We start from the raw sequence: 115,343 nt of genomic DNA on the forward strand, positions 1-115,343 counted from the left end.
GCCGCCGCTGCAGCCGGTGAGGAGGGCGAGCGCGGCGAGGGCAACGAACGCGAGCCGGGGTGCGGTGGCGGGACGGTTGGCCGGGCGGCACCGGCTTCCTGCAGCCGGGGCGGAGGCCGGCGTGTTCAGCACCGTTGCCTCCAGCCCCCGGGACAATCCCGGATCCATGCGACCTGGCGGGGCAGCCACAAAATAGTTGCCTTGAGCTATATATAGCACTCCGCCGGGAAGTTTGACCTGCTCAGGACGGGATTTATTGCCGGCTGGGCGCATGCATCCCGGACCCTCGACCCCGCCTCCGAATAGGCATATCCTGCATCCAGATCCTGCGGATACACCCTGCCACCGGGAGATGAAGCCATGGAGATGCCCAAAGCCACCGAGGAAGACAAAGAGCGGTTCCGGCGCGTGGTTCCCGACCATCCGGGGGTGGTGGTGAAGCCGATGTTCGGCAACCTTGGCGCGTTCGTCAACGGCAACATGTTCGCCGGGCTGTTCGGTTCCACCATCGGCGTGAAGCTCTCCCCGAAGGACAAGGAGGTGCTGGAGTCGTCCGAGCGGACCGTGCCGTTCGGGCCGGCCGAGCGGCCCATGGGCGGTTACACCGGGCTGCCGGAAATGTGGAATGAAGAGGGCGACGGCGATGACACCCGGGCGCGGGCCTGGGCCGGGAAGGCGCTGGACTACGTCGCGTCCCTGCCGCCCAAAGGGCCCAAGGAACCTAAAGCCCGTGCCTCCAGGACCTCAAAGGCGGCGCAGTAGCCATGTCCGCCCCCGCGGTTTCCCGCCATGAGACCAACACGGTGGTAGTGGGCGCCGGACAGGCAGGCCTGGCCACGAGCTACTGGCTGTCGCAGCGTGGCGTGGAACACCGGATCCTGGAGCAGCGGCCCGGCCTGGGCGGCGCCTGGCAGGACCGGTGGGATTCCTTCTACCTGAACACCCCCAACTTTTCAGTCTCCCTGCCGGGGAAGCCCTACGACGGACCGGAACCGGACGGGTTCATCGCCCGGGACGCCACCATCGACTTCTTCCGCCGCTACGCCCGGGACATCCATGCCCCGGTGGAGCTGGACACGACGGTGACCCGGATCGCCCCGGCGGATGCCGGGTTCACCCTCGAAACGGACCGGGGCACGTGGGCCGCCCGGAACGTGGTGCTGGCCAGCGGCGCCTTCCAGCGCCCACGGACCCCGCCTGCCGCCGTCGGCCTCTCCCCCGAAGTCCTGCAGCTGCACAGCCACGACTACCGCAACCCCGCCCAGCTCCCGCAGGGTGCGGTGCTGGTGGTGGGCACCGGGCAATCGGGCGGCCAGATTACCGAGGACCTGCTGGACGCCGGCCGCACCGTGCACCTGTCCGTGTCCAGCTGCCCGGAGGCGCCCCGGCGGTACCGGGGGCAGGACATCTTCCACTGGATCGTGGAGGTGAACGTCCACGGCCCGGAGTACGGCATCAACGCGCTCCAGGTGGACGGGCTGCCCTCCCCCGCCGGGCGCTTCATGTGCAATCCGCTGCTGTCCGGCAACGACGGCGGCCACAGCGTGCACCTGCGTGAACTGGGACGCCGCGGCGTCCGGCTGCACGGCCGGTTCGAGGGAATCGACGACGGTGTCCTCGTCTTCACCGACGACCTCGCCGAGCGCCTGGCACTGGTTGAGGCAGGGTTCGGGCAGCGGCTGGGACGGCTGTCCGATGCGTACATCAAGGCTGCCGGGATCGACGCTCCGGAGGCGGACGTGCCGGAGGAAGACCACTGGCTGCCCGCAGAGCCAGGCGCCCGGCTGGACCTTAAGGCGGAAGGGATCACCTCCATCATCTGGTGCACGGGCTACGCGCTGGACTTCAGCATGCTGGACCTTCCCCTCCTGGACGAATGGAACTACCCGCGCCACACGAAAGGCGTGACGGAGCACCCGGGCCTGTACGCCGTCGGGCTCCCCTGGCTCACGCGCCATATCTCCGCCACCCTCGTGGGGGCGGGCCCGGACGCCGAGTACGTGACCGGACATCTGGCAGCGCGCCGCTGACCGGCGCCGGCGAAAGACAATGCCATGGAACCGCTCCGCGTGATCCTGCTTCCCGGCAGCGTCCTTCCCGCCGGCCCCGCCTACGGCGCGCTGCTGCAGGTCCTGGGACCCGGAGTGGACGCCATCGCCAAGGACCTGGAGCTCTACGCCGGGGATACGCCGCCGCCGGGATGGAGCCTGGATGCAGAGGCGGACGGCGTGCTCCGCGAGGCCGACGCCCATGGCTGGGACACCTTCCACCTGGTGGGGTATTCCGGCGGCGGAGCTGCCGCGTTGGCCCTCGCCGCCTCACATCCCGGACGGCTCCGCAGCCTGGCGCTGCTTGAGCCGGCCTGGGCGGGAAACTGGGACTGGAGCCCTGCCCACACCGAACTGTGGCAGCGTTACGGCCAGTTGTCCGCCCTGCCGCAGGACGAGTTCATGCCGGCCTTCATGAGGCTGCAGGTAAAGCCCGACGCCGTCCTGCCGGCACCGCCGCCCGGCCCGCCGCCGCCGTGGATGGCCAAGCGGCCGGCAGGCATCAACGCCTTCCTCCAGGCGTTCAACACCTATAACCTGGACCGCGGCCGCCTTGCCTCCTTCACGAAACCTGTGCTGTTTGTGCTGGGCGGCATGAGCAGTCCGGACGAGCAGGGCGACAACGCCGCCCGGCTGGCCCGCGTCTTTTCCGATTACCGGCTGGAAGTCTTCCCGGGCCGCCACCATTTCGACCCCCCGCACCGGGCTGAGCCGCAGAGGGTCGCCGCACTGCTGCGTGGGCACTGGACCCGGGCGGAGGCGGCCTCCTAGCTGCAGACGGGGACCTTTTCCCCTGTTTCTGCCCTCCCCCAGGGACTGCACTGGAGAGACAAGTGCAGGGCACCCCGGCGCTTGCCGAAAAGGAGATGGAAAATGACCAGGAACGTTATTTGGAGCATTAGGATCCAGGCCCCCGTGGACAGGGTGTTCTCCTTCCTGAGCGACCCCGCGAACTGGATGAAGGCCTTCCCCGGGGACAGCGACGTCACCCAGCTGGACATCAAACCCGAGGGCAACGGCACCTCGGCGCGCTGGTCCGCCAAGATGTGGGGCCTGCCCATGCACGTGACCCACGAGTACCGGGAAGTGGTTCCGGACAAGCGCATCGTTTCCGGGACGTCCGTGGGGCCCACCCTCACCTTCACGCTGGAGCCGGTGGATGACGGAACCGAACTGACGGTCGAGGAGAGCCTGGACATCCCGGCGCCCGTGGTCCGGGTGCCGGCCCAGGCCCTGTTTGCGCGGTGGACGGAGGCCGACATCAAGGGTATGGCGGCAAACGTCAAAAGCCTGGTGGAAACAGGGATGAAGACGACCCCCGAAAGCGAGGCAAAATTCACCCAGAACCTGACGTGGTCCGGGTCCGTCATCATCGATGCCCCGCTGCCGGCGGTCTTCGAACTGGTCCGCGACCCAAGGGTCTGGCTGGGCCCGGATGTGCAGATCACGGATTTGAAGACCACCCCCGAGGGCGTGGGAACCACCTTCCAGGCGGCCTGGAAAGTACTTGGCATCCCGCTGAAGACAACGCACGAGTACACCGAGTTCACCCGGAATGAGCACTTCACGTCCAAGGCCGCCCTTGGCCCGGTGTTCACGGTGGAAGTGGCCCCGGCCAACGGCTGGACCCGGCTCAGCATGCGATCGGACGTGGTTCCGCGGAACATGGCGGAAGCGGCAGTTGACGCCCTGGTCATGAAGATGGGCGAGCGCGGCCAGACCGAACTCCTGGCCAGCATCAAGGCGACGGCGGAAGCCCAGGCCGGGGCACGGTAGCCCGACCAGGGAACGGCGCTGACCGGCAGGTGCGAACCGGCGGGGGCTAGGGCGGCAGGTGCGCCAGCACCTGCCGCTTCGTTTGCCTGGGCCCCTTAGCCTGCCCGGGGCCCGGGGCCGTGCGTCTTCTGCCGTCCGTCGCGGTGGGCGACGTAGGCGTAGACCATCAGCGTGATTCCCGCCAGGATCATGATGGCCGGGAAGGCGAAGTCCAGGGAAATGAACACCACCGTGGCCTGGAGCGCAAAGATCAAACCCATGACCGTCAGGACCGCGGCGGGGATCAGCGGCCAACTCATCCTTTCGCTGGGGTGGTCGGCAGCGTGCCCGGAGCTACGGACCGGGACCAGGGAGAGCGCGCCGAAGGTGGCTGCCAGGCCCAGGAACAGGACGGCCGCGGTCGGCATGCCCTGCAGTTCCTGCGGGAGTGCCACGATGACAGCAAGCGTCAACATGACGCCCGCCGGGATCAGGGCCCACCAGTTGGTGCGCTCGCGGAGGAACACGGCGGCGAACCCGCCACCCATGAAGAGGAAGAGGAAAGATGCACCCCATGCGCCGTTGGTGAGCTGCGTGGTGGTGATGACCGCTGCCAGGCCCAGGAACACGGACCCGGGGATGGCCGCCCACCAGTTCTCCCGGCGCTGGACGAACAGGGACAGGAACAAAACCCCTATGGCCGCGAAGATCAGCGGTGCGACAAAAGCTGCCGTGTCCATGACGCCGAGCCGGTCCAGCAGTAAGAGCCCACCCAGCCCAATAAGGACAAGGCCTGCAATGATGCTTGCGTTCGCCGATTTCACCGTGTGCCTCCCGGATCCGGCAGGTGGCCTTACGCCGCCCTGCTGATTTCAGGCTAGGGCCGGCCCCGCAACCGGAAACAGGGCACAAAGCCCCCGCCTTCCATGGGAACCAAGCCTCCAAACCTTCCACGCGGGAATCTGTACCCGTCCTCCCCCATGACGGGACTTTCAGCCCTACAGCGGGAGCCCAGACCCTTGGCATCCTTGTAGGGGCGCCGTCCGGGTCCTCAGGTTTGCGAGGCCGGAGTGGCTTTCCCCCTGACGCCCCTCCCTATAGACCCAGTTCCCTTGCACACAGTTCACTTGCACACACTTCCCTTGCCGCTGAGGCATTCCCGCAGTGTCACCGCAGATGATGCCCCCGCAGGCACATGCTGCAAGCTCGCTGCACTTTGAAAGGACCAGCATGCCTGACATCCGCACGCTCCGTCCCGCCCTGAAAACGCCACTGGAGCCCGCGCGGCTGTCGCGGGAGGACGCCTCCCGCCGTCGGGCGATGCTCCTGCATCCTGCCAATTTCAAACCCTCAACATACCCGGGCAGCGAAGCCGGCGGGAGGGCCGGGGAACTCAGCAACAGGTTCGAATGCCTTCATGCGGACCTGGTGGGCCGCGGTTTGGCGGAGAAGGATGCGCGGACGGAAGTGGCCCGGATTGCGGCCCGGGAGGTTTGGGACGGGTTTGCCGCCCAGCTGCGCCGTCACCGGGCCGCGGGCCGGCAGCTGGACGCAAACGTGCTTGCTGTCGCACTGGCATCAATGCAGGGCATGACGCTCGCGCTGCTCCGGCACCAGGGCGACCTGGGATACGCCATCCGTGCCGTGTCCACCGCCCTCCGCCGCCTCCGCTACAACGGTGGCCTGCTGGAGCGCCTGCACCCGCATGGCAGCCCGGCCTTCACTGACGCAACCATCACCCTCCAGTCATTGGAGGCGTTTCTCGCCCGCCCGCAAACCAAAGCTGCCTGATCAGGGAGGCACCGTGGCAACTTCTGAAGAGTACAGGGCCGTGTACGGTCAGGAAGCGCCTGGCGGCCAGGCCCCAGCGGAAATTGGCGATGGCGGGTGCAACATCATTTTCAAGGACAACGGTGCCGTCGTGGGACGCTGGAGTTCCTGGGAGAAAGCCAGCGTGGCACTCAACCGGCTGCAAAAGCTTTCAGGCTGGCTTGAGTACCGGCTGGAGGAATCGCACCGGTGGGTCAGGGCAAAGGGGGCCGGAGACACCATGAGGTGCTCTGGCTGCAGCGCCCTTCGCCAACTTCAGGAGGCAGCCGGGCCATTGGCTCCCCGTGGCTTCGGCTGGTGACGAATCAGGAACGGACTTTTGGCCCTGCTGGCACAGCAGAGGGACGCGAAATGATTGAACGAGGATCCTTCCGACCGGGGCGGCTGCATCAGACGGGCAGCCGGGGAGGGCGTCGAATCAATGAGAGCGTCGTCATGGAAACACCCGCAGAACCCCGGGATGTCTTTCAGTCCCCAGCCGGGACCGCCCGGATCTTCATCCTCAATGACCATGAACTGGTGCGGCGGGGCCTGAAGGACCTGCTCGAAAATGATGGGTTCACGATTGCCGGCGAGAGCGGATCCGCCGCAGAGGCCCGGCGCCTGATCCCCAGCCTGAAACCCGATATCGCTGTGTTGGACGACAGGCTGCCGGACGGAACGGGGATCGAGGTCTGCCGCGACCTCCGCGCCACGGCCCCAGGGGTCCGATGCCTGATCCTGACCGGCTGGGACGAACAGCATGCCGTGCGGGCGGCGGTGCTGGCGGGCGCGTCCGGGTACGTCCTCAAGCAGGTGAGCAACAACAACAATCTGGTGGACAGCATCCGCTGTGCCGCCGCCGGCGCATCACTGTTCCGGCCGGAGGTCCGGGAAAGGGTTGCCGAAAGCCTGTACGCAGCCGCCTCTGCCTCTTGGCTGCAAGGCCTCACAGGGAGGGAGCGGAACGTGCTTGCCTTCATGGCCCGCGGCCTGACAAACCGGCAGATCGGGCAGGAGCTGGTGCTCCCCGAAGATGCGGTGGTTGGCACTGTGTCCTCGGTACTGCAAAAGTTGGGATTCCGGCGCCGCAGCCCGTTGATCCCGGCTCCCATCCCGCGCGCGTGGGAAATGCTGTCCTGAGAGGGCACGCCACCGTCAGGCCGGAAGGGGCACCCGCCAGGTCACGCTGGTGCCTTGGCCGGGGGCGCTCTCAATGGTGCAGGTCCCGCCCAGCCGGCTGGCCCGGCTCTTCATGTTGTTCAATCCGCTGATCCGGCCGGGATCGGCAAATCCGCAGCCATGGTCCTGGACGGTGAGGACCACGTCGCCGTCCTGAACGGCGAGGAGGACGTAAATTTCTTCAGAGCCCGAATGCCGCACGGCGTTGCTGACGCTTTCAGACAGCACCGGCAACAATTGTTCGGCCACGTCCTCGTCCACGATGTCATCCACTGGGCCCGAGAGCTGGATCCTTGGCAGGAAGCCACCGGCGTTGGCTGCCTCCTGCACGGCGCGCAGGACGCGGCCGCTGAGGAGCTCCCGGTCGGGTTTCCTGGCCTGCAGTGAGTAGATCGTGTCGCGGAGCTGGTGGATGCAGTCATCCAGTTCAGTGGTGATATCGGCGATGCGGCGCTCATGGGCAACGGTGTCCGAGGTGTAGCGGCGCAGGCCCTGGATGCTCAACCCGGCTGCGAACAGCCGCTGGATGACCAGGTCGTGCAGGTCCGCCGCAATCCGCTCGCGGTCGATGAACAACGCGTGCTCTTCCCGCAGCTGGTTTGCCTTGAGCAGGTCCAGCGTCAGGCCGATCCGCGAGGCAAACACGGCGCTCTGCTCAACATCCACGTCCGTGTAGCGGCTTCCACCGGTCCCCCGGGCCAGGATCAGCACACTGTCCCGGTGTCCGTCACTGTTGCTTCCCAGGGCGGCAACCAGGACCGGCCCGAGTTTCTCTGCCAGCTCATGGTCAAATACCAGGGACGGGTCTGCCAGCGCCCTGGACTCCCCGCTTTCAAGGACTTCGGATAACACGTCAGAGGCTGGCAATTCCTGGCCGCCAGGCATCGATTGCACGCCCACCGATGTACGGCACCTGACGGTTCCGTCCCCGCCCGCGGATGCGATTACCCCCAGGACCGAAGCGGAGGCCTTAACGGCCCGTTCCGCGATCATGTCCAGGTTTTCGGTATCCGAGCGTGGCCGGTCCTTCAGGCAGTCACTGACCTCCATGCCCGCCTCAAGCCATTTTTGGCGCCGCTTGCTGTCATCGAACAACTTGGCGTTTTGGATGGCCACGCCGGCAGCAGAAGCAAGGGCTACAGCCAGGTCTTCGTCTTCACCCGAAAAATCCTGCCCGCCGATTTTTTCCGTCAGGTACAGGTTCCCGAAAACCTCGTCCCGGACACGGACCGGAACACCCAGGAACGTGCCCATCGGCGGGTGGTTGGCGGGGAAACCGACGGCAATGGGAAGTTCGCCGAGATCGTGGAGCCGCAGTGGTTTGGGCTCGCGGATCAGTTCACCAAGCACTCCGTGGCCGGTTGGAAGGTCACCGATGAGGCGGGCTCCCTCATCATCGATGCCTACGGTGATGAAGTGGCTGAGCTGCTGGTCATCACCGATGACGCCCAGAGCCCCGTAGCGCGCTCCCACCAGTTCGCAAGCAGACTGCACCACCCGGTCAAGCACCGCTTCCAGGCTGAGGTCTTCGGTCAGGGACACCACTGCACCGAGCAGGCCTTCAACGTGTTCCTGTGCCCGGACAAGGTCATCAGCCCGTTCTACGAACTCCCGCAGAAGTTCCCGGGTCCGCCGCCTGATCGGTTCACGCCACATGAGAGTACACCCCAAAGTTCGAACAGCATGATCCAAGGCGGCCTTCATCACCCTGCTTTGAACATCTCAGCGAAAGCCCCAGCTTCTCTCTCCTCCATGCTAACCCCGGCGTCGCCACAAGGGTTATGGGTTACGGACAGATCTCCCCTGCCGCGCCTTGCGCCGCCCAAGCCTTGGCACGCCTGAGGGGACCGCGGGCTTGGGGACCTTGACCGGGATGCTGTACCTGGAGGCCCTGCGGGCGATGTGGTGCGTGGCGTGCCGGCGCTTGACGGGAGGTGGCGGGGCGGGCAGCTGCTGGGCGCTGCGGGCAAAGAACCATCGTTTGGCCAGTTCCACCAGGACCAGATACACCACCACCATGCCCAGCAGGGCCAGGAAGAACGGGACAGGCAGCGGGTCGAAGCCGAGCAGGCCGGCCAACGGCGAGAGCGGCAGGAAGATTCCCAGCGCCACCACGCCGAGCGACGCGGCAATCAGGCCGGCTGACGGCCGGCTGCGCAGGAAGGGAACACGCCGTGTGCGGATGGCGAAGATGATCAGCGTCTGGGTGGCGATGGATTCGATGAACCAGCCGGCCCGGAACTCCCCCGGCACAGCGGTGAACACGAACAGCATCAGGGCGAAGGTGGCGAAGTCGAACAGCGAACTGATGGGCCCGAAGAGAAGCATGAACCGCCGGATGAAGGCGATGTCCCAGTGGGACGGCGCCCGCAGCTGCTCCTTGTCCACCCGGTCCCCCGGAATAGCCAGCTGCCCGGAGTCATACAGCAGGTTGTTCAGCAGGATCTGGCCCGGCAGCATGGGCAGGAAGCTCAGTACCACGGAGGCTGCTGCCGCGCTGAACATGTTGCCGAAGTTGCTGGACGTGCCCATCAGCACGTACTTGATGGTGTTGGCGAAGATCCGCCGCCCCTCCATCACGCCGTCCGCCAGCACTCCCAGGTCCTTGTCCAGGAGGACGACGTCGGCCGCGTCCTTGGCAACGTCCGTTGCCGTGTCGACGGAGATGCCGATGTCCGCCTTGTGCAGTGCCAGGGCATCGTTCACGCCATCGCCCATGAAGCCCACGGAGCCGCCGCTGAGGCGCAGCAGGCCGATGATGCGCGCTTTCTGTTCGGGCGAGACGCGCGCAAAGATGGTGGCTGTCCGCACGGCGGCGGCAAGGTCGGCGTCGGACATCTGCTCAACCTGGGCACCGGTGAGGGTGCCGCCGGAGATCACGTCCAGGTCGGCACAGACTTTCTCCGCCACCTTGGCGTTGTCCCCGGTGGCAATCTTTACCGAAATACCCAGGGCCTCCAGCAGGTCCAGGGACTGCCTGGCGTTGGTTTTGGGCCGGTCCAGGAAAACGAGGAACCCGGCCAGCGTCAGCCCATGCTCATCAGCCGGGGCCAGCTCCACCAGGTCTGCAGCCGGACGGGTTGCCACGGCGACCACCCGGGAGCCGGCGTCGAACTGATCGTCCAACAGCGCCTGCACCGCGGGTGGGGTTGGTCCGCACAAGGCGAGGACGTCCTCGGGGGCGCCCTTGGTCACCAGGCGGGCGGGGCCGCCGTCTTCACGGACCAGCGCGGTGGTGCGGCGGCGCTGGTGATCGAAGCCGATCATGTCCAGGCGCTGATGACGTTTCGGTTCAAAGGCGGCGGCGCCGGGGCTGTCCCAGAGGGCGGCGTCCAGCGGGTTCTGCCCTGCCGGGGACGCATTTCCTTCCGAGTAGTCGGCCTCCGTGGCGAGCAGGCCCAAAGTGAGCAGGTCGTCTTCGGAAACGTCCTGCGTCACCGGAAGCGCGCTGGTGAAACTGATCCGCCCCTCCGTCAGGGTGCCGGTCTTGTCCGTGACCAGGATGTCCATGTCCCCCAGGTCCTCGATGCACACCAGCCGCTTGACCAGCACTTTCCGCTTGGCCAGCTGCCGGGTACCGGTGGCCAGGGACGTGCTCACCACGGCGGGAAGCAGCTGCGGGGTGATGCCTACGGCGATTGCCAGCGAGAACAGCAGGGATTCAATGAGCGGGCGTTGCAGCAGCAGGTTGGCCACGAAAATCAGCGTGGTGAGCACCATCGCCACCTGCAGCAACAGGAACGAAAAGCGCCTGAGTCCCAGCTGGAACTCGGTTTGCGGCTGCCTCTCCCCCAGGCCCAGCGCGATGCGGCCGAACTCAGCCCGGCCACCGGTGGCCACCACAACCCCGGTGCAGCTGCCGGACTGGATCACCGTGCCCATGAACACGCAGGAGGCGAGGTCGCCCAGTGCCGCGCCTGCGGCCACGGGAGCGGGGTCCTTGGCGGCGGGCTGGGACTCGCCCGTGAGGATGCTTTCATCGCAGAGCAGGTTGTTGGTGGCGAGGAGCCGGATGTCGGCGGGGATGATGGCACCCAGGGAGAGATGGACGACGTCGCCCGGCACCAGGGCGGTAACGTCCACTTCCCTGGTGGTTCCGCCCCGAAGGACCACGGCGCGGTGGGTGACACGGTCGTGCAGCGCCTCGGACGCCCGCTCCGCGCGGAATTCGTTGGTGAAGCCAAGGCCCACGCTGACCAGCAGGATCACGCCGATGACGATCGAGTTGGTTGCGTCACCCAGGAACAGGGACAGCCCGGCGGTGACCAGCAGAAGGATGAGGATGGGGCTGGCGAACTGCCGGCCCAGCACGGCCCAGGCGTTGGCGCGGTGCGTGCGGACGGCATTGGGGCCAAGGCTGCCAAAGCGGGCGGCGGCTTCCTCCTCCGCCAGGCCGTCCGGGCCGGAGGCCAGGCGCGCCAGCGTCTGTCCGGATGTCAGGCTCGCGGCGTCAGTGATCGGCAGCTGGAGGGAGCTCCGCTCCCGGACATTGAGCTCTGTCATGCCGCATCCGTTCGGACGTTTGCTTTCGTGGCGTTAGCTTAGGGCAAGGGTACGACGGCGTGGCCGCGCCAAGGGCCCAGGGTCGAGGTTGGCCAGGCGGACAGGGGACTTCAGGCGCTCAATGACATATCAGTGCGGCGTGCCAGCGGGGCACGTCAACCCGGCGGTCCGGGGCTAGTGGCCGTGCCCAGGATGTGGGCAAGCGGAGGGTTCAGCCGCTGCACGGCGAAGCCGAAGCGCTGGTTGTCCTGGACCGTGAAGCCTGCTGCGGTGATGGCGGCCAGAGTGTCCCGGTTGAGGTGGCATCCGCCCATGAACCGACCCCAAAGCGGGGTCAGGACGTCTTCTGCCCTGGCCAGGACCGGGTGCCGGGACCGGACATGCTCGTAGTAGGCCAGTGTTCCGCCCGGGCGCAGGACGCGGCGGATCTCCGCAAGCACGGCGGCCTGGTCCTTGACGCTGCAGAGAACCAGGCTGGCCACCACGGCGTCGGCGCTGCCGGTCTCCGCGGGGATGTTCTCTGCGGCGGCGGCAACCACCGTTACCGGGACGCTGGCCGTGGCGGCCTGTTTCTGCGCCAGGGCCCGGAGGTAGTCATCGGGTTCCAGGGCCAGGACGCGGGTGACGGCGGGAGGGTACAGCGGGAAGGAGGAGCCGGCCCCGGCCCCGATTTCGATGACTGATCCACGCAGGCCGGCCAGGGCGCGGCGGCGGTGGTCGGCTGCCCCGCGGCGGTCCATGCCACCCACGGCCCGGGCAAATGCCCGGGCAAAGAATGGATGCTGCAGCAGGCCCGGCCCCACCCCGCCCTCCGTGCCGCCAGGTGTGCGGTCCATCCGGATACCTCCTTGGGACTGTCTGGCTCTCATCATGGCACGGCGCGTGGGTGCCGGGGCCGGGCGCGGCTGGTAAAGGCGGTCCGGGCTACAGGCAGCTGGGCTGGTACGCGGGGTCCGCCGGGCCGGAGGCCTGGCCCAGCGCGTTCGCCACAAACTGGTGCACCACGGGATCGTTGGGTGTCTGGTCGTGTTCGAAGACATCGGCAGGACACTTGTCCTGGATGATGATGTTGGTGACCTGCCTGGCCGGTCCCGCCAGGAACTGGCTGTTGTAGGGAATCACCACTTCGTCATAAACGGTGGAGATCACGGTGTAGGACGGGCCGGCGACGGTATCGCCCTTGGCGTTGAGTTCCTGCATGAACGCCGACCCGGCCTGCTGGTCCGCGCATGCTGCGCAGCCCAGGGTGGTGTAGGCGGGATCCGGGACGGCATCCGGCGGCGGCACGATCAGGCCCTGGGTGCCGTGGTTGGATGGCGCAATGCCCACCAGGTGGTGGACGTACTTGGCGCCGCCCAGCAGGTGCATGTAGTAGCGCGGCATCATGCCGCCCTGGCTGTGGCCCACCAGGTCCACTTTCGGCGCACCCGTGGCGGCGCGGACGGCATCAACGAACGGGGCGAGTTCCTTCGCGGAGTCGGCCACCGGGGCGGTTGCGTAGACGCCGTTGGTCTCGCCGTAATTGAGGGCGAAGACGCAGTATCCGGCGCTCTTGAGGTAGGGCGAAAGCGTGGACCAGTTTTTCGCCATGCTTTCGAAGGTTCCGGGCACCAGGACCACGGGGTAGGGGTGTTCGGCGGAGGGCTTGCAGGACCAGTCGTTGGCGCCCGGCGGCGCGATGTCCAGGGTGTCGGCCTGGGCGGGAGCCGCGGAGAGCGAGCCTGCCAGGACGGCGGCTGCGGCGACGGACAGGGCGCGTTTCAGCAGTGACATATAAACCTCTTTGTTCGCGTGTCAGCAGGGTTTCCGCGGCCCCAGGTGCCAGCGGCGGTGTGCCTGCCGGTGCCCAGGGTGCGGTCCTAGAAATGCTAGGCAGCCTGGACCTGCAGGTGGACCCGCCTGCACGAACGTGCGGGGAATTGGTCCGCGTCCGGCCCACCGCAACCCGGCCGGCCCCAGCACGCCGGGATATTCATTGTTACTGGTGAGTAGCTATTAAGGGCGGCCGAGGCCCCGTGGCCTTTGGAGCCGGCATCGTTCCGACAGCACCGCGTCAACTGCACGAATGTGCAGATGGCGTGAGACTCTCGGCCGGGCGTACAGGTCTGCTGCCGTACGTTCTGCCCAGGATCGCTACTTGAGGCTCAGTACCTCGTCGATGGGACGGCCGTTGACGAACACCTGCGCGCTGGTGGCACCGGATGCCGTCATGGCCGTGTATTCCAGTTGGGCCTTGGCGCGTGGGATGTCGCACACGCCGCCGAGCATGAACTGCCCGGAAAGCCAGATGGTGATGGTGCTGCCGTTCAACTCGCCACCCAGATAGGTCAGGCTCGACTGGTACAGGACGTTGATGAGGCCGGACAGGCCGATGTCGCGGCTCTTGTTGGCCAGCAGGGTGTTGATGCTGGGGCCCACCTGGTCGGTGAAGCGGACGGGGGCCGTGGTGGTGGCCACCAGGCTGTCACCGCAGCCGATCGCGGGCCCGGAGACGCCGTTGTCACCCACGGCCACGTAGTAGATGGTCAGCGGGGCCACCTGCTCGGGCAGCCCGGTGGGCGTCGGTTCCGCCGTGGGCGGCGGGCTGGCAGGAGCGGACGACGGCGGAGCGGCGGCTGACGTGGTGGGTGCGGCTGAGGTGCTGGCAGGGGTGGTGGGGGTGGCCGATGCGGTGGGGCTCGCCGTCGTGCTTGGGGACGCGCTGCTGGGGCTGGCGCTGCTGGCGGTGGGGCTGGGGGCCGGGGAACTGCTGGAAGGGGCCGGGGCGGGAGGGCCGAAGCACCCCGTAAGGAGCAGCAGGCTGCTGAACCCGAGAATGCTGAGTGCCGAATGCCTGGGCCTGGTCATGACGCCCCCTTGACTGCTCGCCCCGCGGTTGCGGGAACCACTTTCAAGCTACGCCTGAGGGTTAGTCCAGAACAGGGACTAAAGTCCGAGTCCCCGGAGACTCACCACACCGAGTCGCCGCGCAGGACAACATCGCTGCCGCCGTCGACATAGACGATCTGCCCGCAGAGGTGCGTGTTCTCCTCGCTGTTGAGCCAGGCCAGCAGGCGGGCCACCACAATGGGCTCGGCGATGCCGTTCAGCGGCATCGGGACCACTTCCAGCAGCGACCTTCGTTCCTCTTCGGTATCGATCAGGTCCGCCGTCATTGGGGTGGCGATGACGCCCGGGGCCACCGCGTTCAGGGGGATCCCGGTGCCGGCCCACTCTGCCGTTGCGGCCTGGCGGCGGACCCAGCGGGAGAGCGCCAGCTTGGTGGAGGCGTAGATGAGCTGGCCAGTGGTCGCTGGTTCCTTGGCCATGACCTCGGCGCGGGCCATGGCCGCCGGTTCATCCCCGGCGGCCAGGAGTGCAACAAGCTCGCTGTCGCTGGCCAGGAGGGCGGCCATCGATGAGACCGCGACGGCGCGTGGCGCGTCCGACCCCGCCAGAAGGGGCCGGAGCCGTTCCAGCGTTGCCACGGTCCCGAAAAAATTGACGGCCACGGTGGCGGGGGCCGGAACGGCGAGGCCGGCATTGGCGTAGATGGCATCGATCCTGCCGCCGCTGACCTTCCTCACCGCATCCGGCAACGCGTCGCGTCCCTCGGCGGTGGACAGGTCGGCCACCACCTCGGCATCGTGGAGATCCACCCCGATGACGCGTTCGCCGCGCTGCTCAAGCAGTTCCCTGGTGGCTTTGCCAATGCCGGAGGCTGCGCCGGTGACGACGGAGGTGCGGGGCATGGTGTCCTCTTTCCCTGGCTTCTTAGGGTTGTGAGCCACTCTGCCTGCGACCCCGCGTCGGGGCCAGAGTCCAAAGGCCCTGCGCCGCATCCCGCTCTGGCTCCAGCGTCGGCGGATCCATCAACAGGTTTTGTCACGCCGTTAACCGGCCATTCATATCCTCCTCGAAACCTGTCCAACAGCTGGAAATAGCGTGGAAGCCATGGACAACATCTCCCGCAGAACGCTCATCTCCGCCGGCATCGGAGCCGGCATCGTCGCCGCACTGCCAAGTGCCGCCGTCGCCGTTTCCACCGCGGACGACGCCGGTCTTCGCACCGATCCCTTCATGCTCGGCATCGCGTCGGGTGAGCCGTGGCCGGACGGCTTCGTCCTGTGGACGCGCCTGGCCGTGAACCCGGTGGCGGAGGACGGGCTGGGCGGCATGCCGTCGCGCCCGGTGGCCGTGCAGTGGGAAGTGGCCGAGGACCAGGGCATGCGGAAGGTGGCGGCCCGCGGCGTGGAGCAGGCACGCACCGAGACCGCGCACTCGGTGCACGTGGAGCTGCGCGGCCTGCAGCCGGGCCGCGAGTACTTCTACCGGTTCCGCACCGGCAAGTACGTCAGCCCCGTGGGCCGCACCCTCACCAGCCCTGCCCTGCACGAGACGCCCGCCGCGCTGGCCATGGCGTTCGCCAGCTGCGCGCAGTATGAGCACGGCTACTTCACCGCGTACCGGCGCCTGGCGGAGGACTACCCGGACCTGGTACTGCACCTGGGCGACTACCTTTATGAATACAAGAAGGGCAGCTACGTGGTCGGCGGAGGGAACCCCCGTGACCACGAGGGCCCGGAGACCGTCACGCTGGAGACGTACCGGCAGCGCCACGCCCAGTACAAGGCCGACGCCGACCTGCAGGCAGCGCACGCAGTCGCACCCTGGGCGGTGGTGTGGGATGACCACGAGGTGGACAACAACTGGGCGGACGACGTTCCGGAGAACCAGGACGCCGCCCAGTTGAACGACAGTGTGGAGCACTTCCGGCAGCGCCGCGCCGCAGCCTTCCAGGCCTACTACGAGAACATGCCGCTGCGCCCGTCCTCGCTCCCCGCCGGGCCGGACATGAAGATCTACCGCCGCATCCAGTGGGGCCAGCTGGCCAACTTCCACATGATGGATACACGGCAGTACCGGGACGACCAGCTTGCCGGCGACGGCTGGAAGAAGAACGTCACAGAGCGGCTCGCCGAAAACCGGACCATCACCGGCGCCGAGCAGGAGAAGTGGCTGCTGGACGGATTCAGGAACTCCACGCAGCGGTGGGACATCCTGGGCCAGCAGGTCTTCTTCGCCGAGCGCGACCGGAACAAGGCACCGGAGATCGACGACGTTTCCATGGACGGCTGGGACGGGTACGCGGCCTCCCGCCGCCGCATCACCCAGGGCTGGACCGACGCGAAGGTGCGCAACGCCGTCGTCCTCACCGGCGATGTGCACCGGCACTGGGCCAACGACGTGAAGGTGGACTACAAGGACCCCGCCTCCCCCGTAGTGGGCTCGGAACTGGTGTGCACGTCCATCACCTCCACGGGTGACGGCACGGGCTCCACCACGGACGCCACCATGGCCTGGAACCCGCACCTGAAGTTCTACAACGACAACCGCGGCTATGTGAACACGCGCATCACCAGGGACTCCATGACCGCGGACTTCCGCGTGCTGGACCACGTGACGACGCCGGGCGCACCCGTTGCCACAAAGGCCTCCTTTGAGATCCGCGACGGCGTGCCGGGGCTGCAGGCGCGGGCCTGACGCCTCGCGGCGGGCGTTTGCGTGACTTTCCTGCGTGGCCCGGGCGGCGGGACCTTCGGCACTTTGCGTGCCGGGGGTCCCGTGGCATGTTGCGGCTATGGCCGGACTGCGATATTTGCGACGGACGGACGGCGGAGCTAATCGGCGCAGGCGCCTGCAACTCCTGGCGGCGTCGCTCGGCGTACAGATCACGGCGTATCTGCTGTGGCGTCCGGCCATGCTGCGCTGGGGAACCGAGGGCACGGAAGCCGTGGAGCGGCTGCCCGGCGACGACCTTGAGCCCCAACCGGTGATCCAGAGCACCAGGGCCATCAGCATCGACGCCCCGCCCGAGCGCGTGTGGCCGTGGATCGTGCAGATGGGAATCTACCGCGCCGGGTTCTACACGCATGACCGGGTCGAGCGTGCCCTGTTCCATGCCCGGTACGTCGAGGGCAAACAGTCTGCAACCCGAATCCACCCGGAACTGCAGGACCTCAAGGTGGGCGACAAGGTACCGTATGGCGGGGGCGTGTACGCGACCGTCACCGCGCTTGAGCCCAACCGGCACCTGGTGGCGGGAGAACAGTTCATCCTGCGGCCCCTGCCGGGGAACCGCACCCGGTTGATCATCCGGTACCGCGGCAAGGGGTACCTGAGCGCCGCGGCGCGCGGTGCCGGGCCCGACGCTCCCATGGCCACCCGGGCTTTGGCCTTCACCCTCCAAAACGTTCCAGGCGCGATGCTGCTGGCACGCGCCGTCGACCTTTTCATTGGCGACCCGCTGCACCACTACATGGAAGTTGGCGTGCTCCGCGGGGTCAGGCAGCGCGCGGAGTCCTGAAGAACTCCATAGCTCTGCCGGAGACCAGTTCCGGCCGGTGGTCGGCGATGAAGTGCCCCTCACCCGGCACGATCTCGGTGGTGACGTTGCCGCCCCGGCCGCGGCGGTGGCCCATCCGTTGCAGGGTGGCCGATGGTTCCATGGATCCGATAAGGACGAGGGTGGGGACCGTGAAGTCGCGCCGGCCATACACCCCGAAAATGATCTTCAGGAAGGCTGGCAGGATGGTGCCGCGGTAGAGTGCCGAGCCCGCTCTTGCCCTGGCAGGCTTTGCGGCTGCTGCGTTGTAGAGGCTCATGTCCGCCTCGGATACGCCCCCTGCGGGTTCAAATGCTGTGAAGAGGTGCTGCATCACCTTCCGGCTCCGCTGGATCCGCGGGCCGATAAATGGAACGGCCAGGGCGAAGGCGTGCCACAGCTTGGGAAAGACCAAAACCAGCCGGGCATTGGGCCTGATGTGGACGTCGGGGGCACCTGTAACGATGAGTGCCTCAACAAGATCAGGCCGCTGCATGGCGAGTAGCTGCCCCACGATGGCACCCCAGTCGTGGGTGAGGAAGCGGGCTCGGCTGATGCCAAGCTTTGCCATGAGTCCGATGACGTCCTCCACCAGCAACCCGGCTGAGTATCGGCCCTGTGGTGCATCACTCCAGCCGCATCACGCCGTGCCATTCCCACCAGTTCTGCGGGAAGCCGTGCAGGAGAACCAGGGGATCCCCGCTACCTGCCTCAGCGATATGCAATCGGATGCCGCGGATGTTCATCCATCTGTGGGTGACGCCATCAAGCTCCGGCATCGCAGCGACCTTGCCTTCCATGAACCTAATTTACTACTTAAGTAGTACCGGTGTCAGGACCTGCCGCGCAGCCCCTCCGGGTGCACCCGGCCCTGCGCGCATCAAGGCCTGGTCCGTCGCCGTCGTACTTCTGCAAAGCCGTTGTGCGCCGTGGAGCCCGGGGCTACGATGCTCCCGGGGAGAGGTCCTTTGTCTCGCGAGACTGGAAAGGGCCACGCACATGACCGACTTCTTCACAATGCAGCCCGGCGAGACGGCGCCTCCCCTGCCGGCGGGACCCGTCCTGTGCGCGGGGACGGCAGCGATGCGGCGCATCCACCGGTTCTTCCTCTGGGCCTACGGCGAGGCGCCGGGACTGGTGCGCTCCGCCGCCGCCGGCGACACTGCCCGGGCAGCCTACGTGGGCGAAGTGCTGGGCAACTTCGACAAGGTGCTGCATATCCACCACGAAGGCGAAGACCTCCTGATGTACCCGCAGCTGAAGGAGCGGGCACCGGCATGCGCGCTGCATGTGGGGCAGATGCTTGAGCAGCACAGGCAGGTCACGCAGAGGCTGGAGGCCATCGAGCCGGTCCGGCTGCGCTGGATGCAGACGGCGGATGAGGAGTCCGGCGCGGAACTCGCCGCCCGCTATGAAGACCTGTCCGGCGTCCTCAACGTACATCTGCGCCGCGAGGTCACGGAGATGATGCCGGTTGCTGACAGGGTGATGACGGAGAAGGAAGCTGCCGCGGTGGGACAGCACGGGATCCAGGAACTCGACAAGAAATTCCTGGTGGGCTACCTCGGCATGGTGCTGGCTACCAACCCGCCGGCGGACCGGAAAGAACTGTTCAAGGAAATCCCTCCCCCGGTGCGGCTCGCCTACCGCCTGGTGGGACGGCGGATGTACCGGAAACAGTACTCAACGCTGTTCCCCGGACGCCCGGTTCCCGAGACGCTGTAGGCGTTCTGTTGCGGCGCCAAGCTGCGGTGGCGGCGGTCAGGGCCGTCCACACGCTGGCGTGGTTCTCCATCGAGTCCTGCGTCATCTACGTGCTCTACACCGGCCTGGCCGGCCGCACGGACAGGCGGGTGGGGTGGGCGGCCGCCGTGGTTGCCGCCGAATCACTGGTGTTCGCCGGAAACGGGTTCCGCTGCCCGCTCACCGGACTCGCGGAGCGCTACGGCGCCGAGCGCGGCTCCGTCACCGACATCTACCTGCCGCGATGGTTCGCGCACAACCTGCCCGCCATCCACGTTCCGCTCCTGGTGCTGATGGTGTACCTCCATGCCCGGAACCTCCGGCACGGGCGCCCGCCGGGCTGAAGTAAGCCGCACTGCCTCCACGACGTCGCTGGCCCGCAGCAGATGCGTCGTTGCCTGGACCGCATCCCAGCGTCCGAAATTTGCCGGGCCCAGGAAGTGCTCCCGACTCCGCTCGAGATCCCTCCGTACGTCTGCCGGCCACTCCCTGAATCCCTTGCCCAGAACACCTGCACCATCGGCGCCGGGGACGCGTTCTGCGCCGCCCTGGTCCTGGCGCTGCAGCGGGGCCTGGACTACACCTCGGCACTTTCTGCTGCCAACCTGGTGGGTGCCGACGCTGTCGGCGACCCTTCCTCCCAGCCCGATTTGGCACGGCTGGGCTACTATCTGGAGCGGATTGCCCCGGCCGTGGACACACGGTGAGCGTGACACTGCGGCGGGCGGCGCCGTCGGACCTTCCCGAGGTCATGCGCATCACCCGGGACGCGTACGCCCGGGCCGGGCACTTCGCGGCAGACCATCCCTACATGGGCGTGCTGGAAGACGTGGAGCACCGCGCCGCCCATGCCGAGGTGTGGGTGGCGGAGTCCGCCGGGAAGGTGGTGGCAGCGGTGACGCTGACATTCGCCGGCCAGCCGTACATCGGGGCCATCAGCATCACCAGCGCCACGTTCATGGAGCGCGCGCACGCCCTGTACGGGTCGCTGGGCTTCCGCCGTGCGCCGGAACGGGATTGGCATGTGCCCGGCGAGGACGTGCTGCTGTGGGTGTTTACGCTGGAACTCGGTGGCTGAGCCTGCCCGCTAAACCCTCGTGGCCAGCTGGGAGTTTTGATCTGCCAGGAAATCAGAATGCCGGTGGACGATCCGCCAGGCACCCTCTTCGCGGCGGTAGATGTGCGTTGTGCGCATCGTGTAGACGGCGGGGATGCCATCCACCACGGCGCTGCTGTGCTCAAGGCCGACCGTGTAGGCGAGGCTTCCGCTGGCACCCGCGGCGACGAGCTCGAACTCAGATCCGGCAGATCCCGTAAACCGGCGGGCCTCCTGGCGGAACTTGGGTTCGAGGTCCGCCCAGCCTGCTCCGGAGATGTGTGCACCGAACAACGTCACGGGGGTCCGGTGTGACCACAGGGCCAGGCGGGGTGCCACGTCTCCCTTGTGCAGCGCCAGCGTCATGTGCCGCTGCTTTGGCAGGATCTCCGCCAGGAACGCGTCCGTTTCCTTGTGCATGGCTTCTTTGTGCATGACTTCCTTGTGCATGGCCCGCCCGCCGTTAGGTGCCGGTCCGGGCGCCAGGCAAAGGAACGTTGGCCTCCCCCGGCGGGAAGTCCGCATGCCGGTGCACGATCCGCCAGTTCCCGTCCTCCCGGCGGTAGACGTGCGTTACCCGCAAGGTGTACTGGCGCGGCGTTCCGTCGACGGTGGCGGAGGTGTGCTCGTAGCCCACGGTGTAGGCGAGGTCGCCGCTTGCTCCGGCAGCGATGATCTCCAGGTCGAAGGAGTCTGCGTGCGTGAACCACGAGGCCACGCTGTGGAACATCGGCTCCACCTCGGCCCAGCCGGTGCCGCTGAGCCGCGCCCCGAAGAGCGTCACAGGATCGTCCTGCGACCAAAGCGCGATGCGCGGGGCGACGTCACCGTTGTGGATGGCGGCGTCCGCGGCCCGCTGCCGGGGAATCATTTCGGCCAGGAATGCATCCGTTTCGGTGGACATGACCAACTCCATTACAGTCATACTGTTTTGAATACAGCTATAATGCATCCAATGGAACGGAAGATCAAGAGGCAGTACGATTCCCGTCGCCGCCAGGAGCAGGCTGCAGAAACCCGGCGGACCATCATCGCGGCGGCGAACGAACTCTTCATTGCCCAGGGATACGGCCAGACCACCATCAAGCAGGTGGCCGCGCGCGCCGGCGTCTCCGTCGAGACCGTATACGCCACGTTCGGCACCAAGGCATCGCTGCTCAGGCACGTTTGGTATGTCGATTTCCGGGGGGATGAAGCGGACGTGGCGCTCTATGACCGGCAGGAGATGCAGTCCATCCTGGCCGAGCCGGACCTGTCGGAGAGGATCCGCCGCCACGCCGTCTTCGTGACGGCGAGCAACCGCCGCATCTTTCCGCTCCTGGACGCGCTTACCGGAGCTGCTGCGAGCGAGCCCGACGCCGCCGCCATGCTCGCCGAGTGGGCGGACCGGCGTCTGGACGTGGCCACCCGCTACGCGCACGCCGCGGCTGCGACCGGCCAGCTGGGCGTCAGCGAGGAGGAATGCAGGGACGTGCTGTTCGCCACCATGGACGGCACCCTGTGGGCCCAGCTGGTGGGGCAGCGCGGCTGGAGCGACGAGAGGTTCTCAACCTGGCTCGGCGCGACGTGGATCGGTGCGCTCGTCCGGGCAAAGTAGCGGTCAGGGCTTCAGCCGGCGGTCAGGGCTTCAGCCGGCCGGTTTCCCTGCGGATCCTCCGGCGCGGCCTTTCCTCCGGAGCATGAACCTCGCAGTGAGCGCAGCGATGAGGCCGGCGAGAGTCACCAGCTGCACTTCGTCGAAGGACAGCCCGTCAATGTTCGGCTGCAGCTCCTCCTCGGTAGCCCAGCCGAACCAGGCTTCGCTGACCAGGATTCCGGCAACGAAATAGGCCAGGGCCGCGTAGAGCCAGAGCCAGCGGGTCACGTGCCTGCCGACAATCAGGTGGGCCACCAGGCCGAAGGCGAGCGACATGGCCGCCAGCAATAACAGGCCGGCAATTCCCAGATCCCACTGCGGCACGGCGAGCCACCTCCCTGCTCCGCACTTCCTGCCATCCAGTCTGCTTGCCAGGCGTCGGTGGATGTAGAGGCGAAGGTCACCGGGGTTCTATATCCATGGGTGCAGCCCTAGGGTGCGGAGCGGGTTCCCGAGTCCTTGCTGGATCCGGTGGTGGGGACGAAGTTCCAGTCGAAGGACCCGTCGCCGTGCAGAGTCAGCCGGAGGAAGCCGCGGGTGTCACTGAAGCGCTTGGCGATGTATTTTGGCTTGCTGATGAACGGGCGCGTATCGATGCCTCCGGTGGACACCTGGAATGCCGTCATCCCGTCGTTGACGCACTTGTCCGCGTTGTTCACCGGGCAGGACCGTTCGTAGTTGTGCTGCGACCCCGACAAAGTCAGCCGGACCCTGTACTTCCACATCAGGTCGATCCACGGCTTCTGGTCACCGGCCCGCCCGTGCTCCTCCGTATCCGAGGTGAAGTAGGGCTCGTGGTACACGACAGCCAGGTACTTCCCCGCCTTTTGGGCGGCGGCGAGGTCCTTGTCCAGCCACGTGGTTGCAGCCGAAGCTTCCGCTTTGTCGTACCGCCACAGCGCGGACGACAGGAAGGCGAAGTGCCAGTTGCCGAAGTCCTTCGAGTACGGTTCGCCGTTCGGGATGAATCCACGCTCCTGGTTGATCGCCGCCTTCTCGGGAGATCCCGGGCATTGGCCGTTCATGAACTTCGCCAGGTCTTCGTTGCGGCCGGGTTCCCAGTCGTGATTGGGCGCGGACACCCAATACAGCTTGGGTTTGGTGCCGCCCCACAGCGGTGTCCAGGTCTTCACGTAGTTGTCGCAGTATCCGGTCTCGTACTGGAAGTCCCCCAGCCCCAGGAACGCGTCAATCTCATTGTTCTCCACAAGCTTGGTTATCGCCGCGCCGTTCCGCCCGGACGGGCTGTCAGGGTCAACGTTGTCGGCGGGGTTCATGTCGCCCACCGCGGCGATATGGACATCGGGCCCGGGAGGCGCTGGCTCCGGCGGCTTCGGCGTGCAGGCCGTGGCAGAGAGCGCCAGCAGGACTGCGGAAACTGCGGCTACATGCCGGAAGGGTTTGTGGCGAGGGAGTGCTTGCCGCATCCCGTATCCCCTTTCGAGCAGCGAAACCGCAGGTCGGCGTGCATTAGGCAGCCACGCGCACCGGCACCTTGATCCTCCTTACGCGTTGGACCGGCTGTCAAGGGTGGAGTGCTGTGAATCCTGCGGGGGGCGGTGCCCAAGAATGCCGAAGGCCTTTCCCAGCTATCACCGTTGTCGGCGGCCCCGCGCCCAGATAACCTCAGCAACGCCGCCCAGGGCCAGTGGGAACGCAACGACGGCGGCCAGGAAGCGCATCAGGTTGTAGGGCTCCGCCAGTGCCGCCCAGCCCACGAGCACACCCGGCAGCCCCACGCAGACAGTCACCCAGGCGGGGTTGCCACGACGGTGCGACCAGATGGCGGCCGCGATCGACATCACGCATCCGCCGTAGGTGAAGCGGTTACCGACCGAGGACTCCTCCATCTCCGCCGGAGTGGGCAGCCAGAAATAGAAATCGGCGCGCACAATCCCATAGCCGATCAGGACCATCGAGGCGAGGACGAGCAAAAGCCACCCAATGGTTCCGGTCCATCGTCGGCGGGCCTCCCGGACAGCAGCCTGACTCATCGCGGCGGGCTATTCAGGGGTCGCGGCTCGATTGGAGGTGTGGGCTTACGCCAGGCTCTCGAAGACCATCGTTGCCTGGATGCGGTCACCGCCGCCAAGTCCCTTGCTCCCGCTGCTGGACGTGGTGATGGTGTGGAGCCGGTAGCCCTTTGCGGCCTGGTCGTTGATGGCTTTTTCCAGCGAGGTCAGGTTGCCCGAACCGGTTCCCCACAGTTTCTCCTTGAGGATCACCTGCATGACGACGTACTGCATGGCGCTGCTTCCTTCCGACGCTGGTCAAGTGGCAGCAATGCTACTCGCGGGAAGCGTGAGACATCGGAACGCCGCGATGCCGGCCTCCAACGTGCTGCGCGGTTCACGCAAGGTAGCTTGCGCTAAACGCGCAATGCGGCATATGATCTACATCATGCTTCGAGCTGATTGCTCGGCCCCTCTCCCCCAACAACAATGAGGTTGATTCATGTCTGTCCCAATCAAGGCCACCATGGAAAAAGTTCCCGGCGGCATGATGCTGATTCCCCTGCTGATCGGTGCCCTTCTCGGCACCTTCGCCCCGGATTCCGCCAAGTTCTTCGGCTCCTTCACCGGCGCACTCTTCACCGGTGGCACCACCATCCTTGCGGTCTTCTACGTCTGCATGGGCGCCAGCATCGATATCAAGGCCACCCCGTACATCCTGAAAAAGGGCGGCGTCCTCTTCGGCAGCAAGGTCCTGTTCGCGATCATCATCGGCGTCATCGCCGGCAGGTTCCTGGGCGAACTACCCATTGACGGCGGGATCCTGTCGGGCCTTTCTGTCCTGGCCATCCTGGCGGCCCTCAATGACACCAACGGCGGAATGTACATGGCCCTGATGGGCCAGTACGGCAAGCCCAAGGATGTGGCGGCCTACTCCGTCATGACCCTGGAATCCGGCCCCTTCCTGACCATGGTGACCCTCGGCGTCGCCGGGCTGTCCGCCTTCCCCTGGCAGGCCCTCGTGGGTGCCATCATCCCCCTGCTCCTCGGAGCCATCCTGGGCGCCCTGGATCCGGCCATGCGCAAGTTCCTGTCCTCCGCGGCCCCCGTCCTCATCCCGTTCTTCGCCCTCGCGCTGGGCTTCGGCCTGAACCTGGGACAGGTTGTCAACGCGGGACTGCTGGGAGTGGCGCTCGGCCTGTTCGTCCTCATCGCCGGCGGCGCCGTGCTCTTCCTTGCGGACAAGCTGACCGGCGGCTCGGGCATTGCCGGCCTGGCGGCAGCCACCACGGCCGGCAACGCAGCCACCGTTCCAATGCTGGTGGCGGCAGCCAATCCGGCCTACGCTCCCGCAGCCGGCCCCGCCACCGTGCTGGTTGCCGCCTCCGTGGTGGTCACCGCCATCGGCTGCCCCCTCATGGTCGCTTGGTACGCTAAGCGCCTGAAAGCCAAGCAGACCGTGGAGACTCTCGAGGTGTCCCCAGCAGTATGAACACCAACGCAGCCATGCGCTGGGCAATCATTGCCGACGACCTGACGGGAGCGGCGGATGCGGCCGCAGCCTACGGGCCCACGCACCGCAGTTCCGTCATCCTCGACATCGACAGCGCTTGGCCCGACGCCGGGATCCTCTCGATCAATACCGAGAGCCGCTACCTGCCTCCCGCGGACGCAGCCAAGGCCGTCACGACGGCGGCCGGCCGGGCCCTGGGCCAGCACCGGCGGGTCTTCAAGAAGATTGATTCACTGCTGCGCGGCAACGTGGGCGTGGAAGTGGCGGCAACACTGGCGCGGCTCACCCAGGGCCGCGGCAAAGGCCTGGCCGTTGTTGCCCCCGCGTTCCCGGGCACGGGACGGACCACCCTCGGCGGCATCGTGCACGTCAACGGTGTTCCCAACACCGCAGGGGACTTTGACGGGGACATCGCCGCGGCACTCGCCGCCGGAGGCCTCACCGCCGAAGTCGCCGGAACAACCGGACGCACGCCGGAGGAAATCGCGCGGCACCTGCGGGACGTGCAGGAACGCGGAATTGACGCCGTCGTACTGGACGCCGTCTCCGACGATGACCTCAAGGCCATCGCGGCTGCCGCGGACCTGCTGGACTTTCCCGCCCTCCTGGCGGGCTCGGGCGGCCTGGCAGGGCACATCGCGGACCGGGAAGAACGAGCCTCTGCGCAAAACGCGCAGGTTCGGCTCGTCAGCCGGACCCTGACCGTGATCGGCAGCTACTCCGCCCTTGCCCGGCAGCAGATTGGTGAGCTGGTCGCGGCCGGGGCTGAACACATCACCCTGGACCACGCCACCCTGGACGGCACTGCGGTCCCGCGCCTGGTTGCCCAGGCGATGGCGCGGACAAACGTGGTGCTGACCCCGGACCCCATGGGCGCCGTGGACAAGTCGCAGGCACTTGTTGTGGCGGCGGCCCTGGCCCGTGCCACCGCGTCGGGCATCGGGCACTGCGACGCCCTGGTCCTCACCGGCGGGGAGACGGCCACGGCGGTCCTGAAAGCCCTCGGCGCCGGCAGCTTCACCGTCCTCGGGGAGATTGAGCCCGGCGTCGTGATGAGCCTGCTTCCCGGGTCACTTCCCCTGCTGGTCACCAAGGCCGGCGCCTTCGGCGACGCCGGGACCCTGGCCCGGACCACCAACTTCCTTACTGCCACCACGACTGAAATGAGTATCAAATAATGGGACGCCCGATTGTTGCCATCACCATGGGCGATGCGGCCGGCATTGGCCCGGAAATCATCGTCAAAGCGCTTGCCGACGCGGAGCTTCGGTCAAAGGCGCGGATGCTGGTCATCGGCGACCTCCGCCGGATGCGGCTGGCAGCGGACATCGTCGCCAGCCCGCTGACCCTGCGCCCGGTCCTGGAGCCGTCCGAGGCTTTGTTCGAGGAAGGCACCATCGACGTGCTGGACATCGACTGCATCCCGGAGGACCTTGCCTGGGGCGAGCTCTCCGCCGCCGCCGGACACGGGTCCTACCTCTTTATCGAGAAGGCAGTCCAGCTGGCCATGGACCGGCAGGTGGACGCCATCTGCACCGGGCCGCTGAACAAGGCGGCGCTGCACGCGGCCGGGCACAAGTTCCCCGGCCACACCGAACTCCTTGCCGAACTGACCGGCACCGAGGAAGTGTCCATGATGCTGACGGCGCCCAAGATGCGCGTCATCCACGTGACCACCCACATCGGCCTGATCGATGCGATCGCCAAGATCAACGGCGACCTGGTGTACCGGACCATCAAGCGGGGCTATGAACTGCTGCGGGCCTCCGGCATCGAGAACCCGCGGATCGCCGTGTGCGCCATCAACCCGCACGCGGGCGAGAACGGGCTGTTCGGCTACGGCGAGGAGGCGGAGAAGATCCAGCCGGGCATCGAGAAGGCCCAGGCGGACGGGATCGACGCCTTTGGCCCGCTCCCGGCGGACACCCTTTTCTTCCTGGCCGGCCGCGGCGACTTCGACCTGGTGGTGGCCCAGTACCACGACCAGGGCCACGGCCCGGTGAAGGTTTTGGGCCTGGAGAACGGCGTGAACATCACGGTGGGCCTGCCCGTGGTGCGCACGTCCGTGGACCACGGTACGGCGTTCGATATCGCGGGCAAGAACATCGCGGACCATGAGTCGCTGCTGGAGGCACTGCGGCAGGCAGTGGACCTGGCGCCGTCGCGCGACGAGGCCCCCTAGCCGCACGGAAGAATCGGCCGGTCAGCGTAATATTGCTGACCGGCCGTTTTGCCGGCTCCGGGCTGCGGAACTTGCCGGAGCCGGAACTAGCATGGTTAGCACTGCCACCGCCATGCCCACGGGAGGAGACCGGGAATGCTCAGCGCAAACGCGCGGCGCGAGGAGATCTACCACCTTGCCGTGACCACCGGCCTGGCCTCCGTGGAGGAGCTCTCCGCCCGGTTCCAGGTGACGGCCTCCACCATCCGCCGCGACCTGGCTTTGCTGAACGGACAGGGCCGGCTGGCCCGCACCTACGGCGGTGCCATGGCACTGGGCGCCCACCCCGAGGCGTCGCTGCGGCAGCGCACCGGCGAGGCGTTCGAGCAGAAGCACGCCATCGCCCGCTGGGCGGCGGCCGTGATCCGGCCCGGGGAAAACATCCTGCTCGACGCCGGCTCCACCGTGGGTGCCCTGGCCCACGAGCTGCGCGGGTTCGGGAAGCTCGCGGTCACCACGCCGGGCATCAACACCATGCAGGAACTGGCCGAGTCCGAGGGCATCGAGGTGGACTGCCTGGGCGGCCGGCTGCGCAGCCTTTCGCAGAGTTTTGTGGGTCCGCTGGCGGAGGCGGCGCTGGAGCGGATGAGCTTTGACCGCGTGTTCCTGGGCGCCGACGCCGTCACGGCCGAGGACGGCATCTGCGAAGCCGACCATGCCCAGACCCGGCTCAAGGAGCTGATGGCCCGGCGCGGCCGGGAAGTCTATGTTTTGGCCGACTCCTCCAAGCTGGGGCTGCGGCCGTTCCACGCCTGGGTGCGGCTGGCGCTGCCGTGGACTTTGGTGACGGACGACGGCGCCGACCCCGCCCAGGTGCAGAAGTTCCGGGACGCAGGGGTACAGGTTGAGGTGGCTGCCGTCAGGCGTTAAATCCTAGGCTTCGAAGCGAATGCTACGATTGCTACGGAGGTGTGCCATGACAACAATCCCCCACCGCGAGCTAAGGAATCAAAGCAGCAAAATCCTGGAGCGGGTGAAAAACGGCGAAACCATCGATGTCACGAATAACGGCGAAGTTGCCGCCACCCTTATCCCGCCTGCAGCCTCACCCTTCGAGCGTCTGCTCCTGTCCGGCAGCGTGCGGCAGGCCGCGGAAAGCCCGGTCGACTTCCAGTTGCTCCAACGCGTGACGTCTGATGTGGGCACGGCCGACATAATCGCCGACCTCCGCGGCGACCGGTGATTCTGTACGTCGACACGTCGGCGGCCCTGAAACTGGTGGTCGAGGAACCTGAGTCCGGTCCCACTGCGGAGTTTCTTTCAACGGCGGCGCAGCGGGGTGACCGACTTGTTGCTTCGATGCTCCTTCACATGGAGTTGCACTGCGCCGCCAACCGCCGCGGCCTGCCGCCGGAACTGGTCAACGCGGTGTTGACCGGAATCAACCTCGTGGACCTGACGCGTTCAGACCTCCTGTACGCGGCCGCACTGCCAGGTAAATTGCGCGGCGCGGACGCGATCCACCTCGCGGCTGCGATCAGGCTTGAAGCTGACCGGTTGATCGCCTTCGACAAGGAACTGCTGGGGGCAGCAACCCGAGCAGGACTTCACACGATCTCCCCGGGCAGCTAACCAGCTTGCCTCGAACCCCTACTCCGCGATGTCCTCGGCCCACAGCTCCGGGTTGTCGGACTGGAAGGTGCGCATCATGTCCACGCAGCGCTGATCGTCCAGCACCACCACCTCAACCCCGCGTGACCGCAGGAGCTCCAGTTCGCCGTCGAACGTTTGTGCCTCCCCCACCACCACGCGGGGGATCTTGAACTGGATGATGGTTCCCGCGCACATGGCACAGGGTGCCAGCGTGGTGTAGAGCGTGGTGTCGCGGTAGCTCTTTTGCCGGCCGGCGGCGCGCAGCGCGGACATCTCCCCGTGCGCGATCGGATCGGCGTTCTGGACCCGCTCGTTATGCCCACTGGCAACCACCACGCCGTCCCGGGCGAGCGCCGCCCCGATGGGGATCCCGCCCTCGGCCAGGCTCTTTTGGGCGGCCTGGTAGGCGGCTTCGAATGCGGGGTGGGCGGCGCGGTCCGGTTCCGGCGCGGCGGATTCATGCTGCTCATGGGTCATGGCGCCATTGTTGCACGCGGCTAGGCCAGAGATCCCGAAGCACCTGACGCCTCGAGGACCTGCTGCAGCCCGGTGACCGGGATGTCGGGAAACTCGGCCCGCGCGGGACCAAACTCAAACGCCGCCGCCCCCGATTCCTCCCAGGCCGCGGCACCCGCCACCCGGGCAAGGAACGGTGAAAACGGCCTGGCCGCCACGGACAGCAGCCGTACGGCGGCGGCCGGAACCCGCTGGATTGATCCATGGGCGGCCCGGGCAAGCAGAGCCTCCGCCACCTCATGTGCGGTGAGCGTCTGCGAGCCCCATTCGATGACGCGGTTCCGCAGCGCCGGGTCGCGGAGGGCACGGACCACGACGGCGGCCGCGTCCCGGACCGAGGTATAGGTCACCGGGGCGGACCCCGAGCCGAACACGGGCACCTTGCCCTTCAACTCAAGCGGCGCCGTCATGATCTCCAGCCGCTGTTCCAGGAGGGCGCCGATCCGGACGATCGTCCAGTCCATGCCGGAGGAGCGCACGGCGTCCTCGGCCGCGGCTTTGCAGCGCAGGAAATCGATGGGCCCGTCCGCGGCAGCGCCGGGCATGGACATCATCACCACGTGCCGCACTCCGGCCGCGGCCGCCGCGCGGACCAGCCGGATGGCGCCGTCGCGGTCAACCGCGCGCGGGCTGGAGTCCTTGATCCCGAACCCCGACGCCGCGAACACCACCTCACTGCAGCCAGCCACCGCCTGCCTGCAGTCCGCGTCGGAGCCGAGGTCCCCGCGGAGGAGTTCGACGCCGTCGCCCATCTTTTGCGGGAAGGGCTGGGACTTGCCCCGGGCCATGATGCGGACCTGTTGCCCTGCGGCAACGAGCAGGGGAACCACGGCGCGGCCAAGGCGGCCTGTACCGCCGACCACCAGGATCATGACCGGTCACCTCCGGCCGCACCATGGACTGCCTCCCGGACGGCTTCGTTCACGTCGCCGGAGTCCTGGTCCACGGGTTCGAGGTAGAACTGGGCCGCGGCAATTTTGTCGTCGCGGAGGGTGAAGATGGCCACCCCTGCGGCTTGCTGCACGGATCCGTCCGGCCGGGTGCCGCGATTGCTCCATTCCATCCAGACCTTGCCGTCCGGTCCGGTGGCCGCGTCATGGACCGTCAGGGTGAGGTCCGGAAGGCCGGCAAAGAGCGCCGTCCAGTTCTTCCGGACCTGCGCGGAGCCCGTGAAGCTGCGGGCCGGGTGGACGGGGGTGGTGTTCCGGTAGTCCTCCGCGAACTGGGACACCATGGCCTCGAGGTCATGGCGGTTGGCCGCGGCCAGCATGCGCCGGACCGGGCCTTCGGGGACGCGCCCGATTCCTGAAGCGTCCATGATCTGCTCCTTAGGTTCCGTCGCGGGAGGCGGAGAGGCTGGTACGCTAAATTTGATACAGTCAGCTGTATCTAACTGATACAAGGAGCTTAAGCCCGATGGGACCCGCGGTCAATGGTGCGCCACCCCGCTCCCGCAGCTACGACGCCCGGCGCCGGCAGGAGGCTGCCGGGGAAGCCAGGAAACGGGTGCTGGCCCAGTCCCGCGCGCTGTTCCTGGCCCACGGCTACGGCCGGACCACCATCGCCGCCATCGCCCACGCGGCCGGCGTCTCCAAGGAGTCCGTGTACAAGGGGTTCGGCGGAAAGCCTGGGCTGGTGCGTGCCATCTACGAACAGAGCCTGCTGGGCGCCGGCGGCCCGCCGGCGGAAGAGCGGTCGGACCGCGCCCAGGCCACGGTCACCGATCCCCGCGAACTCATGGAGCAGTTCGGCCGCTTCATTTCCGAGGTGAGCCCGCTGGGCTCCCCCGTCTACCTCCTCATCCGGGACGCCGCGGCGAGCGGGGACCAGGACATGGCCGCGCTCCTGCGCGACGTGGATGACGGGCGGTACCAACGGATGCTGCACAACGCGCGCCAGGTGCTCGGGAGGGGATTCCTGCGGCCGGGCCTGACGGCGGAGGAGGTGGCCGACGTCTTCTTCATGAGCACCTCGGCCGAGCTCTACGAAACCCTGGTCCTCAAGCGCGGCTGGAGTGCCGAGCATTTCGGACGATTCATGGCCCGTACCTTGGCGGCCAACCTCCTGCCGGAAGGCTGAGGCAAACGGGAACCAAAAGGCGGCTCACTCCTCCAGGCTGGCAGCAGTGGGCGAGCCGCCCCGGAACCTCCAGATGAAGACCCCGGCCAGCCAGGCGAGAACAAACAAGCCCACCACGGCGTAGCCAAGTCCCGTCAGATCGATGCTGCCGATGGCCGCAAAGACCCCGGAAACCGCTCCCGTATTCGCCGAAACCACGGACAGCAGTTCCACGGTCCCCACACCCAGCGCCACGGTGGCCGAGAGCCCGGTCAGGACCAGGTTGTACAGCAGCCTCCGGCGCGGGTGCGCGAACGCCCAACCGTAGGCCGCGTTCATGAACCATCCATCCAGGCTGTCAAGCAGGCTCATGCCCGCCGCGAAGAGGACGGGCAGGGTGAGGACGGCGTACCAGGGAAGTTCCACCGCCGCCGCTCCCCCGGCCACAACCAGCAGCGCCACCTCGGTGGCCGTATCGAATCCCAGGCCGAACAGCAGCCCCACCCAATACATCTGGGCGGGCCGGGTGATGCTGCGCAGGACCGGGCGCAGCAGGCGGACCAGAAGGCCCGGGACCTCGACAGTCGTCCCCAATCCCGGCTGCCCTGCCCGCAGCCGGAAGTCCGTGGCGACGCGGACCAGCAGGGCAAGGTTGAGGAAGGCCAGGAGGTACAGGAACAGTCCTGAGATGGTGGCGCCCACTGGTCCCAGGACCTCCCGCCACCACGAGGCGCCATCTCCGAGCTGGTTTCCCAGGCTGCGGGCTCCCGCAGCCAGCAGCAGGCAGAGGCCAAGGACGATGCTGGAGTGGCCAAGGGAGAACCAGAAACCGACAGTGACGGGGCGAAGGCCTTCACCCATGAGCTTGCGGGTGGTGCCGTCGATGGCTGCGATGTGGTCCACATCGAAGGCGTGGCGCATGCCCAGCAGGTAGGCACCTAGCCCGATCCCCAGTCCGAAGACCTGGCTCGAGCCCAGGAGGAGGTTCTGCGGGACGACGCCCAGCACCAGCACTCCCCAGCCCACCACGTGCAGCAGAAGTACGACGGCGGCCATTCCGGCCAGCGGCGCGCCCGGCTTCTGCGCGGCGGCGCCACGTCGCCGTCCCGTTCGGTAAAGGGGAACCTGGAGGCCCATGGCCTTCCCGTCAGCCCATCGGTGGATTTAGCCCGTACCGGGCGATGATGTCCGGCAGCCATGGCGCCTCGCCGAACTGGAGGCCGTATTCTGCGGCCAGTTTGCCGATGGCTTCAGGGTCCGGCGGTCCACCGGCTTCAAGCTGGTCGGCCAGTCCCCAGAAGAAATGCTCGAACCCGGCCGGGCTGATGACTTCGATCATCCGCGCCGGAACTTTGCCCGCATTCCACATGGTGTGCAGTTCGCCGCGCGGCTTGGTGATGTAGCCCCCGGCGCCCAGCACTGCCTCGCGCTCACCGGACCGGAATCCGATCTCGCCTTCCAGGACGATTGAGTATTCGTCCTCGCGGCTGTGCATATGCACTGGAACCAAGGCCCCCACCGGAAACGGGTGTTCCACGATGGAAATCTGCTCGTTGGTGTGTTCACCGAACAGTTTGAAGACAACCCCGATACTTCCGAGACTGCCCTGGCGTCCCTCCCCAGGCTGCACGACTGTCAGCCGCGGAGCCTCCTCAGCGCCCATGGCATCCATCCCTTTCAATTTCGATATACAGTTGTGTATATCGAAATTGTCAGCCCACGCAGGACCGGTGTCAATACTTTGAGTGAACAGCAGCGTTCAGCCAAAGCACGCAAGTACCAGATGAACAAGCGTGCCGAGCAGGTGGACACCACCCGGCAGCGCATCGTGGACGCGGCGGTGGCGCTCCACGGGTCAGTCGGCCCTGCCCGGACCACCATTGCGGGCATCGCCGAGCAGGCCCAGGTCACCCGGCTGACGGTCTACCGTCATTTCGCCGACGAGGAAGCGCTGTTCTCCGCCTGCTCCTCGCACTGGCTTTCACAACAGCAGCTGCCAGATCCTTCGGCGTGGTGTGAGCACCCGGACCCCCTCCAACGCCTCCATGCCGGACTCACAGACCTGTACCGGTTCTACCGCGACGGCGAGCCAATGCTCAGGAACATCTACGGCGATTGGGCCGCCCTTCCGGAAAAGCACCGCACAGGCCTCCGGGAGCGCGACACGTTCTTCCGTGACCGCCTCCTGGAGGCATTTCCGGAGCCAGGCAGCGCCAGGCTGCGCGCCGTCGTCGCCCACGCGGTGTCCTTCTGGACCTGGCGTTCCCTCTGCCACGAGAACGGGCTCGCAAATGAGGACGCCGTCCACGCCATGACGGACTTGGCTGGGGTGACGGCCGGCCTGCGGCGGGGCGCCGGCGCCCCCGTGCCAGGACAGTAGGGCCACCCAAGCGGGCAAGGCCCTACCGCTCATGCCCCTTAACCTTCCCCGAAACGCCTGGTTCGAAAGGCTACCGGCTCAGTCCTCTTCCAATTCGCCGCAGACAAGCCGCCGCGTAACGTCCGTCAACAGTTCGACGCCGCGCAACGCGTCGTCGTCGCGGGTGTACTCCGCTTCGTTGTGCGAGATGCCTTCGACGCTGGGAACGAAGAGCATGACGGTCGGAACCACATCCTTCATGTTGGTGGAATCGTGCCCGGCGACGGTCATCACGTCCCTGTGGCTGTAGCCCAGGCTCTCTGCGCTTACCCTGCCCAGGGCCGCGCCCTTGGACTGGTAGGACACCACACCCCAGTTGTGCGTCAGGTCCAGGCGGATCTCCGTCCGGGAATCTGCCTCGGCGTCGACAATCCTCTTGCCCAGCCGTTCCATGGCGAGGCCTAGAACGGACTCGTCCGGTGAGCGCAAATCCAGGTTCATCAGGACCTGGCGGGCGATGGTGACCGGTGAGTTCGGCAGGACATACAGCTCGGATACCGATGTGTGCAGCAGCCCGGGCTCGAATTCCGCAGTCAGTTCACGAGCGGCGGCGATGACCAGCGCGGCCCCGAAGAGGGCGTCACGGCGGTCCTCCATGCGGGTGGCGCCAGTGTGTGACTGGGCTCCGTCCACGGTAACCCGGTACTTGCTGGCGGCCCAGGTGCGGTCCACGATCCCCACTTGGGTGGCGGTTTCTTCCAGGTTCCTGCCCTGCTCGATGTGGATCTCGGCATAGCGTGCAACCTCGGCGAGGACCGGGGCGTTTCCTTGCGAAGTGCTGTGTCCGGCGGCCAGGGCTTCCGCCACTGTGATTCCGGCAGGGTCTGCGGTGGCAAGCGCGTCCTCAAGCGGCAGCTTCCCGGTGAAGACAGAGCTTCCCATCATGCTGGGCGCGAAGCGGCTGCCTTCCTCGTTGAACCAGTTCACAACGGCCAGGTTGTAGGTGGGGCGGAGCTTTCCGGCCTGGACTTCCGCAGCGACGCGGGCGCCTGCATGGGCCGCTGCGAGCACGCCATAGGCCCCGTCGTACCGGCCGGCCAGCGGCTGGGAGTCCAGGTGTGAGCCGACCAGCACATAGGGGGCGCCGGAGACCAGGTCCAGGGTGCCGAACTGGTTGCCTGCCCCGTCCACTGATTCGGTATAGCCGTGCTGGGCCAGCCATTGGCTGAACCATGCCCGCGTGGCATGGTCTGCTGCCGTGCCGGCCTGCCGGTCCACGCCTCCCCCGGGCGTGGCGCCGAAGCCAGACATCGTGGCGAAGTCTGCGAGGAACTCGTCGTGTGCGGTGCTCATGGGGTTTCCTTCCCTGTCAATGCTGCCTCAAGGTCTGTGGCGCGGACCGGCGCCGGCAGATTTTCCTCGCCGAAACGGATTTGCCCGCCCACCATGGTGGCGAGCACGCGGGTAGCTGAGATGTTTGAGGGGTCCACGGCGGTGGGGTCCTGGTCCAGGAACACGAGGTCCGCCAGGTACCCCGGTGCCAAGCGGCCCTTGATGTGCCCGGCTCCCGTGGCGGCGGCCGATCCCGTGGTGTAGGCTGCCAGCGCTTCGGCCGCGGTGATCCTTTCGGCCGGGCCGTACACGTCGCCTGAAGGAGTCAGCCGCTCCACGAACGACTGCATGACATCCAGGGGCCGGCCGTTGGAGACGGGGCGGTCTGAACTTCCCGGCAGTGTAACTCCTCGCTTCAGCAGGCTTTTGGCGGGATAGGACCACGAGGTGCGTTTGGGGCCCAGCAGGCGGGCCATACCGTCTCCAAACTCGGTGATGAAGTGCGGCTGCGGGACCAGCACGATGCCGGCCCGGGCTATCCGGTCAAGCTGATCGGGGCGGACCACGCCGCCGTGCTCGATCCGGTTGGGCTGTGCGTTGGAACCGAACCTTTCCTGCGCCTCAGTGATGATGTCAATGGCGTGGTCGATCGCGTGGTCCCCGATGGCATGCATCGCAATCGCCCAGCCCGCCCGGTAGGCGCTGAGCGCCGACTCGCGCAGCTGGTCCGCGTCCATTTGCAGGTAGCCGTGGTTGTGGGTGCAGCCGACATAGTCCTCGGTCATGTAGGCGGTACTGCCAAGGAGCGAACCGTCGCTGAAGATCTTTACCGGTCCCAGGCGCAGCCAATCGTCGCCCAAGCCGGTGCGGATTCCGGCGTCGAGGCTAATGGAGGCCGGGTCATCGGCGTGGCCGGGCACATCGTGGAGGGCATCCATAACCAGCATTGGCTGCATCCTGACGCTCAGCATCCCCTTGTCGCGGGCATTCTGGTACGCGGCGAACTCCCGCGGCGAATAGCCGATCCAGCCGCCGGCGATGCCCGCATCCGTGACGCTGGTAATTCCTTCGGAGAGGTAGTGTGACGTGGCCAGATCCAGTGCGCGTTCAATGGTCTCCAGCGGATACGGCAGCAGGATGTCCTGCACCAAGCGCATGGCGTTTTCCTCCAGCAGCCCCGTCGGCAGGCCATCTTCGCCCATGACGACGGCTCCGCCTTCGATCGGTGCACTGAGATCGGCCTGGGCGGCTACGAGCTCCAGTGCTACGCCGTTGAGCGTGCAGGCGTGGCCGGAGGAGTGTTTGATCCACACTGGACGTCCCCCTGCCGCCGCATCCAACCGGTCCCTGTCCGGTTGCTGGCCGTCGAGCAGCAGCGGGCTGTAACCGGATGCCACAACCCACTCCCCCGGGGCCATTTCGGCGGCGGCCTCGGCGATGATCTGGTACAGCCCGTCCAGATTTGCCGCTGCCCCTGCGTTGGCCTCCATGAGCCCCAGACCGAACCAGACACTGTGCGCGTGGACGTCATTGAACCCAGGGACAATCGTGGTTCCGGCGGCATCAATGGTCCAGAGGGCGTGGCCGCAAAGGCTGGCGTCGGGATCCACATCGAGGATTCTGCCGTCGTGAATGAGCAGGCTTGTCGCGGTGGGGCGGGAGGCATCCTGGGTCAGTATGCGTGCATTGCGAATCAGGAGATCGAAGGGCATGGATCCTCTTTGCTAGGGTCCCCGGGCCTTTCCGAGGAGTTAAGGCCGCGGCCTGAAAGTGCGGCTCCGTCCATTCAACTCTGTGATATCGCTGCCTTCAATGGATATAGAACGCTGTTTCATGGTCAAACTTTAGGCTTTTGCATAAAATGCCTGCATGACAGCAAATGATGGTGACGATGCGCGATCCTACGGTACGACCGCCAGGGAGTTCCGTCCCGGCCGTCCCACCGAGCCGGAATGGACCGAGTTGCTGGAGAGTCTTTGGAAGGATCGATCCCTGCTGGTGGACGACTTCCTGGAGCGTTTTTCCTCCATTTCCTATGGTGAAGCAGTGGTTCCCAAGGAGGACATCTACCGGACCGCAGCGGACACCATGGACATGTTCCTCTATCAGATGGCCGGGTTGGAGCTCCCCCCGGACCTGCAGACGCTTCCCCGCGAGGTGGCCGCCCGGCGCGCCCGCCAGGGCGTTCCCCTCGACGCGTTCCTGGTAGCCATCCGCAATGACTTCCGTGTTCTCTGGAAGGGGCTGGAACGGGTCGCGCGGGACAAGGGGATCGGTGTCCTGGTGGCCAACATGGACCGGGTCCTGGACGCCGTCGAAGGCTACGTGACCAGCATCCAACAGGCCTATGCCGAGGAAGAGGCGCGCCTGGCCCGCAACAAGCAGTTGTACCGCCAGCGCCTGCTTTCCCGGCTTTTCAATGCCGGACCTGGCACCCCACGTGAAGTCCAGGACCTTGCAGCGGCCCTCGAAGTGCGGGCCACCGGGACCTTCGAAGTGCTCGCAGTGACCTTGGACGCCGTATCCCAGGCCCAGCAGCAGTTCGAGTCCGACCACAGCATCTATATGTACGAGAACAGCGGAGTCCTGTATGTCTTCCGGCAGCAGCGGAAGGGGCTGACCTGGCGTCACGAACCGCCGGACTTTCCTGCCGGGTACGTACCGGGAGTGGAGGGACTGGATGCCGTTCCCTCCGCTGCGGCTTCGGCACTTGTGCTGGCACAGCAGAAGCGCCGCGGCACCCGGCTGGCTACGATGGAGGACGCATGGATGGGAATCGCCAGCGGCCTCCTGGAGCAGAAGTTTCCCGGCTTTTCCACCTCCATAAAGAACGCTCTGGACAAGTGCACGCCCGTCGAACGGCAACGCCTGCTGGAGGTGGCACGCAGCTATGGGCGGACCGGATCCATCAAAGAAACGTCGGAGGAGCTGTTCTGCCACCGCAACACCGTAGTGAACCGCCTCCACAGCCTTCACGAGGCGATCGGCCTTGACCTCACAGTGCCGGGCGAGGCCGCGCGGGCACTCATCGCCCTCAGCCGCTACAGCGAGTTCACCGACTAGTTTGTGAAAATGGGCTCTTCAGAATTGAGAGTGTAATCGGCGCTGCCGCGTGAGAAGTCCGGGGCGGGGAGGTTGTTTCGGCTGGGGTGAGGGCCTTGGGAGAGAATCGGATTGTCTAGATCGTGATTTTTCTACCGCAAGGCCCTCGTGTTTAACGCTACCTTCCAAAGCCCTGACCTGACCACATTCTGCCGCCTCGACGGACTCGGACTCGAAGTGACCGGGCAGCATGTCCGCCCGGGCCGCGCCGTCCTTGCCTGCCGTGTTGTTGATCCTGATGACTGGTGCCGGAAGTGCGGGTGCCAGGGCGTTCCCCGTGACACGGTGACCCGTCGGCTGGGCCATGAACCCTTCGGGTGGCGGCCGACCACACTGCTGGTCAGCATCCGCCGCTACCGCTGCGCCGGGTGCGGGCACGTCTGGCGGCAGGATACTTCCAAGGCTGCCGAGCCGCGGGCGAAACTCTCCCGCCGGGGGCTGCGCTGGGCGTTGGAAGGCGTCGTCTGCCAGCACCTCACGGTCGCCCGGATCGCCGAAGGACTCGGCGTCACCTGGAATACCGCGAACAAGGCCGTCCTGGCCGAAGGACGGAGGGTCTTGATCGATGATCCGCACCGCTTCGACGGGGTCAAGGTCATTGGTGTTGATGAGCATGTGTGGCGGCACTCCCGCCGCGGAGACAAGTACGTCACCGTCATCATTGACCTGACCCCAATCCGCGATGGCACGGGCCCGTCCCGCCTGCTGGACATGGTCGAGGGCCGCTCGAAACAAGCCTTCGCGACCTGGCTCCAGGAACGCCCCCAAGAATGGCGGGACGGGGTTGAGGTCGTGGCCATGGACGGGTTCTCCGGGTTCAAGAGCGCCGCGGCCGAGGAACTCCCCGACGCGGTCCCGGTGATGGATCCCTTCCACGTCGTCCGGTTGGCCGGCGATGCCCTTGATTCGTGCCGGCGGCGGGTTCAGCAGCAGACGTGCGGGCACCGCGGACGGGCCGGGGACCCGCTGTATTCGGCTCGCCGGACCATCCACACAGGCGCGGACCTGCTCACCGAGAACCAACGCCAACGCCTGGAAACCCTGTTCACCGCTGATACGCATGTTGAGGTCGAAGCCAGTTGGGGCGCCTACCAGCGCATGGTTGCCGCTTACCGGGAACCAGACCGGGCCAAAGGTCAGCAGATGATGCAAGCCGTGATTGACTCCCTCAGCAGCGGCGTCCCCACCGCGCTGACCGAGCTCCGAACTCTCGGGCGCACCCTCAAACGACGGGCCCAGGACGTGCTGGCATACTTCGAGCGACCCGGCACATCAAACGGCCCAAGTGAAGCGATCAATGGGAGACTCGAACACCTACGAGGATCTGCCCTCGGCTTCCGGAATCTCACCAACTATGTCGCCAGATCGCTGCTGGAATCCGGCGGATTCAGACCGAAACTACACTCTCAATTCTGAAGAGCCTGAAAATGCCTAAGAAAGGGGCCGAAAGTGGGTGGGAATTATCATTGTTTAGGGCGTTATCACTCACCTACTCTCGAATAATCACCGCAGCAGTGCAGGCCATCGCCCTTCGCCCGCCGCGGGACCCGAGATGCAAGAACTCAACCCCGCTCGAAAGGGCCCACGCAGTGACCACCTCAAATTCACTTTCCCCCGCCGCAGGTGCTCCTCCGGTGATCTCCGGCAAGGACGCAGGAAAGATTGCCCGTGCCGCCTTCGTCGGGACCGCGCTGGAGTGGTACGACTACTACCTCTTCGGCACGGCTGCGGCGCTGGTCTTCAACCGGCTGTTCTTCACCAATATGGACCCCACCGCGGCGCTGCTGGCCTCCTTTGCCACGTTCGGCGTCGGCTTCGCAGCCCGTCCGATCGGGGCCATGATCTTTGGCTACATCGGCGACCGTTACGGACGCCGGCCCGCGCTGCTGATGACCATCGTCATGATCGGCGCGGCCACGGCCTTCATCGGCCTGTTGCCCGATTTCGGCAGCATCGGCCTGGCGGCGCCCATCCTGCTCGCCGTCTTGCGGCTGGTCCAGGGCCTGGCTGTCGGCGGTGAATGGGGCGGTGCGGTAACCATGGCCGTCGAGCATGCCCCCGTTGAAAAGCGGGGCCGGTACGCCGCCTTGGTACAGGTCGGTTCGCCGGTGGCTACGCTGCTGGCCTCGGGCGCCTTCTCGCTCGTCCTCTTATTCCCGTCGGAAGCTTTTGACGCCTGGGGCTGGCGGATTCCATTCCTGCTGGCTTTCCCCATGCTCGGCATCGCGCTCTGGATCCGCCTCAAGGTGGAAGAATCCCCCATCTTCAAGGATCTGCTCGCCCAGGGTGAAACGTCCAAGGTTCCGGCGTTCGAGGTCTTCCGCCACGCCTCCGGCCGCTTGCTCGTGGCCGTACTCGCGGCCCTCCTCGGCGTGGGTGGCTTCTACATGATCACCACCTTCGCGGTGAGCTACGGGTCCAACACCCTGAAGGTGGACCGGAACGTCATGGTCAACGCAACACTGGTTGCCGCCGTGGCCCAGATCGGAGTCACGTTCCTCATGGGCCGGCTCGCAGAGAAGATCGGGCCGGGCAAGGTCACCATGTGGGGCGGTATCGTCAGCGCCGTCGCCGCTTTCCCCCTCTTCGCCATGATTGACACGAAATCCCCACTGCTGATTACGCTGGCAATCACCGTCGGGATCATGCTTATAGCGGTGGCGTACGCCGTCAACGGTGCCCTGCTGACCGAGCTGTTCCCGCCGAAGCTGCGCTACTCCGGTGTGGCCCTGGGCTACAACATCGCAGGTGCCACCAGTGGATTCATGCCCTTGCTGGCCACGGCCATGCTGGGCGTCTCCGGCAACCAGTCGTGGGGTGCGGCCCTGATCCTGGCGATCATCTCCCTGCTCACCGCCGTCGGCGGGTTCTTCGGCGAGCGCCTGCGGGTCCAGGACAAGAAGCTTGTCGCCGGCAGCTAGGACCGGCCGCAGACAGTAGCCCAAGCTAACTCTCTTTCGAATGCTCAACCACCAGAACGGGGAGCCGTCCACCGGACGGCTCCCCGTTTCGTTAGGAGACAAAATTGCTCAGTGACGACCAAACACTCCGCATCCTGGACGCCGTCGACGCCGCCTTCGATGCCCAGCTGACCTTCACCCAGGACCTGGTCAAGCACCCGTCGCTGCGCACCCGGGAGGGCAGCGCCCAGGACCTGATGCATGCGGCCATGGCAGGTCGTGGCCTGGAGATGGACCGGTGGGAGCTGGACGCCGATGACCTGTCCGCCCATGAGGGCTACGGGCCCACAACGGTTTCCTATGCGGGCATGACCAACGTGGTGGGCACGTACCGTCCAGCCTCCGAGCAGGGCCGATCCCTTATCCTTAACGGCCACATCGACGTCGTCCCCGAGGGTCCGTCCGAATCCTGGTCCCGCTACCCTTGGGACGCCCCCATCATCGACGGATGGATGTATGGCCGCGGCGCCGGAGACATGAAAGCAGGTCTCGCAGCCAACCTCTTCGCCTTCGACGCCGTCCGCGCGGCGGGGTTCGAGCCCGCCGGCCGCATCCACTTCCAGTCCGTCGTCGAGGAGGAATGCACAGGCAACGGCTCCCTGTCCGCACTGATGCGCGGCTATCGTGCCGACGCCGTCATCATCCCCGAGCCCGAGGAGGACATGCTGGTGCGCGCCAACGTCGGCGTGCTCTGGTTCAGGGTCAGGGTCACCGGGAATCCGACCCATCCCCGTGAGATGGGCACCGGCTTCAACGCCATCGACGCAGCGTATACGGCAATCTCTGCGCTGCGGGAGGCCGAAGAGAAGTGGAATGCGGACCGCGGACAGCACCGCTACTTCGAAGACCTGGAGCACCCCATCAACTTCAACTTCGGCGGCATCCAGGGCGGGGACTGGCCCTCCAGCGTCCCGGCCTGGTGCGAGTTCGACGTGCGCGCGGCAATTTATCCCGGCATCCCCGCGGAGCAGGCATGGGCTGAACTTCAGGAGTGCCTTGCCTCCCTGGGCGGTGGGCCTGCCCCGATCAATGCGGTGGGCGTGAAGACAGGTTTCTTCTCCGAGGGCTATGTGCTGGAGCCCGGGAGTGCAGCGGAGGCCATGCTGGAGCGCACCCATGAGCAGGTGTACGGCAGTGAACTGAAAAGCTTCACCACGCCGGGCTACCTCGACGGCCGGGTCTTCACGCTCTATGCCGATACGCCGGCGCTGGTCTACGGCCCCGTTTCAGAGTCGATCCACGGGTTCGACGAGCGGGTCTCGGTCGAATCCATCCGCCGGATCACCAAGAGCATCGCCCTGTTCATCGCCGGCTGGTGCGGCATCCACGAACAGCCCGGGGTCCATTCGGAGCCCTGAGCAGCGCCAGCCATGGGTACGCTACTTCTACAACGAGCGAAACCACTCAACGAAATGGACGGAACCACATGCACGCCGTGCTCGAATACACCTACGAGGACAACTACCTTCAGACCCGCGAACAATACCGTTCAGACCACCTCAAGGCGGGCTGGGAAGCAGTGGAACGCGGCGAGCTTCTGCTGGGCGGGGCCGTTGGTGACGGACCCTTCACCGGGTTGCTGATCTTCACCGGCGAGAACGCACTCGAGGCGGCAAAGGCCTTTGCAGCCGCCGATCCCTACGTCAAAGCTGGCGTCGTGACGTCCTGGACCGCCCGCCCCTGGACAACGGTGCTGGGAAAAGAGGCGGCCACCCCCGTCCGGCCATGAGTCCTGAAATCCGGTCCTAGGAGCTGACTTCCTCGTGTGACTCGATGGACTCCGCAATCCGCTTGATAGCCGCGAGCGTTGTCGGAATGCCGTCCATGGCCTGCTGGGTGCGGTCGGCGATCTGGGCGTCAGCCACCTCACCGTACTTCTCCTTGAACATGGCTATTCCCTCCGGCAGGAATTCCCACGACTCGCTCAGGACGGTTCCGTCTGCTGCCGGGGTGAGGGTGAAGCCCCAGCGGACGAACCTGCCGCCCACCACCCAGGCGAACTCGCGGCCGCGTTCGGCAGCCACCACCTGCGAGCGGGTCTCCCAGGTCCGGTTCGGAAGCTCGTTACGCCCGGTGAACCAGGCGCCGGGTTGGCCGGCGCTGTCCTGGTCGTCCCACCAGCACGACGTGCAGACCGGGCTCCACTCACCGGTCCGGGTGACATCGGAGACCAGGTCGTAGAGGGTCTCGGCTGATGCCTTGACGGTGACAGATTCCTGGAATTGGCGGATGATGCTCTGATTCATGGGTTCATCCTTACAGACAGTTACTTCTTCCCACGGCGGCTGGCCCTGATTGGGGAAGTTCAGCAAAAACTGGGTAAAACCTGGGACATCGGCTTCCACCCGGCCTATACGATTTCCTGGACGACCGGGATCGGGGGCTTCCGGCGAACAAAACAGGGGGGATCTATGCCGGAACTCAGCCGCATCTATTGGACCCGGCAGGGGCTTCGCCTGGCGTATTCAGCGGTGATGGTTTGGCTCGCTGTCGCGGTGATGTCAGCGCTCATGTCGAAGGCAGCTCCGGCTGCGGGAGCGGGAGCGTCCTCCGCCGCCGGGGTGTTGCGCAGCCTGTTCGACGGCGTCGTCGCCGCAGTCACTGTCCCCGGCGTGGCCGCCGTCGTTCTAGGCATTGCGGCCGCCATCATCACCAGCCGGGACCTACGACGCCGGGATCCCGTGCGGCGCTTCACCCGCCAGCAGCGCCGCGAAGGGATGGCCCGCGCTGGCGGGCTATGCGAGCTGGAAGCCGGGTTTGGGCGTCGCTGCGGCCGGCCGGCCGAGCACGGCGACCACTTTTACCCGTGGTCCAAGGGCGGTTCCACCAGTCTGCAGAACTTCGTGGCAGCCTGCGCCAGGTGCAACCGGGCCAAGCGTGCGCATATTCCGTCTCCGGGCCAGCAGCGGCGGATGGAACGACGACGGCGTGAGTACCTGCCGCCGTCGTCCTCCGTCAGAGTGGGCGAACGGCAGCCGCTGCCCTGAGGCAGTTGGCGTGCGGGCTACGGCCCGCTCTCCGCAGCCTTGGCGAGCGTGAATATGCCATATCGCATCGCACCGGTGCGGTAGGCCAGGATCAGGCGGGGAATGCCCAGGAACGAGTTGCGGTTGCGTGCGCCAAGGGCGAGACGCCGCGTCTCGCCGTCGGTGAGCAACAACTTCACGAGTCGGCCGGCGCAGATCGGCCAGGTCCGGGCGACGCGGCGGCTGACATCCTCATAGCCGGTGACCGTAAAGCCCGCCGCCCTTGCCATCGCCTCGTACTCCTCGCGCGTGCCCATCGAGGGCAGGCGCCCTTCGCGGCAGATCGGCTCCAGCAGGTGGCGGACCTTCCATCCGCTGGCACCGGTCTCGGCGAGCCACGCGCAGATGACGAAGCGGCCGCCGGGTGACAGCACGCGGTGCGCCTCGGCGAAGAACCTGGGTTTATCGACCATGTGCTCGCTCGACTCGATCGCCCACGCCGCACCGGCCGAGGCGTCGGCCAGCCCGTTGGCGAGCCAGTCGCGGACCTGGATGTCCACGTCCGGTACGGGATGCGCAGCGGCGTAGCGGGCCTGCTCAGCGGACAACGTGAAGCCGGTGACCCGGACACCTCGTGTCACTGCGAGCCGCCTCGCTGTGGAGCCGTAACCGCAGCCGATGTCGATGCACGCCTGGCCCGGCATCAGTCCCAGCCGGTCGCCAACTGTTTCGACCAGCGCCTCGACGGCCTCGCCGGGTGTCTCATGGCCGGTTACCCAGAGGCCGTGATGGACATGCTCGCCCCAGACCTGGCGATAGATGGGGTCGAGCTCGTCGTAGTGATCCGCCACCGCCACGGCGTTCTGGGAGATATCGGGGACGATCACGCCACGACCCTACAACGGGCTCCACGCCGCCGGAAGGGTCAACAACCTAGCGCCCCGACCGCTCTGCAGGCGTTAACCCGGCCATGGGCCCAGTCCTTCCCGATGTCGCCAACCGCGTCGGTGGTGGATTCGACCTTGGCGCGGATGTCCGAGGTGGTGCCGCCGGGGTTGGCACTGCGGGCGAGCGCGGCCACCGCGGCGACAACAGGCGAGGACATCGAGGTGCCGCTGCCGATGTCATACCCCTGGGATCGGTTGTACTCCCTGGCAAGGACAAACTTGTGGTTGGGGAAAGTGGAGTAGACGCTGACCCCCGGCGCTGCCACGTCCACCCACGTGCCATAGGTGGAGAATGTCGCCTTCGTGTCGTTGTTGTCGGTTGCGCCCACGGCAATGACGTTGGGGTACGCGGCCGGGTAATTCATGGAGGTGTTCCCACCGTTGCCGGCCGCAGCAACCAGCACCACACCCGCGTTCCAGGCATTATTGACCGCAGTTTCCAGGGTGGTTGACGCGCCGACCGCCAGGCTCATGTTGATGACCTTCGCGCCGTTCTTGACGGCCCAGTTGATGCCGTTCGCCAGGCCTGAGCTTGATCCCATCCCCGTGTCGCTGAGGATTTTCCCGGCCAGGATGCTGCATCCCGGGCACACGCCGGCCACACCCATGCCGTTGTTGGCGGTGGCGGCAACGATTCCGGCGACGTGGGTTCCGTGGCCGTAGTTGTCGTCGTTGCTCCTGGACGTGGTGAAGTTGGTCCGCGCCACGACCTTCGGGTTGATGTCGGGGTTGTCCATCGCGACGCCGGAATCCAGGACAGCCACCCGGATCCCTGTACCTGTGGTGACGGTCCAAGCCTCCACCGCGTCCACGTCGGCGTCAGGTTTGCCCTTGTCTACGGTCACGGTACCGGCGGTGTTCGTGAATAACTGGCCTGTGTTTTGCAGCGCGTACTGGCTGGAGAAGTAGGTGTCGTCCGATGCCGGAGTGACCACATAGTCCGGTTCGGCGTACTCCACGGCGGGGTTCCGGCCCAGCGCTTCGACCAGCTGCAGCTCCTTCCCTGCCGGCACGGTGATCAGGTGCGCGCCGGTGCTGCCGACGTCGGGCCCGTCGGTCAGCCCGTGCGATCTGAGGGCGCCCGCGGCGGCGGCATTGTCGCGGAACTTGACCAGGATCTGCCCTGCAGTGATGGCAGGGTCGGCCGCGGCGTTGCCGGGGACCACACCGCCCAGAAAGGAGCCAATAACCAGGAGAAGGGCGGCGAAGCTCGCCAGCACAAGCTTTTTCATGGGCTTATCTTCCGCGCGCGTGGCCCGGCTGGATAGGGGGAAAGCCCCTTGATATTTTCCCGGCCACCCGGGCTGTGGCCAGCAGGCAGGGCAGGAAGGACGACGGCGGCACTTGCGTATCGCCGTCGTCGTTCCTTCCAGGCCGGGCGTCCGCCAGCCTTACGGCTGTTCGACGACCGTGGCGTGTCCGCTCAGCGGGCCTTCGCCTTGGTCACGGTGATTGTGATGCGGTCCGTAACCGCATGGGGGCTGACACCGTTGGCGGCGGTCACCCTGAACGTGAACTTGCCGGCCTTGGCCGGGGTGCCGGACAGGACACCCGTGGCCGCGTCCAGGCTCAGGCCTGCAGGCAGTGCACCGGAGGACACGTGGAAGGAGGGGGCGGGGGCAGCCGTGGCGGCGAACGTGTAGCTGTAGGCGGTCCGCGTGTTCGCCTTGGTGGGCGGTGTGGCCGCGGTGAACACCGGCGGTGCTGCGTCCACGGTGATGACCGATACCGTGTTGGAAACGGTGTTGACGACGTAGGCGGCCGACCCGTCCGGGGACACGGCGACACCGGTCGGATGGGTCCCGACCGGGATGGTGGAGGTCACCGCGCCGGACGCGACGTCGATGACCGACACCGTGTCGGCACCGGAGTTGGTGACGTAGGCCGCCGACCCGTCCGGGGCGACCGCAACACTGTCCGGGGCAAACCCGACCGGGATGGTGGAGGCCACCGTACCCGACGCAACGTCGATGACCGACACGGAATCGCCCTCGTTGTTGGCGACGTAGGCTTGTGACCCGTCCGGGGTGAACGCAACGCCGGTGGGAGATGACCCGACCGGGATCGTGTAGGTCCACGTGCCCGAGGCGACGTCGATGACTGACACCATGTTGGAGTCCTGCCCGTTGGTGACGTAGGCCGTGGACCCGTCCGGGGCGAACGCCACGGCGTTCGGAAGCGGCCCCACCGGGATTGTGGAGGCCACGGTGCCCGAGGCCACATCAATGACCGACACCGTGCCTGAACCGCTGCCGCCGCTGGTGACATAGGCCATCGCCCCGTCGGGGGCAAACGCAACGGCGAACGGAGCCGCCCCGACCGGGATCGCGGAAGCCACCGTGCCCGACGCGACATCGATGACCGACACCATGTCGGAATCCCCGCTGGTGACGTAAACAATCGACCCGTCCGGGGCCACCGCAACACCCAGCGGAGACGGCCCGACCGGGATCGTGGAAGCCACCGTGCCCGACGCGACATCAATGACCGACACCGTGCCGGCTTCCCAGTTGGTGACGTAGGCTTTCGATCCGTCCGGGGTGAACGCGGCGTCCCTGGGGCTTGAGCCGACCGGAATGGTGGAGGTCACCGTGGCCGCAGCGGTTGCCGGGATACTGCCCGCCAGCATGAGGGCCGCCAGGATCGTCCCGATGAGTGCCACACTCCGGCCGCGAAGGCGGGCAGCGGATGAAGGTGAACCCTGGTATCGCCCGGACCCCGTACTCAGTAGCTGCATCACGCTTCCCCCGTTTCGAGAGCAAATCCTGTCCTGGGGCGTTCGTGCAACCCTGACGAAGATCACCTGCTGAGCCGGAGTCTATAGACCGGGCAACCCCACGGTCACCGTTGGACGGTACCTGTCTTTTGGGCTGCGACTACCTGTTTCGTTGCGCTTGGAGGACCGTTCAGTGTCAGGTAAGCGGGGTGATGGGGGTTACGGAGAACGGTTCGGCCAGCAGTGACTGCACCCCTTTCACGAATTCCTTTACGTGGTCTTCTTCGTTGTGGGCGGCGAGGTCGTCGCGGCGGGCCCATCCCTCAAAAAGGATGAAAGTACCTGGCCTTTGATCATCGGAGAAGACGGTGTATTCCAGGCATCCGGCGTCTTTTCGGCTCGCGGACTGAAGCCCCAGGAGTGCTTCATGAAGCGCGGCTTCGTGCCCTGCTTTTGCGGTGAACACTGGCATTAGCCAGGCTTGCGCTTCTACTTGGCTGACCGTTGTCTGTCCCAATTTTTACCTCCTGGGGTGCTCCTATGCCGGCAGGAGGGGCGGCATGGCCGCCGCCCCTCCCGTTGGTCATGCGTCGATCTGCGGAACCTCGACCCACGCTTCTTTTGCAGCAGACTCGACGATTGCGTCATCGATGACGGCCACCTGGTAGCCGTCGGCGAAGCTCGGGCTGACGCTGCCGCCTTCCGCAATGGCCTTGAAGAAGTCGTGCGCCTCGATGATCTTCGTTTCGCCGTATCCAATGCCGAGGGCAGGGATGGGCCAGAGTCCTTCGCCGTAGGGGTGTGCGGGCCCGGTGTAGACGGTGCGGAATCCCCGCCGGTCACCCGGGTCGGATGCGAAGCAGACCTGCAGTTCATCCCGCCGCTCGTAGTTGAACACGATGCTTCCTTCGGTCCCGTGGATTTCGAAGGTGATGTAGTTGTTCCGTCCGTGGGCATTGCGTGTAGCTTCCACCGAACCCACAGCGCCGTTGGCGAAGCGGATCATGGTCATGACCTCGTCGTCCACATCAACCGGGCCGCGCGGGCCTTCTTCGCCGCGGACGGTGCCCAGCGCGTCGGCGCCGCCGGTTTGCAGCGGCCGCTCGGGGATCCAGGTGGACAGGAGGGCATTGACGGCGCTGAACTCGCCGACCAGGTAGCGCGCCATGTCAATGACGTGCGTTGCGATGTCGCCGAGGGCGCCGGAACCTGCGATGGATTTCTGGAAGCGCCAGGACAGCGGGGAGTTGGGGTCGGCGCTCCAGTCCTGCAGGTAGGTCCCACGGAAGTTGAGAACTTGCCCGATTGCGCCTTCTTCGATGTATTTCTTCGCCAGCGCGACGGCGGGCGTGCGGCGGTAGTTAAAGGCAACCATGTGGACGATGTTCTTGTCCTTGACCGCGTCGTACATAGCCTTGGATTCTTCGCCCGTACGGGCCAGGGGCTTTTCACAGATGATGTGCTTGCCCGCTTCGGCCGCGGCAATGGCAATCTCGGCGTGGAGGTGGTTGGGCGTTGCAATGTCCACCACGTGGATGTCCGGATCGTCGATGATGCTGCGCCAGTCCGAGGTGGAGTTCTCGAACCCGAAGCGGCGGGCCGCCTCCGCCGCGAGATCCGGGGTGGCTTCCGCAATGACTTTGCGGACGGGCAGCGCCGGTGCAGGCCAGAAGAACATGGGCATGGCGGCGTAAGCGAGCGAATGGGCCTTGCCCATGAAGCCGCCTCCGATGAGGCCGACGTTGAGGTTCTGCATGTGAATCTTGTTCCTTCCGGAGGGCGGGGCAGCTGCCGGCTGTGGCAGTCCCCTGCGGTTGAAAATTAGTGAGAGAGGAGCTTGTCGAGGTACTTCTTGCTGAGGACTGCTGCTTCCCGGGGGTCGCCGTCGTAGTTGTCGAGCTCCACCATGAGCCAGCTGTCATACCCGCTTTCCCGGATTGCGGCGATGATGTCCGGGAAGTCCAGCTCGCCCTGCCCCAGGGGGAGGAAGTTGAAGGGGTCCGGCTGGAAGTCTTTGAGGTGGACGTGCCGGATACGGTCCGGGTATTTGCGGATGACGGCGGCTGGGTCCGCGCCGCCGGCAGCAAGATGGGCCGTGTCCGGGCAGAAGCCGATCCGCGTGAGCGGCATCAGCTTCTCCAGCTCGTCCGGGCTCTCGACGATGGTGCTCAGGTGCGGGTGGTAGCTTGCCGACAGCCCGAAGCTTTCTGCGATGTCCGTTACCTGGTCCAGCGCGTCGCCGAGCCGGCGGTAGTCTTCGTCGGTGGTGCCGGCCGCGCGGCGTGCCCCGCCTCCTACGACGAGCCGTTCCGCTCCGAAGTTGGCAGCCAGCTCGGCGGCACGCCGGATCCGGTGCAGCTCGTCGGGAAGTATGTCGGCGTAAATGAAGTTCGCCCCGGTATAGACGCTTGTTAGTTCGACTCCGGCGGTGCCCAGGATTTCCTTGAGTTCTTCGGGCTTCTCCGCGTATTCCACGAGGTTGCCGTCAAACATTTCAACACCCTGGTAGCCGACTGATGCGATGTCCTGGACGGCGTCCCGCATGGACCCATGGGTCATGTAGAAGAGGTCCTTCACGCTCGTCACGCCTTGCGGATGGCCGACCACGCCGCCCCAGGTGATGGAACAGTAACCGAGTTTCATTGCTTCTGCCTTTCAGCTGCCGGGGAAGATCTGGGTGATCCGATGAGGTTGTCTGTGTTGGGAACGTCCACCCACCGCTGCTGGGCAGCCGAGGCTACGACCGCCTCGGTAAGGAGTGCTGCGCGTAGTCCGTCGCGGAAGGTGGGCAGGCCAGCGGGTTCCTGACCGTGGACAGCCGCGTAGACGTCTGCGACGAAGGCGTTGAAGCTGTCCTGGTATCCCTGCGGGTGGCCCGGGGGAAGTTTGGCGTACCGCCGGCCGCCCGGGGTGGTGAGTGTTTGCGGGCCGACAGGGATTTCGGAGCGTGAGTCGATGCGGCCCACGTGCAGGGTGTCCGGCTGTTCCTGGTTGAAGCTGAATGATGCTTCGGTTCCGTCGAAAGAGAACCAGAGGCGGTTTTTCCTGCCGGGACTGACCTGGCTGACCACCAAAGACCCTGTGGCACCCTTGTCCGTCTCGAACAGGAGCGTGGCGCCGTCCTCGGTAGCAACGGAGGACAACTGCCCGCCGGTTTCGCGTTGGTCGTAGGCCCGGCTGGTCTTCGCCACGAGCCTGGTGATTCCGTGCCCGGTGGTGAATTCCATGAGGTCGCACCAGTGGACGCCGATGTCACCGAATGCCCTGGAGGCTCCTCCGATGGTTGAATCCACCCGCCAGTTGGTGGATTCTGCGCCGACCAGCCAATCCTGCAGGTACGAGCCGTGCAGGAGCCACAGGTTGCCCGCGTCGCCGCGTCCGATGCGGTCGCGTGCCTCGCGGACGGCCGGATAAAACCGATACACGAACGGCACACCGGTGACCACGCCGGCCTGGTCCGCGAGGGCTTGCAGCTCCAGGGCATCATCCACGCTGGTGGCCAGGGGCTTCTCGCAAATCACTGCTTTTCCTGCCGCAATGGCCTTGCGTGCCAGGTCGGCGTGGGTGGCGTTTGGTGTGCAGATGTGGATGACATCCACATCTGCTCGTGCGATCAGCGCTTCCGGGGATTCGGCTGCGAAGCGGGCACCGAGCGCGGATGCCGCGGCTTCGGCAGAAGCCTGGGTGCGTCCGGCGACTGCAATGACGTCACCGCCGGCTGCACGTACAGCGTGCGCGTGGACGGAACCCATGAAGCCTGTTCCGATAATTCCGGCGCGTAGTTGGGAAGCCACGGGTGCTACTTCTTCCGGGCCAGGGCGACGGCCAGGATGATGATTGCGCCGCGGACCACCTGCTGCTGGCTGCTGTCCAGGCCGGCCAGGATCAGTCCGTTGTTGATCAGGCCGATCAGAAGGGCGCCAAAGAGCGTTCCGATGATGGAGCCGAATCCGCCGAAGAGGCTGGTACCGCCCAGGATGACGGCGGCGATCGCGGAGAGCTCATCGCCCGATCCCCACTGGAACCGGCCGGACTGGAGGCGGCCGGCGTACAGCATGCCGGCAACGCTGGCCACCATGCCCGAGATGAGGAGCACCTGGAATTTGATGCGCTTGGTGTTGATGCCGGTGAACTCGGCAGCGTTGCGGTTACCGCCCGTTGCGAGGACTTGGCGGCCGAACCTGGTGCGGTTCAGGACGACGGCGCCGATGGCGACGAAGATTGCGCTCCAGACCACCAGGCCGGGCACCGGGCCAAAGTCTCCGGACCCGAACAGCGTGTTGAAGGTGTCGTCCAGGATCGGCTGCGGGGCCGAGGCGGTGATCCACTGCGCCACACCGACGGCGATGCCCAGCATGCCCAGTGTCACCAGGAAGGAAGGGATACCCAGGAGACTGACGAGTGCACCGTTGACGGAGCCCACCACGAGTCCGACGGCGAGGCCCGCGAGGATGCCGGGGACCAGGCCCCATTGTGCCAGGGCCATGGCCGTGCAGACGCTGGAAAGGCCTGCCACGGAGCCCACGCTCAGGTCGATTTCCGCGCACGAGATGACGTACGTCATTCCGACGGCGATGACCGTGATGGTGGCCGTCTGCCGGAAGATGTTGAGGAGGTTCTGCGGGGACAGGAAGCCCTGGTCCCGCAGCAGGACCGCGAAGAAGATGAAGACGACGACGAAGCCGATGTAGATGACGTAGCGCCGCCAGTCCAGCTCTTTCAGCATGGACCCGAAATTGCGGGTTACCGCGGCCTCGCGCGGGGTGATGGTGTTTGCGTTGCTCACTGGTCAGACTCCCTGGACTGCAAGTTGAAGATATTCCTCGTCAGCGATCTCGCTGCGGGGGATGTCACGGATGACGGAGCCGTCCTTGAGGACGAGGACGCGGTCACTGACCGCGAGTAGTTCGGGGTACTCGGACGAGATGACGATGACGGCCTTGCCGGCACTGGCGAGTTCGCGGATCATGTCCAGGATTTCGCTCTTGGTGCCGATGTCGACGCCGGCCGTCGGTTCATCGAGGATGAGGATGTCCGGGTTGGTGCCCAGCCATTTGGCGATGACCACCTTTTGCTGGTTGCCACCGGAGAGCAGCCGCACAGGACGGTGGGGGTGGGCCACCTTGACTGCGAACTTCTTGATCAGGGACGAGGACAATTCCTTGCCCTTGGCACCGTCCAGCAGGGGTCCCCGCTGAATCTGGCCCAGCAGCGGCAGCAGGAGGTTGTCGCGGACCGAGTGGTCCAGGACAAGGCCCTGCGCCCGCCGGTCCTCGGGGATGAGGGCAATGCCGGCGTGGATGGCCTGCTGCGGTGAGGCTAGGGTGCTTCTCTTCCCCCGGATGAGGATGTCACCGCTGTCACGCCGGTCGATGCCGAACAGGGCGCGCGCAAGTTCGGTGCGCCCGCTTCCCATGAGCCCTGCCAGCCCCAGGATCTCGCCGGGCCGAAGCGTGAAGGAGATGTCCTTCACCCGCCGCCCGACGTTCAGGCCGCGGACCTCCAGCAGGGGTGCTCCCCCATGGGCCACGTCCGCCCGCTCGCGGTAGGCAAGTTGGCCTTCGATTTTCTTGCCAACGATGCCTTCGACGATCTGTTCGGGCGTCACCGCGCTTAATGGTTCGGTCAGGAGCCGGCGGCCGTCACGGAGAATGGTGATCCGGTCCGCGAGCCGGTAGACCTCGTCCATCCGGTGGGAGATATAGATGATGGAAATCCCGCGCTGCTTGAGCCGGTCAATCAGTTCGAAGAGCGCTTCGGACTCGTGCCGGGCAAGGCTGGCGGTGGGCTCATCCATGATCAGCACCTGCGCATTCTGCGAGAGTGCCTTGGCGATCTCGGTCAGCTGCCAGTACGCGGTACCCAGCCGGGAGACCTCAGCCTGGGGGTCTACATCGACCTCCATGTCGGCGAAGATTTCCTTGGCCCGCCGGACCGAGGCCCTGTCGTCAATGAACCCGCCCGCACCGAGTGGCTCGGCGGCAAGGAAAATGTTCTGGGCCACGGTCAGGCTGGGTACCAGGCTGAATTCCTGGAAGACCATGCCGATGCCGGCTGCCTTGGCTTCCTGGATCGAGTTGATGACGGTGGGTTTCCCGCCGATGCGGATCTCGCCCGCGTCCATCTGGTAAACGCCCTGGAGGATCTTCATGAGCGTGGATTTTCCGGCGCCGTTACCGCCTGCCAAGGCGTGGACTTCGCCCTTCCGGACGTCAAAGCTGACGTCCTTCAGCACGGAGACGCCATTGAAGCCTTTGGAGATCGAACGCATTTCGACGGCATTGTCTGCGGTGTTCATTGTTGCCCTTTCGGGACCATGCGGGGGCATTGCAGCCCCCGCACGGTCGGCTCTGGCTACTTCTTGTAGGACTCTTGGATGTCCTTGGGGGCGTCCTCGTGGTAGACCTGCTTCCAGGCCTCCAGGACGTTGGAGTGGTCCACGGGCAGTGCGCTCAGCGCCACGTAGGCCGGTGCCTGCTTGCCGATGAGGGCTCCTGCGGCCAGCCGGGCCTCAGTGACACCCTGGTCGAAGGGAACCTGGGCGCCGAGCCCGACGACGAGCTGGTCTTTGGCCAGGGCGATGGCGACGTTCTTGCCGAGGTCCTCGGTGGCGATCTTCAAGTCCGGCCGGCCCGCGGCGCGGGCGGCAGCCATGACACCTTCGGCCGGGACATCCCATACCGCCCAGATGCCGGAGAGGTCGGCGTACTTGCTCAGCATGGCGTTTGCGGCTGCCTGCGCATCACCGGCGAAGTCCGGACCGGCGATCCCCTTCTCTTCGACGATCTGGATCCCGGGGTATTCCTTGGTGATCGTTTCCTTGAAGCCCTGGTAACGCTGCTTGGTCACAAAGAAGTCAGCCTGGTGGAAAACAAGCCCGATTTTGCCCTTGCCGCCGATGGCCTTGGCCATCTGGTGTGCGGAGACGACGCCGTTTCCGTAGTTGTCGGCGGAAACGACCGAAACGTAGTCCTTGCCGGCGGTCAGTCCCTGGGGGATGTTGTCCATGAAGACGAGCTTGGTTCCGGCGGCAGCGGCCTTCTTGTAGGCCGAGGAGGTGGCCACGGGGTCGGTGGGGATGGACACAATGATGTTCGGGTTCTGTGTCATGACGGTCTCGATGTCCGAGACCTGCTTGTCCGGCTTGAAGTTGGCGTCCGTTGTCGCAATCACCTGGATGCCGAGCTTTTCGAACTCGCTCTTGAGGCCGTTGGTCTGGGCGTTGGCCCAGTCGTTGCCGCCGTAGTGCATCACGATGGCGGCTTTGGCATTGAGTGCCTTGATTTTTCCAATCTCTTCGGGCGTCAGGTCCGCAACGGAGGCCGGGGACGGAGTTTCGCCGTTGGGACCCTTGCTCATGACCTGTCCCTTGATCTTGTCTAGGGCCTGCTGGGCCTTCTCGGAAACGCCGGCATCAGGGGCATTGGAGGTGCCCGCTGCTGAACTGCTGCAGGATGCGACGGAAAGGGACAGAGCTGCGGCCAAGGCCACCAGGGGAAGCCTGCGGATCATCATTGTTCTCCAGTGCTTGTATGGAATGGGTGGTGTGGTTGTTTGAATCAGGCCAGCGCTATGGCGAGGGCAGGGGGAACCGGCGACAGGACAAGGCAGCCTGCGGCTGCGGCTGTGCGGACAGCGGCCGCCTTGTCGGCAGCCTTCACGAAGGCTTCCGCGTGGACCTTGTCTACGAAAAGGCCCAATGAACACGGCCCGTGGTGGGTTTGCACCCACCGCACCGCCTCCCCTGCCACCTTTGCCATGCCGCCGGCGGCCTGGACCACTGACCCCTGGATGGTCGTCAGTGACACAGGCGTGCCGGATTGGTCGAGGGAGACAACCAGGCTTGCCCAAAGGGTGTTGTCATCGAATACGCCGATAACAGCCGAGGAACCGGCGGGGACAAAAGTGCGGACAGCTGCTGCGAGATCATCACGTGCTGCGCCTGTAAGCAGTACCTCAAAATGAGCCCACTGGGCTTCATCGACGTTCCGGAAGCTGGTCCCTGGATTGAGTGAAAGAGCGGCCGCGATTGTGTCGCTCATGCCGCTCACTCTCTAGTCCAAGTTTGCCTCGTGAACGTTTACGAAGCTTCCGTGAACGTTTACGGTAATCAGCGTAAACGCTAACGGAGCGCGTGTCAACGGTCACATGGCAGGCTGGTGCAGGGGCAGGGACGTAAGCTTAAGCGGGCTCACAGCTGTCCCAGGCTCAGGTCGCACAGCGCAGGACAAGGAGAGGCATGGCAGGCATGGCAGTCCGCCGGGAGGGCAATGACGGGCCTCCGGCAGCGCCGTCGCGCAGGAAACCCACCATCAACGATGTGGCGCAGATGGCGGGCGTCTCCTTTGGCACTGTCTCGCGGGTCCTGAACGACGCGCCGGACGTCAGCGCCTCAACCCGCGAACGCGTTCTCCAGATCATCAAGGACATCGGCTACCGGCGGAACCGGGCGGCCACTGCACTGGTTACCAACCGCTCGACGTCCATCGGCATACTCTCCGACGGCTCGCCGCGGTTCGGCCCGGTGGGAACGCTCCTGGCGCTTGAAAACGTTGCGCGGAAGAAGGGCTTCGCCACAACGGTCATCAGCGTTGAGAAGCCCTACGAAGAGTCTGTCCAGGACGCCCTCGACAGCCTGGACGACAGCGGCGTGGGAGGGATCATCGTCATCGCGCCGGTTGTGGATATGGCGGCAGCCGTCTGGAACGCCACATGCCGTGTACCGGTGGAGATGATCGCCGCCGGAGCCTCCTCGACTCCCAATGTCTTCACCTACTCGGAAAACCAGGAACTCGGAGCGAGGCTTGCCACCCAGCACCTCATAGACCTGGGCCATACGGACATCGCCCATATTGCCGGTTCCATGGACTGGTTCGATGGACGGGTCCGCAAGCGTGGCTGGGAAGCGGCACTGCGGGATGCGGGGCTGGAGCCGGGGCTTTGCATCGAAGGTGACTGGAGCCCCAAGTGGGCTTATGAAACGGGCCTCCGGTTGGTACGCGAGGGGAAGGTTCCGCAGGCCATTTTCGCCGCCAGTGACCACACTGCGCTGGGGCTGATCCGCGCTTTCACCGAAAACGGCATCCGGGTTCCGGACGATGTCAGCATCGTGGGATTCGACGACGTTGAGGGGTCTGACTATTTCCTGCCTCCCCTGACCACGGTGCGGCAGGACTTCAACGCGCTGGCGCTGATGAGCACCGAGGTGCTCATCGGTGCCATGGAGGGGCGGGACGTGGACCGCACGCCCATCCCGCCCACCCTGGTGGTGCGCAACAGCGCCCGCCAGGCAGCTCCCCACAAGTAGAAAGCTCGCAAAGGGAAGCCCGACGGCGGCACTTGCGTCCCGCCGTCGGCCTTCCTTCCATGCCACGCGTCTAGCCGCCAACACCTACGGGTGCACCAGCACCTTCACCGCGGTGTCCTTGTGGTTGATGAGGGTGTCGAAGCCCTGCTCCACCAGGTCCTCCAGCGCGATCCGGCCGGTGATGAACGGCTTGAGGTCCACCTTGCCCTCCTGCACCATCTTGATGACGGCGGGGTGGTCGCGGACGTAGGCGATGGTGCCGCGCAGGTCGATCTCCTTGAGCACAATCTTCTGCATGTCCACGGTGGCGGGCGCGCCCCAGATGGACACGTTGACCACCACGGCGCCGGGCCGGACGGCGTCGAGCATGGTGTCCAGCACCGCGTTCACGCCGGCGCATTCAAACGCGACGTCGGCCCCCGTCCCGCCGGTGAGCTCCCGCACCCGCGCCGGGACCTCCTCCTTGCTGGGGTCCAGGACGTGGTCCGCCACGCCACTGGAGGTGGCCTTTTCCTTGCGCGCCTGGGTGAGCTCGCTGATGATCGTGGTCACCCCCATACCTTTGAGAACCGCCGCGGTGAGCAGTCCGATGGGCCCGGAGCCGCCGACCAGCGCCGTGTCGCCCGCCTTCACGCCGCTACGCGCCACCGCGTGGTGCGCCACGGACAGCGGCTCGATCAGCGCCGCCTCGTCCAGGGGTATGTCCCCAATGGGGTGCACCCACCGCTGGTCCACCACGATCTTCTCGCTCAGCCCTCCCCCGCCGCCTGAGAGCCCGATGAAGCCCATCTGCCGGCACAGGTGGTAGCTGCCGGCCTGGCACATGTCGCAGGTTCCGTCCACGAAATAGGGTTCGACGACGACGTTGTCCCCCTTCGCCAGGCCCGTCACCCCTTCGCCCACCTCGGAGACAGTCCCGGAGAATTCGTGCCCCAGGGTCACCGGAGATTCCTCGTGGGAGAGCGGGTGCGGATGGCCCGGCGCCGGGCAAAAGATGGGCCCTTCCAGGTATTCGTGCAGGTCCGTGCCGCAGATGCCGCACCACGCGACGTCGATGGCCACCGCCCCGGCGCGGAGGTCCGGCTCCGGGATGTCCTCGATGCGGATGTCCTTGCGGGCGTGGAATCGTGCTGCCTTCATGATGGGTTCTTCCTTTAGCGGGTGTGGTGGCTGGGCTGCAGTTCGTACACCGGCGTCTCCAGGCCTTCCATCCGGGCCTTGAGCTGCAGGGCCAGGTAGGAGGAGTAGTGCCGGCTCTGGTGCAGGTTGCCGCCGTGGATCCAGAGGTTGGGGACGTTGGTTGGTTTCCACATATTGCGCAGCTCCCCCTCCCACGGGCCAGGGTCTTTTGGCGTGTCTGAGCCGTATCCCCAGCACTTGCCAACGCGGTCCGCGATTTCGGGCGAGACCAGGTCCGCCAGCCACCCGTTCATGGAACCGTAGCCGGTGGCGTAGACAATCAGGTCCGCCTCCAGCTCGGTCCCGTCCGCCATCACCACGGCGTTGCCGGTGATCTTGGAAACCTGCCCGGACTTCAGCTTCACCCGGCCATCGATGATCAGCTGGGAGGCGCCGACGTCGATGTAGTAGCCGGAGCCGCGCCGCAGGTACTTCAGGAACAGGCCGGACCCGTCCACGCCGAAGTCCAGCTCAAAGCCGGCGGCCTCCAGCTGGGAGTAGAACTCCGCGTCCCGCTTGGCCATCTCCTGGTACACCGGCACCTGTGCCTCGGGCAGGATCCGGTACGGAAGGGACGCGAAGAGCAGGTCGGCCTTCTCGGTGGTGACGCCGTTGGCCAGCGCCTTCTCCGAGTACAGGTCCCCCAGCGCCAGGTCCATCAGGGATTCGCTGCGGGCGATGTGCGTGGAGGAGCGCTGCACCATGGTGACGTCGGCGCCGTGCTCCCACAGGTCCGCGCAGATGTCATGCGCGGAGTTGTTGGAGCCGATCACCACGGCCTTCTTGCCGGTCCAATCCCCGCCGCCGGGGTGCTGGGAGGAGTGCCGCTGCTCCCCCAGGAAGGACTGCGCGCCGTCGAACGCGGGGATGTTCGGGTAGCCGGAGACGCCCAGGGCGAAGACCAGCTGCTTGGGCCTCAACGTCACTGGTGACCCGTTGCGGAGGACGCTGACCGCCCATTCCTGCGTGCCGTCGTCGTACTCCGCGCCCACGCACTCCGTGCCGGACCAGTAGTTCAGCTCCATGATGCGGGTGTAGTGCTCCAGCCAGTCGCCGATCTTGTCCTTGGCGGCAAAGACGGGCCAGTCGTCCGGGAACTTCAGGTACGGCAGGTGGTCGTACCAGACGGGGTCGTGCAGGTGCAGGGACTTGTAGCGGTTGCGCCAGGAGTCGCCCGGGTTCTGGTTCTTCTCGATCACGAGGGTGGGCACGCCCAACCGCTTGAGCCGCGCTGCGAGGCCGATGCCGCCCTGCCCGCCGCCGATGATCACGCAGTAGGGCTGCTCCTCGTAGCCGAGCCGCGTCTCCTGCTCCTCCTTGAGCTCCTTCCAGGACCGGCGGCCGCGGACGATTTCGTGCGCCACGCCCTGCTCCCGGCGCGGGCCCTTCTTCTCCCCGAAGCCCTTCAGCTCCTGCATGGTTGTGAGCAGCGTCCAGCACTTGCCGTTCCGCAGCCGGAGGTGGCCGTAGCCGCGGGCCACGCCGGTCTCGAACGTGATCCAGGCTTCCACGGTCCCATCAGGAGCGGCGCTGCCGGTGGCGTCCTCCGCGAGCGCCCAGTTGGCCGGCTGTACGTGGTCCAGCGTGGCCTCGAGCATGCGGCGGATGTCCGCCTTGCCTTCCAGGGTTTTAAGGTTCCAGGTGAACGCCACGAAGTCGCGCCAGTAGCTCTCGTCCTCGAACAGGTCCAGCGCGGCGTCCACGTCGCGCCGCTGCAGCGCGCCGTCCAGGCTGGCCAGCCAGGCCTGTGCTGCGGCGGTGGGTGTTTCGGTCATCTCCACTCCTTTGTGTGCGGTCCCTCAGGTGGTCCGGGCGGCTCCGTCCCGCCGGGGTCCCTGCGGTATGCTGGGGCGGGCGTGAGCTGCATCACTATTGGAGCCCTGTGGGGGTAACAAGCGCGTTACACGGGCACTGCCGGCAAGGACGCCGGCGGTGAGGAGGAGACGGTGGACTACGGCCTGAGGTTTTCGGACCCGGCGAAGTACGCGCGTGCCCTGCGCCGCGCGCACGAGCTGGTCATCTCCGGTGTCCCGCGCCCTGAGATTCCCGTTCCGCTGGCGGAGTCCTGGCGGCGGTCAATGGCGCTGGGCATCAGCCCGGACCAGCACAGCCCCCGGCACCTCCATGATCCGTCCGAGGTGCTGCAGCTGCGGCGCGAGCACCGGCTGCAGCGGGTGATGCCGGCGCTGCAGGACCTGCTGGCCGACGATTCCAGTTCCGGCCGGCACCTGCTGGTACTCACCGACGCGACCGGCGAGATCCTGTGGAGGGTGGGCAGCCGGGAGGCGCTGCGGCGGGCGGACCGGCTGGAGTTCTCCGAGGGGGCAGACTGGTCCGAGGCGGGGATAGGCACCAACGCCATCAGCGAGGCGTTGGTCACCGGCGGGCCGGTGCAGCTGTTCTCCGCCGAACACCTGGTCCGAACCCACCACGACTGGGCCTGCACCGCGGCGCCCATCACTGACCCTTTGACTGGCGCATTGCTGGGCGTGCTGGACGTTTCCGGGCCGCTGGATACCATCAGCGCGGACACGCTGCGGATGGTGCGGTGCGCGGTGCGGGTGGCGGAGTCACTGCTGGGAACGTCCGACGGCGGCGGCTCCCTGGGTGCGTCGTCTTCCGTTAGTGCGTCGCGGCAGGGTGTGCGGCCGGCCGGTGCTGCTGTTTCGTCGCTGGAGCTGCTCGGCGACCGGCCCGCGGCGGTGTTTGCCGACGGCAGCCGGGTGCCGCTGACGCTGCGCCGGGCCGAGATCCTGGCGCTGCTGGACTCGCGGGCGCAGGGATGGAGCGCCGACGAGCTGGCCTATGATCTGCACGGAGATACGGGCACGCCGCAGGCCATCCGGACCGAGATGTTCCGTGTGCGGTCGCTGCTGGGTGATGCTGTGGAGTCCAACCCCTACCGGCTGGCTGCCGGGCTGGCCGGGTGTTCGGATTCGGGGCGGGTACTGCGGCTGCTGCGCGAAGGCCATGTGGCTCAGGCGCTGGAGGCGTACACCGCTCCCCTGCTCAGCCGGTCCGGGGTGATGGCCGTGCAGCTGCTGCGGGACCAGCTGGACCTGGCCGTCGGTTCGGCGGTGCGGGCCAGCGGGGATGCCGGGCTACTGATGCGGTGGCTGTCCACGGACATGGGGGCTGCAGACACGGAGGGTGTGAAAGCACTGGGACAGCTGGTGGGACGTGATGATCCCCGGTATTCGGCGTTCCGCGCGTCCTCTGCGTCCTGTGGCTGAGCCTGCCAGAACGCCGTAATTCAACTTGGCAGGAGCCCCGTGGTTGTCATCGAACCGGCTCGCCTTGTCCAACAAACGCGTCGGACGTTGAAGTAGGCTGGAAATCCCCAGACCACCACCACAAAAGCGAGGCATAACGTGCACCAGGACGCCGCCCGGTTCCTGTCCCAGCCGGTGGCCGCCCAGCCCGGCGCGCCCCTACGCGTCGCTGTGTACTCGCGGATCGCCGAGGCCATCCGCAATGGCCTCCTCACCCCCGGCTCCATGATTCCCACCGAAACCGAGCTCGGCACGGATATGAAGGTCAGCCGCACCGTGGTCCGCGAAGCCCTGATGCTGCTCGAGGAGGACGGCCTAATCAGGGCGCGGCGCGGCGTCGGACGCTTCGTCTCGGACACACTCCCCCGCATCGGCATTGAACGCATCCAACCGTTCGAGGACGTCCTCGGCAGCCCGGGCCAGCCGGCGGAGGTCAAACGCACACAGGTGATCAAGCAGGCGGCCTCCGAATTCGTCGCCCCCGGCATCGGCGTCGAGCCCGGCACCGACTGCTGGCTCTGGGAATCGGTCCTGATCCGTGACGGCGAGGCGATTGCCCACCTACAGGAGAACGTCACAGCCCAGCCGGTCAGCTTCGGCAAGGGCCCCGCAGCGCCCCTTGAGATAGAGGACGACGGCGGCACCACCTTACTTGCCGCGCTCAACAAGCAAGTGGGCAGATTGGCCGGCCCCGGCGAGTGCCAGATCAGCCTCAGCCAGGTGGGCCCCAGCAGGGCGAAGCTGCTGGACCTGCGCCCGTCGGACCCGGTGCTGGTGCTCACGCAGTACGTGCAAAAAGGCAACCGGCCCTTCTATCTCGCCAAATGCCTGGTGTCCGCCAGGGCGGGCCACCTTTCGGTGATGCAGCAGTTCCAGTCCTGACCCCAAGCTCAGCGCGCCTGAACGTCGACGACACGGAGTTTGAGAGACTGGGCGGGTTCGTGAACCAAGGAAGAGGGGGCGCCTTATGGAGGCAGCAGCAGTAACAACGTGGACGTTCGTCGAGGAATGTCCTATCCCACAGGATGTAATGGAGCTGATGCTCCCCGGTGAGCAGCCGGTTGCGGCTTACAGGACGTTCCGGGACAGCGCCATCTTCACCACCAAGCGCATGATTGTCCGCGATGCCCAAGGCATCACGGGCAAGAAGGTGGAGGTGTACTCATTGCCGTACTCCGCTATCAACATGTGGTCTTCCGAGAACGCCGGCAAGTTCGATCTCGACGCCGAATTGGAACTATGGACCCGGGCAGGTCATATCAAAATTAAGGTCGGCAAGAAGGTGGACGTTCGCCGACTCGACATGCTAATCGCACATTCAGTAATCGGATCGCAGAACTAACCTGGACAATATCGAAACGGCGGGAGGAATACGTCGCGCCGTTCCGGGATCCTCGGTTGGATCGAGGACCCAGCTTTCGACTCTGGTCCGTCCCTCGCGCCGATCGGTACGATGAGCCATGACAAGCAAGGACCCGCTGGCATTCCTCCGACAGACCAGCCAGCGCCATTCAGAGCAACAACTCGAGCTCGCTTCCAACGTCCTCGAAGCCTTCAATGCCATGCACGACGCCGAGCGCGTGTTGTATCAAGCAAGACGCCGCTACATAGAGTCTTTCAAAAGAGCCAAGGGCGCGGGATGGAAAGCGCAGGAACTACGGGACGCCGGTTTTCCGTCGCCGAAAGTTTCCGTGCTCAAGAGGAGAATGGACTACCGCTACCTCATGCTACCGCCGGCCGACTCTGCTGAAGGGGCGAACTCGGCGTCAACAACCAAATAAGGCATCTCAATCGTCCAAGTGTGGGGTGTCATGCCCGACGGGGCGCGTCAGGCGGCGGAACCTGCTGAGGCGAGCTCCGCCGTCGTGCCTTCAAAGTATTCAAGCACCGTCTCCACCAGGTGCGGGGCGAAGTCCTCCTCCAGCGAGAGCACCACGCGGCACCGCGCGCCGGACACCGGAGGGTAGCCGGCGTACAGCCCGCGCATGTCGCACACGGTCTGCCCGCGGCCGGGCCCGGAGGAGGTGTCGACGGCGGCGCGCACCGCAGGTGCCGACGCAGGCTTAACAGCGCCGACGGCGAGCGCCGCCGCCAGGGGATCGTGCATGGCGGAGCAGGGCCGGCCGTAGATGTCCTCGTAGAACCGGAAATAGTAACCGAGCATCTCCCCCAGCGCCCGCGGCACCGGCGCGGTAGATGACAACAACAGTTGCCGGTGGGATTCCTCCAGAACCGAAGCCATGGTGACGTCCAGCGGCACCAGGGTCACGTCCCAGTCGGCGGCCAGCACCAGGGCGGCGGCCTCGGGGTCGTGCCAGATGTTCGCCTCGGCCAAGGGCGTGATGTTCCCCGGCGCCAGCGCGGCCCCGCCCATCACGGTCACCGACTCCACCAGGGACGGCAGCGCAGGCTCCAGGCGCAACGCCTCGGCGATGTTGGTCAGCGGCCCGATCGCCACCACCCGCAACGTACCGGGATAGGTGTGTGCCAGCCGGACCAGCATCTCCGCCGCGGACTCGGCAACGACAGAAGCAGCAGAAGCAGCCAGCACAACCTCCCCCACACCGTTCTCCCCGTGTACCCACGGCGACCCGCCGCCAAAGGAGCCAGCCAGCGGATCGTGCGCACCAACCGCCACCGGCACAGAAGCGGCCCCGGCCAACGAAAGTAGGTCCAAAGTATTTCGGGCGCCGACCGCGGCACTCACGTTCCCGCTCACCGTCCCGATGCCCACCACCGAAGCAAGCGGAGAGGCGAGCAGGTAGGCCAAGGCGAGGGCGTCGTCGATGCCGGTGTCACAGTCCAGGTAAACGGGGGCAGTCACAATAGATTCCTTCGAAATAGATAGAGGGGTTAGACCGTCTCGCCCTTGGGGGCGGCGACGAAGAGGCTGACGATGAACGCGGCGGCGGTGATGCCCACCGAGATCCAGAGGGCGGTGGCGTACCCGGCGGCCGTGGCCTGGGCGGCGAACGGCGCCACGAGCACGACGCCGAGGCTCGCCCCGATCCCGAACGACGCCCCGTTGATGCCGGGCAGCGCAGCCGGGGCCTCCTTGGGCGAGAGCAGCACCGAGAGTCCGTTGATGGCGGTCAGGAAGAAGCCGTTGTAGAAGATCCCCAGGCAGGCAATCGCAATAAACACCGCCACGGGGCTGGAGGAAAACAGGGCAGCAACCACGGCACACACCAGGCTCAGCGACGTCCCCAAACGCAAAGTACGCACCCAGCCGCGCCGGTCCGCCAGCCACCCCGCCAAAGGCGCGGCGAAGACGCCAATCAGCGCGGCGGGGGTGAGGAACAGCAAAGCCGAGATGGAGGCGGAAAGCCCGAAGCCGCCGTCGGAATCCTGGCTCAGCAGCACCACGGTGAAGTTGATGACCGCGAAGATGCCGGCCAGGGTGAGGACGGTGGTGGCGATGACCGGCCACACCTGGCGCGAGCGCAAATGGTGCACGGCGATCAGCGGGTGGCTGCGGCGCTTCTCGATGAACCAGAATCCCGCAAAGGACAAAACGGTGCCGGCCAGCAGGGCCAGGGCGGTGGGCGACGTCCAGCCGGCGGCCGAACCGTCGGACACGAAGTACGTCAGGAACACCAGGAACAGCGAGAGGGAGCCGGCGCCCCACCAGTCCATGGCGCCGCGCACCCCAACAGGCCGGCCGGCGGGCACCAGCCGGAAGATGCACAGAGCGGCGACGGCGGTGAGGACGAGCACGACGACGAAGATGGACCGGAAGCCGAGGGTCTCGGCCATGAGCCCGCCCACGTAGCCGTCCACGCCGCCCACTCCCCCGTTGATGGCGGCGATGATGCCCACGGAGGTGCCGAAGACCTTGGCCTGCAGGTTCTCGCTGAGCACGATGTAGGCGAGCGCGAACACGGCGCTGGAGACGCCCTGCAGGAACCGGCCGGTGACCAGCAGCGGCAGGGTGGGCGCGGCGATGCAGAGGATGGTGCCGGCGCCCATGATGCCCAGGACCAGCAGCAGCGCGGCGCGGCGGCCGATGAAGTCGCTCCACCGGCCGATCACGGGCCCGGCGATGGCGCCGGCCAGGAAGAACATGGACTGGACGGGGGCGGCGCTGTCCGCGCTTTCGCCGAAGCTCGCGGCGATCTGCGGCAGCGCGGGGGTGACCATGCTGGCGTTCAGCTGGAAGGACAGCACGCCCAGCAGCAGGGTGGAGATCAGCAGCGCGGCGCGCCGGCCGGAGAGCCTGGCCGCGTCGTCGTCGGGGATGACGACGGCGGCGCGTCCTTCCGCGGGAGGCGCGGCTGCGGCGGGGGTAGGGGTGTTCACATCAAACTCCTTTGTTCGAGCAGAAGGGATCGTCTTTCGTGGCGATTCGAGTTGTTATACAACCATGTATGACTCACAAGTACAACCATGCGCTACACTTTTTCGAAAGCCCGGCTTCCGGCCCTCCCCCTTCAGAGAGTTTTCCCATGCACACAACACGTCCTGCCGTCACCGTGGTCGGCAGCATCAACCTGGACCTGATCGCCACCGCCGAGCGGCTTCCGACGGCGGGCGAAACCATCGGCAGCGCGCTCCTGTCCGAGCAGCCCGGCGGCAAGGGGGCCAACCAGGCCGCGGCCGCTGCGCGCCTGGGCGGCAGCGCCAGGATGGTCGGCGCCGTGGGCCCGGACGCCTCCGGGCAGCGGATGCTGGACGCTCTGGCAGCTGCCGGCGTTGATACCTCCGACGTGGCCGTCCTCCCCCAGCCGACCGGCACCGCGCTGATCGTGGTGGACCGCGACGGCGAGAACCAGATCGTCGTGTGTCCGGGCGCCAACTCGCACCTGTCGCTGGACGGGGTGGAGTTCGGCCCCGATGAGACGGTGCTGTGCCAGCTAGAGGTGGGCCTGGATGTGGTGCTGGAAGCGGCCCGGAAGGCGCCCGGTTTCTTTGTGCTGAACGCGGCGCCGGCCAAAGACCTGCCGGCGGAGCTGCTGGAGCGGTGCGACCTGGTGATCGTCAACGAGAGCGAGTACGCCCTGATCCCGGCCCTCGTGGAGGCGAAGCTGGTGGCGGTGACGTACGGCAAGGACGGCTCGGCGATGTTCGAGCACGGCCGGAAGGTGGCCGAGGCACCGTCGGTTGCGGTGGCAGTGGCGAACACCGTGGGTGCCGGCGACGCGTTCTGCGCCGCCCTGGTCCTGGCGTTGCGGAGCGGGCTGGATTATTCACGGGCTCTGGCCGTGGCGAACGCCGTGGGTGCCGATGCGGTGGGTGATCCGTCCTCGCAGCCGGATTTGGCACAGCTGGGCCACTACGTGGAGCGGGCGGCCGCTGCGTCAGGCGCTTCCTCGTGAGTGTCACGCTGCCGTTGACTCTTACCTTCCGGCGGGCGGTGCGGGCAGACTTTCGGGAGGTCCGCCGCATCACCCGCGACGCGTACGTCCGGGCCGGGCACTTCCCGGCCGACCACCCGTACATGAGTGTGCTGGAGGACGTCGAGCACCGGGCCGAGCACGCGCAGGTGTGGGTGGCGGAGGCCGCCGGGAAGGTGGTGGCCGCAGTGACGCTGACGTTCGCGGGCCAGCCGTACAGCGAGATCGCGCGGGACGGGGAGCTGGAGTTCCGGATGCTGGCCGTGGACCCGGCGTGTCAGGGCGTGGGCGTGGGCCGGGCCATGGTGCGTGAGGTTGTGGAGCATGCCCGGCATCGGGGCGATCAGCATCACCAGCGCCCCGTTCATGGAACGGGCCCACGCGCTGTATGAGTCGCTCGGCTTCCGGCGCACGCCGGAGCGGGACTGGTACGTGCCGGGCGAGGAGGTGCTGCTGTGGGTGTTCCGGCTTGACGTCAATGAGTGAGACGTCGAACGCACGAGCGGTGGAGCATAGCGACACGTGAGCCTCTAAAGGTGGCCAGGGAGATCAGGCACCTATTCGCCACTTCCATGCCACCTCGCAGCCTGGGCTCTACAGCCCGGCGTAGTTTCATAAAACCAGCCACTAAGGTTTGACCTCAGGGAAGAGAAACACAGGCATCCTGTTGAGCCTTCACTAGAAGCGCCTTGGCAACATCCAGCGGTATTCGTTCCTGTTCGAGTCGGTATGGCCCATTTCGCCCCGCACTCGTTAGTACCTCGTAGGCGGCCCGCTCTGCTTCGGTCAGCCTCGGCAGAGGCTTCCGTCGCCGAAGCAGGCTCTTCCCGTCTCGGTCCTGGGTAACACCAAACCTCCCATACTCTTCCAGCGTGGCCACGTCCATCAGCAGTGTGCGAACGTTCAGCCCCTGCCGCCGGTACTGCTCAATGATCTCGAAACCTTGCGCGTCAAGATCGCCCCAGTAGTAAATATTTGGGCAGCTCTCTACCCACGGAAGTTCCTTCAGAAGTACCGGGCCTGCATTTCCTCCACCTTGAATGGCTATGCCTTGCTCCATCTGGGGAAAGAAAAGGGCGGTGTCCTTGTTCTCAGTGATGATGATCTGATGCGGCATGTAACAGAGACCAGTCATGTCGCCTTCGGTGGCGCTGTCATACCGCCGCCCGCCGCGGCGAAGGTGCTGAGGGTCGAGATAGGTAAAGTGAACCGTCCGCGGTCTGCGGACTAGTCCGAAGTCCTGCTTGCCGCTAAGGGCAAGGACCAGGTGCTGTCTGGTGTTCAGCCATTTGCCGTCAATGCCCTCGATGGGCACCTGCCTCGGAGTTAGGCCTTTGGCGTCATGGTTCCGGAACCAGTCTGCTGCTGTAAGCAGGAGATCAAAGTCAACATCGCTGAGCTCGGTGAGCTCTCGAAGCAGGGGTGCGGCGTCCGCACGGGGGAAACGGGTGAGGAGCGTGGATTGACGCGCTCTAGCCGTCACAATTCGGTCAGTCCATCTGCCGCCGAGTATGTGCACGGCTGCATCGAGGTCCGGGACAATCAGGTGGGTCGGTAACCTTTGAGACGTGCCGTGGACACGACGGCGGGCGTTGACCAGGTCAACTCCATGTGCGACCGCCCAGTCCTGCCAGGTGTGTAGCCAGTTCATTGCGCCGGAGAAGTCGGACTCCAAGGCCGCGCCGGATAGGGTGCCGAGGAAGATCCGCCGAGGCCAATTAGTGACTGGATCAAGCACCGCCTGCTGCCAGTGACCTTCCATCCATCGGTCCAGTTCGTTGAGGACATGTTCGGGGGCTTTCATACTGTCTCCAGCCCGGCAGTCAAAGCGAAATCTGGTATCTCTCGCATCGGGCTGATCCGCGAGTAGCAGTCCGGCTTATTAATTCCGAGGATCAGGTCCACATGCTTCTCGATACCGCTGACTTTGTCCAAAGGAGCCCCGATGATGAGCTGAAACCCAAGTTTCTTCCACGCACCGACCGCCCTTCCGGCGAATTCGGCGTCGGCTTTGATGAAGCCCTCGTCGAGCAAAACCGGTGCGAAGCGGGGCCGTGTGGTGCTTTCCTCGTCACCGAGTTGGTAGCGCAGGGCGGCTCCGACGATAAATGCGACGAGTTCCTGCGTTTCGCCCCCACTCTTCCCTCCGAGGCTGTCATAGACGCTTAACTGGCTTCCATCTGCGTCGACTCGCTCGGCTGTGATGGTGATGTGCCGGTGTACGTCCAAATACGTTTCGCGAGTATTGGTGGCTCCCTTTGGCAAGGTGTCAGGCGTGCGGATGAGGGTGATGAAGGATTCGATCTCCCGAAAGCGGGCGTCGGTCTCTTCGTCGGTGAAGCTGACGGTGGCACCTTCGGCGATCTTCCGCAAGCGCTGGATGAAGGTGCGCACCTGCTGACTTGGCAGGCGGCGCAGGGTTATACGCAGGTGGTCACGTTCCCGGCCAAAGGGGATATGGGTGAGTATTGCGTTGACAGCGTCAAGGCGGTCCTCGATGTGATTCACTGCTTGGCGCATAGTGTGGGCCAGGGGGACGAGGTCGCGTCCCGTCCACTGGGCCATTTCCTTTTTGAAATCCTTACGGCGCTCGGCCAGACCCTCCGCAACGAGCCCGTCCAGGATTCTTCGGTAGTCCGGATAGGACTCCACGTCCTTGCCCAGGTCGCTGTCCTCCCACAGGCGCTGATAGTGCTCGAACGTCCTGCGCAGCGCGTCGGCAGCCTTTGATTCTTTTTCGCTGGCCTCTTCTGCCCTGGCAGAAAGGTGACGCCTCACCATGTCGAATGAATCCTTTAGGCGAGACAGGTCCCCGGGCATCCCGAATTCAACAAGGGCGGCGTCGAGGCTGGTCCGCTGGTCATCGTTGAGGACAGTGTTGGCCGCTGCTGCTTCGATGCCGTTACTTACAACGTCCTGCCGATCCACGAGAGGGCCGTGCTCGTTGTCCAAGTCATTGATCTTGGTCTCCGCATTCACTCGGCAGCGGTTGGCTTCGCCGTATTGCTCGTCGAGGTCATGCCATTCCTTTTCGAGGGCGGCCAGCACCGAACTGGCCCCGCGAAGCCGGTCCTTTTCCGCTCTTGCCGCCGCAATTCGGTTATCTACGCTAGCGACGTCGATCCTCTGCCAGGAAATGTAACGCACATAACCGTACGCCTCGTGACGCCGGCGCAGGCTCTTGCTCTGCTCCTCGAGGCCCTTGCCGTTCCTGAGAAGCGCAGCAAGTTCCTTATCCAGAGCATCGAGGCGCTCTCCCACCTGCTGGCGGTAGATATCGTTGGAGAAACCGAGAACGGACTCTCCGGCCCGTCCGCCGTGTGCTCCGCGATTCCCGTCCTTAACCTGACCTGTCACCGTCACCTGCCGCATACCGCCGTCGATAAAGTCGCGGGCGGTTTCCACGCGCTCGTGATCGAATCGCTTTGCCACTTGCTGCTCTATCCAACCGCGGAACGGTGAGTCGGCGAACTCCAGCGTGGCAGCCAGGGTCCCGTCAGGCATCTGCACGCCGGAGAGGCCGGTAGCGACAGCGACGAAATTGATGCGATCGGATAGCGGCAGCGAGTCGATACTGCGCCGGAAGCCGGCCGCTGAGTCTCGGTCCACGAGCATGGTGGTGGCAAAGCTGCGCATGACCAGTTCGGCCGCATCCCGCCACTGCTCGTGCTCCTTCCCTATGTCAATCAGCTCGGCAATAAACGGCAGGTCCGTCGGATCCATTCCGGCCAAAGCTGCCATCTTGGCGCGGGCTTCTATAAATCGACGGGGGAGCTTGGAGCTACGCCCCTTTAGCGACTCGTGCTCCTGTCTCACTTCGTCCCGGTCTTCCTGGACCCTCCATGTCCGATGTTTGATGACGTCTATACGCTGGGCCAGGTCCTCGTCATGCTGTTCATAGGAACGTACAAACTGCTGGGCTTCCCGGGTCAGGGACTCGAAGGCCTCCTTGTCCTGTGGTGCAGGCCGACTGAGAGGCCGGATGAGCTCTGTGAAACTAAGTAGCTCGTCGCTTGCCTGCGCCCGTTCGATGGCGAGAGCATCGATGCGGCTTTCAAGTTCTTCCAGCGCCTTGCCGCCGTTGGCCCGCTGGTTTTCCCGGTTCCGGTCCAGCCGCTTCTTCAGGTCCTGCTCCTCAGCGGCTGCTCTGCGGAATGCGTCAGTGGCGATTTTGTGGTCGGCGCGATTGACGTCCACGGCCGCGTCGAGGAGATCCCGCTCCGTGATCAGCTTCCATAGCAAGAATGGCGTCGGCCCGTCAACGTGGATACGGAAGGTGTCGATCCCATCGCGGGCCTGCTGCGCAGCTGTCATGTCCTCGTGAAAGCTCGGGATTGGTTTGAGGACCTCGACCTTTTGGGCAGCAGTCTGCATGGCTTCGTGGGTGTTGGCCAAGTCGTCGAAGTGGCTGATCACCTCATCGGCTTTCTCATACGTTTCGGGCTTTTCCAGCACGAGCTGTTTATAGAGCACGTCGACAGATTTGAATTGGTGTCCACCCTGAATCCGGGAGAGCAATTTCATGGCTTTGGCACCATCCCCGTTCTGGCCGATGCCGAGCTTAGTATGCAGGGCCTGCGAGAACGTAGCGTACGAGTCATAGCTGCGCATGCTCGGGTACCGGCCCGTCAGCGCCCGGGGCAGAAATTTGTCGGCGGAGAATTCTTCCATTTCCTTCAGGTTCAAGACCCCGTCCATGGTAAGCATGCGCATGGTCAGGTCAGCGGCGGTGGAAGCGCCAGCCTTGGCATGGTAAAGGCGCACAACGGTGAAAACCCGGTCGCCGTCGTTGCGGAAACTAGCTGCAATCGCAGACCAGGTGGCGGTACCGCTGCCCCGGAGCACGTCGTCGACGAGCTCCCCGGTTTCCTCATCCCGCACGGTGTCTACGGCGCCCCGGATATAAGAAAGGGCGCTGCGCTGGTCCTTGCCGCGTGCACGTCCCTTGCCCTCGTTGGAGGCGCCGTTGAACGGGGTGTTGGAGTCCATCATAAGGGCCGTGTACGCGTCAAGAAGAGTGGATTTGCCAGTCCCGGAGGGTCCGCTGATGAGGGTGGACCAGGCGAAGTCGGCGCAATGATAACCATGGAAGGTGCCCCAGTTGACCAGCTGCATCCGATAAAGCTGCCACTGTGGGATGTCCTCGAACATTTCAACTGAGAGAATGGGAGTGCCGCTCATATCTGTGTATCGCCTTCCAAGTCGCTAACAATCCACTGCCGCAGTTCGCGCAGCTTCTCAACTGTGAGCACGGAGTTGATCACTGGGGCAACCCGCAACCGTTCCGCGTCACCGTCGGTTTTGATGAGAATGCCTTCATCGATCAGCCCTTTGACCGCGTTAACCTCACGCTGTCGCGTGTCGACGTAATTTGTGGCGTCGGGCCGCCGGTAAGTTTCCAGCCAGCTCAGCAGTTCCTGGCGGTCCACGTGCACCGAGGCCGCACCGCTCGACCACTCGCGAGCATAGAGCTCGCGCAATTCGACCAGCAGGACGGTTTCCTCAAGCGTGTACTGTCGGTCATGCAGCAGCGTCGGAAAACTGCCGCCTGCATCCGGTATGGCGCTGCGCTTGTACGCGAACTGCCGTTCCTCGTCCAACACGAGCACCTGGAACAGTTCGTTGAGGCGGGACTCGATCGCTGTACGCGATTCAAGCAGGGTCTGCCAGTCGCGCGGATACCTGTCCGCAGCAAGGTACTTGCGCTTGAGCAGGATCACCAAAGTCCGGCGCTGGGCGAACGTCAGCTCTCCCTTGTCCCCTTCGAACAACCCACCCCCGGGGTCCGGTCCATCGTGGTCCGGGGCGATGTCGGCTAAGTCGTCCTCCAAGTCCACGGTGTCCTTGATGTCATCCGGTGGGTCGTAATCGTTCATTTGGTCGGTCACTGGTCCTCCTCAGTTGCGGCGAGCGCAGCGCGCTCCTCATCGGTAAAAGTCAGGCGGGGTGCTCGGTACACCACGCGGGTGCCGTCAGGGCGTACTGCTTCGAACATGTCTTCGGCCGCGCTCCGAGCGAGTGCAGCGCCTGAGACGTGCAGGATGCCGAGCACTTCTACTGGCCGCCGATCGATAACTGGTAGGCGGTTGAATACCTCGGCGGCAGTCAGAGTCCGATCCTCAGCCAACCCGCGCAGGAGGGCTGAGCGCAGCAGGGCGAAGGCTGGACCACCCTGCTGCCGGACTTGCTCGACGGACAGAGCCATGGCATCTTGCCCAGTGTCCTCCAGCGGGGGTGGCGGCGCGTGGTCTGCCGGATCGTAGGGCCGCTCACGCAAAGTGGCAACTTCGAGCTTCGCCGGCGTCAGCGGCAGCTCGGTGCGCGTTCGCACGCCGGAGCGTTCAATACGTTCGGCTAGGTTCTGTTTGAGATGGTTCAACAGCTTGTCAAGTTCACGGCTGCGCAAGGCATCTTTCTGCGCCAGATTGGCACGGAGGGTGGCGGACAGATGTCGCTGCTGGTTCTGAATGGTTTCCACCCCGCGCATCAATAGCCCGGCGAGCGCGGTGACCCGCTCCCGGTCGTTACGGGACAGAACTTGCGAGAACGGGTGCGCAAGGATGGTGTCGATGTCCTGCCGCAGGTCCGCAAGCATTTCCTCCCGGGCAAGCAGATCGAGCGCGCCTTGGTAGGCACGGCCCTCCATGGAGTGGTTGAGTACATCGCGCGAGCGCTGCAGGTAGTCACCCACGACCTCGCCCTTGGGCCGCTCGTCGGTACGGAAGTCGCCGATGATCTCCCTGTGCAGCTTGGAGACGATCTCCTCAACCCGTTTGAAGTCGGAGGGAAGATCATTCAATAGATCCGCGAGGTTCCGGAAGGCCTCCAGCATTCGGTCATCGGAGGCAGTCTCGATCACGCCACCCTTGGCGATACGGTCCCTCTCGGCTGTGAGCCGAATGATCTGCTCGTTCAGAATTCGGAGCCGCGCGTCCCGGTCGGGGTTTGCGTCCATGGCACTGCTTCGCGCGACCTCAAGGATAGTTCGGATGCGGGACTCGGACAGCAGGGCGCGCTCACTGCCTAAGTTCTGCACAAAGTCGATCGCCTCCTGCGTCTGTGAGGTGAGAGCATAGAATTCATTGCCGTCCTCCCGAGAGTCCAGGACCAGCCATTTGCGTCTTACCCAGTACCGGCACATCTGTCGTGCCTCGGAGGGGTCCGGTGATTCGTGTCCACTGCCGCCGAGAACTTCGAACAGAGTCTGCACGTGGGCATGAAACGCCAAGGCTGCCACCTGAGTGACGTCACGCGAGAAAGTCGCCCGGAAGATGGCAACGACTAGCGGAGCTTCCTTCCTGTTGAGCAGCCCAAGTGCCGGCCTGGCGAATGCCGCCTCTGCCCTGTTGAGCTCAAATAAAATGTCCGCCACGATGCCTCCTTCGGTGACAGGGTATGTGGCAGCCCCGACAAAAGCGCACCAGTGGCTTGAACTGGGGCGGGGGTATCAACATCAAGCACTCCACTTCGGTTCGGACGGAATGGACGGGGATGGTCTGGCGCGAGTACAGCGATTACGTTCTGGCCGCCTCCTCCAAAGTCGGCCCGGGCCCGTTCCACCCCTGTTGGGCCGGCTTTGGTGCGGACAGGCTAATGACGGCAGCAGACCTGCAACAGCTCTCCGGGGCGTACTCACAAGCGTCCTGCCTCAGCGTGCAGGGGAGGCGTATGTGAAACTGCTTGTCGAAGGCAGCATGCTTTCTGAGCTTTCAAGGCCACCGGGGTGTCACTGCCTGCGACCAACTTGCGGCAGGCTGGTCCGGCAAATCTTCGACGATCAGGGTGTGGTCATCCCTTTGATTCCAACGGGAAAATGACGGTGCCCTAAGTCGAAGGCTGCAGGTTGAGGTCCATACATGACGGAACAGTGATTAGGCGTGTCCTGATCTACAGGCAGGAGTTCCTGGCACACCTGGATCCTGGGCACGTGTTGGCTGGGCGTGAGTGTCAGGTCTGCTTAGCTGAGCGCGGGTGAACGATCTCCGCATGTCCCTTTGTGACCGCAGCTGGACTCTGCAAAAGGATTGAGGTGCTTATTGCTACCGGAGACTGCCGGACGATGGCCGATGCGCCCGTCTCCCTATCGACAGTCGCGACGGGACGGGACGACGTCGCGGGTAATTTGAGAGGGCGTTATGGTCCTGTTTGACGACATCGAACGCCTCGAGGTCGCATCTATTCGCAGAGGCGATGCATTCGACCATGGTGTTGATGCCTGGGTAGTAGGCGTCAACCTCAGGAGTAATCGGATCAGTCATTATGACCTCCCTTTGGGATCACTGACCGAGGTAGGAGTAGTGCCTTGGTGGCAACTGACATCTCCGCTAGAATCGCACATACCACTAACCATGGGAACTTGCGGTTCTTACCTCGAGTTGCAAAGCGGGCCCGTTCGAGCGGGCCCGCTTTTTTGTGCCTTTCGGACACGTAGTCACAGTACTCACGTATTAGCTTCAGCGCAAGAGCGATGTCTTGTACGAGATATTTGCTTATAACTTGATTATGGATCGCAAGAAACATATGATCGCGCGCTCAAGCTCTACCCGGGCCGACGTTGTTCATTCCGTTCCCGCGGGTGCGGCTGGATGACGGCGGAAGGCCAACCGGGGGTTCTTAGCGGTAGCGTCACCGATAGCTGATGGCAGGGGGTTGGGGCCCACATCCGCAGCTGTGACATTGACGGGACGGTTCGAAAAGTAGGCCAGGTGGGACGCCAACTCCCACGAATGGTCATATTTTTTCCTACTCTGGCCGATAAACGGGTTACGGCACCGGGGCGCGGATCCCTATGGCGCCCGAGCGAGGCGGCGGTACGACTCCAGGCGATAGACAGGCGTTGGTGGCCCCGCGCAGAACGGACGCTGCGCGTTAGCTTCGATGCGAATTTCTATCAATGAGAGGGCAAGGACCTCGGCACTGCCGGGTAAGACCCGTGCAGGCTGGCCGTTCGTGACCGTACGGCCATGCTTAGCTTCGCAAATGCGATTCCATGCGCACCAAACATCACCATAAGTCTAAATTTAGGGGTGCGTCCCCATGGCAGTCCTCCTGCGATAATACTCGGGCACTCATGGCTCGCACTCGACTCGAAAATCAATTACGGGACCTTGCGGAGACTGACATTATTCTTCGCGCTAAAACCGCCTCACCCAAGCCGGGTATATCTAGGTCCAGCTTTCAAGAAAAGAACCGACAGTCGGCGCATCCTTGGCAAGAACCGTTCTCCAGTCCAAGTACTTGTCCATCTGGAGGCGGCCCAGGATCACAACAGGATGCACTCCGGCCTGCTTCGCAGCGCGTTCAATCCAACCTTTCCGTATGACGCTCGGCGGCGTGGGGAGGCCGTCCGGTAATTGCCATTCATTTGCTTGCCGATCAGCTTCTTGCTCCTGAGGCTGGTCGACCTGTCCGGCACCCTCATCAATGAAAAGTCGATCTTTCGACACATGTCCGAGAACGATATGTGCCGTTTCGTGCAGCAACGTGAATAGGACGCCGTCTAAGCGCTTGGCTCGCCCTGACAATGCGACTACCGGCTGATCCGAGTCCTCGTCAAGCAGGAACGATGCGCCGTTGAGCTTGCTGCCCGGGAGCACCTCAACATAGACAAGACGCACTCCTACGGCAGCGAACCGCTCAGGCAGGCTTTGAAACTGCTCAGGATTGACAACGATTCGAGATAGTTCACCTGCGAGCTGCCTCAATCTGCTTTGGTCGTACTTAGCGACTCCTAAATGCTGGGCCTTCTTCCGGGCGCAAGCCAACCAAGCCTTTTGTGTAGGTGTCGGGGCCTCGTCTCGGTTAGAACGCCGAGCGGCTGCCAGGAACCTCGGAGTCTCTTCAAGACTCCTAATCTGGAACAACTCCTTCAGTTCAGCTTCCTGCTCGGCCAACGAGTCACCTGATATCAGGTTCTGCTTACGCAATAGTGACACCGGGGCAAGTTCATTCATTCGAGCACGCAGTCGAACGTCCTCGAGTTCCTTCCGCTTCGCTTCATTCTGTACCTGGCTCCACAGGATGAACGCGTTCTGGAGGTTCAACCAGTACTCAGGAGGAGTACCGAGAGCAGCTGCTATCTGCGCTGCTGACTCTCGGGTAATTTCCTTCTTGCCGGAAATGATTTCGGAAACAAACTGAGGCGGACGCCCAAGAATTTGTGCGAAGTCACTCTGTGACCAATGACGAGCTTTAAGCGCCTCTGCGAGGGTCTCACCCGGAGGAAACGCTTCAGCTAGTTCACGTGCCATAAGTATCAACTCCCTTCCTTGTAGTCGTCCGGTCCAGCCCCTGAGATAGTTGGTCGCTTTCTATCTTTGAGATCGAATCTGAACATTAGTCTGTATTGGCTCTCAATCCATTTTGGAGCAGAGGCTATTGCCGTCGTCCCACTGTCTTTCAAGGCCTGTAAGCGCGAGCAGGTTCTGTTCATTCGCCGCAGCTTCGAGCTGTTGTATGCACCAGCGATCTGCCCTTGTAACGCTTTTGGGCCACCGGGACGTTGTATGCGTGGGTATGTAGGAAAGGAGTCGAAGGTCCCCATCTTCGCAACCAACCTGCACTCCGCTAACCGCCCTCACCTGTGGTGTGATTAGAGCATACCGGAATGGCTTAGGGGTGCCCTGACCCAGGACTTGCCGGCTTTGAGCAGTTGTCTTTGGCCAGTTGACCATCCCACCACGCACTGGCAACTAGTCATCGCGAGATACAGATCAAAACGAATGATCTGAACGATTCCAGTGGAACCGAGCGAACTGAAGAACTGGGTCGGCATTCCTCAGCTGTTTCTTGCTGCCGGTCCCAGAGCTTGGACGCCTCCGGTCGGGGTTGCTATGTCATCCTTCACGCATGAGGAGCCCAGTCGGCTCCGGCGCCTCGAATGCATCTACGATTCGGTCGAACACGCCATGATCCATGGCTTTAACTACGAACTGGTCATGCTCGATGTCGGGGTCGTCGATCGGAAGTTTGGCAGCTCGCCTATCATTGGCTCCTAACGGGCCTGCCAGCCTATCGAAACTGACGAGCATGTTCAGATCTCACCCCCAACCTTTTCCCGGCCAACTGGACGGACAGTGCCAGCTGTACGCGGAGCACTAGTGCACGGCTGCTGCGTTCCAGTCTGGAAAAAATCGCCAATTGAGAATCACAACCTGTCCATTCGGAAATACAGTTCGCCGGATTTAGGGCACCAAACTCGATGGAAGCCCCACAAAAATCGCAGCGCGTGACCTCCGCAGACTACGGGGCACTGTGAAGCCCCGCGCCAGCTGCGAACGGCCATTCGTGGAACGCCGATGCCGCCAGGAACTTCACTCTGGCTAACAAGTCCTCTGGCGATTGCGAAAGATCAATCGGAAACTCCACGACGGAAACCTCGGAGTTCCGAACGCGTCGTAGCCGCGGCCTCCCCGGCCCCGCATAGACGAGCCAGGCTCTCGAAACGTCTAGCGCGGTGCAGTACGCCAGCATCTGGTAATGATCTGCGTTCGGGTAAGCGCCAGAAGGCGACGCTGCTTTGTACTTCGCGTCGAACACCATTGCGGGAACGCCGCGTACCGAATGAACGATGTCCACTGCCATGCGGACACGATTCCCCATCTGGCCAACCTCAGGCTCGTCCAGGAACGTCTCGTATTGTCCGCTGGTCTCGCCGGGATAGCCGTCAAGTGCCTCGCGAAGCGAAGTTGTAACGAAGTCCTCGAACACCTTGGCCATGTTCACAACGAAAGAGGCGACGGAATGGCGCCCGATGCCGGCCTCGGCCGACATGTTCCGAAGTATGATCTCCGCCAAGCGGAGGGCCGAAACATAGTGCTCGTTTAGACGCGATTCTGTCCAGGGAGGTAGCGTGGCTCCGAACCGTAGCTCCGAGACTCCGTCCAGCTTGGAATCCAAGTGAGCCAACCTCCAGCGCACATCGTCGGAGAGACGGGGCACTTGCATCATGAGCCGCACGGCAGCTCGAAGTATCCGATTCTCAGCGATGTCAACGGTGAAGTCGTCGTAGGCGACCTCCAAGGGCAGGAGCATCCCGGGGCGGCGGGTCATCTGGTCGCCCACACGGATCCGCCCTCGGACTGTCCGGAGGGCATCCTCAACGTGGACGTACCCACTGAGCGCACCGCGTTCCAGCGCCCGCAACCCCTGGCGGGCCAGGGATTCGCCAAGGGCGGCGAACAGGACGGTGTCTTCGATGCCCGCAACGTCTTCCGGACGGAAGCCCGGGTTCGCGGCGTAGCCGAGCAAGAACAGCAGCCGGCTGAGACCGACCTTCTGTTTTGGCGTGACCTCGACTAGAAGGTTCCCCACCTGGACAGCCCCCACAGTTCCTGCGGGGAGCACCGTCCACAATCCGCCGTGAGCAGGCAGGACCGTCACCAGCCCGGTGTCCCGGAGCGTCGCGGCGACTTCCGGATCCAGCTCAACTGCATCAGCCGAACTTTGCAGTTCGTCGAGGACGATGGACCTGAGCATCAGGAGGACGTGTCTTCAGAATCCGTCAACAACTGCTCGAGCTCCTCGGCGCCCTCACCATCCGGCACCTGCTCGACTGACACCAAAGAAAGATCCACCGGCCCAACATCAGCGCAAGCTTTTCGCCTCATCGCCGCCAGACCGAACTTCTCCCGGACCTGGTCCCGTTTCAGGCGCCCAAAATACTGTTCCTCCAACAGCGGCAGTAACTCGTACTTCCAGATCTCCTCGAGCCCCTCGTCGGTCTCAGCATGGGGCTTCATGAAGTAAGACGGCCCAATCATCAGGTCGCGGTTCGTATCCTCAATCTCGTTGTTTAGAGCGTTGAGGAGATCGGCTCGCAGTGAGGGTTTGCCGTTCGCTTTGAGGAAGCGTTCGAGCAGTCCAGAGATTATGCCGTCCTGCGGGTGAAGCTCGACGAATGCGAAGCGGCGCCTGATGGCGGCGTCCACCATCGCGATGGACCTATCGGAGGTGTTCATCGTGCCGATGATGAACAGGTTGGGCGGCAGGGCGAAGACCTTGTCCGGGTTGTACTGGAGGTTGATGCCCTCGTTGCGGTACTCCAGCAGATAGTACAGCTCGCCGAAGATCTTGGCGAGGTTGCCGCGGTTCATCTCATCGATGATCAGAAAATACGGCTTGTCTCGGTTGCCTTCAGACGCCGCTTCGTCGGCGATACGCCGCAGCGGTCCCGCTTCGAGGCTGAAGGCCACGTTTCCGTCCTGGCTTTTCGCCGGCCGGTAGCCCTCGAAAAAGTCTTCGTAGGCGTAGGAAGGATGGAACTGGACCGTCCTGACGTGGTCGGAGTGCTCCTCCCCCGCCAGGAACTTGGCGATAGCTGTTCCCAGAAAGGTCTTGCCGGTTCCGGGAGGGCCGTAGAAGACGATCTGCTGCCGGGTCTGGAGGAGCCTGATCACCTCCTGCAAGTGCTGCTGGTCCACGTGCAGCTTTCGTGCCAGTTCTGGCGTGGCTTTTGTTAGGTGGGGTACGACGGCGACTTGCGCCACGGGTGCCACATCTTCCGTCTCGTTATCGGGGTCAGCTTCCACACCGAACCAGGCCGTGATGATGGAAAGTGCTTCGGTAAGGTCCACGACTGACCCTTGCTCGGCCAGCAGCCGCGGCAGGGGTGCTGGCACGTCTTCAGTGCTGATCGGCGTCTTCTGCCACGCGACAGCGCGTCTCAAGCGCGACGTCGCGTCCTCGACGTAGTGAGCCTCCCCCGTCACGACACCGAGATAGAGGCTATCTTCGAAGGCCGTGAGGACGAAGTCGTCCACTTTCATGATGCTGAGGAAGCGATGGTATTCCATGGCACGGAGTTTGCGCTCCGAATATTCGATGTGCTGGTATCCCTTATTGACGGCCGCCTGTATTTGGCTCGGGTTCGATCCTGGCGTGGGTGACCCAAGGTGTTGCGCGGGGGTGGACACGAACCCGTCCTCAAGCCACGGGTGCAACATGGGCGTCCCTGCCTGGCTCTGCCTGACCAGCCACGCCCGCTGTCCGGAGTCTTCCGCCCCTGCCCGCCACTGGCTCAGATAGGGCTCGCTGTACCATTCCACGAATTCATTCGAGCTGCCCTGTTGGACGAGCCGAATGGCATGGAGGTCTTTGGCAATGGCGGCCTCGTCGTTGTCGTTTCGACCCGTTGCACCGCCAATGACGCCCGCAAATGCGTGCCAAATCTCTGTCCGGTGGTCCCGCTTGACAACAGGGGACATGTATCCCGGCCACGCGAGGTAGTCCACGCTGTAACGGATCATGGGGCGGTCATCGGGGACTGACTGGGTGATGTCGCGAAACGCCCAAGGATCCGAAAGTGCGGCTTCAATCAGGCTCATTGGTTGTGTCGCTACATGTTCGACGAGACGAGAGAGCCATTTCATGTGCTCTGCGACTTGGATGTTGAATCCGACACCGCCGTGGAACGCACCTTCGGCGCCCAAGCCCTCTTGAAGCAATGGAGGTAGGGGCACTTCGTCGAGTTTAATCCAGGAAAGAATCTTCTCGATCCTGGCGATCTTTGTTTGGGGGCCTACGTTCGAGAGGGGCAGTACCTGCAGGTAAGCCAGTTCCGCAGCCAGGAGGACCACGCCGCGGCTGGCATCTTGCAGCTGACGCTCGAACTTCGCCATGAAGGTTCCGGGGCCGACGTCGAGTTCGCTTCTTCTTGCCAGTTCGCGCGCGTTCTCAACTGTCCAGCTTGGCGTTGAGCCGTCGATGGCGGAAGGCGCGCGGCGAAATCCGCTCTCGAGGATCAGTCGTCCTGCGGCCTCGACCTGGGGAGCTATCGTGGCAGCGGGAGTGCTGAGATCGACCTCGGCAGCCGCGGCCTTGTCTCCGCGCCATTTCCGGAAGTTCACAACGTCCTGGGGGGCCCATTCGTCCGTCGGATCGGCGTTGATGACCGTCCACATGATGCCCTGGGCTTCCAAGCGGTCAAAGTCACCGAGTCCCGCAAGAGCCAGCTCCGACCGGAGCTGATCCAGGACGTCCAGGAACGCGTCATAGCGTCCTCGCGGAGTCCGTACGGCGTCCTTGTAGTCAAAACCGATGATGTTCCAGAACAGGCGGACCGCTTCGGGACGGTACGGCGGGAACTCGGTCGGATTCACGGCCATGAGCAGGACAGAACCCACGCCGGTGGCGATACCGTCTGAAAGCTCCCGGGAGTTCAGCTCCTTGAACCCGGTAACCAAGGCATTCAGCTTCTCTGTTGTGGGCTCGCCCGACCAAAACCGCGTCAAGAGACTTTCCAGCTTCTGCGCCGAAGCAACATCCAGCTTGTCCATGGCCCCGATGGTTCTGTAATTGACGAGGTTCGTCGTCCGCAGCGCCCGAATGAAGTGTGGGTGCCACGCAGGATCCCCGGCCAGCAGCTCGGTCCGCACGCCCGCGAGATTTGCCGCAAGCTCTTTCTTGTAGTCATTCTCGTCCGCGTGAAGGTCGACAGTTTCGATAAATTTGCCGGCAAACCCGATGAATGGAGTCCACTTCAAGTTCTGGGTCATGCGGAGATCTCCTTGGCGGGGTGGCGGGGGCCTTGGCCGGGCGGCGGGTTAAGCGACGACTCAAAGGGGATGCCGGTGTTGATGGCTTCCTGCATGGCGTCGTAGGCCTCGAGTATTAGCGTTCTTGTGCGATACTCACCGAACTGCTTCTCGTCTGAGTCTTTGACCACAGAGAACGTGTCCATCACGTACAAGACATCTGATCGCGTCATGCAGAATACGTGGAACATCGCGGCGTCAATCTCTACACGTAGCTTCAGATTTCGATTCGCATGAAAGATGAATGGGGGCGAATAGTCGCCCAATTCTCGTGCAAAACCCACATGTTCTTGGCTCACGTAGACGAGCTCGAGCACCCTGTCAATGATCCACCCTGAATCCGTGCCACCGATCTCCTTGAGCGCATCACCGAGCTGCTGAGGTGTCGGGAACGGCAGCTGCTTCATCGTGAATTGGCGAACATGCATTCCTCCCACCTTCTGACGGCAGAGGAAGTCGAAAGCGAACGAGTTCATCATTCCGATCAGACTGCATGCGTCGCGCGCACCTCGAAGGGGCAACAACAACGGAAGGCCACCGTCGACGGCCGCGGCCCCCTCAACAATAGTTGCGATCATAGTCCGCGCGTCAGTCGAGCGGGCAATATCCCGCCAGCCCAAATGCCAATCGTGCGGCCAGTTCGATGTTCGCTCACGGACACTACTTGCCGGGACCCAATACCGTGGACGGGGAACGAAGCTCGGATCCTTCCTGTCTGTCCCTGAGACGTCCACCGCAGTTCCGCCTTCAATCGACGCCCACTTGGAGTCGTACTGGTGGATCATTTTAGACTCGACGTATCGAACGAATTCCCCGTCACGAAGCTCGGAAATAATTGATCCGGGAGATGACTTGAGTTCTTCCGGCACCTCCGCATCATGGTGGAGTAAATCCGCATTAGTGTTGCTCATAAACATCAACATGAAACCTACAGGCCATGGATGGTCGGCTGGGTCTCGAGAATCATCCACGAGAATAGGGAACCGTCGATAGGCATCACGAGTGAGCTCGGCATCCGTCTTGTTACGGAATATAGGCAGTGTCCCCGTGTTTGGGTTTATTAGTCTTATATCACGGGGCGTCAATACGAAACTGGACTTTGGAATGTCCGACGGATCTGCAAGAAAAAATGCAAATTTCGCTTCGGGGCTAGTCCTTGAGCGTCCAGTCGTCGTGAGAAGGCAAAACTTGTAACTCCTATGCACCTGGGGAAAGTACGGCCGCGAGTTCTCGAAGTCAAAGCAACCGACAATACGATTAGAATCCACCAGGGCGCCAATGAGATGCTGATTAAACTTGTCGGTGGCAACATTTGTTGGCACTATTACGCCCGAATTTCCGTGCGGTGAGCAAAGAGTTTGAAAGAGTTCCGTGAACAGTGAATAGGTATTCAGACGACCATAACTGCTCAATGGGAATCTTCCGGAATTATGATAAAATAGCTTTTCGCCGGCGACCTTCGCTTTGTCCTTCTCATATTGCCTGAACAGAACCGGGTCTAGAACTTCGAGTGCAGAGATTAGCTTATCCCGCACGTCCTTCTTTCCTTCGCGATAGATTTCAGGTCTATCTGCCGCGAAGTATTCTTGAGGATCAAACTGAACTTGGTCCCAGGGAGGGTTTCCCAACATGCAAGAGAAACCCCCGGGCCAGCCCTCGGCCCCTACATCTTCGCCGGACTCGGGGTCACCAAAGACTTCCGGGAACTCGAGGTGCCAGTGGAAGAATCGGTATTCGTCCGCCAGCTGGCGCACCTGGGCTACCGTGTCGACGTAACCGGCATCGGCGCCTGAGTCACCAAGCTGCCGCACGATTGAAGAGGTGGGAGGCTCTGCCTCGCCAGCCTTAAGGGGCCACACGAACGCCGCGCACCAGGCGTCCGCGTGGAGCCTCTTCTGCTCCAGGTCCGCGGAGTGGTCGAAGGCGTCGTAGGCCTTGGCTCGGGACCGGGCCTCCTCGGCGCTCGCCACGGGTTTGACCAGTTCGCGGCGCTGGCTGATCAGCTGCGCCACAACCGACTGCGTGCCGCCGAAGCTGAACGCGTCCTGCCCGAGTGAGCCAAAGAGCCTGTCCGCTTTCCGCGTGTTCTCGGCTTTGTTCCGTTTTTTGGCCTCAGCCGCAAACGTCTTGTCGTCGCCTTCCAGAACGGTGAAGGCCCCCTCGGGTACGCCGCCGGCGAGCAGCGCAGGCGTTGTTCCTAACAGGCTATTGCCGATCTTGATCCGTGCGTCCAGGAAGCCGAGCGGTTTCCCGGGTTGCATGGCTTCCAGCCACAGGGACACCTTGGCAAGTTCGGCAGCGAGGTCATTCATGTCCACACCGTAGATGCAGCGTTCCACCACGTCATGCAGTGCGCTCTGCACCTCGCCGGGTGTGGGCTCGTTATCGCCGGCGCGCACCTCGGCCAGGCGACGGGCAACCCGGCGGGCGGCGGCCACCAGAAAGCCGCCGGAGCCGGAGGCAGGGTCGCACACGGTCAGCGCAAGAAGCCGGGCCTCGGCGTCGTCTGGTCCAGTCGCACCATTCACGGCCTGGTCCAGCAGCGGGTCCAAGGCGGTGTCCAACAGCGCGGACACCAGACCTGGCGGGGTGTAGTAGGAGCCGGTGGTCTTGCGCTCGTTCCCGGCCAGATGCGCAAGTTCAAAGGACCGTGTCTCGGTATCGACGCGGGGTACCAATTCCAGCAAAGATTCGTAAACGGAGCCTAGTTCCTCGGCCCCGAGATGTCGGTAGTCCACGGGCTGCAGACGCCCGGTCTTTCCAGCCACCCAGCCCAGGCCGCGGATGGCCTTGAGGAAGTCCTGGTTTGCCAACTCTGCACCTAGCAAAAGGTCCTCATGCGGTTGCCCGGCCAGACGAGCGGCGCGGGGATCGGGATCAAAAAGTCCGCCCAGTGCCGGCAGACCGACTACACTGAGGCCGTCGCCGCCCAGGGCGCCCAACACGAGTTTCTGGGTACGCCACAGGTCCGGGTGCGGGCCTCCGTCGCGGGTGCGCGACATCTTCCGCAGCCGCTGCGTCGAGAAATAGGTCTCGTAGCGGTGGCGGGCCTCGGTGGTCGCCGCCGGATCGAGGAGAGCACCGCGATCCTCCACCACGAACAGGAACAGCAGGCGGTAGGCAGTGCGAAGGAGTGCCTTGTGGAAGTCGCGATGGCCTAGATCCCCGGAATGCAGGGCATCCACGAGCCAGCGGTTGTCCGGGTGACGCAGAAAGCCCGAGCCCAGGAAGCCCAGAGCTTTCTCGACGCCGGCACCCAGCTTGTCGAGGGCACGAGCTCCGGCCTCGACGGATTCACCGCGCCAGAGTTCCAGCCAGCAGTCAGACGGGGGCGCTTCGGATCCGCCGCGCTTGTCCAGCCGGGACTGGTGACAGAGTTGCCAGAACAGCTGGAATTCGGAATAGAGATCCGACTCGAAGATGGTCTCAAGATCGAACTCAATGTATGCGGAGCCTGCCAGCGCGGTGGAGTCCCGCAGGAGACGGAGCCTGAGGCCGTTGCTGAGAATGGCCCAGAGGTAAGTGTCCTCACGGTTCAGGAATTCCTGCATCATCGCCTGGGGCGCGCGCCGGGCCGCACCTTCAATCTTCGGGGTGCGCTTGTCCAGGTCCACCCCAGGGCCAAGCAAGTGGATGGGCACGGACTCCCAACGGTGCGAGATGGAGTACGCCTCGCCGCCGATCGTCAGGCCGCCGGGGGTCGCCGGAACCTGCCCATAGCCGAGCTCGCGAAGTAGCACCAGAAGCCACTTCTGTCGGGCATCACCAGTGCCGGCACCTTGCCCGTCCGGGCGTTTGGCGGCGTCCGCTTCGCGCCAGGCGCGCCAGGCACCCTGAAGGTACATCCATGTACGTGAGGCCGCGTCACGGAGCGTTTCCGTGCCGGCAAGGTGGAAACTCGCCGGAGCCATGCTCCTGGCATCATTGACTTCCCCGGCCTGGATGCGCCCCAGCAATGAGGGGGGAACAACTCCTCCGACAACGGTGATGGCTTGGAATGCCGCGCTCATTTGGTGCCTCCGGCCGGGCTGTAGACGTAGACGCCCAGGATGTCTGCGGGAAGATTCGGTTCGACCGTGAGGCCACGGATGCCGAGCTGGCCGGCACGGTCGCCGCGGGCGGCGATCCTGACCTCTCTGTGGGCATCACGGATCTGTTCGGCCACGTCTCGGGCTTTCTGCTCGAGTTGGTCCTTCAACTGGTCCAGAGATCCGAGGATGGCGGCCATCATGTTGGTGACATCGCCGGCGTTCGCGTCTGGTCTGGCCTGGAGCAGCGCTTCGACGGCTTCTTCCGGGAGCCAGACGGGATTCTGCGGGCTGCCGCTGAAGGCCAGTACGCGGGCTTCCTCTGCCATGTCTGTCTTGTCGCCGAGCCGTGCGGGAAGCACCAGCTTGGTGCGGAAGCGGATCAGGAGGGCCACGGTAAGTTTGTCCACCGCGTTAGTTTTGATGAACCCGCAGCGGCGGGCAGGGCGTTCCTTGCCCCTGAGTTGCGCGTCCAGAGCGGAGTTCAGTACGTAGTTTGCCGCGGCAGCGACGACGGGGTCCGTCCGTACCAGCACGGAGGTGTGGTGCGGGGCCGGGAAGTCGTTGACGAAGCGGACCTTGGAATCCGAGCCCAGGGCGTTGCGGATGCCCGGCACAGCCGCTGTCAGCTCGGCCACAAGCCCATCAGGAGCGGTCTCGACGTGCGCGCCCGTTTCTTCGAGTGCTGCTTTCACAAAGGCGGCGACATCCTCGGGGTCGCCCAGGCTGCGCCGGGCTGCGTCCACGACTTCCTGAACTTCTTCCGGGCGGATGGCATTCTGGGCGAAGCGAGAGCGGCTGAGCTTCTCCTGTTCCGCGCTGCTTCGCCATTCAGCGTCCAGTTCCTCGGCTTCCGGGGTGAGGCTGAACAGCTCCAGCTGATCGCCGTTCTTGCCGCGCATCATGATGCCCTCCAGGAGGGCGGAAAGGATCTGATCGCTGCGGGGCGGGACAGGTACGCTGATGCCCAGGTCCCGGCGAATACTCTCATGCTTGCGCAGCAGGACATCCAGCACAATCCCGTCGATACCGTTGTCATCACCGTAGATGGTGAGGGCGCGGACGGTATCCGAGAGCTGTCCGAACCGGTCTACCCGCCCTTCGCGCTGTTCGTGGCGGGTGGGGTTCCAGGCGAGGTCATAGTGAATTACGGCTTGGAAACCGTCCTGCAGGTTCACGCCCTCGGACAGGCAGTCCGTGGCCACCAGCACCTTTGGAGTGTCGCCGGCGCGTTCCGCTTGGGCGGCGATGCGCGCGGCACGTTCCTCTGAGGGGAGCTCGCCGGTGACTACCTCGACGTCGAACTTCCTCTTCCCAACTTCCCGCAGGTTTTCCGAGACGTAGTGTGCGGTTGGGATGAAGCGGCAAAAAACGATGGGCTGGAAGCCCTCGGCAATGAGCGCTCGGATGCGCTTGACCAAGAGCTGAAGCTTGGCGTCCTGCCCGGGGTTGGCCTGAAGCTCCCCCGCTGTCTTGAGGAACGCATTGAGCTGACGTTTTTCCCGCGACGTTTCATCCAAGGCATCCGGCCGGGAACCGGGCACCACGTCGATGCCCTCGCCGCCGTCGTCCTCCACCTGGTCCATCACCACTGCCATGCCTCGCTTCTCGGCGGTGGCCTCCGATTCAGCATCTTCACCGACAGCACGGGTGTTCAGGGTAGCGGCGGCCGATGCAGGCGAGGAAGCCATGGCACGCAGCAGGGACAGCGCGGACCACCAGCGGATGCGTTGGTCGCGCTTGCTGCCGGAGGTGTCCTGCACCTGGCCGCGGACGTAGTTCAGGACGGCGTCGAAGAATGCCCGGTGCTCCGGCGAGAGCTTATAGGCGACCTCGACTGTCTGCCGGTCGCTGGGGAACTTGGTGTCCGACTTCAGGTAGCTGCGGATGTCCACGCGGCGGCGCTGGACCATATGGTCCGCGAGTTTGCGGCGGCCCGTCTCGGCAGAAAGGTCCACGGTCTTCAGGCTGCTATCCAGCAGGCCGATCAGGTTGCGGAAGGCACCGTCGTTGCCGCTGTGCGGCGTCGCCGTTACCAGCACGAGGTGACGGTGCGGGTCATCGGCCAGTCCCCGCACCAGCTCGTACCGCTGCGTGCGGCCGACGCCGCCCTTGCCGGAGTCATCGGCAGTGACGCCGTGGGCCTCGTCCACGATCACCAGGTCTGGTGCGGTCCGCATGAAGTCGTGGCGTTTGGACTCGGACTTGATGAAGTCAGTGGAAACGATCGTGTGTTTGAAATACTCAAAGATGGACTTGTCGTAGCCGGCTTCCCTCTGCAGCCGCTTCACTGTCCCTGGCAGGACCAGCTCGGCGTCAATACCAAACTTCTCAGAAAGTTCCTGCTTCCACTGCTGGGCCAGGCTAGGCGGGCATAGGACAGCGAGTCCGCTGGCGTCGCCCTGAGCCAGGAGCTCGGAGGCGATCAGTCCAGCCTCGATGGTCTTGCCAATTCCCACATCGTCGGCGACCAGGAGGCGCACGACATCCTGGCGGAGCGCCAGCAGCAGTGGGACGAGCTGATACGGGCGCGGGCTCACATTCAACCCTGCCAGGGAACGGAACGGGCCACCGCTGGAGCGGAACCCGATACGGAGCGCGTCGCGGAGCAGCCGGGCGCTGCGGTCATCGCCCAGGTCGGTTGCCAGCGGTAGACCGAAGGACGCCGGGTTCACTTCTTCGATGGAGGGGATGACTCCGGCGATGTCGTCCATAGTGCCGCCCAGGGGCTGGAGGACAAGGAAGTCGGGGGTGCTCTCGGGCAGAACTACCCATTCACGGCCGCGGGCCGCTACCAGCGAGCCAACCGCAAAACTGTGCTCCGCCGTCGTACTAGTCACTCCACCACTCCAAATACGTTCGTGTGTCCACTTACAAATGCTTCAATGTCTTCGTCCTGACGGCACCTGATGACGTTCCAGTTGCCGTACGTCAGTGCCAGATCATCGACGGGAGGTCTGGACACGTCCTCAACAATCACAGCAATGCCCACCGACAACTTAGCGGTGTAGACGAAATCCACCACATTCCCCTCAATGCTGGGGCCGATTTCATCGGGCAGATTTCGCCCGTTCTGCAGCAGATAGTCCAACAGGCTTTGGGCCCGCGGGCTGACCACAGTTCCGGGAGGCATAGCGTGCTTGGGTTTCGGCGTCGGTGCTGCAGCCACCGTGACAGCGCCGGCCAACTGCATCAGCCGGTCTATGACGAGCCTCCGGTCGATGATTTCGTGGTCACGCTGGTTGCCGTAGGACAACAGGCACCGGTAGCAGCCACGGACGCAGCTGTTTTCCATGTCGTTGCCCGTAGCGGCATCGACGTGCAGAATTTCCAGCGCCTTGGCGGCGACCCTGGCCATGGCATCCGGCTCGCTTTGCAGCCGGCGCAACACTCCGGCGCCGCCCTCTGCGGCTTCGATGAACAGCAGACGTCCCCGATCCTCGCTGTCCGCGAGAAGCTCGCTGGAGAGCTCAGAGTCCTCCAGCTGGAACACCGCTTCGATGCCGCGTTCCATGGCGAACTGCATGGTGGTTGCTTCTGCGGGCGTCACGTTCTCCGTCCAGCGGACGACGGCGATGTTGCGGCGGTCCTCAACGTAAGGCGTCACCATCTGCTTCTTCTTGGACTGTTCAACGGTCATGGCATCCGCGTCGGTGGCCTCACCCGCGTCTCCGGTATCCGCGGTGGCTTTCTTTTCCGACAGCCATTCGCCCGTGATGAGATCGAGCCAAAAGCCATGCCGATCCTGGTTGGCCCGGTTCCGTCGACCCAGGTTGGTCACCCGGACAGTCGCTCCGTCGCCGTAGTGCACCGCACCGATGGCCGCCTCCCCGTTCAGCATCTGCGCATCGGAGCGGCCTGGCTTCTTACCGTGCGGGGCAAACCGGTAGTTCGTGACGAGCTGGAATCCTTGGCGGTTGCGTTCCTCCTCGTCCGCGCTGATCCGTTCGCGGCGGCGCGTGATGACGGACTGCAACTGCATCAGGTTTGACCAGCTGCCGGCCAGCGGTTCATTGCACGATTCGCAGATGTCGAGTCCGGCCTCCCGCTGGTGCAAGTAGCCACAGGCAACGCAGACACGGGCCTCTCCGAGAACCACATCTCCCACGCCCCCGCCGTCGGAGTCCCGCGGCAGGCTGACGCGCTTAACCTGGTAGCGGGCGCCTTCGTGGTAGATCAGCGAGTCCGGACCGAACTCGCTGATCGCAAGGAATCGCGAGCGCTGCAGCCATGTGCTGTTGTTATCCTTGCCCCTGCGGATGCCCGGGATGAATGCGGCCAGAGGCAGCCGCGGGAACGAGTATCCCGGAAGAAAGCCTTCGGAAGCCAAGTAACGCAAAGTGTAGAAGTCGGATTGGCCCTTTGAATCGCTGTCATTGAGAAGGATTTCCAGGCGCTGGCCGGCCTCGCGGTGCCGGTTGGCCGCGGCCTCGCGCTGTTTGGAGTCGGTGGAGTGGTCCTGGCTGGCTCGGTGCGCGGCGTCCTGCTCGGTGATGGCGCTCCGGTAGAGCTGTCGCCATCTTTCACAGGCCTGGTCGAAGTTGGCCAGAGCGGTGTCAATGACGGCATCGGACCATGATTCAGTCCACCACGATGTGTCCTTCAGTTCTCCTTCGATGCTCCGCAGGAGGACCTCTGCCGATGCCTTGGCGCGTTTCGCGGCCTGTTCATCAGCTAGGACAGATTTGATCTCGGGCTGAAGGGGGTAGCTCTTGTCTTCAAGCTTGAGAAGACCGCTCATGGACTTACCCAGACCCGAGCTGGTTGAGGCGAGGGCTTCCGCAAGCCAGATGGCGTGGACATGTGACCTGATCAGGTCTTCGTTGGCGAAGTCCAACCTCGGCGGCTGGACCTGGCCGGAAACCATGAGGTTCGAGCGTTCGAAGTAGTAGGAGTCATGAGGGCTGCCGGTGGCACAGTAGGTCAGGACCAGGGCCGGCTGGCCCGAGCGCCCCGCGCGGCCGCTGCGTTGGGCGTAGTTTGCCGGCGTGGGCGGAACGTTGCGCATCGCCACGGCATTGAGGTCTGCGATGTCGACGCCCAGCTCCATGGTTGGAGAACAGAACAGCAGGGGAAGTTCTGCTTCGCGGAACGCCTGTTCTCTGGCTTCCCGGTCTTCTGCACGTACCTGGGCGGTGTGCTCCGCCGCTTTGAGTCCGGCCAGCTCCTGTCCTTGCTCCAGGTACAGGTCCTTGAAGAACTGGATGACGCGGGGCTTCTGGTCGGCGTGATAGGTGCGGCGGAGCAAATCGGGGGCGCCGTATTCGCCCTCTCCCTTCCTCAAAACCATGCTTGACAGTTTGAGGCGGTAGCCGGAGACCTTGCCTTCGATGACCTCGGCAATGAAGCCGGTCTCGAGCAGAATTTGGAATAGCGAAGCGATGACTGCGTCCACCTCGGCGCGTTTGAGCTTATTGCCGGGCGAAGCTGTCTTGGCTAGCCATCGGCCAAATGTTCCGTAGGAGGTCACGGGGAGAGTCGTCCGGTAAGCCATCTTCTTGGGCTCCGTGGTCACGAGCCCGACGCTGGCAGCAGATTCCTGCTCTGGCAAAGCCCAAATACCCGTCAGGAATTCACGGCTTCGGTTCTTGACGCGGTCCAGCCAGTCCGCCGTGAGTTCCTCGGCGTCGATGGCAAGAACGCGGCGGAACTCATCCAGCAGGACCCGGATGATCTCCTCGCGCTTGCCGGGGTCCGCGTCCCGGAGCACGTAGTGAGCTTTTTCCCAGCGGCGCTCTTGTTCCGCCAGGTTCTTGGCGAGGGGGTAGTCCACGATCAGGAGACCTGTTTGTTCAAGGTTGGGCAGGGTGATCCGCCACCCGCGTTGCAGGTCGCGCAGAGCGCGGTAGGTCACGACTTCGTTCAGCGCCCGCTTGGTCGGTTTAGGGTCCAGCGGATCTTCGGTCCGCGCATAGTCGGACCATGCCAGGCTGAGTGTCTGGATGATCGCATCGCCCAGCTCCATCGCTTCGACTCCGTCATCCCCGGCTGAAGCGACTGCGCGGTAGAGGGCAGAGCGAAGCTGGGCCACTTGGACGAAGTCGTTCAAGTGGCCGGCCTGGAGGGACGCGTCCTGTCTGTTGTCCACGAACGTCAGCAGTTTTTTAGCGCGCGGACTCAAATCGCGGCCGGCCTCTGACTTCAATAGCTGCACGAGCTTCGTTGCGATCACGGTCATCGCGCTGCTGCGGCCCTCTTGGTCGAGCGTCACCACCTTGGAGAATTCACCGCTCCGGGCGGATTCATAGGTGACCTGGCAGTTGAGGCAGAAACCAAGGCTTCCCGGGACCCAGGCGGCGAGTTGGCCATCGTCTTGCGTGTACTCGTTGTCCCGAGCCGCTGCGCCGTCGGGCTGGACGCGGTAGCGCGACGGAATCCGTTTGCGTTTGGACTCGATTACTCGATTTCCAGACACCGCCTCGTTGAGCCAGGAGGCAGGGATACGACCCGCTTCGATTGCCTGCTCCGGCCATTCCTGCACCGTGGAGATGTACAGATACCCGTCCTGGCCATTGTCCGGGCCGCCGGTATCCTGCATTTTCAGTTCGTGCCGGGCGATAAAGCGTGACTCGCCGCCAGTTTCGGTCAACCGTGCCATGAGGTATTCCTGACCGCACTCGCGACAAAAAGCGAGGGGGTAGAGCCGCTTCTCGGCCTCTCCAACGGTCAGCTGGAAGTCGGTCTCGATGAGCCTCGTGTCCTCGGGCTCCGCCGTGGCATAGAGGGAGCCGGCCTTGGAAATGAACTGGTGAAGGCGGAAGGCGAACAGCGGACGGTTGGTCTCAGTATGCTTTGCCCTCGACCCCGCAAGGAGAGTCGCCCGGATAGCGGTGGCGCAGCTGCTTGCTGTTTCCCCTGTCTGCTTAGCCAGTTCCTCTGCGGCATGGGTGACCGTCTGTGGTTGTCTGCGGATGATCTTGCCGGATTCTGGCTCCGTTGTCAGGCCGAAGGTGTCCTCAATCCAAGACGCCAGCGGATCTGAGGTCATCAGTGCGTATCCGCCGTCCAGCGTGGGGCTGCTGTACTCGGCGTCACCGCGTTCTCTCACAGCAGCCTTCAGATCCTGGTCCGATCGGTGCTGGTTGGTGGTCGCTTGGACCAAGGTCTCGGTCACTACGTGCTCCGGCAAAACAACGGTTCCAAAAATCCGGGAAGCGACCTCGGCGACGTCCCTCTGCTGCTGGGCGACTGTTCCACCGCTCGACATCGTGGCGGACGTGCCAATGCACTGCAAGGTGCTCTGAGCGTTACAAGCGTCCCGCAAGCGGCGTACGAGCATAGCAACATCCGCGCCCTGCCGGCCGCGATAAGTATGCAGTTCATCCAGAACGAGGAACTGGAGACCGGAGGCCGCTCGGATGAGGGACTGCCGCTCCTCCGGCCGGGTGAGGACGTACTCAAGCATGACGTAGTTAGTCAGCAAGATATCCGGGGGGTTCTTAAGGATGTTCTCGCGGGTCTCTCCGCGTTCCTGGCCGGTATAACGTGCGAAAGTGACCGGCGGCTTGCCGTCAAATCCGTTGTCGAGGAACTTGGATAGCTCCTCCATCTGGCTGTTGGCCAAGGCGTTCATCGGGTAAACGATGATGGCCTTGACGCCCTTACCCGTCCCTTCGCGGAGGACCCGGTCGACAATTGGAACTATGTACGCAAGTGATTTGCCTGAGCCCGTGCCCGTAGTTAGGACGTATGAAGCCTTCTTGGCCGCGATTTCAATGGCATCGCGCTGATGCTTGTGCAGCGTGATAGGCACCGAGCCCCGATCGCGGGCGTCTTTCTTGGGCCTGAAAATGGCATCGCAGTCGGGGTGAAGGAGCCCACGCCGGACGAGCTCGTCTATGCGGCCGCCGGAGCTGAACGAGGGATTTAGGGACAGCCAAGGGTCTGGCCACTGCCGTCCCTTATCTCCGAGCTCGACGACGGCATCCTTAATTCGCGGGTCCTGGATGTCAACGAAGCCTTCCGTGAAGGACCGGTAGCCGGCGACCAACTTTTCACGAATTCCGAACGCATCCACGCGTGCTCCCCCTGCTCACAACCTCTGATATCTAAGGGAAGCTTAGCTGCATGGTTCATTGGTTGTTGTAGCTGCAAGTGCTATCGGAAGCTTGAAGGACACAGGACGAGCTCAACTGCCTACCCCCGCCCATACGTAGGCTCTAGCCATGACGACATTAAGAGTTGGCGGGGCGACGGTTGGACTGAACGAAGCAACGGAATGGGCGAGGCGCTACCTGAGGGAACGGCGTCGCACATCGGCCTACCCAGCATATGACGGATACCCTGGCTCGCCAGGCGACTCAGTTGGGCGGCAGGACCTTCTCGCGGTCACCCTGCTCAACGTTGCTAACAATCCCATTCCTGTCTACTACGGGCTCGAAGGACTGATGGACTCAATCAATAAGCGCCTAGACGATCCCGCCATTTCCGGGGAACTGGCATCGGCAGACGACGAAACGCTGAAGGCTATAGTCCGACTCTTCGGGGTGCTCGAAGACAATCCGACGAAGTACGTGCGGCTGACAACACTCTCCAAGGTCCTGCACCGGAAGCGTCCGAATTTACTTCCCCTCTTCGACGACAACATTGGCTACTGCTATAGCCAATGTGAGGGTGCGCCCGTCCCCTACGAGAACGGTCGCAGTTATGCCGGGTACCGGTATGAGTGGCTTAAAGCTCTTCAACGAGATCTGGTGACTCAACTCGCCTTTTGGGAAGAAATCGCAGCTATGGCTCCCGGACCGAAGATTACACCTCTACGGGCCTTGGACATCATCGGTTGGGAGCTAGGAAACCGGCGGAGCTGATTTCCCAGCAACAACTGGGCCCGGACGAGTCTGAGCGATGAGTCGGGACCAAAGGTACTACCTGAGCGTCTTGTATCGACGAGAGCGTCCCACTCGCTGCTGCAGTGCGATGGCCGGATTCATAGGCCATCATCGGTGAGCGCATGGCATGTACGACTTTCGATGCCGAAGTCGAGCTAATGAGTAAGCAAGATTGGCCGCACCAACAGATCAATCGCCCCTATGTCTGCATGGCGAACGTCCTCGACGATGCCGACCAAGCGCCCTCGCTTTATAACGTTGCTCGGACTGTCGATGACCGCGGCGCCCGTCCTATGGTTGTGGTTGAGAGTGTCGACCAAGTCATTAAAGAGATCGATTTGTCGTCCGGAGCGCATCTCTTCCTCCAGAGTCGTATCAAGCATCAGAAATTCGCGGTCGCGCTCTTCTTCAGTCAAAATGCCTAGACTTCGGTACAGCTCGGCCCGTCCTTCGGGAGAAGAAGGGAACCAAGTTCCTGCCACGGGCTTCTCGTCCCCAGCCCAACGCCAGTAGTTGTCGACAGACCCTACCCCGGTGACGACGACTGAAGGGCCAACGCCGTGCGGAGCTTTATGTCCCCTCATAAGAAATGTCCAGATGGACTTGGTTGATCCACCGACTCCGAGAGTACGTACGGCACCGAATGAGACTTCTGTAAGTTCAATATCTACCAGGTCTTGGGCTATTGAGCTTTCAGGCCTGGCCCACCTTCTGCCGGACTTAGCTGCGGCTTTAAGTAGCTCCTCCCGGCAAGTACGGGGGCGGCCAAGTCCCAGTAGAGGCATTTTTCCCTTTACGCCGGGAATGATGTCAATTTCTAAAGAAGGAGAATCGGAACGGGACTCCGCCATAGTTGTCGTGTGGCCCAGGTATTCTTGCGCTGCTCTTGCAGAAAAGTAGACTGTCATGTCAAGATATTAGCGCCCTGTGGCTGCAGGCATTATTGCTGGTCCCAAGGGCAAAGTCGGAACCGATACTTAAGCTTCCCCAAGGCTCGTCTCCCTGATATGCCGCGCCTACTCTGACTGCCATGCGGTACACAAGCCGCTTCCGTACCTAGGTGCCGAATTATCACGAAAGAAGTACAGTCCCGTGCGCCGCATGACCGTCGCCTTCCGGTGGTGGCCCATCTACAGCATCGGGGCCTTGAGTCGCGCCTATCAGGGACAGGACCGTGGCACGGTACAAGCGAGGTTGCGTTGTCATATCGCATTTTTCTCCATTTGACTATTTAGTACGTACACGTAGCCGCGTGCAAGAAGAACAATCTAGTATAAGAATGCGCGGGTTAGCTAGTAAAGGCCGGACCACCATCTGTAAAAGGTACCCCAGGTTAGGGGATCCTCTCCTTTACTCTGCACAAACTTACTCAACGAAGGAAGAAGATTGGCGTGTTCAACCAATGCCTCCGCGTAGATTGGAGCCTCAAGCTGGGCTAGCATTCCATTCGACCAAATTAGCCAAGTCCTATCTGTTATGTAACCCTGCTTCCGTAAGTCAATTTCATCTTCGGACAAACGAAGATATGCCATTGCAAGACGGGCCTCTTCGCGCGTGGGATCAAAATTTTCACGATTCAAATACATCCGGTCTGTCATAGCGTCTAGAATTCGCCAATACCGCTGGACGTACATGTTCTCAAATTCTCTGTGCCGCTGCGTTCGGGCACTTATCACTTGAAGGACTGCAAATATGACTGCCACAGCGGTGATAATCGTCCCGACATCGGCCCAGTCACTGAGGCTCATACATCCCCCGGGTTCCGTTGGTTTCTTTCTATTCTCGTCATGTAGCAGTGACCATGAAAACCCATCACTGCGCGATCGCTGCCGCGGTCGCATACACATCTGCGGGCATCGCCCGGTGAAGCTTCCACGTGATCGCAATAGGCTTCTCGCCAGAGTGCTGCACGTAGTCCACTTGGCCGAGGCAGGTGTACGGAACAGTCAAACCGGTCTCGTCGTCCGCGGTGTCCCTCGTGAAGATCAGAACCCGAGAACCATGCGAAACCCGGTCAAGGTAGCGGCGCCCGGTCGGGCTGCTCGGCGAGGTAGCGTTCTGAGACTCCCAGTGGAACAGCTCAGGACTGATGGCGTAGTCCTTGTACATTGTGGTGGCCGAGTGCTTTTTGTCGTCCTTGTTCAGGGTGACAAAGAAGGCGTCGGTAGCCGTCGCCGGACACCATGCGACGCCTTCCCGGTGCTGCACGTTCTTGCCGTGTTCCAGCGAGCCGTACTGCAGCGCCGCCAGCACCTCCTCGCGCCGGTACGTGGCATGCGACAGCAGCGGGATGTGCTGCATCCCAGCGCCAAGACTCTTCGCTGCATGTTTCGACGCCGTCACTCCCAGCTTCACCACCTGGCGGATCTCGCGGCACACAAACTGGTAGCCGCGCAGATGGTCCAGGCCGCCGTCGTACGTTGCAAACCCGCCGCCGTCATCCCATAGCGTGTAAAAGAGCATGCGCGCGAAAGCCTGCTCACGCATGCCGAGCTCCGCGTAACGGGGCGCGTCGGGAGCGACCAGCATGGAATAGGCGGCCGCACGTTCCGGATCGTCCACGTGAATCAGCGCGGCCATACGGCCCAGCAGCTTCTTTTCCTCCGCGTCCGACAGCTCCTCGAGCTTCCCGCGCAGCACGGTCTCCAGGGGTGAAAGCCCCTCGATCAGCCCAGCCTGCCGGAGGTAGCCGGTCCACGAGTCCCTGGTGGAACGGTAGATCGTCTTCACGTCATTCCCCGACCGCTCCAGATAGGCCTCCAGCTCGGTCTCGGCGTACGAGGCGATGTCGCGGAGCAGCTGCGCCCGGTTGAACCGCAGCTGTGCCTTGATGTTGTCCAGCACCACCTTCTGCGTCACCCGGTCCAGCACGATCTGCGAGCCGGACGGCAGGTACGGGAACTCATCCTCGACAGCCTTCTCCAGCTCCTTGCGGCCGTACCCGGTCAGCGCGCGGTACCGCAGATCGAAGCGGAACTCGCGGCGCTGCTGGCCGATGAAGTCCAGGACGGTCAGCACGGCCTTGCCCTCGGCGCGCCGCAGCCCGCGGCCCAGCTGCTGAAGGAAGACCGTGGCGCTCTGCGTGGGCCGGAGCAGCAGGATGGTGTCCACCTGCGGCAGGTCCAGCCCTTCATTGAAAAGGTCGACGGCGAAGATGCAGTTGATCTCCCGCTGCCCCAGGCGCCGGAGGGCTTCCTCGCGGGCAGCATTGTCAGTGGTGCCGTCGACGGCGACGGAGGCAATACCGGTCCTATTGAACACCTCGGCCATGTAGCGGGCGTGCTGGACGGAGACGCAGAAGCCGATTGCCCGCATCTGGTCGGTGCTGGTGACCTTGTCCTTGAGTTCGCGGATCACCTTGGCGGCGCGGGCATCATTCCCGGTGTAGAGTGCACTCAGCTGGGCGGTGTCGTAGTTGCCGCGTTTCCATTCCAACTGGCTCAGGTCGACGTCGTCTGAGACGCCGAAGTAGTGGAACGGCACCAGCAGGTCGGCGTCCAGTGCATCCCAGAGGCGCAGTTCACTGGCGGTGCGGCCTTCGAAGAACTGCTTGGCGACGTCAACGCCGTCGCCCCGTTCCGGGGTCGCCGTGAGTCCGAGGAGCTGCTGCGGTTTCAGGTAGTCCAGCAGGCGGCGGTACGTGGGTGCCATGGCGTGGTGGAACTCGTCGATGACAACGACGTCGAAGAAATCCGGCTCCAGCTGCTCGATGCCGAGGGAGGACAGCGACTGGACGGACGCGAAGATGTGCTTCCACTCTTGCGGCTTGTTCTCCCCCACATAGAGTTCGCCGAAGGCGCCGTCCTGCATGACGTCGCGGTAGGTGCGCATCGCCTGTTTCAGGATCTCCTGCCGGTGGGCGACGAAGAGCAGCTTTAAGTCTTTGTCGGCAATTTCGCTGAGCCGCTTGTAGTCCAGCGCTGCGATGACGGTTTTTCCTGTGCCGGTGGCAGCGACCAGGAGGTTGTGGTTGAAGCCCTTGAACCGCTCGGCTTCCAGATCCTCCAGCATCTCCTCCTGATGGAGGAACGGCTGAACCTCAAGGCCGGTGGCAGCATCCGGGGCAGCGGTTCGGTGGCCGCCGTTGCGTTCGAGGGCAGCGTCCAGCTTTTCGCCGTCGCGTTCCGGATCGTAGCTTTGGAAGGCACGCTGCTCCCAGTAGCTGTCGAAGGTGACCTCAAATTTCTGCAGGAGGGCTGGCGTTGCAACGGAGCTGAGGCGGACGTTCCATTCAAGCCCGTCGAGGAGCGCAGCCTGACTCAGGTTGGAGCTGCCGACGTAGGCGGTGTCGAAGCCGGTGTTACGGCGGAACAGCCAGGCCTTGGCATGCAACCGAGTTGCCTGCGTTTCATAGCTGATCTTTACCTCGGCCCCGTACCGGTTGACGAGCTCGTCAATGGCGCGGCGTTCGGTGGCACCCATATATGTGGTGGTGATGACCCGGAGCTTGGCGCCGCGCTCCTTGAGTTGCGCAAGGGCAGGCTCCAGGAGCCTGAGGCCGGTCCAGCGGACAAAGGCGCATAGGAGATCAACTGTGTCAGCGGACTCCATCTCGGCTCGAAGTTCGGCGGCGAGATTGGGGTCGTCCTTGCTGTTAGTCAGCAAAGCGGAATCGCTCAGTTTGGTGTTGGGGCGGCGCAGGTTGCGACGTTTGAGCTTATCCGGGCGATGGAGCGACTGGAGCTGGGTTGGCCCCGGTGCGATGCGGTCTCGAGTGTCCAGTTCCTGAAGGAGCCTGTTCGCGAGCGCGACGCGATCTGTGGGTTTGGCTGAGGCGAGGGCTCGCCGGACGGCGTCGGCGACGTGGCGGGCGAGTACTTCCGGGGAGTCTTCGTCCTCTACGTCTGCGAAGACTGGCTGGAGTCCTTGCTCTTGCTTCAGATGGTCACCGAGCACATCCGTGTTGAGCAGTTCGTACATGCCCTCGGGCAGCCGCTCCGCTGCCAATCCCCCAAAGAAACTAGTCACTGCGCCAGGCTACTAGCGATCACCGTCGGAGCACGGAATGGCGCGGATCAGCTTAGCCAACGAACTTGTTGAGCGAGCTGACCCGCGCAATCCTCGGCCAGCCGTTTCAGAGGGCGGCAGCCTCGCGTTCTATTGCGGAAACGAGAACTGGGAGTGCACGCCTGTCGAACTCAAAATGATCACTTATAGAGAGTCGATAGCCGGGTAGCTCCATTTTTGCCTCGGCTATGGCGGTTTCCCTTCGTGGATCTTTGACATCGGCGGCGCCGCGGAACCAGAGCGGATGTCCCACAAGAACACCGACTTTCTCATCGGGGATGAGTACGATCGGAACATTCAGAGATCCCACCGGCACGACATCGCATGCGGGGTCGATGGACTGTGCCGCCGACTGAACCTCTTGCCTGCGGTCGAACCATCTAGCCAGTCTCAGTTCATCCCCCGCACATAAATCAAGCATGTCGAGCGCCAACCGCCAGTCAAGTACGCCGTGGAGCCGTTGATTGTCCCACGACCTAAGGCAATCGGGGCAGGACGTGGAACATCCGGCATGACTGTCGTCTTCGTACATGAGACGCAATGTCTCACGAGTGGAGCGCAGCAAGTCCTTGAAATTTTCCTCTTTGGCTATCTCCACGGCGTATCCGGCTCCGTTATCCAGGCTGTCGGCCAAAAACACTCTCGCGGTCGGCTCCCCCGAAGTAGTCAGGTGCTGAAGGCCCGCCTGCATCTCCTGTGGATCGATATCCAACTGGGCCTTAACTCCAGCACGCATCACCTCAGCAAGCGACCAGAGGGCAGACATTCCTGCTGGCAGCACTCCTCCAGAGGTGGGAATGCCGCCGCTGGGCGTCTTCAGCCGGGTCAATGCGACAGTGACAGCATCCGTCGTGCGGATCTCCCCGATGGCGCTCTTTCCGATGTCGATGCCCGACGTAGGCATGTCCTTCCAACCACGCGTGTAAATCAACTTGTCTACCGCCACCACAGAACCATCGCCCTGCCGCTTAAGATCGAATAGACGTCCCCGGTTGTCGTTGTACTGCAGTAACTTTCCCTGCTCATACAAGCGGACATCGACACCTAGGACTTCTTCTAGCGCCGTCTCCCTTTGCGCGGAAACGAATGTAGGAAGACTTTTGGATTGTGCCCGCGAGCTGTCGATACGATAGGGGCGAGGCTTGTACGTCGTTCTGAACCCCCGCGGCTCAAACATGGAGAACCGAACGACTCCAGAACCGCAGTTCTCACACACGTCATTCACCTTTCGGTCAATGAACGTTGTTGCGCACTCCGTACAGGAAACAACCTCGTGGGCAGCTCCAAGCGGGTCGACGGGTACCCATGCTTTGCCCGCCTTCTCGTAATGTGCGAAACCGGCTGCTGTATGAACCAACCCGTCCCGGACAACTTCGGCGCCCGGCGCGTAGTTTGTAACAGCCATGGCTAGGGGTCGGTCAGCAACAACGTTGTCGTCCAGCACCCGGCCCATCACTTCACCGTCATACAGATTGCGCACTCTCGTCGGAAAACCGAAGAGCGGAAGAAGACCGCCCAGCGCCAGGACCAGGCTAAGTTCCTCGTCGCTTCGTTCCGGAAGTGCAATTATTCGATCCACTTCTAGGACAAGTTCACTACGCGCCCAACGCTCGAGCTCCAAGACTTGCGCCTCAGTGAGCTTGGTGTAACGGCTCAGCTGGCGAACGATCTCGCCCACGCTCGGATGCGTAGTCAGCCATTCAGCGACGCCTGGCCGATAGTCAAGCCACGAGTCGACTTTTCCGAAGGATCCATGAAGGCTGTTCGGAGTCCATTCTGGACCTCCCCCAACGGATGAGAAGGCACGCTTGAGCAGCTCGGACGCCGCGACGCGCTGTACGATTCGTGTACGCCCCAGGTCCAGGAATGGCTGCGGCGGAAGATCACCCGTCATTCTGTAAGCATTGTTGTAGTAGTACTCATCGTGGGCCGAGTCACGGCACGACGTGATGGCAAATGAGAACGCTTGCCCCGCGCGGCCGGCGCGTCCAACTCGCTGCTGGTAGTTGAACCGCTGGGGAGGCATGTTGGCCATGAGAGTAGCGTTGAGCGCACCAATGTCGACCCCGACCTCCATCGTCGTCGTGACGCTTAGGACATCCAGCTGGCAGGTTCGGGAGTTTTCTTTCGGCGCTGGTAACTGGATGCCTTTAAACCAGCGCTGACGCTTACGTTGTTCAGAGGCTGGCTTGGTCTGGGCGGTCAGCTCCGCGACTGCTATTCGTCTTAGCTCCTGGCTGGCAAGCCACCTGTAGTAATCTCCGCCGCTATCTGCTGCTCCATCGCGTCGTGACAGTGCCGAAGACTGGCAACCCTTATTGGCGCAGACACCCGCCGAGCCGTGAAGGTGGACAAAGCCACAGCGGTCGCAAATCCAGACGTGAGCGTTGGGAGGGGCAAAACGTATGTGATTGGTTGCTCCGTGTATCTTCAGGATCCAGCCGTCATGAGTCAGCCCCTGGCTCCTCAGGGCCCCGTATACCCATGCCTCCAGGGTTTCACTGTCGACATTGTGAAGGGCTGAAACTCGTTTCAAGTAGTCCCGGACAGCGGTAGGCGTTTTGATCCCGTCCGCCCTTGCGGCGAATGAACCCTCGTAGTTTAAATCCAGGCCCAACAACCGCACGCAGCTTGCAGCGACCTCGCTGGCAAGATCATCGTCGAGGCCGGAACCAGTACCCGAAACCTCAGCACGGATCCAGGCAAGTCCGGTTGATTCAACATCGCGTCGGCCGGCGTCGAACACTTGTCGCGCCAACTCCTTGTCCAGCAGATTGCCTAGCTTCTCTTGTGCAACAGCCGAGGAAGCGGCATCAGCCTTTATCCAAAGGCCCGGTTTCGGCGGGGCATAAAAGGTGTACCAGGGCTCCTGGTTGAACTTCTGGGCAAAGGGCGAGGGGCCCCCCGGGCTGATTCCTAAGTCGATCATCTGTGTTTCGATGCGAACTCGGAGGTCGTTCCATGCGATGGATTCGGACCCAGCTGAATTCAGATCCGACAGTATCTGATAGTCCGCCGGGGTGGCCACACCCGCAGTTGCACGCACGGTCGCTGTGAGCGCTTCGGGATTCGTCTGAAGTATGTGTTGTGCTTGGGCGAGTTCAGCCGGCTTCAGAGTCGACGGGTCGGAGGTGAAGCGTCGAAGGATATCCACGACATCTGTGTCCGCTGCGTCTGAGAGACCTCTTCGGAGCATTTGGACCAAAATATCGCTGTACTGGCGGGTCGCCAGGGAAGCGGCCGTCCGGGCCGCAGAATCTCGATTGTCCGTGAACACTATGGTTCGGTAGTCCTCCGGGCGCTCACCAAGGCTCCGAGGGAGCTGACGCAAGTATATGGAGGTAGTTTGTGCGGGAGATGTTGCGTGGCCCTGCAGCGGCGATGCGACTTGGCCTTGGATAAATTCAGCAGTTTGCCGTCCCTGTTGGCCGCATTGGGGGCACCTACCTGGGATGGCGGGCGTTGCGTCGGCGTCGCCCTTGCCGCTGATCTGAAGCACCCATCCATTTGCCCCGTCTGGAGGCCCCACTTCAATGCGGCCGCTAGTTTCAAGTCGTGCTCGAACCCAGGCAACATCAAATGAGTGGCTTGACCACTTACTGCCGGCGCCGACGGGAGGCTGGTCTCCGTGAGACGGCCAAAACCATCTGTACATGCCGCGATTTCGGCGTGTTACCAATCCCGGCGCGTCTGACAAGATCCCCGCTGGTGTCGCACTCAGGCTCTCTGTTCCGTCGCTGAAGGGCAAAACGTAACCGCCCAGGCTCGTATCGCCGCACTCGCCACACAAGATGAGCTCTAGGACTCGGCTGCCACAGTCATCACAGACCGACGCGGGTTGTCCGAAGAGTTTCCCGACGTTGCGATGTTTGTCTCGTCGCTTAGCCGTCACCCCGCAACAATGAGCGTTGCTGCATGCCCACAACCCTGACAGGACCCGCGCAAAGATGTGCCCGCGCAGAGGGACACCAACCTGTTGCCCGAGTGCCACAGCTTGGAATACTGCCTGAAGTGCTTCCCCTTCAGGATCCGCGCTGCCGAACAACCTTTGCGAAATAGTTTTGAGGAACTGAGCCCGATACCTGCCTTCCTCCTCCTCAAAGCATGCCACCGCAATTGCCTCGGAGAGTTCGGCAGATCGCTTTACCAAGGTGCCCGCCGCGTGTTCGCTGAGCACCTGGTCCCGGCTAATTGGCAGAGAACTCGTAATTGCACTGGGCTGCCCTGCAGTGACAAGAAAGCTGTTCTTCGACGATCCGAAGAACTCCTCCAGGAAGTTCAAGCCTTCATCGTCTTGAGTCAGTGACGCGCTGGCGGCGATGATGCGTAGCTGCGGACTGTCCGGCTCCAGGCCTAGCCGACTCATGAGTCTGCGTAAGAGAAGTGCAACTTCACTTCCGGCGGAGCCTCTGTAGGAGTGGAGTTCATCCACTGCCAACGTGAAAACGTGATCCGGCGATTGAGCAAGCCATTCACGTGTCTGCCGGAAAAGCGGTGCTTCAAAGTCCCGCATCAAGATCGCGTTGATCATGGCGAAGTTAGAAACCATGACGTCAGGTGGGTCCTGAACCATATCCCAGCGGGTGACCATCTCATGAATCGTCGGGTCAGTGAAGAGGGACAAATCGGCCTCCTCCACGGTTCCAGCGGACACGAGGCTCTCGTACTCCTCGGCCATCTCACGTAGTTCTTGGATTACCCGAGAAACAGCACCCGACTTCAGGGAGGGGGCTGGGAGTTTGTTAGTTCCGGGTGTGGCGCCCGTGTACCTCCCAAACCAGAGGCGTGCTTCTGGGCGCATCTCTGAAATCCTCCGAAAAGCAAGGCGCAGACGCGTGAGCTGATCCTCAACTAAAGCGTTAGTGGGGTACAGGATCATCGCCCGAACTGCAGCCTTGCGCTTCTCGTTCTTCCGCATCGGGCTGAAAGTGTCCCCAGTCCACCATCTGTTGACAGGCCCAGGCCTGCTCCAGCCCTCTGATTCCTCCACTAGCCGCAGCAAGATAGGCAAGAGGATCGCCTCGGTCTTGCCAGAGCCAGTGCCCGAGGTAACGACAACGTTTCTTTTGCCCGCCTCCCCTGCTCCTCTGTTCGTCAGGATGCTTGTCGCTTGATGTCGCCGAACTCCTAGCCGTTCCCCAGGCCTCACATACTGTCTAAAAAACGCGTCTCCAACGGTACGTCCAACCGATTCTGAATATCCCGCGGCCGTGGCTATGTCGACGAGGTAGTCAGTCGTCGGATAGGGAATGACAGGTTCTACCAAGGGCTCCTGAAATACCTGGCCGGGCGCAGCTAGAAGCTCGTCCCGGTCTGCAGCAAGACCGGTGGACCGGAGGCGATAATTCGTGGAAAAGTACCTTGAAAAGGCTTCTTTGAGGTCATTGCTGACGCTGATGGGATTCGGGTAGTGGTTCATGATGTCAGCTTTCCAATCATGGCTTCCGCAGCGGCCGCGGGTACGTTGAAATAGTTCAGGGAACGGTCGGAAGGCACGATCCCCGGTAAATCGCCGTCGCCCATTACAGCCGCTCTGCCATAGATGCCGGGAAGTTCGGCTCCGACCGGGACCGATAGGGTCCCTGCCGCTGCGTCATAGGAGATTAGGGGACGTTTGGCTTCCAGAGCGGCAAGGTGTTTGCCGAGCTGCACGGTCACAAGGGCTGCCGCCCCGTTGGCAATGTCCTCTGCATTGCGATAGTAGTAGCGCGAGCTAAAGCTGCGAGAAACGCGGTAAAGGCCCGGGAATTGTGCAGCCTCAAGCTCCATCCAAGCGGCAGAGCGAGTATCGAAATACTCATAGCTATTCGCGAATGGCATCTCCCGCCGCTCTAACCCAGCGGCTACGGATGAGAGCGCAGGCAAGACCAGCGCAAGTGAATGTGAGGCGTGTGGCACGAAGTCGAACCCGAATTCATCGGCAACTTCGGCCAAGTCCTGGACCGAAAGATCGGCTACTGTGCGCTGGGCCTGGCGGTGGGGCGCTTTGATGGTCACCGAAGCCCCTAAACCTTGAAAGGCTTTCATCGCCTTGTTTTCCAGGTCTTTGGGCCAATAACCGGTAAGCAACCACGTCCCATTCGACAACTCGCCCATGCAGGTTGCTGCTGCTTCCCAACGGATCGCTTCGAGGTCCGCATTTCTTTCAACCTCGAGGATCCCCAACGCCTCAAGGTCGAGGAGGAGCTGATTCTCGAATATGGCGGAGTCTTCGAGCTGGCGCGCGAGAACCGAAAATTCGTGACGCGAACCTGCACCAAGATAGAACAGGGAGTCGATTAGAGGTGTCCAGGGAACAGAGGCCGCCCGGAGTGCCGGGAGAGCTGTTTTTTGGCGAGGCGCTGCCCCGGTTCCATTCTTGCTCTTCATTGCCCGCGTCGGGTAGCGCTTACTCATTCCGCACTGCGTGCAGACGCCATACATCCATCTTGATTTCGGCCACTTCCCGTCGAAAAGCGGCAGACTCCAGCGATGGCGCCCCGTTACGACGCAGGAATCTGCCGCCGGTCCGCGTACGATCAGAGTCGACGATTTCGGAGTGATTTTCCCTTCCCTGTTCCAGTCAGGTCGCTTGGACACCGTGCGGCGCATATAGCCAACTTCGGGTGCCGAGACAGCGATCCCGTCAATACCCGGGGCGGCGGCTTCTGCACTAGGGACGCTTCGGATTACCCACAGCTCGTCTTGCAAATCATGGCATAGGGACCTGAAGCGTTGTGAGCTGTCGGGACTCGGTGCCAACGAGCTTCTGAGCTTCACCGCTACTGTCTGCAGGGTGGTTTTACCCCGTCGAAGAGCAAGGGTGAAGTCGTCCACTCCCGGCGGGATCACGTCCATGTCAACCACGGCGGGCACAGCGAGTCCCGACCTGATTACCGTCTCTTCAGTCTGAAGAGACTCTGCGTTACGGGTCAGCATTACTAGGTCAACCGGCTCGTCAGTTTCAGAAGCGATTATCACCTGGATTGGACTCAAAGCGCTCCAACGCGGTACTCGTCCTGGCAGTTTAAGGCCACCCGAGACCGTCATCTGAGTAGACAGCCTCGGTTGAAACGCGGATAGATCGGCTCCCATCGCAAGGGAGGACTCCGGCGTGCGCAAGAGCATGACGTCTTTGTATACGGTCCAACCGACGGGTACACCTTCGGCGCCGCCTGGAACTGCCACGTAACCCGGCTGGGCTGAATAGGCCAGAATTTTGGAGACGGCGGCTACCAGCTGCGGCTCGTCCTTGACCAGAATGCGTGAAAGGACAGCTGCATTAATCCGGTCTGATTCTACGTAAGCCGCCGAAAAGGCATCCCGGGTCAAAATAATGACATTCTTGGGAACTCGCTGCCATTTGGCGCCACTAACTACTTGGATCTGCAAATCGCCGCACAGGGCTGAGCGCACATCCACGCCAACCACTCGCAAGTCGAAGCCGGCGGAATCCACTCCTATGAGATCTAGTGCGAACTCCCGCAGAGCCCCATCAATGCCCTCTATACGGCAAATATCTCCCTGAGACGCGGAAGATCCCACCGTGACTCCGAAGCGCATTTCTGTACGTAGCCCTGCCCTGCTGTCTCGCAATGTCAGGAGCGCACGAAGGTTCCTCTTTCCGGTGCCGTTTTGGACGCTGGTGTTTCTTTCGGAGCCTTCCCAAGTGGCGAGCTCCGCAAGCGCGATTTCAACTATTCGGCTCTGCAGCTCTGGTGAAGACCACATTTTGCGGAGTGCTGCGTTCGCTGAAGTTCGCGACGATGCAACCCAGACGTCCATAGCGCCGTGCATATCGACGTGGGAAACCGTTGTTCCCGCCGTAAATCCTTGTTCCTCAAACATCTTTTTGAGATTGCGGCGCTCCCGCTCACGAACCAGCGCCTGAGAGATTGGGAGTCCAACGTAGCGATGCATCAGGGCGTAGGCGCTGGGCAGACCTAGCTGACCGTCATGGTCCTCCAGCCACAAAGAAAGAGATTCCCAGAATGCTTCGCTTGATTTGGTGAACGAAACGCGAAATCGGCTAGATTCCTGTGGAGGTACGGCCAAAAACCCTTCTAGGCTCGCGTAGTAGCTCGACTCAGAAGCCCCCGAATTAACACTTGCGCCGCCCATGCGCTCAGCTGCCGACGACAGCAAAACCAACAGCGCGATGTGAGGAGGAGGCGGTACTGCAGCTGATTCTCTGAGTGCCTTTCTTCTCTTGGCCACCCACGACTTCGTCAGGAGTTCGAAGTTGGCAAAGCATGCCCGGCCAGAGTCTTTCCAGCAAAGATATCCTCTGACAGCGTTGGCTAAAGATTGATCTGCTTCCTCAGCCCGGACGCCCACAGCACGGCAAGCGTCTAAAAAGGCGTCATCGTCCTTATCCAGGTAGACAAGCTTGCCGGCTCTGTCTTCGTTGAAGAACGCCTCCGCCAGGGCATCATTCCATTCGTCATACCCCACGCGTTGCACAGACGTAGCAAGGTCAGAGGTGGGCACCGCGGCTGGTGTAAGACCCAAAAGAGCCTCGTAGTTCGACATTCTTATCCCCATTGATTCGGCAAACACGCATCCCAGGAGTCGTCGAGCCCTCTGCTAAACCTGACAACGTTGCAAACTGAGCATATGAAACCCGATAGGATAAAACGCACAGAAATTGATTCCTTTGTCAAAACTGCGCCAATCTTGATTAAAGTTGAGTTTCTCTCAACTAACCTGCTGTTCGGACTTGGGAAACTTTCTTCAGTATTCGCCGGGCTCATTGACAGGTATAGGGGCGACAATGAGGTGCATTCCAGAGGAACCCGACTTCGGTGATGGACACCACGCCGAGAAGGCCGTGTGGACCGCTTTACAGAACACCCTCCCCGACGACTGCGTCCTAGCCCACTCGGTCCACGTCCGCGATGGCCGCACGGAGTACGAGATTGACCTGCTCGTCCTCTGGCCGAACGTCGGCATAGCCGCGATCGAGGTCAAGGGCGGCCAGGTCAGCATCACGGATGGGCAGTGGTACCAGTCGGACCGAAGCCAAAGGCGAAAGATTCAAAGCCCCGTGGCGCAGTCCCAGAGCTCGCTGCACGCGCTCAAAAACTGGCTTGCGGACCAGCTCGGTACGCGTGTAAGCAGCCGCTGCGCGTACATGGTCAGCCTTCCCTATACGGATGTGCCGCGGAACTGGACCATGGCCGGCTGTCCCAGGCCGCTCATCCTCGACCAAACCGACAGCAAGTCCCCTGCCGAGCTCGTCCGCCAGGCCATCGAAAACGAGGGCGGCGGTGCCGCGGCACTTGCCCCGGCTTTCCTGGAACGCATCGGCCGCAAGCTGGGCGGCAACCTGGACGCCGCCGTCGTACCTTCGACCACCTCGCAGGAGGATGAGGCAGCGCAGGACCACCTCACCGAACGCCAGTCCGTGCTGCTACAGGCCACCCGATCGCTCCCCCGTATCCGCTTCACTGGTGGTGCGGGCAGCGGGAAGACCTGGCTTGCCGTCGAGAAGGCCAAGCTGCTGAGCAAGCAGGGAAAACGCGTAGGCCTCTTCTGCTACAACAAAGGCTTGGGGCAATACCTCCAGGACCGCGTGGCCGCGTGGCGCCAGGCCAAGCCGGTGTTCACGGGTGAGTTCCATGAATACGTGCGCGGGCTCGGCGTTCCAGATGGTTCAGGGCAGGAGTATTTCGACGTCGAGATGCCTCGCCTCCTGAAGGAGTTGGCGTCCGGAATGGCGCCGAACGAGCGGCTGGACGCTGTCGTCGTCGACGAAGCGCAGGACTTCGCGCCCCTCTGGTGGGACGCGCTTCTCGCCTGCACCACCGACATCGGCGCGGGCGTTTACGCCTTTATGGATGACCGGCAGGACGTCTACCAGCGCTGGGGAGGAGCGACGGCAGATCTCGCCCAAGGCGCGATGGCCACCCTGGTACCCATCCACATTGACGACAATCTCCGCAACACCCGGAAGATCGCCGAGATCTTCAAACCGTTTGCGGGCGAATATTTCACACCGAGGGGCAGCACCGGCCTGCCCGTTCGTTTCGTGGACTGCCCGACCGAGGATTCGCTTGACGTCGCCGCAGACTGTGTCGAGGCGCTGATTGAAGAAGGCTGGGCGAACAACCAAATCGCACTCCTCACCACCAAAGACCGCCACCCCATTCATTTGGACTACTTCGAACGCGGCGCCACGGAGGAGTACTGGCGGGACTTCCATGCCAATGAAGGTGAGTTCTACGGCCATGTGCTGGGGTTCAAGGGCCTGGAGCGGTCCGTGGTTGTCCTATGCGTCAACGGGTTCAAGGACATGGGCCGTGCCCGGGAACAGCTGTATGTCGGGTTGTCCCGGGCGCGGAGCCTGCTGGTGGTCGTCGGTGAGTCCGGGCTGCTGGAGCAGGTCGGCGGGCGTGAACTAAAGCTCGCGCTGTCCCGCGCCCAGGCTTGGCAGCCGGTGCTGAACGGTGGCTAGTGACGGCGCCCAAGCGCATTCCTGTCCTGGACGTCACAAAAACGGCCAGGGTGGCTTCGAATCAACAACAGGACACGGCCATCGGTACGGGATATGCATCCTGATCTCCGTGTTGCAGTAGCTACCATCGCTAGTAAAGACATTCATTCTCTGAGGGGACAAAGCGTGACCGGTGATAATCAGGACCTCGTGCCAGTGTGGGCGCTCTCTACGGAGCGGGTCAGCGTGACGAACGTCCTGGGCGAGGGAGAGATGACTCCGCCTCGACTCGCGGAACTACGGACCGTCCTCGCAGCACTTGCTGATGCACCCGTGGCCACACTTGAGGCACATCCCATAACCACGCCACGTGATCGAAAGGGTGCTATTCCACTGGGATCGGCCAGTCCCCTCGCGCAACAGCTAGCCCAGCTCGTCTCCCAGACAGCAAAAACTGCCCCCTCAAAGCTGAACATCGAAGCCAGCGGTGAGGTTCTTTACAGGATGGTAGTGCCGGCAAAGGTTGCCGCTCAGGTAGGAAGCGGACTCGTGCAGCCCATGACTTCGAAGGCGGTGGCGGGAGGCATCCACAGCGCTCTTCGCACGTCGAGCGGCATTGCAGCACAGGCCACTTTTGTTCCGGTCGCCGGCCAGGCAGCGGTCGCGGGGGCAGCCACGGGATCCGCGGCAACCGCTGGTGTCGCGGTCGTTAGCGCGGGAGCGCTGACCGTTGCTGCGCCCCTCGTACTAATGGCAGTTGCAGTGGGCGTAAGCGCCCACGCTGAACATCAGCGACAGCAAGCGATTGAGCGGATTACCGACCTACTAGAACAGCTCCACGACGACAAGCTCGAGCAGGAACGCAGTGAGCTCGGCGCTTGCCGTGACGCCATCGATAAAGCAACCTCGGTCCTTCTCGACAGGGGTAGGGTAGGCGCTTCCTTGGGCCTGGATTCCTCTTCCTACGCAATTAGCGTGGCCATGCACGCAACAGAGCGGAGACTTAGCAAATGGCAGGAGGCGCTTGCCGCGCTGCCTGACGGACAGCCGGTTGAGCTGGATCAGCTGACAAAGTCATTTCCCGGCATCAATGCAGAGGGCGGAGCGTTTCGAGCCCATCTCGAAATTGCACGGCTTGCTATTGCGCTTAAACGCCGGGTGCTGGTTCTCCAGGCCGTCGAACACGCTCAACAAGACGCGGAGAACCCTTTCAGGAGCTTCATCGGCGCACTTCGGGAGGACGAGCGCCGTGTGAATGAATTGGAATCGGGCATCAACTCCGTTCTTTCCCGGTTGTCCGGGCTAGAACTAAAGCGTGGAGGCGGTTTTCTAAACATCATGGTTACTCAGGGCGAGGTGGACAACCTGCTGAAGGCTGCTTACCGCTTGCGTGATTTTGGGACCGGTTTGAACGGGGGCCACAAAGAAGCTGACGTTGCAATCGAAATCGAACGAAGCAAGGACGGATCGATTGTCGTATTCCCCGCAGTCGCCGCCTAAGACGGAGGCCAATTGCTGCTTCACAACGGTTGCAGCCTTGTGTGTGCCAACGTTGAAGCATCCAGCGCGGCTGGCGCGGTGCCCTCGACGGGAAGAGATCTCGTCGCAGTCTGTTGAACCGGCCTAGCCGCTTCATTAGATGACTAGGTTTATCAGCGATTTGGAGCTTACTGATATGCAGGACTCTACTTCAATGTTTCTCCAGATCTTGAACGCTTTTGGTGCCGTGGCAACCCCTATCGTCGTTGTAATAATCGGCTGGATAGTAAGTCGTAATCTTAAACGTCTAGAGAACCAACAATGGCGAAATCAGGAACTCATCAAGGTTCGTCTTGGTTATTATCAGGAGTTAGCGCCCTCGCTTAACGATCTTTTTTGCTACTTCACCTTTGTAGGTAACTGGAAGCAGCTGAGCCCAGTTGACGTGGTGTCACTAAAGCGCCAACTCGACCGAACCCTGTATTCGGCAGCGCCGCTCTTCAACAGCAAAGTGATCGAGGCGTACGATACGTTCACAGAACTTTGCTTCCAAACCTTTAACCGTTGGGGGGATGACGCCAAACTGCGAACGGGTTTCTATCATCGAAGAGAACATTTCCCGGGACAATGGATGCCTGAGTGGGATCGGTATTTCGACCGGAAGATTGATGACTCTGTTACGGCCGTCGAGCTCGAGGCCGTAAGGGCAGCATATACAGCAATTCTCGCAGCATTGGTTGGGGACATGGACCTCACGAGAAGCCGGACCGACTACGCGAGCGCTGCTGTCGCAGCGAACGCGGACGTGTGGCGCAGAACGCCCATGGAAGACGTCCGCGGAGAGCCATGACATTGTGGCCAACCATCTGGAGCAAAGCCCTCGCCCACTGCAGCGCCTGCTTGGCAAGCAAGTGCCCCAAGGCGATGCCGGACTCCCGACCGGTTGGGGAAGAACTTCCGGGAGCCCACAGACCTGCGCGGCCTGATAATGTTCTCCAAGTCCACGCAATTTGCCGCACTTCCGCATTGGCCGGTCGCGGCCAGTTCGCCTACATGGAATTGCCTTGCCTTAGCCGTGTTTTAGCCGATCTCAGTACCGACGCCTCTACAACCGCCGCTGCCGGAACATCGGGAACGACTCCCGCACCCGCTCTACCGTCTCCAGCGAAACCTCCACGGCCCGCACCCCAGCAGCCAGCCCGAGGTCAGCTTCGACAACCCCCATCGGATCCACCAGCACGCTCCGCCCCACCGACACCGGCGGCGCCTGGCACACCCCCGCCACATACACGCTGTTCTCGATCGCCCGCGCCGCGTTCAGTGCCAGCCACTGTTCCGTCTTGTGCTCGCCCGGCACCCAAGACGAGCACACCAGCAAAACCTGTGCGCCGGCGTCGGCCAGTGACCTGGCGAGTTCCGGGAACCGCAGGTCGTAGCAGGTCATCAGCCCGAACCGCACTCCCCCGTGCTCGAATACCACAGGCTCAAGAGACCCGCCCGGCTTGATGAACTCGGACTCCCCCAACCCCTGCGCGTCGAAAAGGTGGATCTTCCGGTAAAAAGCTAGCCTGCCGCCGTCGGACCCGAACGCCACCAGCGTGTTGTACGCCCTGCCCGGCTCGTCCGAGGTCTCTACCATGCCCGCCACCAGCGCGATGCCGTGGCGGCGGGCGGTGGCTGCAAGCTCACGGCAGACCGGCCCGTCCAGCGGCTCCGCCACCGCCGGGAACGTCGCGTCTACCTTCTTCTTCTCGTACGTGGCGTACTCCGGGAAGGCGACCAGCGCAGCGCCGTCGGCCGCCGCCTCGGCGGCGAGCCGGTCGATCGCGGCGAGGTTCGCCTGGATGTCGGCGCCCGACGCCAACTGCCCCAGCGCTATCTTCACAACAGTTCCTTCCCACGGCCCAACAGCCGGAGCCCAACTGACCAAAACTCAGGCGGCCGCCTCGACCGTCGCCTTCTCGGTGGCCGTCATCTCCGGCGGCGAGGCCTTGAACCCGCGGGTGATCAGGGCCAGGACCAGCACGCCCAGCACCAGCCAGGACACCCCCAGCGTAATGGCGTTGCTGTCCAGCTGGGAGAGCAGGTAGGCGCAGATGATCGCGCCGATCACCGGGACCACCACGTAGGACACCGGGTTCAGCTGCAGCCCGGCCCGGCGCTGGCGCACGTAGTGGAACACCACCGAGGCGTTCACCAGCGTGAAGGCGGTGAAGGCACCAAAGTTGATGAACGACGTCGACGTGGCCACGTCCAGGAAGATCGCGATCAGGCCCACGATGCCCGTGACCACCAGGTTTGCCACCGGGGTGTGGAACTTCTCGTTGAGCCTGCCGAAGACGGCCTTGGGCAGGACGGAGTCGCGGCCCATCGCGTACAGCAGGCGGGAGGCGCTGGCCTGCGCGGCGAGGCCGGAGGCGAACTGCGCCACCACCAGGCCGGCCAGGAACACGGCGCCGAACAGCTGCCCGCCGATCTGCAGGGCGATGGAGCTGGCCGCGGAGGCCGAGTCCTCGAACACGCCGCCGGGGTGGACCAGCTGGGTCACGTAGGACACGGCCACGAAGATACCGCCGCCGATCAGGGCCACCA

General features: G+C 63.7%; 94 protein-coding genes and 2 pseudogenes (2 of these 96 running past the window's edge). 40 read left to right on the forward strand and 56 right to left on the reverse strand.

Features of this window, described 5'->3' with window-relative positions:
• Window positions 1-168, reverse strand: the beginning of a protein-coding gene (locus AC6JAM_RS03045; protein WP_497934000.1) for a hypothetical protein. 372 nt of this gene lie to the left of the window's left edge; the window shows 168 of its 540 coding nt (coding positions 1-168); the start codon lies at window positions 166-168; the stop codon falls past the left edge of the window.
• Between the two features lie 192 nt (window positions 169-360).
• Here AC6JAM_RS03045 and AC6JAM_RS03050 point away from each other — a divergent pair, with 192 nt between their 5' ends.
• The 4 genes from AC6JAM_RS03050 (at window position 361) to AC6JAM_RS03065 (ending at window position 3,824) form a co-directional block, all read left to right on the forward strand.
• Window positions 361-762 (forward strand): TfoX/Sxy family protein, encoded by a 402-nt coding sequence (locus AC6JAM_RS03050; protein WP_495635445.1) that lies wholly within the window; start codon window positions 361-363, stop codon window positions 760-762.
• A gap of 2 nt (window positions 763-764) precedes the next feature.
• Window positions 765-2,030, forward strand: a complete 1,266-nt coding sequence (locus AC6JAM_RS03055; RefSeq protein ID WP_495635444.1) for a flavin-containing monooxygenase — start codon at window positions 765-767, stop codon at window positions 2,028-2,030.
• Window positions 2,031-2,054: 24 nt separating this feature from the next.
• Window positions 2,055-2,819: an alpha/beta fold hydrolase gene (locus tag AC6JAM_RS03060; protein WP_495635443.1), complete on the forward strand. Its 765-nt coding sequence runs from the start codon at window positions 2,055-2,057 to the stop codon at window positions 2,817-2,819.
• Between the two features lie 102 nt (window positions 2,820-2,921).
• The gene (locus tag AC6JAM_RS03065; protein WP_497934002.1) at window positions 2,922-3,824 is read left to right on the forward strand and encodes an SRPBCC family protein; all 903 of its coding nucleotides are present in this window, start codon (window positions 2,922-2,924) and stop codon (window positions 3,822-3,824) included.
• 95 nt (window positions 3,825-3,919) lie between these two features.
• On the opposite strand, the gene AC6JAM_RS03070 is transcribed toward AC6JAM_RS03065, so the two are convergent.
• Window positions 3,920-4,627, reverse strand: a complete 708-nt coding sequence (locus tag AC6JAM_RS03070; RefSeq protein WP_056393356.1) for a hypothetical protein — start codon at window positions 4,625-4,627, stop codon at window positions 3,920-3,922.
• Window positions 4,628-5,033: 406 nt separating this feature from the next.
• On the opposite strand from AC6JAM_RS03070, the gene AC6JAM_RS03075 reads away from it, so the two are divergent.
• The 3 genes from AC6JAM_RS03075 to AC6JAM_RS03085 all read left to right on the forward strand — a co-directional run bounded on the left by AC6JAM_RS03075 (window position 5,034) and on the right by AC6JAM_RS03085 (window position 6,755).
• Window positions 5,034-5,594 carry a hypothetical protein gene (locus tag AC6JAM_RS03075; protein WP_497934003.1) on the forward strand — a complete coding sequence of 187 codons (561 nt, stop codon included), beginning with the start codon at window positions 5,034-5,036 and terminating at the stop codon, window positions 5,592-5,594.
• A 13-nt stretch (window positions 5,595-5,607) separates the two neighbouring features.
• On the forward strand, window positions 5,608-5,934 hold the full coding sequence (locus AC6JAM_RS03080; protein ID WP_235509873.1) for a hypothetical protein: 327 nt from the start codon (window positions 5,608-5,610) through the stop codon (window positions 5,932-5,934).
• A gap of 134 nt (window positions 5,935-6,068) precedes the next feature.
• Window positions 6,069-6,755 carry a response regulator gene (locus AC6JAM_RS03085; RefSeq protein WP_056393352.1) on the forward strand — a complete coding sequence of 229 codons (687 nt, stop codon included), beginning with the start codon at window positions 6,069-6,071 and terminating at the stop codon, window positions 6,753-6,755.
• A gap of 15 nt (window positions 6,756-6,770) precedes the next feature.
• Here AC6JAM_RS03085 and AC6JAM_RS03090 read toward each other — a convergent pair whose 3' ends face one another.
• The 5 genes from AC6JAM_RS03090 to AC6JAM_RS03110 form a co-directional block, all read right to left on the reverse strand.
• Window positions 6,771-8,450, reverse strand: a complete 1,680-nt coding sequence (locus tag AC6JAM_RS03090) for a GAF domain-containing sensor histidine kinase (RefSeq protein ID WP_497934005.1) — start codon at window positions 8,448-8,450, stop codon at window positions 6,771-6,773.
• Between the two features lie 123 nt (window positions 8,451-8,573).
• Window positions 8,574-11,297 (reverse strand): magnesium-translocating P-type ATPase, encoded by a 2,724-nt coding sequence (gene mgtA, locus AC6JAM_RS03095; protein ID WP_497934006.1) that lies wholly within the window; start codon window positions 11,295-11,297, stop codon window positions 8,574-8,576.
• A 155-nt stretch (window positions 11,298-11,452) separates the two neighbouring features.
• Window positions 11,453-12,133: a class I SAM-dependent methyltransferase gene (locus tag AC6JAM_RS03100; protein ID WP_497934007.1), complete on the reverse strand. Its 681-nt coding sequence runs from the start codon at window positions 12,131-12,133 to the stop codon at window positions 11,453-11,455.
• An 88-nt stretch (window positions 12,134-12,221) separates the two neighbouring features.
• The gene (locus AC6JAM_RS03105; RefSeq protein WP_497934008.1) at window positions 12,222-13,070 is read right to left on the reverse strand and encodes an esterase/lipase family protein; all 849 of its coding nucleotides are present in this window, start codon (window positions 13,068-13,070) and stop codon (window positions 12,222-12,224) included.
• A gap of 360 nt (window positions 13,071-13,430) precedes the next feature.
• Window positions 13,431-13,835 (reverse strand): GerMN domain-containing protein, encoded by a 405-nt coding sequence (locus AC6JAM_RS03110; protein ID WP_056393347.1) that lies wholly within the window; start codon window positions 13,833-13,835, stop codon window positions 13,431-13,433.
• Between AC6JAM_RS03110 and AC6JAM_RS03115 the strand changes: the two genes are divergently transcribed.
• Complete coding sequence (locus tag AC6JAM_RS03115) at window positions 13,819-14,157, forward strand: hypothetical protein (protein ID WP_142068197.1); 339 nt, start codon at window positions 13,819-13,821, stop codon at window positions 14,155-14,157. The genes AC6JAM_RS03110 and AC6JAM_RS03115 overlap by 17 nt on opposite strands.
• Window positions 14,158-14,245: 88 nt before the next feature.
• Here AC6JAM_RS03115 and AC6JAM_RS03120 read toward each other — a convergent pair whose 3' ends face one another.
• A complete protein-coding gene (locus tag AC6JAM_RS03120; protein ID WP_018770428.1) occupies window positions 14,246-15,028 on the reverse strand; it encodes an SDR family oxidoreductase in 783 nt (260 codons plus the stop codon).
• Between the two features lie 202 nt (window positions 15,029-15,230).
• Here AC6JAM_RS03120 and AC6JAM_RS03125 point away from each other — a divergent pair, with 202 nt between their 5' ends.
• Together AC6JAM_RS03125 and AC6JAM_RS03130 are read left to right on the forward strand one after the other, a co-directional pair.
• Window positions 15,231-16,820 carry an alkaline phosphatase D family protein gene (locus AC6JAM_RS03125; RefSeq protein ID WP_497934009.1) on the forward strand — a complete coding sequence of 530 codons (1,590 nt, stop codon included), beginning with the start codon at window positions 15,231-15,233 and terminating at the stop codon, window positions 16,818-16,820.
• Window positions 16,821-16,917: 97 nt separating this feature from the next.
• Window positions 16,918-17,643 carry an SRPBCC family protein gene (locus AC6JAM_RS03130; protein ID WP_497934010.1) on the forward strand — a complete coding sequence of 242 codons (726 nt, stop codon included), beginning with the start codon at window positions 16,918-16,920 and terminating at the stop codon, window positions 17,641-17,643.
• Here AC6JAM_RS03130 and AC6JAM_RS03135 read toward each other — a convergent pair.
• Together AC6JAM_RS03135 and AC6JAM_RS03140 are read right to left on the reverse strand one after the other, a co-directional pair.
• The gene (locus tag AC6JAM_RS03135) at window positions 17,621-18,253 is read right to left on the reverse strand and encodes an alpha/beta fold hydrolase (protein WP_497935883.1); all 633 of its coding nucleotides are present in this window, start codon (window positions 18,251-18,253) and stop codon (window positions 17,621-17,623) included. The genes AC6JAM_RS03130 and AC6JAM_RS03135 overlap by 23 nt on opposite strands.
• 34 nt (window positions 18,254-18,287) lie before the next feature.
• Window positions 18,288-18,461, reverse strand: coding sequence for an alpha/beta fold hydrolase (locus AC6JAM_RS03140; RefSeq protein WP_497934013.1), 174 nt, complete (start codon window positions 18,459-18,461; stop codon window positions 18,288-18,290).
• Window positions 18,462-18,660: 199 nt separating this feature from the next.
• Here AC6JAM_RS03140 and AC6JAM_RS03145 point away from each other — a divergent pair, with 199 nt between their 5' ends.
• The 4 genes from AC6JAM_RS03145 to AC6JAM_RS03160 all read left to right on the forward strand — a co-directional run bounded on the left by AC6JAM_RS03145 (window position 18,661) and on the right by AC6JAM_RS03160 (window position 20,482).
• Window positions 18,661-19,386: a hemerythrin domain-containing protein gene (locus AC6JAM_RS03145; RefSeq protein ID WP_018770432.1), complete on the forward strand. Its 726-nt coding sequence runs from the start codon at window positions 18,661-18,663 to the stop codon at window positions 19,384-19,386.
• Window positions 19,387-19,394: 8 nt separating this feature from the next.
• Entirely contained in the window at window positions 19,395-19,748 is a 354-nt protein-coding gene (locus AC6JAM_RS03150) for a hypothetical protein (RefSeq protein ID WP_268002757.1), read from the forward strand.
• 96 nt (window positions 19,749-19,844) lie between these two features.
• Complete coding sequence (locus tag AC6JAM_RS03155) at window positions 19,845-20,111, forward strand: PfkB family carbohydrate kinase (protein ID WP_018770434.1); 267 nt, start codon at window positions 19,845-19,847, stop codon at window positions 20,109-20,111.
• On the forward strand, window positions 20,108-20,482 hold the full coding sequence (locus tag AC6JAM_RS03160) for a GNAT family N-acetyltransferase (protein ID WP_018770435.1): 375 nt from the start codon (window positions 20,108-20,110) through the stop codon (window positions 20,480-20,482). The genes AC6JAM_RS03155 and AC6JAM_RS03160 overlap by 4 nt, the downstream gene beginning before the upstream one ends.
• A 9-nt stretch (window positions 20,483-20,491) precedes the next feature.
• Here AC6JAM_RS03160 and AC6JAM_RS03165 read toward each other — a convergent pair whose 3' ends face one another.
• Both AC6JAM_RS03165 and AC6JAM_RS03170 read right to left on the reverse strand, forming a co-directional pair.
• On the reverse strand, window positions 20,492-20,935 hold the full coding sequence (locus AC6JAM_RS03165) for a nuclear transport factor 2 family protein (RefSeq protein ID WP_224084368.1): 444 nt from the start codon (window positions 20,933-20,935) through the stop codon (window positions 20,492-20,494).
• A 28-nt stretch (window positions 20,936-20,963) separates the two neighbouring features.
• Window positions 20,964-21,404, reverse strand: coding sequence for a YybH family protein (locus AC6JAM_RS03170; protein ID WP_018770437.1), 441 nt, complete (start codon window positions 21,402-21,404; stop codon window positions 20,964-20,966).
• 51 nt (window positions 21,405-21,455) lie between these two features.
• On the opposite strand from AC6JAM_RS03170, the gene AC6JAM_RS03175 reads away from it, so the two are divergent.
• The gene (locus tag AC6JAM_RS03175; protein WP_134165585.1) at window positions 21,456-22,097 is read left to right on the forward strand and encodes a TetR/AcrR family transcriptional regulator; all 642 of its coding nucleotides are present in this window, start codon (window positions 21,456-21,458) and stop codon (window positions 22,095-22,097) included.
• Window positions 22,098-22,127: 30 nt separating this feature from the next.
• On the opposite strand, the gene AC6JAM_RS03180 is transcribed toward AC6JAM_RS03175, so the two are convergent.
• The 4 genes from AC6JAM_RS03180 to AC6JAM_RS03195 form a co-directional block, all read right to left on the reverse strand.
• Window positions 22,128-22,460 (reverse strand): hypothetical protein, encoded by a 333-nt coding sequence (locus tag AC6JAM_RS03180; RefSeq protein ID WP_144600577.1) that lies wholly within the window; start codon window positions 22,458-22,460, stop codon window positions 22,128-22,130.
• Between the two features lie 107 nt (window positions 22,461-22,567).
• Window positions 22,568-23,563, reverse strand: coding sequence for a metallophosphoesterase family protein (locus AC6JAM_RS03185; protein WP_056393326.1), 996 nt, complete (start codon window positions 23,561-23,563; stop codon window positions 22,568-22,570).
• A 165-nt stretch (window positions 23,564-23,728) separates the two neighbouring features.
• Window positions 23,729-24,130: a hypothetical protein gene (locus tag AC6JAM_RS03190; protein WP_497934016.1), complete on the reverse strand. Its 402-nt coding sequence runs from the start codon at window positions 24,128-24,130 to the stop codon at window positions 23,729-23,731.
• A gap of 45 nt (window positions 24,131-24,175) precedes the next feature.
• Window positions 24,176-24,382: a DUF4177 domain-containing protein gene (locus AC6JAM_RS03195; RefSeq protein WP_134165583.1), complete on the reverse strand. Its 207-nt coding sequence runs from the start codon at window positions 24,380-24,382 to the stop codon at window positions 24,176-24,178.
• A 208-nt stretch (window positions 24,383-24,590) separates the two neighbouring features.
• On the opposite strand from AC6JAM_RS03195, the gene AC6JAM_RS03200 reads away from it, so the two are divergent.
• The 6 genes from AC6JAM_RS03200 to AC6JAM_RS03225 all read left to right on the forward strand — a co-directional run bounded on the left by AC6JAM_RS03200 (window position 24,591) and on the right by AC6JAM_RS03225 (window position 29,394).
• A complete protein-coding gene (locus tag AC6JAM_RS03200) occupies window positions 24,591-25,580 on the forward strand; it encodes a 2-keto-3-deoxygluconate permease (RefSeq protein WP_018770443.1) in 990 nt (329 codons plus the stop codon).
• Entirely contained in the window at window positions 25,577-26,779 is a 1,203-nt protein-coding gene (locus tag AC6JAM_RS03205; RefSeq protein ID WP_497934018.1) for a four-carbon acid sugar kinase family protein, read from the forward strand. The genes AC6JAM_RS03200 and AC6JAM_RS03205 overlap by 4 nt, the downstream gene beginning before the upstream one ends.
• Window positions 26,779-27,783, forward strand: a complete 1,005-nt coding sequence (gene pdxA / locus AC6JAM_RS03210; RefSeq protein WP_056393322.1) for a 4-hydroxythreonine-4-phosphate dehydrogenase PdxA — start codon at window positions 26,779-26,781, stop codon at window positions 27,781-27,783. The genes AC6JAM_RS03205 and pdxA overlap by 1 nt, the downstream gene beginning before the upstream one ends.
• Before the next feature lie 135 nt (window positions 27,784-27,918).
• The gene (locus AC6JAM_RS03215) at window positions 27,919-28,692 is read left to right on the forward strand and encodes a DeoR/GlpR family DNA-binding transcription regulator (RefSeq protein ID WP_497934020.1); all 774 of its coding nucleotides are present in this window, start codon (window positions 27,919-27,921) and stop codon (window positions 28,690-28,692) included.
• Between the two features lie 46 nt (window positions 28,693-28,738).
• Window positions 28,739-29,005 carry a type II toxin-antitoxin system Phd/YefM family antitoxin gene (locus AC6JAM_RS03220; protein WP_026265951.1) on the forward strand — a complete coding sequence of 89 codons (267 nt, stop codon included), beginning with the start codon at window positions 28,739-28,741 and terminating at the stop codon, window positions 29,003-29,005.
• Window positions 29,002-29,394: a type II toxin-antitoxin system VapC family toxin gene (locus tag AC6JAM_RS03225; protein WP_497934022.1), complete on the forward strand. Its 393-nt coding sequence runs from the start codon at window positions 29,002-29,004 to the stop codon at window positions 29,392-29,394. Before AC6JAM_RS03220 ends, AC6JAM_RS03225 begins: the two co-directional genes overlap by 4 nt.
• An 18-nt stretch (window positions 29,395-29,412) precedes the next feature.
• On the opposite strand, the gene AC6JAM_RS03230 is transcribed toward AC6JAM_RS03225, so the two are convergent.
• Genes AC6JAM_RS03230 through AC6JAM_RS03240 form a run of 3 tightly spaced genes read right to left on the reverse strand, consistent with a single transcriptional unit; the run spans window position 29,413 to window position 31,249 of the window.
• Window positions 29,413-29,892: a nucleoside deaminase gene (locus AC6JAM_RS03230; protein ID WP_497934023.1), complete on the reverse strand. Its 480-nt coding sequence runs from the start codon at window positions 29,890-29,892 to the stop codon at window positions 29,413-29,415.
• A 20-nt stretch (window positions 29,893-29,912) separates the two neighbouring features.
• On the reverse strand, window positions 29,913-30,803 hold the full coding sequence (locus tag AC6JAM_RS03235; protein WP_497934025.1) for an NAD(P)H-binding protein: 891 nt from the start codon (window positions 30,801-30,803) through the stop codon (window positions 29,913-29,915).
• A complete protein-coding gene (locus tag AC6JAM_RS03240) occupies window positions 30,800-31,249 on the reverse strand; it encodes a nuclear transport factor 2 family protein (protein WP_056393315.1) in 450 nt (149 codons plus the stop codon). Before AC6JAM_RS03240 ends, AC6JAM_RS03235 begins: the two co-directional genes overlap by 4 nt.
• A gap of 98 nt (window positions 31,250-31,347) precedes the next feature.
• Here AC6JAM_RS03240 and AC6JAM_RS03245 point away from each other — a divergent pair, with 98 nt between their 5' ends.
• Window positions 31,348-32,010 (forward strand): TetR/AcrR family transcriptional regulator, encoded by a 663-nt coding sequence (locus AC6JAM_RS03245; protein WP_497934027.1) that lies wholly within the window; start codon window positions 31,348-31,350, stop codon window positions 32,008-32,010.
• Window positions 32,011-32,034: 24 nt separating this feature from the next.
• Here the strand turns inward: AC6JAM_RS03245 and AC6JAM_RS03250 are convergent, their stop codons facing one another.
• Together AC6JAM_RS03250 and AC6JAM_RS03255 are read right to left on the reverse strand one after the other, a co-directional pair.
• Window positions 32,035-33,126 (reverse strand): HoxN/HupN/NixA family nickel/cobalt transporter, encoded by a 1,092-nt coding sequence (locus AC6JAM_RS03250; RefSeq protein ID WP_497934028.1) that lies wholly within the window; start codon window positions 33,124-33,126, stop codon window positions 32,035-32,037.
• A 10-nt stretch (window positions 33,127-33,136) separates the two neighbouring features.
• On the reverse strand, window positions 33,137-33,652 hold the full coding sequence (locus tag AC6JAM_RS03255) for a cupin domain-containing protein (RefSeq protein WP_026265952.1): 516 nt from the start codon (window positions 33,650-33,652) through the stop codon (window positions 33,137-33,139).
• 78 nt (window positions 33,653-33,730) lie between these two features.
• Between AC6JAM_RS03255 and AC6JAM_RS03260 the strand changes: the two genes are divergently transcribed.
• Complete coding sequence (locus AC6JAM_RS03260; RefSeq protein ID WP_018770455.1) at window positions 33,731-34,369, forward strand: TetR/AcrR family transcriptional regulator; 639 nt, start codon at window positions 33,731-33,733, stop codon at window positions 34,367-34,369.
• A 78-nt stretch (window positions 34,370-34,447) separates the two neighbouring features.
• On the opposite strand, the gene AC6JAM_RS03265 is transcribed toward AC6JAM_RS03260, so the two are convergent.
• Window positions 34,448-35,701: a M20 family metallo-hydrolase gene (locus tag AC6JAM_RS03265; RefSeq protein ID WP_497934029.1), complete on the reverse strand. Its 1,254-nt coding sequence runs from the start codon at window positions 35,699-35,701 to the stop codon at window positions 34,448-34,450.
• Window positions 35,698-37,392 (reverse strand): amidohydrolase, encoded by a 1,695-nt coding sequence (locus AC6JAM_RS03270; RefSeq protein WP_497934030.1) that lies wholly within the window; start codon window positions 37,390-37,392, stop codon window positions 35,698-35,700. The genes AC6JAM_RS03265 and AC6JAM_RS03270 overlap by 4 nt, the downstream gene beginning before the upstream one ends.
• A 157-nt stretch (window positions 37,393-37,549) precedes the next feature.
• On the opposite strand from AC6JAM_RS03270, the gene AC6JAM_RS03275 reads away from it, so the two are divergent.
• The 5 genes from AC6JAM_RS03275 (at window position 37,550) to AC6JAM_RS03295 (ending at window position 43,471) form a co-directional block, all read left to right on the forward strand.
• Window positions 37,550-38,743, forward strand: coding sequence for a helix-turn-helix domain-containing protein (locus AC6JAM_RS03275; RefSeq protein ID WP_497934031.1), 1,194 nt, complete (start codon window positions 37,550-37,552; stop codon window positions 38,741-38,743).
• A 147-nt stretch (window positions 38,744-38,890) separates the two neighbouring features.
• On the forward strand, window positions 38,891-40,198 hold the full coding sequence (locus AC6JAM_RS03280) for an ISL3 family transposase (protein ID WP_497934032.1): 1,308 nt from the start codon (window positions 38,891-38,893) through the stop codon (window positions 40,196-40,198).
• A gap of 173 nt (window positions 40,199-40,371) precedes the next feature.
• The gene (locus tag AC6JAM_RS03285) at window positions 40,372-41,703 is read left to right on the forward strand and encodes an MFS transporter (RefSeq protein ID WP_018770459.1); all 1,332 of its coding nucleotides are present in this window, start codon (window positions 40,372-40,374) and stop codon (window positions 41,701-41,703) included.
• A 104-nt stretch (window positions 41,704-41,807) separates the two neighbouring features.
• Complete coding sequence (locus AC6JAM_RS03290) at window positions 41,808-43,100, forward strand: ArgE/DapE family deacylase (RefSeq protein ID WP_497934033.1); 1,293 nt, start codon at window positions 41,808-41,810, stop codon at window positions 43,098-43,100.
• Between the two features lie 68 nt (window positions 43,101-43,168).
• The gene (locus tag AC6JAM_RS03295; RefSeq protein WP_478222208.1) at window positions 43,169-43,471 is read left to right on the forward strand and encodes a YciI-like protein; all 303 of its coding nucleotides are present in this window, start codon (window positions 43,169-43,171) and stop codon (window positions 43,469-43,471) included.
• Between the two features lie 16 nt (window positions 43,472-43,487).
• Here AC6JAM_RS03295 and AC6JAM_RS03300 read toward each other — a convergent pair whose 3' ends face one another.
• A complete protein-coding gene (locus tag AC6JAM_RS03300; protein WP_497934034.1) occupies window positions 43,488-43,988 on the reverse strand; it encodes an SRPBCC family protein in 501 nt (166 codons plus the stop codon).
• 165 nt (window positions 43,989-44,153) lie between these two features.
• Here AC6JAM_RS03300 and AC6JAM_RS03305 point away from each other — a divergent pair, with 165 nt between their 5' ends.
• Window positions 44,154-44,729: an HNH endonuclease gene (locus tag AC6JAM_RS03305; RefSeq protein WP_497934035.1), complete on the forward strand. Its 576-nt coding sequence runs from the start codon at window positions 44,154-44,156 to the stop codon at window positions 44,727-44,729.
• Between the two features lie 17 nt (window positions 44,730-44,746).
• Here AC6JAM_RS03305 and AC6JAM_RS03310 read toward each other — a convergent pair whose 3' ends face one another.
• The 11 genes from AC6JAM_RS03310 to AC6JAM_RS03360 form a co-directional block, all read right to left on the reverse strand.
• Window positions 44,747-45,595, reverse strand: coding sequence for a class I SAM-dependent methyltransferase (locus AC6JAM_RS03310; protein WP_497934036.1), 849 nt, complete (start codon window positions 45,593-45,595; stop codon window positions 44,747-44,749).
• A gap of 38 nt (window positions 45,596-45,633) precedes the next feature.
• A complete protein-coding gene (locus tag AC6JAM_RS03315) occupies window positions 45,634-46,887 on the reverse strand; it encodes a S8 family serine peptidase (protein WP_497934037.1) in 1,254 nt (417 codons plus the stop codon).
• A 191-nt stretch (window positions 46,888-47,078) separates the two neighbouring features.
• Window positions 47,079-48,317: a beta-propeller fold lactonase family protein gene (locus AC6JAM_RS03320; protein WP_497934038.1), complete on the reverse strand. Its 1,239-nt coding sequence runs from the start codon at window positions 48,315-48,317 to the stop codon at window positions 47,079-47,081.
• Between the two features lie 250 nt (window positions 48,318-48,567).
• Window positions 48,568-48,888 (reverse strand): putative quinol monooxygenase, encoded by a 321-nt coding sequence (locus AC6JAM_RS03325; RefSeq protein WP_497934039.1) that lies wholly within the window; start codon window positions 48,886-48,888, stop codon window positions 48,568-48,570.
• Between the two features lie 66 nt (window positions 48,889-48,954).
• Window positions 48,955-50,127 (reverse strand): levoglucosan dehydrogenase, encoded by a 1,173-nt coding sequence (locus AC6JAM_RS03330; RefSeq protein WP_497934040.1) that lies wholly within the window; start codon window positions 50,125-50,127, stop codon window positions 48,955-48,957.
• A gap of 65 nt (window positions 50,128-50,192) precedes the next feature.
• Window positions 50,193-51,014 carry a sugar phosphate isomerase/epimerase family protein gene (locus AC6JAM_RS03335; protein WP_497934041.1) on the reverse strand — a complete coding sequence of 274 codons (822 nt, stop codon included), beginning with the start codon at window positions 51,012-51,014 and terminating at the stop codon, window positions 50,193-50,195.
• A complete protein-coding gene (locus AC6JAM_RS03340) occupies window positions 51,011-52,165 on the reverse strand; it encodes a Gfo/Idh/MocA family protein (RefSeq protein ID WP_497934042.1) in 1,155 nt (384 codons plus the stop codon). Before AC6JAM_RS03340 ends, AC6JAM_RS03335 begins: the two co-directional genes overlap by 4 nt.
• Before the next feature lie 5 nt (window positions 52,166-52,170).
• Complete coding sequence (locus AC6JAM_RS03345) at window positions 52,171-53,157, reverse strand: ABC transporter permease (RefSeq protein WP_495635410.1); 987 nt, start codon at window positions 53,155-53,157, stop codon at window positions 52,171-52,173.
• 3 nt (window positions 53,158-53,160) lie between these two features.
• Window positions 53,161-54,669 (reverse strand): sugar ABC transporter ATP-binding protein, encoded by a 1,509-nt coding sequence (locus AC6JAM_RS03350; RefSeq protein ID WP_497934043.1) that lies wholly within the window; start codon window positions 54,667-54,669, stop codon window positions 53,161-53,163.
• A gap of 56 nt (window positions 54,670-54,725) precedes the next feature.
• Window positions 54,726-55,886 (reverse strand): substrate-binding domain-containing protein, encoded by a 1,161-nt coding sequence (locus tag AC6JAM_RS03355; RefSeq protein WP_018770472.1) that lies wholly within the window; start codon window positions 55,884-55,886, stop codon window positions 54,726-54,728.
• A 44-nt stretch (window positions 55,887-55,930) separates the two neighbouring features.
• Entirely contained in the window at window positions 55,931-56,413 is a 483-nt protein-coding gene (locus AC6JAM_RS03360) for a hypothetical protein (protein WP_497934044.1), read from the reverse strand.
• A gap of 197 nt (window positions 56,414-56,610) precedes the next feature.
• Between AC6JAM_RS03360 and AC6JAM_RS03365 the strand changes: the two genes are divergently transcribed.
• Window positions 56,611-57,678 (forward strand): LacI family DNA-binding transcriptional regulator, encoded by a 1,068-nt coding sequence (locus AC6JAM_RS03365; protein ID WP_018770474.1) that lies wholly within the window; start codon window positions 56,611-56,613, stop codon window positions 57,676-57,678.
• Window positions 57,679-57,762: 84 nt separating this feature from the next.
• Here AC6JAM_RS03365 and AC6JAM_RS03370 read toward each other — a convergent pair whose 3' ends face one another.
• A complete protein-coding gene (locus AC6JAM_RS03370; RefSeq protein WP_497934045.1) occupies window positions 57,763-58,818 on the reverse strand; it encodes a 2,3-butanediol dehydrogenase in 1,056 nt (351 codons plus the stop codon).
• 14 nt (window positions 58,819-58,832) lie between these two features.
• Window positions 58,833-60,632: an NAD(P)-binding domain-containing protein gene (locus AC6JAM_RS03375; protein WP_497934047.1), complete on the reverse strand. Its 1,800-nt coding sequence runs from the start codon at window positions 60,630-60,632 to the stop codon at window positions 58,833-58,835.
• 171 nt (window positions 60,633-60,803) lie between these two features.
• On the opposite strand from AC6JAM_RS03375, the gene AC6JAM_RS03380 reads away from it, so the two are divergent.
• The 4 genes from AC6JAM_RS03380 to AC6JAM_RS03395 all read left to right on the forward strand — a co-directional run bounded on the left by AC6JAM_RS03380 (window position 60,804) and on the right by AC6JAM_RS03395 (window position 63,910).
• Entirely contained in the window at window positions 60,804-62,090 is a 1,287-nt protein-coding gene (locus AC6JAM_RS03380; RefSeq protein ID WP_497934048.1) for a GAF domain-containing protein, read from the forward strand.
• Between the two features lie 138 nt (window positions 62,091-62,228).
• A complete protein-coding gene (locus AC6JAM_RS03385) occupies window positions 62,229-63,011 on the forward strand; it encodes a GntR family transcriptional regulator (RefSeq protein WP_109863557.1) in 783 nt (260 codons plus the stop codon).
• Window positions 63,012-63,096: 85 nt separating this feature from the next.
• Window positions 63,097-63,471 (forward strand): PH domain-containing protein, encoded by a 375-nt coding sequence (locus AC6JAM_RS03390; protein WP_109863558.1) that lies wholly within the window; start codon window positions 63,097-63,099, stop codon window positions 63,469-63,471.
• Window positions 63,472-63,589: 118 nt separating this feature from the next.
• Window positions 63,590-63,910 (forward strand): hypothetical protein, encoded by a 321-nt coding sequence (locus AC6JAM_RS03395; protein ID WP_109863559.1) that lies wholly within the window; start codon window positions 63,590-63,592, stop codon window positions 63,908-63,910.
• 47 nt (window positions 63,911-63,957) lie between these two features.
• On the opposite strand, the gene AC6JAM_RS03400 is transcribed toward AC6JAM_RS03395, so the two are convergent.
• Together AC6JAM_RS03400 and AC6JAM_RS03405 are read right to left on the reverse strand one after the other, a co-directional pair.
• Complete coding sequence (locus AC6JAM_RS03400) at window positions 63,958-64,953, reverse strand: nucleoside hydrolase (protein WP_497934049.1); 996 nt, start codon at window positions 64,951-64,953, stop codon at window positions 63,958-63,960.
• Window positions 64,954-64,982: 29 nt separating this feature from the next.
• The gene (locus tag AC6JAM_RS03405; protein WP_497934051.1) at window positions 64,983-66,428 is read right to left on the reverse strand and encodes an MFS transporter; all 1,446 of its coding nucleotides are present in this window, start codon (window positions 66,426-66,428) and stop codon (window positions 64,983-64,985) included.
• A gap of 146 nt (window positions 66,429-66,574) precedes the next feature.
• Here AC6JAM_RS03405 and AC6JAM_RS03410 point away from each other — a divergent pair, with 146 nt between their 5' ends.
• Both AC6JAM_RS03410 and AC6JAM_RS03415 read left to right on the forward strand, forming a co-directional pair.
• Complete coding sequence (locus AC6JAM_RS03410) at window positions 66,575-67,444, forward strand: ribokinase (protein WP_497934052.1); 870 nt, start codon at window positions 66,575-66,577, stop codon at window positions 67,442-67,444.
• Window positions 67,441-67,948: pseudogene (locus AC6JAM_RS03415) on the forward strand (GNAT family N-acetyltransferase). Before AC6JAM_RS03410 ends, AC6JAM_RS03415 begins: the two are co-directional and overlap by 4 nt.
• Window positions 67,949-68,102: 154 nt before the next feature.
• On the opposite strand, the gene AC6JAM_RS03420 reads toward AC6JAM_RS03415, so the two are convergent.
• The 10 genes from AC6JAM_RS03420 to AC6JAM_RS03465 all read right to left on the reverse strand — a co-directional run bounded on the left by AC6JAM_RS03420 (window position 68,103) and on the right by AC6JAM_RS03465 (window position 95,040).
• Window positions 68,103-69,266, reverse strand: a complete 1,164-nt coding sequence (locus AC6JAM_RS03420) for a Wadjet anti-phage system protein JetD domain-containing protein (protein ID WP_497934053.1) — start codon at window positions 69,264-69,266, stop codon at window positions 68,103-68,105.
• Window positions 69,263-72,643 carry an ATP-binding protein gene (locus AC6JAM_RS03425; protein ID WP_497934054.1) on the reverse strand — a complete coding sequence of 1,127 codons (3,381 nt, stop codon included), beginning with the start codon at window positions 72,641-72,643 and terminating at the stop codon, window positions 69,263-69,265. The genes AC6JAM_RS03420 and AC6JAM_RS03425 overlap by 4 nt, the downstream gene beginning before the upstream one ends.
• Window positions 72,640-73,350: a DUF4194 domain-containing protein gene (locus AC6JAM_RS03430; protein WP_497934055.1), complete on the reverse strand. Its 711-nt coding sequence runs from the start codon at window positions 73,348-73,350 to the stop codon at window positions 72,640-72,642. The genes AC6JAM_RS03425 and AC6JAM_RS03430 overlap by 4 nt, the downstream gene beginning before the upstream one ends.
• The gene (locus AC6JAM_RS03435) at window positions 73,347-74,834 is read right to left on the reverse strand and encodes a DUF3375 family protein (RefSeq protein ID WP_497934056.1); all 1,488 of its coding nucleotides are present in this window, start codon (window positions 74,832-74,834) and stop codon (window positions 73,347-73,349) included. Before AC6JAM_RS03435 ends, AC6JAM_RS03430 begins: the two co-directional genes overlap by 4 nt.
• 1,792 nt (window positions 74,835-76,626) lie before the next feature.
• The gene (locus AC6JAM_RS03440; protein ID WP_497934057.1) at window positions 76,627-77,712 is read right to left on the reverse strand and encodes a HigA family addiction module antitoxin; all 1,086 of its coding nucleotides are present in this window, start codon (window positions 77,710-77,712) and stop codon (window positions 76,627-76,629) included.
• 991 nt (window positions 77,713-78,703) lie between these two features.
• Window positions 78,704-79,939, reverse strand: a complete 1,236-nt coding sequence (locus AC6JAM_RS03445; protein ID WP_497934058.1) for an McrC family protein — start codon at window positions 79,937-79,939, stop codon at window positions 78,704-78,706.
• Window positions 79,939-82,956 (reverse strand): McrB family protein, encoded by a 3,018-nt coding sequence (locus tag AC6JAM_RS03450; RefSeq protein WP_497934059.1) that lies wholly within the window; start codon window positions 82,954-82,956, stop codon window positions 79,939-79,941. The genes AC6JAM_RS03445 and AC6JAM_RS03450 overlap by 1 nt, the downstream gene beginning before the upstream one ends.
• Window positions 82,953-87,005, reverse strand: a complete 4,053-nt coding sequence (locus AC6JAM_RS03455) for an Eco57I restriction-modification methylase domain-containing protein (protein WP_497934060.1) — start codon at window positions 87,003-87,005, stop codon at window positions 82,953-82,955. Before AC6JAM_RS03455 ends, AC6JAM_RS03450 begins: the two co-directional genes overlap by 4 nt.
• Window positions 87,002-89,863: a DUF8741 domain-containing protein gene (locus tag AC6JAM_RS03460; protein WP_497934061.1), complete on the reverse strand. Its 2,862-nt coding sequence runs from the start codon at window positions 89,861-89,863 to the stop codon at window positions 87,002-87,004. Before AC6JAM_RS03460 ends, AC6JAM_RS03455 begins: the two co-directional genes overlap by 4 nt.
• A complete protein-coding gene (locus AC6JAM_RS03465) occupies window positions 89,860-95,040 on the reverse strand; it encodes a DEAD/DEAH box helicase (protein WP_497934062.1) in 5,181 nt (1,726 codons plus the stop codon). The genes AC6JAM_RS03460 and AC6JAM_RS03465 overlap by 4 nt, the downstream gene beginning before the upstream one ends.
• A 148-nt stretch (window positions 95,041-95,188) precedes the next feature.
• Between AC6JAM_RS03465 and AC6JAM_RS03470 the strand changes: the two genes are divergently transcribed.
• Complete coding sequence (locus AC6JAM_RS03470) at window positions 95,189-95,830, forward strand: DUF6308 family protein (protein WP_497934063.1); 642 nt, start codon at window positions 95,189-95,191, stop codon at window positions 95,828-95,830.
• Window positions 95,831-96,006: 176 nt separating this feature from the next.
• Here AC6JAM_RS03470 and AC6JAM_RS03475 read toward each other — a convergent pair whose 3' ends face one another.
• From AC6JAM_RS03475 to AC6JAM_RS03495, 5 genes and pseudogenes are all read right to left on the reverse strand, one after another.
• Window positions 96,007-96,759: a hypothetical protein gene (locus AC6JAM_RS03475; protein ID WP_497934064.1), complete on the reverse strand. Its 753-nt coding sequence runs from the start codon at window positions 96,757-96,759 to the stop codon at window positions 96,007-96,009.
• A gap of 904 nt (window positions 96,760-97,663) precedes the next feature.
• A complete protein-coding gene (locus AC6JAM_RS03480; protein ID WP_497935885.1) occupies window positions 97,664-100,771 on the reverse strand; it encodes a DEAD/DEAH box helicase in 3,108 nt (1,035 codons plus the stop codon).
• 154 nt (window positions 100,772-100,925) lie between these two features.
• Window positions 100,926-105,536, reverse strand: coding sequence for a DUF1998 domain-containing protein (locus AC6JAM_RS03485; protein WP_497935887.1), 4,611 nt, complete (start codon window positions 105,534-105,536; stop codon window positions 100,926-100,928).
• Window positions 105,537-105,680: 144 nt separating this feature from the next.
• Window positions 105,681-106,277, reverse strand: a pseudogene (locus tag AC6JAM_RS03490) (DEAD/DEAH box helicase); the annotation flags it as partial.
• Window positions 106,274-109,369, reverse strand: coding sequence for a hypothetical protein (locus AC6JAM_RS03495; protein WP_497934065.1), 3,096 nt, complete (start codon window positions 109,367-109,369; stop codon window positions 106,274-106,276). The pseudogene AC6JAM_RS03490 and the gene AC6JAM_RS03495, both read right to left, overlap by 4 nt.
• 241 nt (window positions 109,370-109,610) lie before the next feature.
• Between AC6JAM_RS03495 and AC6JAM_RS03500 the strand changes: the two genes are divergently transcribed.
• The 3 genes from AC6JAM_RS03500 (at window position 109,611) to AC6JAM_RS03510 (ending at window position 113,601) form a co-directional block, all read left to right on the forward strand.
• Window positions 109,611-111,293: an NERD domain-containing protein gene (locus tag AC6JAM_RS03500; RefSeq protein WP_497934066.1), complete on the forward strand. Its 1,683-nt coding sequence runs from the start codon at window positions 109,611-109,613 to the stop codon at window positions 111,291-111,293.
• Window positions 111,294-111,605: 312 nt separating this feature from the next.
• Window positions 111,606-112,772 (forward strand): hypothetical protein, encoded by a 1,167-nt coding sequence (locus tag AC6JAM_RS03505; RefSeq protein WP_497934067.1) that lies wholly within the window; start codon window positions 111,606-111,608, stop codon window positions 112,770-112,772.
• A 193-nt stretch (window positions 112,773-112,965) separates the two neighbouring features.
• The gene (locus AC6JAM_RS03510) at window positions 112,966-113,601 is read left to right on the forward strand and encodes a hypothetical protein (RefSeq protein ID WP_497934068.1); all 636 of its coding nucleotides are present in this window, start codon (window positions 112,966-112,968) and stop codon (window positions 113,599-113,601) included.
• A gap of 255 nt (window positions 113,602-113,856) precedes the next feature.
• On the opposite strand, the gene AC6JAM_RS03515 is transcribed toward AC6JAM_RS03510, so the two are convergent.
• Both AC6JAM_RS03515 and AC6JAM_RS03520 read right to left on the reverse strand, forming a co-directional pair.
• The gene (locus tag AC6JAM_RS03515; RefSeq protein WP_497934069.1) at window positions 113,857-114,636 is read right to left on the reverse strand and encodes a carbon-nitrogen hydrolase family protein; all 780 of its coding nucleotides are present in this window, start codon (window positions 114,634-114,636) and stop codon (window positions 113,857-113,859) included.
• Between the two features lie 48 nt (window positions 114,637-114,684).
• A protein-coding gene (locus AC6JAM_RS03520; protein ID WP_497934070.1) for an APC family permease crosses the window boundary here: on the reverse strand, window positions 114,685-115,343 show its end. It continues 691 nt past the right edge of the window; the window shows 659 of its 1,350 coding nt (coding positions 692-1,350); the start codon falls outside the window, past its right edge — the gene reads right to left on this strand; the stop codon is at window positions 114,685-114,687.

It is taken from the genome of Arthrobacter sp. GmRoot5-12 (genome assembly GCF_059739365.1).

Coding starts and splice junctions, on each gene's coding strand:
- AC6JAM_RS03475 (WP_497934064.1), bottom strand. CDS start 96,759: ATGACAGTCTACTTTTCTGCAAGAGCAGCGCAAGAATACCTGGGCCAC.
- AC6JAM_RS03270 (WP_497934030.1), bottom strand. CDS start 37,392: ATGCCCTTCGATCTCCTGATTCGCAATGCACGCATACTGACCCAGGAT.
- AC6JAM_RS03395 (WP_109863559.1), top strand. CDS start 63,590: ATGACAAGCAAGGACCCGCTGGCATTCCTCCGACAGACCAGCCAGCGC.
- AC6JAM_RS03105 (WP_497934008.1), bottom strand. CDS start 13,070: ATGTCACTGCTGAAACGCGCCCTGTCCGTCGCCGCAGCCGCCGTCCTG.
- AC6JAM_RS03335 (WP_497934041.1), bottom strand. CDS start 51,014: ATGAAACTCGGTTACTGTTCCATCACCTGGGGCGGCGTGGTCGGCCAT.
- AC6JAM_RS03455 (WP_497934060.1), bottom strand. CDS start 87,005: ATGAGCGCGGCATTCCAAGCCATCACCGTTGTCGGAGGAGTTGTTCCC.
- AC6JAM_RS03350 (WP_497934043.1), bottom strand. CDS start 54,669: ATGAACACCGCAGACAATGCCGTCGAAATGCGTTCGATCTCCAAAGGC.
- AC6JAM_RS03165 (WP_224084368.1), bottom strand. CDS start 20,935: ATGCACAAAGAAGCCATGCACAAGGAAACGGACGCGTTCCTGGCGGAG.
- AC6JAM_RS03445 (WP_497934058.1), bottom strand. CDS start 79,939: ATGCTCAGGTCCATCGTCCTCGACGAACTGCAAAGTTCGGCTGATGCA.
- AC6JAM_RS03120 (WP_018770428.1), bottom strand. CDS start 15,028: ATGCCCCGCACCTCCGTCGTCACCGGCGCAGCCTCCGGCATTGGCAAA.
- AC6JAM_RS03065 (WP_497934002.1), top strand. CDS start 2,922: ATGACCAGGAACGTTATTTGGAGCATTAGGATCCAGGCCCCCGTGGAC.
- AC6JAM_RS03330 (WP_497934040.1), bottom strand. CDS start 50,127: ATGCAGAACCTCAACGTCGGCCTCATCGGAGGCGGCTTCATGGGCAAG.
- AC6JAM_RS03175 (WP_134165585.1), top strand. CDS start 21,456: ATGGAACGGAAGATCAAGAGGCAGTACGATTCCCGTCGCCGCCAGGAG.
- AC6JAM_RS03450 (WP_497934059.1), bottom strand. CDS start 82,956: ATGACCCAGAACTTGAAGTGGACTCCATTCATCGGGTTTGCCGGCAAA.
- AC6JAM_RS03250 (WP_497934028.1), bottom strand. CDS start 33,126: ATGGGCCTCCAGGTTCCCCTTTACCGAACGGGACGGCGACGTGGCGCC.
- AC6JAM_RS03510 (WP_497934068.1), top strand. CDS start 112,966: ATGTTTCTCCAGATCTTGAACGCTTTTGGTGCCGTGGCAACCCCTATC.
- AC6JAM_RS03205 (WP_497934018.1), top strand. CDS start 25,577: ATGAACACCAACGCAGCCATGCGCTGGGCAATCATTGCCGACGACCTG.
- AC6JAM_RS03220 (WP_026265951.1), top strand. CDS start 28,739: ATGACAACAATCCCCCACCGCGAGCTAAGGAATCAAAGCAGCAAAATC.
- AC6JAM_RS03355 (WP_018770472.1), bottom strand. CDS start 55,886: ATGATGATCCGCAGGCTTCCCCTGGTGGCCTTGGCCGCAGCTCTGTCC.
- AC6JAM_RS03425 (WP_497934054.1), bottom strand. CDS start 72,643: ATGAGCGGCACTCCCATTCTCTCAGTTGAAATGTTCGAGGACATCCCA.
- AC6JAM_RS03215 (WP_497934020.1), top strand. CDS start 27,919: ATGCTCAGCGCAAACGCGCGGCGCGAGGAGATCTACCACCTTGCCGTG.
- AC6JAM_RS03480 (WP_497935885.1), bottom strand. CDS start 100,771: ATGTACGAACTGCTCAACACGGATGTGCTCGGTGACCATCTGAAGCAA.
- AC6JAM_RS03185 (WP_056393326.1), bottom strand. CDS start 23,563: ATGCGGCAAGCACTCCCTCGCCACAAACCCTTCCGGCATGTAGCCGCA.
- AC6JAM_RS03130 (WP_497934010.1), top strand. CDS start 16,918: ATGGCCGGACTGCGATATTTGCGACGGACGGACGGCGGAGCTAATCGG.
- AC6JAM_RS03170 (WP_018770437.1), bottom strand. CDS start 21,404: ATGTCCACCGAAACGGATGCATTCCTGGCCGAAATGATTCCCCGGCAG.
- AC6JAM_RS03240 (WP_056393315.1), bottom strand. CDS start 31,249: ATGGACGCTTCAGGAATCGGGCGCGTCCCCGAAGGCCCGGTCCGGCGC.
- AC6JAM_RS03140 (WP_497934013.1), bottom strand. CDS start 18,461: ATGGAAGGCAAGGTCGCTGCGATGCCGGAGCTTGATGGCGTCACCCAC.
- AC6JAM_RS03195 (WP_134165583.1), bottom strand. CDS start 24,382: ATGCAGTACGTCGTCATGCAGGTGATCCTCAAGGAGAAACTGTGGGGA.
- AC6JAM_RS03390 (WP_109863558.1), top strand. CDS start 63,097: ATGGAGGCAGCAGCAGTAACAACGTGGACGTTCGTCGAGGAATGTCCT.
- AC6JAM_RS03060 (WP_495635443.1), top strand. CDS start 2,055: ATGGAACCGCTCCGCGTGATCCTGCTTCCCGGCAGCGTCCTTCCCGCC.
- AC6JAM_RS03100 (WP_497934007.1), bottom strand. CDS start 12,133: ATGGACCGCACACCTGGCGGCACGGAGGGCGGGGTGGGGCCGGGCCTG.
- AC6JAM_RS03410 (WP_497934052.1), top strand. CDS start 66,575: ATGCACACAACACGTCCTGCCGTCACCGTGGTCGGCAGCATCAACCTG.
- AC6JAM_RS03090 (WP_497934005.1), bottom strand. CDS start 8,450: ATGTGGCGTGAACCGATCAGGCGGCGGACCCGGGAACTTCTGCGGGAG.
- AC6JAM_RS03190 (WP_497934016.1), bottom strand. CDS start 24,130: ATGAGTCAGGCTGCTGTCCGGGAGGCCCGCCGACGATGGACCGGAACC.
- AC6JAM_RS03085 (WP_056393352.1), top strand. CDS start 6,069: ATGGAAACACCCGCAGAACCCCGGGATGTCTTTCAGTCCCCAGCCGGG.
- AC6JAM_RS03360 (WP_497934044.1), bottom strand. CDS start 56,413: ATGAGCGACACAATCGCGGCCGCTCTTTCACTCAATCCAGGGACCAGC.
- AC6JAM_RS03055 (WP_495635444.1), top strand. CDS start 765: ATGTCCGCCCCCGCGGTTTCCCGCCATGAGACCAACACGGTGGTAGTG.
- AC6JAM_RS03115 (WP_142068197.1), top strand. CDS start 13,819: ATGGTCAGCGGGGCCACCTGCTCGGGCAGCCCGGTGGGCGTCGGTTCC.
- AC6JAM_RS03255 (WP_026265952.1), bottom strand. CDS start 33,652: ATGGGCGCTGAGGAGGCTCCGCGGCTGACAGTCGTGCAGCCTGGGGAG.
- AC6JAM_RS03470 (WP_497934063.1), top strand. CDS start 95,189: ATGACGACATTAAGAGTTGGCGGGGCGACGGTTGGACTGAACGAAGCA.
- AC6JAM_RS03075 (WP_497934003.1), top strand. CDS start 5,034: ATGCCTGACATCCGCACGCTCCGTCCCGCCCTGAAAACGCCACTGGAG.
- AC6JAM_RS03500 (WP_497934066.1), top strand. CDS start 109,611: ATGAGGTGCATTCCAGAGGAACCCGACTTCGGTGATGGACACCACGCC.
- AC6JAM_RS03305 (WP_497934035.1), top strand. CDS start 44,154: ATGCCGGAACTCAGCCGCATCTATTGGACCCGGCAGGGGCTTCGCCTG.
- mgtA (WP_497934006.1), bottom strand. CDS start 11,297: ATGACAGAGCTCAATGTCCGGGAGCGGAGCTCCCTCCAGCTGCCGATC.
- AC6JAM_RS03230 (WP_497934023.1), bottom strand. CDS start 29,892: ATGACCCATGAGCAGCATGAATCCGCCGCGCCGGAACCGGACCGCGCC.
- AC6JAM_RS03420 (WP_497934053.1), bottom strand. CDS start 69,266: ATGAAAGCCCCCGAACATGTCCTCAACGAACTGGACCGATGGATGGAA.
- AC6JAM_RS03275 (WP_497934031.1), top strand. CDS start 37,550: ATGACAGCAAATGATGGTGACGATGCGCGATCCTACGGTACGACCGCC.
- AC6JAM_RS03370 (WP_497934045.1), bottom strand. CDS start 58,818: ATGAAGGCAGCACGATTCCACGCCCGCAAGGACATCCGCATCGAGGAC.
- AC6JAM_RS03365 (WP_018770474.1), top strand. CDS start 56,611: ATGGCAGGCATGGCAGTCCGCCGGGAGGGCAATGACGGGCCTCCGGCA.
- AC6JAM_RS03440 (WP_497934057.1), bottom strand. CDS start 77,712: ATGGCACGTGAACTAGCTGAAGCGTTTCCTCCGGGTGAGACCCTCGCA.
- AC6JAM_RS03200 (WP_018770443.1), top strand. CDS start 24,591: ATGTCTGTCCCAATCAAGGCCACCATGGAAAAAGTTCCCGGCGGCATG.
- AC6JAM_RS03375 (WP_497934047.1), bottom strand. CDS start 60,632: ATGACCGAAACACCCACCGCCGCAGCACAGGCCTGGCTGGCCAGCCTG.
- AC6JAM_RS03265 (WP_497934029.1), bottom strand. CDS start 35,701: ATGAGCACCGCACACGACGAGTTCCTCGCAGACTTCGCCACGATGTCT.
- AC6JAM_RS03295 (WP_478222208.1), top strand. CDS start 43,169: ATGCACGCCGTGCTCGAATACACCTACGAGGACAACTACCTTCAGACC.
- AC6JAM_RS03145 (WP_018770432.1), top strand. CDS start 18,661: ATGACCGACTTCTTCACAATGCAGCCCGGCGAGACGGCGCCTCCCCTG.
- AC6JAM_RS03125 (WP_497934009.1), top strand. CDS start 15,231: ATGGACAACATCTCCCGCAGAACGCTCATCTCCGCCGGCATCGGAGCC.
- AC6JAM_RS03495 (WP_497934065.1), bottom strand. CDS start 109,369: ATGTCGAACTACGAGGCTCTTTTGGGTCTTACACCAGCCGCGGTGCCC.
- AC6JAM_RS03315 (WP_497934037.1), bottom strand. CDS start 46,887: ATGAAAAAGCTTGTGCTGGCGAGCTTCGCCGCCCTTCTCCTGGTTATT.
- AC6JAM_RS03300 (WP_497934034.1), bottom strand. CDS start 43,988: ATGAATCAGAGCATCATCCGCCAATTCCAGGAATCTGTCACCGTCAAG.
- AC6JAM_RS03245 (WP_497934027.1), top strand. CDS start 31,348: ATGGGACCCGCGGTCAATGGTGCGCCACCCCGCTCCCGCAGCTACGAC.
- AC6JAM_RS03485 (WP_497935887.1), bottom strand. CDS start 105,536: ATGGCCGAGGAGTACGAGAGCCTCGTGTCCGCTGGAACCGTGGAGGAG.
- pdxA (WP_056393322.1), top strand. CDS start 26,779: ATGGGACGCCCGATTGTTGCCATCACCATGGGCGATGCGGCCGGCATT.
- AC6JAM_RS03235 (WP_497934025.1), bottom strand. CDS start 30,803: ATGATCCTGGTGGTCGGCGGTACAGGCCGCCTTGGCCGCGCCGTGGTT.
- AC6JAM_RS03050 (WP_495635445.1), top strand. CDS start 361: ATGGAGATGCCCAAAGCCACCGAGGAAGACAAAGAGCGGTTCCGGCGC.